The 108,154-nt window shown below is 42.9% G+C and carries 106 protein-coding genes, 3 tRNA genes, 3 rRNA genes, 1 other RNA gene, 1 pseudogene and 1 riboswitch; of the genes and pseudogenes, 103 read left to right on the top strand and 11 right to left on the bottom strand.

The genetic code is table 11. The features are described from left to right. From G414_RS0106770 to G414_RS0106635, 28 genes are all read left to right on the top strand, one after another. Window positions 1-122, top strand: a 23S ribosomal RNA gene (locus tag G414_RS0106770); the annotation flags it as partial. An 85-nt stretch (window positions 123-207) separates the two neighbouring features. Further along, window positions 208-324: ribosomal RNA gene (gene rrf / locus G414_RS0106765) — 5S ribosomal RNA — on the top strand. Window positions 325-408: 84 nt separating this feature from the next. Then, window positions 409-699, top strand: coding sequence for a hypothetical protein (locus tag G414_RS07655; protein ID WP_051125806.1), 291 nt, complete (start codon window positions 409-411; stop codon window positions 697-699). Beyond that, on the top strand, window positions 648-1,673 hold the full coding sequence (locus tag G414_RS07435; RefSeq protein WP_162138068.1) for a helicase-related protein: 1,026 nt from the start codon (window positions 648-650) through the stop codon (window positions 1,671-1,673). The genes G414_RS07655 and G414_RS07435 overlap by 52 nt, the downstream gene beginning before the upstream one ends. Next, window positions 1,673-2,350: a ComF family protein gene (locus G414_RS07430; protein ID WP_022792060.1), complete on the top strand. Its 678-nt coding sequence runs from the start codon at window positions 1,673-1,675 to the stop codon at window positions 2,348-2,350. Before G414_RS07435 ends, G414_RS07430 begins: the two co-directional genes overlap by 1 nt. Before the next feature lie 97 nt (window positions 2,351-2,447). After that, window positions 2,448-3,002, top strand: a complete 555-nt coding sequence (gene hpf, locus G414_RS0106750) for a ribosome hibernation-promoting factor, HPF/YfiA family (RefSeq protein ID WP_027694591.1) — start codon at window positions 2,448-2,450, stop codon at window positions 3,000-3,002. A gap of 106 nt (window positions 3,003-3,108) precedes the next feature. Further along, on the top strand, window positions 3,109-5,787 hold the full coding sequence (locus tag G414_RS0106745) for a calcium-translocating P-type ATPase, PMCA-type (protein WP_022792058.1): 2,679 nt from the start codon (window positions 3,109-3,111) through the stop codon (window positions 5,785-5,787). A 133-nt stretch (window positions 5,788-5,920) separates the two neighbouring features. After that, window positions 5,921-8,092 (top strand): Tex family protein, encoded by a 2,172-nt coding sequence (locus G414_RS0106740; RefSeq protein ID WP_022792057.1) that lies wholly within the window; start codon window positions 5,921-5,923, stop codon window positions 8,090-8,092. A 129-nt stretch (window positions 8,093-8,221) separates the two neighbouring features. Then, window positions 8,222-8,305, top strand: a tRNA-Leu gene (locus tag G414_RS0106735). Window positions 8,306-8,661: 356 nt separating this feature from the next. Continuing rightward, a complete protein-coding gene (locus G414_RS07545) occupies window positions 8,662-9,180 on the top strand; it encodes a DUF805 domain-containing protein (RefSeq protein WP_022792056.1) in 519 nt (172 codons plus the stop codon). Window positions 9,181-9,347: 167 nt separating this feature from the next. Next, complete coding sequence (locus G414_RS0106725) at window positions 9,348-9,617, top strand: hypothetical protein (protein ID WP_022792055.1); 270 nt, start codon at window positions 9,348-9,350, stop codon at window positions 9,615-9,617. Window positions 9,618-9,949: 332 nt separating this feature from the next. Continuing rightward, window positions 9,950-10,384, top strand: coding sequence for a GNAT family N-acetyltransferase (locus G414_RS0106720; protein ID WP_022792054.1), 435 nt, complete (start codon window positions 9,950-9,952; stop codon window positions 10,382-10,384). Further along, on the top strand, window positions 10,381-10,884 hold the full coding sequence (locus G414_RS0106715; protein WP_027694589.1) for a GNAT family N-acetyltransferase: 504 nt from the start codon (window positions 10,381-10,383) through the stop codon (window positions 10,882-10,884). The genes G414_RS0106720 and G414_RS0106715 overlap by 4 nt, the downstream gene beginning before the upstream one ends. A gap of 45 nt (window positions 10,885-10,929) precedes the next feature. Beyond that, complete coding sequence (locus tag G414_RS0106710; RefSeq protein WP_022792053.1) at window positions 10,930-11,511, top strand: GNAT family N-acetyltransferase; 582 nt, start codon at window positions 10,930-10,932, stop codon at window positions 11,509-11,511. 402 nt (window positions 11,512-11,913) lie between these two features. Further along, complete coding sequence (locus G414_RS0106700) at window positions 11,914-12,924, top strand: linear amide C-N hydrolase (RefSeq protein WP_022792051.1); 1,011 nt, start codon at window positions 11,914-11,916, stop codon at window positions 12,922-12,924. A gap of 153 nt (window positions 12,925-13,077) precedes the next feature. Beyond that, window positions 13,078-13,608, top strand: a complete 531-nt coding sequence (locus G414_RS0106695) for a GNAT family N-acetyltransferase (RefSeq protein WP_022792050.1) — start codon at window positions 13,078-13,080, stop codon at window positions 13,606-13,608. Window positions 13,609-13,681: 73 nt separating this feature from the next. After that, complete coding sequence (locus tag G414_RS0106690) at window positions 13,682-14,437, top strand: NADP-dependent (R)-specific alcohol dehydrogenase (RefSeq protein WP_022792049.1); 756 nt, start codon at window positions 13,682-13,684, stop codon at window positions 14,435-14,437. A gap of 188 nt (window positions 14,438-14,625) precedes the next feature. Next, entirely contained in the window at window positions 14,626-15,699 is a 1,074-nt protein-coding gene (locus G414_RS0106685) for a S66 family peptidase (RefSeq protein WP_022792048.1), read from the top strand. A 52-nt stretch (window positions 15,700-15,751) separates the two neighbouring features. Beyond that, window positions 15,752-15,847, top strand: a riboswitch (TPP riboswitch). Window positions 15,848-15,925: 78 nt separating this feature from the next. Next, window positions 15,926-16,702, top strand: coding sequence for a hydroxyethylthiazole kinase (thiM, locus tag G414_RS0106680; protein ID WP_022792047.1), 777 nt, complete (start codon window positions 15,926-15,928; stop codon window positions 16,700-16,702). Beyond that, window positions 16,695-17,495, top strand: a complete 801-nt coding sequence (gene thiD / locus G414_RS0106675) for a bifunctional hydroxymethylpyrimidine kinase/phosphomethylpyrimidine kinase (protein ID WP_022792046.1) — start codon at window positions 16,695-16,697, stop codon at window positions 17,493-17,495. The genes thiM and thiD overlap by 8 nt, the downstream gene beginning before the upstream one ends. Next, entirely contained in the window at window positions 17,492-18,148 is a 657-nt protein-coding gene (gene thiE, locus G414_RS0106670; RefSeq protein WP_022792045.1) for a thiamine phosphate synthase, read from the top strand. Before thiD ends, thiE begins: the two co-directional genes overlap by 4 nt. Beyond that, the gene (locus G414_RS0106665) at window positions 18,135-18,752 is read left to right on the top strand and encodes a TenA family protein (protein ID WP_022792044.1); all 618 of its coding nucleotides are present in this window, start codon (window positions 18,135-18,137) and stop codon (window positions 18,750-18,752) included. Before thiE ends, G414_RS0106665 begins: the two co-directional genes overlap by 14 nt. Before the next feature lie 150 nt (window positions 18,753-18,902). Continuing rightward, window positions 18,903-18,976: transfer RNA gene (locus G414_RS0106660), tRNA-Met, on the top strand. Between the two features lie 5 nt (window positions 18,977-18,981). After that, a tRNA-Ser gene (locus G414_RS0106655) sits at window positions 18,982-19,071 on the top strand. 71 nt (window positions 19,072-19,142) lie between these two features. Beyond that, on the top strand, window positions 19,143-20,729 hold the full coding sequence (locus G414_RS07420) for an HAD family hydrolase (protein WP_022792043.1): 1,587 nt from the start codon (window positions 19,143-19,145) through the stop codon (window positions 20,727-20,729). Window positions 20,730-20,895: 166 nt separating this feature from the next. Continuing rightward, on the top strand, window positions 20,896-22,458 hold the full coding sequence (rny, locus tag G414_RS0106645) for a ribonuclease Y (protein ID WP_022792042.1): 1,563 nt from the start codon (window positions 20,896-20,898) through the stop codon (window positions 22,456-22,458). 102 nt (window positions 22,459-22,560) lie between these two features. After that, window positions 22,561-22,803, top strand: coding sequence for a hypothetical protein (locus G414_RS0106640; protein WP_022792041.1), 243 nt, complete (start codon window positions 22,561-22,563; stop codon window positions 22,801-22,803). 13 nt (window positions 22,804-22,816) lie between these two features. After that, window positions 22,817-23,065, top strand: a complete 249-nt coding sequence (locus G414_RS0106635; RefSeq protein ID WP_022792040.1) for a DUF2922 family protein — start codon at window positions 22,817-22,819, stop codon at window positions 23,063-23,065. Window positions 23,066-23,255: 190 nt separating this feature from the next. Here G414_RS0106635 and G414_RS0106630 read toward each other — a convergent pair whose 3' ends face one another. Continuing rightward, window positions 23,256-24,242 (bottom strand): GMP reductase, encoded by a 987-nt coding sequence (locus tag G414_RS0106630; protein WP_022792039.1) that lies wholly within the window; start codon window positions 24,240-24,242, stop codon window positions 23,256-23,258. 179 nt (window positions 24,243-24,421) lie between these two features. Between G414_RS0106630 and ssrA the strand changes: the two genes are divergently transcribed. Beyond that, window positions 24,422-24,784: a transfer-messenger RNA gene (gene ssrA / locus G414_RS07595) on the top strand. Between the two features lie 239 nt (window positions 24,785-25,023). Here ssrA and G414_RS0106625 read toward each other — a convergent pair. The 3 genes from G414_RS0106625 to G414_RS0106615 form a co-directional block, all read right to left on the bottom strand. Then, window positions 25,024-25,641 (bottom strand): hypothetical protein, encoded by a 618-nt coding sequence (locus G414_RS0106625; protein ID WP_022792038.1) that lies wholly within the window; start codon window positions 25,639-25,641, stop codon window positions 25,024-25,026. 81 nt (window positions 25,642-25,722) lie between these two features. Continuing rightward, on the bottom strand, window positions 25,723-26,163 hold the full coding sequence (locus G414_RS0106620) for a hypothetical protein (RefSeq protein ID WP_022792037.1): 441 nt from the start codon (window positions 26,161-26,163) through the stop codon (window positions 25,723-25,725). Between the two features lie 98 nt (window positions 26,164-26,261). Then, the gene (locus G414_RS0106615; protein WP_022792036.1) at window positions 26,262-26,606 is read right to left on the bottom strand and encodes a hypothetical protein; all 345 of its coding nucleotides are present in this window, start codon (window positions 26,604-26,606) and stop codon (window positions 26,262-26,264) included. Window positions 26,607-26,865: 259 nt separating this feature from the next. Here G414_RS0106615 and G414_RS07415 point away from each other — a divergent pair, with 259 nt between their 5' ends. Further along, entirely contained in the window at window positions 26,866-27,915 is a 1,050-nt protein-coding gene (locus G414_RS07415; RefSeq protein ID WP_022792035.1) for a GH25 family lysozyme, read from the top strand. 211 nt (window positions 27,916-28,126) lie between these two features. Further along, window positions 28,127-29,770, top strand: a complete 1,644-nt coding sequence (locus G414_RS0106605; RefSeq protein ID WP_022792034.1) for a hypothetical protein — start codon at window positions 28,127-28,129, stop codon at window positions 29,768-29,770. A 113-nt stretch (window positions 29,771-29,883) separates the two neighbouring features. Here the strand turns inward: G414_RS0106605 and G414_RS07775 are convergent, their stop codons facing one another. The 3 genes from G414_RS07775 to G414_RS0106595 form a co-directional block, all read right to left on the bottom strand. Next, window positions 29,884-30,579: a DNA/RNA non-specific endonuclease gene (locus tag G414_RS07775; protein ID WP_051125804.1), complete on the bottom strand. Its 696-nt coding sequence runs from the start codon at window positions 30,577-30,579 to the stop codon at window positions 29,884-29,886. Window positions 30,580-30,582: 3 nt separating this feature from the next. Beyond that, window positions 30,583-31,098, bottom strand: coding sequence for a hypothetical protein (locus G414_RS07770; protein ID WP_051125803.1), 516 nt, complete (start codon window positions 31,096-31,098; stop codon window positions 30,583-30,585). A gap of 195 nt (window positions 31,099-31,293) precedes the next feature. Continuing rightward, a complete protein-coding gene (locus G414_RS0106595; protein WP_022792033.1) occupies window positions 31,294-31,941 on the bottom strand; it encodes an SDR family oxidoreductase in 648 nt (215 codons plus the stop codon). 421 nt (window positions 31,942-32,362) lie between these two features. Between G414_RS0106595 and arcA the strand changes: the two genes are divergently transcribed. The 7 genes from arcA to G414_RS0106560 all read left to right on the top strand — a co-directional run bounded on the left by arcA (window position 32,363) and on the right by G414_RS0106560 (window position 39,303). After that, complete coding sequence (gene arcA / locus G414_RS0106590) at window positions 32,363-33,601, top strand: arginine deiminase (RefSeq protein ID WP_022792032.1); 1,239 nt, start codon at window positions 32,363-32,365, stop codon at window positions 33,599-33,601. A gap of 65 nt (window positions 33,602-33,666) precedes the next feature. Next, on the top strand, window positions 33,667-34,707 hold the full coding sequence (argF, locus tag G414_RS0106585) for an ornithine carbamoyltransferase (protein ID WP_022792031.1): 1,041 nt from the start codon (window positions 33,667-33,669) through the stop codon (window positions 34,705-34,707). 14 nt (window positions 34,708-34,721) lie between these two features. Beyond that, window positions 34,722-36,158, top strand: a complete 1,437-nt coding sequence (gene arcD, locus G414_RS0106580; RefSeq protein ID WP_022792030.1) for an arginine-ornithine antiporter — start codon at window positions 34,722-34,724, stop codon at window positions 36,156-36,158. Window positions 36,159-36,163: 5 nt separating this feature from the next. Then, window positions 36,164-37,108 (top strand): carbamate kinase, encoded by a 945-nt coding sequence (arcC, locus tag G414_RS0106575; RefSeq protein WP_022792029.1) that lies wholly within the window; start codon window positions 36,164-36,166, stop codon window positions 37,106-37,108. 104 nt (window positions 37,109-37,212) lie between these two features. Then, window positions 37,213-37,968: a helix-turn-helix domain-containing protein gene (locus tag G414_RS0106570; RefSeq protein WP_022792028.1), complete on the top strand. Its 756-nt coding sequence runs from the start codon at window positions 37,213-37,215 to the stop codon at window positions 37,966-37,968. Between the two features lie 175 nt (window positions 37,969-38,143). After that, window positions 38,144-38,677: a biotin transporter BioY gene (locus G414_RS0106565; protein WP_022792027.1), complete on the top strand. Its 534-nt coding sequence runs from the start codon at window positions 38,144-38,146 to the stop codon at window positions 38,675-38,677. A gap of 113 nt (window positions 38,678-38,790) precedes the next feature. Further along, window positions 38,791-39,303, top strand: a complete 513-nt coding sequence (locus G414_RS0106560; protein ID WP_027694586.1) for an SA1002 family membrane protein — start codon at window positions 38,791-38,793, stop codon at window positions 39,301-39,303. Between the two features lie 39 nt (window positions 39,304-39,342). On the opposite strand, the gene G414_RS0106555 is transcribed toward G414_RS0106560, so the two are convergent. Next, window positions 39,343-40,344, bottom strand: coding sequence for a YeiH family protein (locus G414_RS0106555; RefSeq protein ID WP_022792025.1), 1,002 nt, complete (start codon window positions 40,342-40,344; stop codon window positions 39,343-39,345). 124 nt (window positions 40,345-40,468) lie between these two features. Between G414_RS0106555 and G414_RS0106550 the strand changes: the two genes are divergently transcribed. The 19 genes and pseudogenes from G414_RS0106550 (at window position 40,469) to G414_RS07710 (ending at window position 58,042) form a co-directional block, all read left to right on the top strand. After that, window positions 40,469-41,290, top strand: a complete 822-nt coding sequence (locus G414_RS0106550) for a LysR family transcriptional regulator (protein ID WP_022792024.1) — start codon at window positions 40,469-40,471, stop codon at window positions 41,288-41,290. Between the two features lie 363 nt (window positions 41,291-41,653). Beyond that, the gene (locus G414_RS0106545; RefSeq protein ID WP_022792023.1) at window positions 41,654-42,493 is read left to right on the top strand and encodes a WxL domain-containing protein; all 840 of its coding nucleotides are present in this window, start codon (window positions 41,654-41,656) and stop codon (window positions 42,491-42,493) included. 38 nt (window positions 42,494-42,531) lie between these two features. Beyond that, window positions 42,532-43,572 carry a WxLIP family cell surface protein gene (locus tag G414_RS0106540; RefSeq protein ID WP_162138067.1) on the top strand — a complete coding sequence of 347 codons (1,041 nt, stop codon included), beginning with the start codon at window positions 42,532-42,534 and terminating at the stop codon, window positions 43,570-43,572. Further along, a complete protein-coding gene (locus G414_RS0106535; RefSeq protein WP_022792021.1) occupies window positions 43,556-43,993 on the top strand; it encodes a hypothetical protein in 438 nt (145 codons plus the stop codon). Before G414_RS0106540 ends, G414_RS0106535 begins: the two co-directional genes overlap by 17 nt. A 103-nt stretch (window positions 43,994-44,096) precedes the next feature. Further along, window positions 44,097-46,148: a leucine-rich repeat domain-containing protein gene (locus G414_RS0106530; protein WP_022792020.1), complete on the top strand. Its 2,052-nt coding sequence runs from the start codon at window positions 44,097-44,099 to the stop codon at window positions 46,146-46,148. A 163-nt stretch (window positions 46,149-46,311) separates the two neighbouring features. After that, on the top strand, window positions 46,312-47,259 hold the full coding sequence (locus tag G414_RS0106525) for a TerC family protein (RefSeq protein ID WP_022792019.1): 948 nt from the start codon (window positions 46,312-46,314) through the stop codon (window positions 47,257-47,259). A gap of 206 nt (window positions 47,260-47,465) precedes the next feature. Then, a complete protein-coding gene (locus tag G414_RS07405) occupies window positions 47,466-48,317 on the top strand; it encodes a glycosyltransferase family 8 protein (protein ID WP_022792018.1) in 852 nt (283 codons plus the stop codon). A gap of 18 nt (window positions 48,318-48,335) precedes the next feature. Then, the gene (locus G414_RS0106515; protein WP_022792017.1) at window positions 48,336-48,974 is read left to right on the top strand and encodes an HAD family hydrolase; all 639 of its coding nucleotides are present in this window, start codon (window positions 48,336-48,338) and stop codon (window positions 48,972-48,974) included. An 88-nt stretch (window positions 48,975-49,062) separates the two neighbouring features. Beyond that, a complete protein-coding gene (locus G414_RS0106510) occupies window positions 49,063-50,118 on the top strand; it encodes a mechanosensitive ion channel family protein (RefSeq protein ID WP_022792016.1) in 1,056 nt (351 codons plus the stop codon). 39 nt (window positions 50,119-50,157) lie between these two features. After that, entirely contained in the window at window positions 50,158-52,254 is a 2,097-nt protein-coding gene (locus G414_RS0106505; protein ID WP_022792015.1) for a DNA topoisomerase, read from the top strand. 123 nt (window positions 52,255-52,377) lie between these two features. Continuing rightward, window positions 52,378-53,340 carry a GRP family sugar transporter gene (locus G414_RS0106500; RefSeq protein ID WP_022792014.1) on the top strand — a complete coding sequence of 321 codons (963 nt, stop codon included), beginning with the start codon at window positions 52,378-52,380 and terminating at the stop codon, window positions 53,338-53,340. Window positions 53,341-53,491: 151 nt separating this feature from the next. Further along, window positions 53,492-54,835 carry a glucose-6-phosphate isomerase gene (locus tag G414_RS0106495; RefSeq protein ID WP_022792013.1) on the top strand — a complete coding sequence of 448 codons (1,344 nt, stop codon included), beginning with the start codon at window positions 53,492-53,494 and terminating at the stop codon, window positions 54,833-54,835. A gap of 135 nt (window positions 54,836-54,970) precedes the next feature. Further along, window positions 54,971-55,537: an elongation factor P gene (efp, locus tag G414_RS0106490; protein ID WP_022792012.1), complete on the top strand. Its 567-nt coding sequence runs from the start codon at window positions 54,971-54,973 to the stop codon at window positions 55,535-55,537. A 97-nt stretch (window positions 55,538-55,634) separates the two neighbouring features. Further along, window positions 55,635-56,072 carry an Asp23/Gls24 family envelope stress response protein gene (locus G414_RS0106485; RefSeq protein ID WP_022792011.1) on the top strand — a complete coding sequence of 146 codons (438 nt, stop codon included), beginning with the start codon at window positions 55,635-55,637 and terminating at the stop codon, window positions 56,070-56,072. 1 nt (window position 56,073) lies between these two features. Further along, the gene (nusB, locus tag G414_RS0106480; RefSeq protein ID WP_022792010.1) at window positions 56,074-56,496 is read left to right on the top strand and encodes a transcription antitermination factor NusB; all 423 of its coding nucleotides are present in this window, start codon (window positions 56,074-56,076) and stop codon (window positions 56,494-56,496) included. 181 nt (window positions 56,497-56,677) lie between these two features. Next, the gene (gene infC / locus G414_RS0106475) at window positions 56,678-57,220 is read left to right on the top strand and encodes a translation initiation factor IF-3 (RefSeq protein ID WP_051125802.1); all 543 of its coding nucleotides are present in this window, start codon (window positions 56,678-56,680) and stop codon (window positions 57,218-57,220) included. 24 nt (window positions 57,221-57,244) lie between these two features. Then, complete coding sequence (gene rpmI / locus G414_RS0106470; protein WP_022792008.1) at window positions 57,245-57,439, top strand: 50S ribosomal protein L35; 195 nt, start codon at window positions 57,245-57,247, stop codon at window positions 57,437-57,439. Between the two features lie 57 nt (window positions 57,440-57,496). After that, window positions 57,497-57,907 (top strand): annotated as a pseudogene (rplT, locus tag G414_RS0106465) (50S ribosomal protein L20); the annotation flags it as partial. Further along, window positions 57,905-58,042 carry a HeH/LEM domain-containing protein gene (locus G414_RS07710; protein WP_420031177.1) on the top strand — a complete coding sequence of 46 codons (138 nt, stop codon included), beginning with the start codon at window positions 57,905-57,907 and terminating at the stop codon, window positions 58,040-58,042. The pseudogene rplT and the gene G414_RS07710, both read left to right, overlap by 3 nt. A 47-nt stretch (window positions 58,043-58,089) precedes the next feature. On the opposite strand, the gene G414_RS0106460 is transcribed toward G414_RS07710, so the two are convergent. Continuing rightward, window positions 58,090-58,476: a hypothetical protein gene (locus G414_RS0106460; protein WP_022792006.1), complete on the bottom strand. Its 387-nt coding sequence runs from the start codon at window positions 58,474-58,476 to the stop codon at window positions 58,090-58,092. A gap of 308 nt (window positions 58,477-58,784) precedes the next feature. Here G414_RS0106460 and rpsL point away from each other — a divergent pair, with 308 nt between their 5' ends. The 8 genes from rpsL to G414_RS0106420 all read left to right on the top strand — a co-directional run bounded on the left by rpsL (window position 58,785) and on the right by G414_RS0106420 (window position 66,695). Then, a complete protein-coding gene (gene rpsL, locus G414_RS0106455) occupies window positions 58,785-59,198 on the top strand; it encodes a 30S ribosomal protein S12 (RefSeq protein ID WP_022792005.1) in 414 nt (137 codons plus the stop codon). Window positions 59,199-59,218: 20 nt separating this feature from the next. Beyond that, complete coding sequence (rpsG, locus tag G414_RS0106450; RefSeq protein ID WP_022792004.1) at window positions 59,219-59,689, top strand: 30S ribosomal protein S7; 471 nt, start codon at window positions 59,219-59,221, stop codon at window positions 59,687-59,689. Between the two features lie 116 nt (window positions 59,690-59,805). Further along, a complete protein-coding gene (gene fusA, locus G414_RS0106445) occupies window positions 59,806-61,926 on the top strand; it encodes an elongation factor G (protein ID WP_022792003.1) in 2,121 nt (706 codons plus the stop codon). 144 nt (window positions 61,927-62,070) lie between these two features. Then, window positions 62,071-63,171, top strand: a complete 1,101-nt coding sequence (locus G414_RS0106440) for an ABC transporter ATP-binding protein (protein ID WP_022792002.1) — start codon at window positions 62,071-62,073, stop codon at window positions 63,169-63,171. Further along, entirely contained in the window at window positions 63,161-63,979 is an 819-nt protein-coding gene (locus G414_RS0106435; protein WP_022792001.1) for an ABC transporter permease, read from the top strand. The genes G414_RS0106440 and G414_RS0106435 overlap by 11 nt, the downstream gene beginning before the upstream one ends. Continuing rightward, entirely contained in the window at window positions 63,969-64,808 is an 840-nt protein-coding gene (locus tag G414_RS0106430; protein WP_022792000.1) for an ABC transporter permease, read from the top strand. Before G414_RS0106435 ends, G414_RS0106430 begins: the two co-directional genes overlap by 11 nt. After that, the gene (locus G414_RS0106425; protein WP_022791999.1) at window positions 64,805-65,899 is read left to right on the top strand and encodes an ABC transporter substrate-binding protein; all 1,095 of its coding nucleotides are present in this window, start codon (window positions 64,805-64,807) and stop codon (window positions 65,897-65,899) included. The genes G414_RS0106430 and G414_RS0106425 overlap by 4 nt, the downstream gene beginning before the upstream one ends. 19 nt (window positions 65,900-65,918) lie before the next feature. Then, window positions 65,919-66,695, top strand: a complete 777-nt coding sequence (locus tag G414_RS0106420; RefSeq protein WP_022791998.1) for a peptidylprolyl isomerase — start codon at window positions 65,919-65,921, stop codon at window positions 66,693-66,695. 41 nt (window positions 66,696-66,736) lie between these two features. Here G414_RS0106420 and G414_RS0106415 read toward each other — a convergent pair whose 3' ends face one another. Continuing rightward, window positions 66,737-67,075 carry a hypothetical protein gene (locus tag G414_RS0106415; RefSeq protein ID WP_022791997.1) on the bottom strand — a complete coding sequence of 113 codons (339 nt, stop codon included), beginning with the start codon at window positions 67,073-67,075 and terminating at the stop codon, window positions 66,737-66,739. Between the two features lie 493 nt (window positions 67,076-67,568). On the opposite strand from G414_RS0106415, the gene G414_RS0106410 reads away from it, so the two are divergent. From G414_RS0106410 to G414_RS0106335, 16 genes are all read left to right on the top strand, one after another. Beyond that, window positions 67,569-67,946, top strand: a complete 378-nt coding sequence (locus tag G414_RS0106410) for a phage holin family protein (protein ID WP_022791996.1) — start codon at window positions 67,569-67,571, stop codon at window positions 67,944-67,946. 29 nt (window positions 67,947-67,975) lie between these two features. Next, on the top strand, window positions 67,976-68,935 hold the full coding sequence (gene hprK, locus G414_RS0106405) for an HPr(Ser) kinase/phosphatase (protein ID WP_022791995.1): 960 nt from the start codon (window positions 67,976-67,978) through the stop codon (window positions 68,933-68,935). Between the two features lie 126 nt (window positions 68,936-69,061). Continuing rightward, entirely contained in the window at window positions 69,062-70,078 is a 1,017-nt protein-coding gene (locus G414_RS0106400; RefSeq protein WP_022791994.1) for an NAD(P)H-dependent glycerol-3-phosphate dehydrogenase, read from the top strand. Window positions 70,079-70,082: 4 nt separating this feature from the next. Continuing rightward, complete coding sequence (gene galU / locus G414_RS0106395; RefSeq protein ID WP_022791993.1) at window positions 70,083-70,958, top strand: UTP--glucose-1-phosphate uridylyltransferase GalU; 876 nt, start codon at window positions 70,083-70,085, stop codon at window positions 70,956-70,958. A gap of 138 nt (window positions 70,959-71,096) precedes the next feature. Further along, a complete protein-coding gene (gene trxB, locus G414_RS0106390) occupies window positions 71,097-72,053 on the top strand; it encodes a thioredoxin-disulfide reductase (protein WP_022791992.1) in 957 nt (318 codons plus the stop codon). Further along, on the top strand, window positions 72,053-72,238 hold the full coding sequence (locus tag G414_RS0106385; RefSeq protein WP_022791991.1) for a hypothetical protein: 186 nt from the start codon (window positions 72,053-72,055) through the stop codon (window positions 72,236-72,238). The genes trxB and G414_RS0106385 overlap by 1 nt, the downstream gene beginning before the upstream one ends. A 129-nt stretch (window positions 72,239-72,367) precedes the next feature. Further along, a complete protein-coding gene (locus G414_RS0106380; protein WP_022791990.1) occupies window positions 72,368-72,634 on the top strand; it encodes a phosphocarrier protein HPr in 267 nt (88 codons plus the stop codon). A 66-nt stretch (window positions 72,635-72,700) separates the two neighbouring features. After that, window positions 72,701-74,434 carry a phosphoenolpyruvate--protein phosphotransferase gene (gene ptsP / locus G414_RS0106375; RefSeq protein WP_022791989.1) on the top strand — a complete coding sequence of 578 codons (1,734 nt, stop codon included), beginning with the start codon at window positions 72,701-72,703 and terminating at the stop codon, window positions 74,432-74,434. Between the two features lie 121 nt (window positions 74,435-74,555). After that, window positions 74,556-75,350 (top strand): triose-phosphate isomerase, encoded by a 795-nt coding sequence (gene tpiA, locus G414_RS0106370; protein WP_022791988.1) that lies wholly within the window; start codon window positions 74,556-74,558, stop codon window positions 75,348-75,350. An 86-nt stretch (window positions 75,351-75,436) separates the two neighbouring features. Then, on the top strand, window positions 75,437-76,771 hold the full coding sequence (eno, locus tag G414_RS0106365) for a phosphopyruvate hydratase (RefSeq protein ID WP_022791987.1): 1,335 nt from the start codon (window positions 75,437-75,439) through the stop codon (window positions 76,769-76,771). A 137-nt stretch (window positions 76,772-76,908) separates the two neighbouring features. After that, complete coding sequence (gene secG / locus G414_RS0106360) at window positions 76,909-77,145, top strand: preprotein translocase subunit SecG (protein WP_022791986.1); 237 nt, start codon at window positions 76,909-76,911, stop codon at window positions 77,143-77,145. Window positions 77,146-77,252: 107 nt separating this feature from the next. Continuing rightward, entirely contained in the window at window positions 77,253-79,616 is a 2,364-nt protein-coding gene (rnr, locus tag G414_RS0106355) for a ribonuclease R (protein WP_022791985.1), read from the top strand. A gap of 14 nt (window positions 79,617-79,630) precedes the next feature. Then, window positions 79,631-80,098 carry an SsrA-binding protein SmpB gene (smpB, locus tag G414_RS0106350; protein ID WP_022791984.1) on the top strand — a complete coding sequence of 156 codons (468 nt, stop codon included), beginning with the start codon at window positions 79,631-79,633 and terminating at the stop codon, window positions 80,096-80,098. Between the two features lie 72 nt (window positions 80,099-80,170). Beyond that, window positions 80,171-80,962, top strand: a complete 792-nt coding sequence (locus tag G414_RS0106345; protein WP_022791983.1) for a methylenetetrahydrofolate reductase — start codon at window positions 80,171-80,173, stop codon at window positions 80,960-80,962. 79 nt (window positions 80,963-81,041) lie between these two features. Then, the gene (locus G414_RS0106340; RefSeq protein WP_022791982.1) at window positions 81,042-82,487 is read left to right on the top strand and encodes an amino acid ABC transporter substrate-binding protein/permease; all 1,446 of its coding nucleotides are present in this window, start codon (window positions 81,042-81,044) and stop codon (window positions 82,485-82,487) included. After that, window positions 82,487-83,224, top strand: coding sequence for an amino acid ABC transporter ATP-binding protein (locus G414_RS0106335; RefSeq protein ID WP_022791981.1), 738 nt, complete (start codon window positions 82,487-82,489; stop codon window positions 83,222-83,224). The genes G414_RS0106340 and G414_RS0106335 overlap by 1 nt, the downstream gene beginning before the upstream one ends. A 68-nt stretch (window positions 83,225-83,292) precedes the next feature. On the opposite strand, the gene G414_RS07400 is transcribed toward G414_RS0106335, so the two are convergent. Then, window positions 83,293-83,808, bottom strand: coding sequence for an LURP-one-related/scramblase family protein (locus tag G414_RS07400; RefSeq protein WP_022791980.1), 516 nt, complete (start codon window positions 83,806-83,808; stop codon window positions 83,293-83,295). A gap of 54 nt (window positions 83,809-83,862) precedes the next feature. On the opposite strand from G414_RS07400, the gene G414_RS0106325 reads away from it, so the two are divergent. The 22 genes from G414_RS0106325 to G414_RS0106220 all read left to right on the top strand — a co-directional run. Next, the gene (locus G414_RS0106325; RefSeq protein ID WP_022791979.1) at window positions 83,863-84,528 is read left to right on the top strand and encodes a uracil-DNA glycosylase; all 666 of its coding nucleotides are present in this window, start codon (window positions 83,863-83,865) and stop codon (window positions 84,526-84,528) included. 89 nt (window positions 84,529-84,617) lie between these two features. After that, window positions 84,618-85,595, top strand: coding sequence for a phosphate acetyltransferase (pta, locus tag G414_RS0106320; RefSeq protein WP_022791978.1), 978 nt, complete (start codon window positions 84,618-84,620; stop codon window positions 85,593-85,595). A 114-nt stretch (window positions 85,596-85,709) separates the two neighbouring features. After that, a complete protein-coding gene (gene tsaE / locus G414_RS0106315) occupies window positions 85,710-86,195 on the top strand; it encodes a tRNA (adenosine(37)-N6)-threonylcarbamoyltransferase complex ATPase subunit type 1 TsaE (protein WP_027694582.1) in 486 nt (161 codons plus the stop codon). Next, on the top strand, window positions 86,179-86,697 hold the full coding sequence (locus G414_RS0106310) for a GNAT family N-acetyltransferase (RefSeq protein WP_022791976.1): 519 nt from the start codon (window positions 86,179-86,181) through the stop codon (window positions 86,695-86,697). The genes tsaE and G414_RS0106310 overlap by 17 nt, the downstream gene beginning before the upstream one ends. A 32-nt stretch (window positions 86,698-86,729) precedes the next feature. Beyond that, a complete protein-coding gene (locus tag G414_RS0106305) occupies window positions 86,730-87,263 on the top strand; it encodes a 3'-5' exonuclease (RefSeq protein ID WP_022791975.1) in 534 nt (177 codons plus the stop codon). 23 nt (window positions 87,264-87,286) lie between these two features. Beyond that, on the top strand, window positions 87,287-88,180 hold the full coding sequence (murB, locus tag G414_RS0106300; protein ID WP_022791974.1) for a UDP-N-acetylmuramate dehydrogenase: 894 nt from the start codon (window positions 87,287-87,289) through the stop codon (window positions 88,178-88,180). 20 nt (window positions 88,181-88,200) lie between these two features. Further along, window positions 88,201-90,264: a Na+/H+ antiporter gene (locus tag G414_RS0106295; protein WP_022791973.1), complete on the top strand. Its 2,064-nt coding sequence runs from the start codon at window positions 88,201-88,203 to the stop codon at window positions 90,262-90,264. Window positions 90,265-90,273: 9 nt separating this feature from the next. After that, window positions 90,274-91,110 (top strand): diadenylate cyclase CdaA, encoded by an 837-nt coding sequence (gene cdaA / locus G414_RS0106290; protein ID WP_022791972.1) that lies wholly within the window; start codon window positions 90,274-90,276, stop codon window positions 91,108-91,110. After that, entirely contained in the window at window positions 91,110-92,102 is a 993-nt protein-coding gene (locus G414_RS0106285; RefSeq protein WP_022791971.1) for a CdaR family protein, read from the top strand. The genes cdaA and G414_RS0106285 overlap by 1 nt, the downstream gene beginning before the upstream one ends. Window positions 92,103-92,105: 3 nt before the next feature. Further along, on the top strand, window positions 92,106-93,467 hold the full coding sequence (gene glmM / locus G414_RS0106280; protein WP_022791970.1) for a phosphoglucosamine mutase: 1,362 nt from the start codon (window positions 92,106-92,108) through the stop codon (window positions 93,465-93,467). A 79-nt stretch (window positions 93,468-93,546) separates the two neighbouring features. Beyond that, entirely contained in the window at window positions 93,547-93,861 is a 315-nt protein-coding gene (locus G414_RS0106275; protein ID WP_022791969.1) for a hypothetical protein, read from the top strand. Between the two features lie 241 nt (window positions 93,862-94,102). Then, window positions 94,103-95,002 (top strand): aspartate carbamoyltransferase catalytic subunit, encoded by a 900-nt coding sequence (locus G414_RS0106270; protein WP_022791968.1) that lies wholly within the window; start codon window positions 94,103-94,105, stop codon window positions 95,000-95,002. A 4-nt stretch (window positions 95,003-95,006) separates the two neighbouring features. Then, window positions 95,007-96,290 carry a dihydroorotase gene (locus G414_RS0106265; protein ID WP_022791967.1) on the top strand — a complete coding sequence of 428 codons (1,284 nt, stop codon included), beginning with the start codon at window positions 95,007-95,009 and terminating at the stop codon, window positions 96,288-96,290. Between the two features lie 11 nt (window positions 96,291-96,301). Continuing rightward, window positions 96,302-97,390, top strand: coding sequence for a carbamoyl phosphate synthase small subunit (locus G414_RS0106260; RefSeq protein WP_022791966.1), 1,089 nt, complete (start codon window positions 96,302-96,304; stop codon window positions 97,388-97,390). Further along, window positions 97,383-100,559, top strand: a complete 3,177-nt coding sequence (gene carB, locus G414_RS0106255) for a carbamoyl-phosphate synthase large subunit (protein ID WP_022791965.1) — start codon at window positions 97,383-97,385, stop codon at window positions 100,557-100,559. Before G414_RS0106260 ends, carB begins: the two co-directional genes overlap by 8 nt. 74 nt (window positions 100,560-100,633) lie before the next feature. Next, on the top strand, window positions 100,634-101,359 hold the full coding sequence (gene pyrF / locus G414_RS0106250) for an orotidine-5'-phosphate decarboxylase (protein ID WP_022791964.1): 726 nt from the start codon (window positions 100,634-100,636) through the stop codon (window positions 101,357-101,359). Next, entirely contained in the window at window positions 101,356-101,991 is a 636-nt protein-coding gene (gene pyrE / locus G414_RS0106245; RefSeq protein WP_022791963.1) for an orotate phosphoribosyltransferase, read from the top strand. Before pyrF ends, pyrE begins: the two co-directional genes overlap by 4 nt. 155 nt (window positions 101,992-102,146) lie before the next feature. Next, the gene (locus tag G414_RS0106240; protein ID WP_022791962.1) at window positions 102,147-103,394 is read left to right on the top strand and encodes a glycosyltransferase; all 1,248 of its coding nucleotides are present in this window, start codon (window positions 102,147-102,149) and stop codon (window positions 103,392-103,394) included. Further along, window positions 103,387-104,409 (top strand): glycosyltransferase family 4 protein, encoded by a 1,023-nt coding sequence (locus tag G414_RS0106235; RefSeq protein ID WP_022791961.1) that lies wholly within the window; start codon window positions 103,387-103,389, stop codon window positions 104,407-104,409. The genes G414_RS0106240 and G414_RS0106235 overlap by 8 nt, the downstream gene beginning before the upstream one ends. A 36-nt stretch (window positions 104,410-104,445) precedes the next feature. Beyond that, window positions 104,446-105,441, top strand: coding sequence for a lysylphosphatidylglycerol synthase transmembrane domain-containing protein (locus tag G414_RS0106230; protein WP_027694581.1), 996 nt, complete (start codon window positions 104,446-104,448; stop codon window positions 105,439-105,441). A gap of 74 nt (window positions 105,442-105,515) precedes the next feature. Beyond that, window positions 105,516-107,633, top strand: coding sequence for an LTA synthase family protein (locus G414_RS0106225; protein WP_022791960.1), 2,118 nt, complete (start codon window positions 105,516-105,518; stop codon window positions 107,631-107,633). 346 nt (window positions 107,634-107,979) lie between these two features. Next, a 16S ribosomal RNA gene (locus G414_RS0106220) occupies window positions 107,980-108,154 on the top strand; the annotation flags it as partial.

Here is a 108,154-nt window from a genome sequence, read left to right as displayed (position 1 = left end):
ATGAGATTTCCCATTCAGAAATGAAGTAAGACCCCTCAGAGATGATGAGGTAGATAGGCTAGAAGTGGAAGCGTGGTGACACGTGAAGCGGACTAGTACTAATGGTTCGAGGACTTAACCAAGTTGAACAAACGGTGTAAAGGCACAAGGATAAATGAAGGCAAAAGCAAGCAATAAGATTCAGTTTTGAGAGACGTAAGTCTCACGTGTTGTGATGATGGCATTGAGGTCACACCTGTTCCCATACCGAACACAGAAGTTAAGCTCAATCGCGCCGAAAGTAGTTGGGGGATCGCTCCCTGCGAGGATAGGGCGTCGCAACGCAAGCTAAAAGGGTCACCTACTGGGTGACCCTTTTTTTTGTATAAAATCCTTTATATTGCTTTATTGTTAGTAGGAGGATGATAGGTGAAAAAGCAAATAAGTCCAGACTTGCTATATGGGCGGCAATTAGTGGTGAATAAAAATTATCCAGAGTATGATTTGCCAGCGCAAGTAAAACGGGAAGAAGCAATTTTACAAGGAAGCTGTCAGCGGTGTGGTCAAAAAATTCCTCAATGGGCTTATTTACCAACTGGTACATACTGTTGGTCCTGTCATATGTTAGGACGTTTAACAAGCAACGATCAATTAGTAACCCTAGCGGAGTGCAATCAATTTACCGTAACAGAGAATTTTTTAGATGGGAAGGCTGTTTAACGCCACGTCAAAATAAAGTAGCTCAACAACTTAAATTAGGTGTACAGACTGGAAAGCCATATTTAATTCATGCTGTAACTGGTGCCGGAAAAACAGAAATGTTGTATCCAACCATTGTATGGGCAGTTGAGCAACACTATCGGATTGGAATCGTGGCACCAAGAATTGACGTTGTTGAAGAATTAGGTTGGCGCATTGAGCGAGATTTTTTAATTGAGCAGATAAGGTTGCATGGACAAACAACAGAGTCATACGGTTATACGCAAATTGTTATTTCTACGGTACAGCAGTTACTTCGGTTTTATCAGGCATTTGACTTGCTAATTGTGGATGAATTTGATGCTTATCCTCTAGTAGACAATCCAGTGCTGTTATATGCTATTCAGCGTGCGGTAAAGGTAACCGGCAGTTTAGTTTATTTAACGGCGACGCTACCTAAGCGGCTAGCACCGGGGATTCAGCTACTGACATTGAACAAACGTTTTCATGGTGGAAAATTACCATTGCTTGAGGTTCAGTTTTGTTGGAATTGGCGACGGTATTTACCTAGCCATTTAAAGCGGCAACTACAAATACTTGATGCTAAGCAACAAGTATTAATTTTTGTGCCTAGGGTCAATGATTTAGACCCATTAGCGGAGAAATTACGTGCTTACAGTAAAGGTAGAGTAGAGACGATTCACGCTCAAGCTAAGAACCGACAAGCTGTTATTAAAGCGTTTAAGACCGGTGATATTCAATTATTAGTGACGACATCACTATTGGAACGTGGAGTGACCTTTCCAAAAATTGATGTGGCCATTATGGGAGCCGAGGAAGCCCTCTACACGAAGGCTATGTTGATACAAATAGCAGGACGTTGTGGTCGCAGCGTTGGGCGTAAAGATGGGCATGTATGGACATATATTCAGACGCAGACCATTAAAATCAAACAGGTGAATCGAGAGCTAAGGACATTAAATGAGGAAGAGTAATGTTATGTGATCTCTGTCAACAAGACACAGTAACAGAGTTGGAACAGTTAAAGTATCAATTGACTTTTCAGTATCGAATTGATAAGATTTGCCGGTCGTGTCAAGGAAAATTTAGTCTAATTGAAGGAAATACCTGTCGTGGCTGTGGCCGTTCATTAGCAAAACAGGAATTATGTGCCGATTGTTTACAATGGCGACGGCAAGCGGGGTGCATAGTACAGTCACAGGCTATTTATCACTATGACGAACAAATGGCAGCTTTTTTCGCTGCTTATAAGTTTCAAAGTGGTTATCATTTGCGCTATACCTTTACTAAGGCCATTAGACAGCGACTACGCTTGATACGGTACGATACGTTGGTGCCAATACCGGTCAGTGCAGGCACGCTTAATCGTCGTGGTTTTGACCATGTACAAGGATTGTTTACTGGTATGCGGCTCTGTCCATTGTTATTATGTCGCCAGCCATCTAAAACCAGCTTGGTGCAGCAAGGGCGGGAGGCGCGTTTAAAAACCAGGCAACCGTTTATTATAAATTCAGCAAGTAGGCTGGATAAGGGCCAGCGCATTTGTGTTGTTGATGATGTGTATACAACTGGACGAACGATGCGTCATGCTATGCTATGTTTGAAAGAGGCAGGTTACCGGGTAGTCCAAGGTTTAACGCTAGCACGTTAACTTAGTAATGAAAGGCTTTTCATTTTAGTTTTATCAGGGGATAAGGTATAATGAGAATAGTCAGAGGCGACTAATATAAAGATAGGAGACTTTGCTTATGTTAGACTATCAAGTACGCGGTTTGAATTTTGAAGTGACGGACGCTATTCAACAATATGTTGAAAAGCGGCTTTCACGGTTTGAGCGTTATCTTAATGATGATGGGTCTTACGTTGCTCGGGTTAAGGTCAGTGCCTTGAAGGGAAAGCGTTTCAAGGCGGAAGTGACCATCCAGTTACCTTATTTGGTTTTGAGAGCTGAAGATACAGAAGATGATCTGTACCAGGCAATCGACTTTGTGACGGCTAAGTTAGAACGGCAGGCACGTAAGTATAAGACCCGGGTCAACCGGAAGTCACGTGAACAAGGGTATAAGGGCTTACCAGTCTTTGACATTGATGAAGAGTTGATGACGGATACAGAGGAAAGTGAACCAGAGATTGTTCGTAAGAAGACGGTTTCACTAAAACCCATGGATCCGCAAGAAGCAGTTTTGCAAATGGAACTCTTAGAGCATGACTTCTTTATCTTTATTAATGCAGAAACGGATGCACCAGCAGTAGTATACAAACGTCGTGATGGCAAGTATGCTTTGCTAGATGCCGATGACTAAAACTAATATAGGTGAATAGTGAAGTCCATTGTCGATTATAAGTGGTCGCAATGGACTTCTTTTGATAGGAAGCTAATTTTGGATAGGAATTAGGATGGTGGGATAAATGGGAAAAGAAGAGCAACCAGTGTATGAGCAGTCAATCGAAGAGGTGGTGGCCAGTTTAGGGACGAGTCTAGAAGATGGGCTTGATCCAGATGTGGCTGCCAAACGATTAGCAGCGAATGGGCCAAATCAATTAACTGGACAAAAGCAATCAACATTATTAGAAAAGTTTTTTGATCAATTCAAGGATTTAATGATAGTGGTCTTGTTGGTAGCCGCCCTGATTTCGGTCTTTGTTGGTGAAGGGGCCGATGCTTTAATTATCTTGGCGGTCGTGATTTTAAATGCTGTTTTTGGTGTCTTTCAGGAAGCAAAAGCAGAAGAAGCCATTGCATCTTTACAAAAAATGTCAGCCCCAAATGCTAATGTGCGTCGTGATGGACAAGTAATGACCATTCCGGCCGCTCAAATTGTGATTGGCGATATTGTCTTATTGGAAGCGGGTGATGTCGTGCCTGCCGATATGCGATTGATCGAATCAGCGTCCCTCCAAGTTGAGGAATCGGCTTTGACGGGTGAATCATTGCCAGTCAATAAAGACACTGCTCCTTTAGAAAAAGGGGATTTACCATTAGGGGATCGTGTAAATATGGCCTACATGAATGCTAATGTGACGCATGGTCGTGGTGGTGGAGTCGTAGTAGCTACAGGGATGCAAACTGAAGTTGGTAAGATAGCGGGGATGCTGGATACGGCTAAAACTACGAAAACGCCGCTTCAAGAAAGCCTGAATCAATTAAGTAAGGCCTTAACAGGACTGATTTTACTTATTGCAGTGGTTATCTTTGTCGTTGGAATGTTACGCTCGACGGGAACCGGATCGTTTAGTCATCGGTTGGTTGACATGCTACTAACTGCAATTTCATTGGCTGTAGCGGCAATTCCTGAAGGACTACCAGCCATAGTGACGGTGACCCTTGCATTGGGAACAACACGTTTAGCTAAACGCCATGCCCTTATGCGAAAACTACCAGCGGTTGAAACACTGGGCGCAACCCAGATTATTGGGTCCGATAAGACTGGAACGTTGACCCAAAATAAGATGACGGTCGAAAAGTATTACGTAGATCAACAACTTGTTCCTGCTAGTCAGCCACTGACGGGGACAGGATTGATTCTAGGTGATATTATGCTCTTGAATAATGATAGTCAGATAAAGGCGGATGGAGAAAAACTTGGGGATCCAACGGAAACTGCGCTAATTACATTTAATGAAACACAAGGGCGCGATATCCAGCAAATTTTGGCTGATAACCCACGTTTGGCAGAAGTTCCATTTGATTCCGAACGTAAGTTAATGTCAACGGTTCATAAATGGCAGGACCAATATGTGGTTACAGTAAAAGGGGCCCCGGATGAGCTTTTAGAGCGGGCTAGTAAAGTAATTGTTAAGGGGCAAGAAGAACCATTAACCGCTAAACTTAAGTCCGAGATTTTACAAGTAAATGAGGATATGGCCAAGCAAGCCTTACGTGTTTTGGCCTTTGCCTATCGCAAAGTGCCTACGCTGCCACAGGAGTTAACTTCTGCTGTGGTTGAACAAGACTTAACTTTTGTTGGTTTAATTGGAATGATTGATCCTGAACGGGCTGGAGTTGCACAAGCCGTAGCGGAAGCGAAAACAGCCGGTATACGAACGCTCATGATTACCGGTGATCATAAGGTAACGGCTGAAGCAATTGCCAGGCGACTGGGAATTTTAGATAATCGGCAGGGTGCAGAGGCCATTATTACTGGGGCCGAACTAGATGCCTTATCTGATGAAACGTATCATAATCAAGTCGAGCAATATTCTGTTTATGCTCGCGTGGCACCAGAGCATAAGGTACGAATTGTACGCGCATGGCAGGATAAAAATAAGGTCGTTGCTATGACGGGTGATGGGGTGAATGATGCACCAGCTCTTAAAACAGCGGATATCGGGATTGCCATGGGCATAACCGGTACCGAGGTGTCAAAGGGGGCATCAGATATGATTTTGGCCGATGATAATTTTGCTACCATTGTGAATGCAGTTGATGAGGGACGTAAAGTCTTTTCAAATATCCAAAAGGCCATTCAATATCTATTATCAGCTAATCTGGGTGAAGTTTTAGCGCTCTTTATGATGACAATTTTAGGTTGGAATATCTTAGCACCCGTTCAGATTCTATGGATTAATTTGGTTACAGATACTTTCCCAGCGATTGCTTTAGGGGTGGAACCGGGTGAGCCTGGTATTATGAAGCAAAAGCCTCGCGGACGGTCAAGTAGCTTTATGGCTGGGGGATTAGGAACAGCTATCGTGTACCAAGGGCTACTTGAAGGTGGGATAACCTTGCTTGTCTATTGGTTGGCTTTGACATTCCCAGAACATGCAGGTAGTGCGGCCATTCATGCAGATGCTTTAACGATGGCCTTTGCCACGCTGGGATTGATTCAACTATTCCATGCCTTTAATTCAAAGAGTATTCACCAATCACTCTTTACCATCCACCCCTTTAGGAACAAATTATTTAACTTAAGTATTGTAGCTTCGGCTACTTTGTTGGCAATTACAATCTTAGTTCCCGCCTTTAATGGTGTTTTCCATGTAACTAATTTAGACATGCATCAGTGGATGATTGTCTTAATTGCATCCTTCTCAATCATTCCGATTGTTGAAGTAATTAAGTGGATTCAACGGCAAATGATAAAGTAACATGATTTGTTTTTAGCAAAACAGTTCGTTAGTTAACAACGGGCTGTTTTTTTATGCCCCCATTTACCGATGACTTAAGAAAGATACTGTATAATAAGACAAGATAGAATGAAAAAAGAAGGGTTGTGTAACAGTGACAGAAGAAGTAAATGAAATTGTCAGTCAAGTAGCTCAGGAACTATCACTACCGAGCCATAAGGTATCAGCAGTCGATGAACTATTAACTGCAGGCAATACAGTGCCCTTTATTGCACGTTATCGAAAAGAAGCAACGGGAAATCTGGATGAAGTACAAATTCGTGACATTCAAGCTAGTACAAAAAAACTAAAGGAGCTTTTGGCCCGAAAGGAAACGGTCGAAAGGGCAGTTAGGGAACAGGGTGCTTGGACAAAGAGTCTTGCTAAGCAGATTAAGGCTGCCGCAACCATGCAGGCAGTGGAAGATTTGTATTTGCCATATAAACAAAAACGCAGAACGAAGGCGACGTTGGCCAAAGAAGCAGGGCTAATGCCATTGGCCCAGTTGGTGCAACGGTTTCCTAGCGATGAAGAATTAGAACAAGTAGCCAAGACCTATGTAAAGCCTGATCAGGGCTTAGCAACTGTTGATGATGTCTGGCAGGGAGTCCATGAGATTTTTGCCGAGGTAATTGGAGAAAATGCAGGCCTTCGAGATTGGGTGCGCCGGTTTACTCGTAAAAATGGTAGTTTAGTTTCAAAAATGAAGCGTAATGCGAAGGATAAAGATCCACAGGGCACCTATGCTTTGTACACTGATTTTTCAATGCCGTTAGTGAAGGTGGCCAACCATCAAATTTTGGCAACTAATCGTGGGGAAAAAGCCGGTGTCTTATCAGTTAGTATTCAAGCGGACCAAGCAGCTATTGAGCGCTTTTTGACCTTTAGACTAATTGGGCAACATAGTGGTCAAGCAGCAGCTATTTTAACTAAGGCAGCCCAAGATGCTTACAAGCGTTTTATTGGTCCAGCTATTGAAAGAGAATTGCGGAAAGAATTGTTTGAACGGGCAGCGCAAGATGCCGTTAAGATATTTGGGCAAAATCTCTATCATTTATTGATGGCTGCCCCATTGCGAGGCCAGGTGGTCTTAGGTTTTGATCCAGGAATTCGGACTGGTTCAAAGTTGGCGGTTGTTGACGAAAATGGGAAATTCTTGGCTAAAGCAGTGATATATCCGCATAAGGCAGCTAAGTATGATCCTAAAGGGGCCCGTAAAACACTTATTAAGTTGGTTAAAGATTACCAGGTTAATTTAATCGCAGTTGGTAATGGGACGGCTAGTCGTGAATCACAACAGTTTTTGGCTGATATTATCCAGCACGATGTACCAGGGGTAAAGTATGCGGTAGTCAATGAAGCTGGTGCATCGGTGTATTCTGCCAGTGATTTAGCCCGTGAAGAATTTCCTGATTTGCATGTTGAAGAACGTTCCGCAATTTCAATTGCCCGGCGCTTGCAAGATCCAATGGCAGAATTAATTAAAATTGATCCGCAAGCAGTGGGTGTTGGTCAGTATCAACATGATTTGCCAACGAAAGAGTTAAGTCAGGAAGTCGATGCAGTTCTAGAAACGGCGGTCAATCAAGTGGGGGTTAATTTAAACACCGCCTCGCCCCAATTATTGATGCATATTGCTGGCTTAACAAAGACCACTGCTCAGAATATTGTCCATTACCGGGATGAGAATGGTCCCTTTATGTTAAGGACAGCCTTGAAAAAAGTTCCTAAGTTAGGGCCAAAAGCGTTTGAACAAGCGGCTGGTTTCTTACGTATTCCACAAGGTAAGAATGTGCTGGACAATAGTGATATCCATCCCGAATCTTATGCAGCAGCAGAGAAATTATTAGCTTTAGCTCAGGTAAAACCAGGTCCTGATGCGGCGGATGTATTGGTCCAATATGAGCAGCCTGCAATTGCTGAACAATTGGGGGTTGGGATGCCAACACTGCATGATATAATTCAGTCACTTAGCAACCCTGGTCGTGATTCACGCGATAGTGCAACTGGGGCGGTGTTACGATCTGATGTACTTACCCTAAAGGACTTGCATCCAGGTATGCAGTTACAGGGAACGGTGCGCAATGTAGTTGATTTTGGTGCCTTTGTTGATATTGGTGTGCATGAAGATGGATTAGTGCACATATCTCGTTTAGCTAAGCGACGGATTACAAACGCTCATGACGTTGTAGCTGTGGGTGACATTGTGACGGTTTGGGTAGTTGAAGTTGATGAAAAACGCCAACGGATTGGTCTTTCAATGATTGAGCCTAGTGAGGAAGTATAGGTGATACTTAAGGAAGATCATGGAGTTTACGTAGCCTATAATCAGCTCAAAGTTGATTAAGTGGGACTTGCTTCTTGTGATTTAATTTGGTAGAATTGTGTTTGCTGATGTGAATTAGCAAGCAGCAATGCGGTCGTGGCGGAATTGGTAGACGCGCAGGACTAAGGATCCTGTGGTAGCGATACCGTGCGGGTTCGATTCCCGCCGACCGCATTTTTTTGTGGCTAAATTTTTGGGGAATTCATTCCCCACTTAAATTAAAAGGGACATCCCCAGCTAGGGGATGTCCCTTTTAGCATGTCGGCTAACTAAAGGATAATTATAGGCAGAAGGTATTGATAGCCTTTTGCCTATGTTTAGAAACTAAAAAGGGCATTAGCCAGTGCACCTTACGTCGTTAAAGTAATTGTAGCGAATTATGATTGACCTTTTAGCGATTGTTTGAAACAATGATAGTGATTAAGGTAACATATGAAACGAATATAGGAATCTTGTATGACTTAGTTAGGTAAATGATCTTCGTGATAATAGACAAAAGCCTGGCTGCCAGGCTTTGAGAGGGAACGCATATGAGAATTGAAGAAATTGGCTATACACCATTTTGGTTGGCAATAAGGGATTTTTGGTTAGGTTTTGTCGATTTTAAGGGCCGGTCTACTCGTTCAGGTTATGTTTGGGGCTTATTGGGAAGTTGGTTTCTAATGAGTATCCCCTTAATATTCTTTTATTTTGGCCACCTAAGTTCAAAGCAATCCAATATACTATTAGTTTCAATTGGCCTATTGCTAGCCTTGATTATGGCGCCAGTCTTAATTTTGCCAACATTGGCCATAACGATTAGGCGGATGCGGGATACAGGCCTTGCTAAGATGGGTATTTTTATGGTCTTGGGCTTTTATTTAATCGTCTATCTTGGCTTAGTTTGGATGGGAAGTGAATATCAGACGAAGGCAGCTGGTTGGGTAACTAGTATAGAGTGGCTGTTATCTTTGACGGTCATGGGATTATTAGCCCTATTACCTTCATGTGTTTTCTCAAGGTTTAGTCAGGCAGTGGGGGTCGGTCACTTGTTTCATAATGTTAGTTAGTCGGTCGATTTAGATATGTTTGTCTTGCTAAAATGGATTTTAACTAGGGCCCTGTGGCGTTTTGTTAGTCAGAACTTGATTTAGCTATTAAGTCGTCTGCAGGGAAATTTGTTGGTGAGTGATGACGCCCATGGTGTCTATGTGTGTTATGCGTTTGGAGAGAATGAATGCTTAGGAAAATAGAAATTGCTCTTGAATTAGGTGTGATTGTTATTATATTAAGTAATATGTTTTTCCCATTAACAGGAACTGGGGGAAAATTAGATGCAGTTGGTAGTTTGATAATTATCTTAGGCTTAATAGCGAGCCAGCTTGCCCTTAGACAGGATAAAAAGCAAGCAGGCTATGGCCCTGTTAACTGGCGGCTCGTTACAATTATACTTTTGGTGCTAGCCATTACGTTAACCCTGGTAGCCCGGATAGTAGCTTTCTTTTAAGTTCTACTTTTGTTGGTTAAGTGGATAGTGAAGAAGGAATTTAAGTTAGTCTTTTTGGAGGGCCAAAACGATAGTCTATTGAAAACCCTTATGCTGGCAATTTATTGGCATATGCAAGATTAAGGTGAGTTGTTACCTGTTTAGTAAAGCTAATTGCTTATTTTTGAGCTACCATCCCAACCAATACATTTACTAAATAAAATGAGCCATTTAACAGAAAGGTTAAATGGCTTTTTTGTCAGTTCTGGTGACGTAGTCTAATTTTGTTATATACAATCGACTTAGCAAAATGATAAAATTCTAATACTTACCAGACTAGGGAGGACAAGAAGATGGCGAAATTGCATATTGTGCATGAAAAAGGACGGGGTGAAGTAGCAAATGACGCCTTAAAAATTCGTGACCAGGTGTTTATCGAGGAACAAGGAATCGTACCAGATTGTGAGCATGATGGGTTAGATGATCAGCGGGTACATTATGTTGGCTATCTTGATGAACAGCCAGTGACAACGGCCCGGCTAGCATGTGAAGCAGGTGGTTTGCACATTGAGCGGGTAGCAACGATTAAAGCGATGCGCGGTCAGGGCCTAGCTAAGGAGTTAATTATCTGTATTATGAAAGATGCTAAGGATTCGGATGTGAAACATGTTGAATTAGCAGCCCAGATTTCTGCAAAAACCTTTTACGAACGATTAGGCTTCAAGGCCGTTGGTCAATATTTTTTGGATGCAGGCATAGAGCACATTAGAATGGAGTATGACGGATGACTGAGGTACTTATACGAGCGGTCCAGTTAGTTGATAGGCATAAGGTTTTAAAGTTGAAAATGACCTTGGATCAGGAAAGCTCTTTTATGCTCCTATCACCAGGTGAACGACCAAATAATGTCAAAATTATAGAAGATGAATTAGCAGGCGCCATCCAAGCACACGATTGTTATTTGGTGGTTGAATCTGCTGGTCAGCTAGTAGGATACTTACATGCGCGACGAGGTAGCTATCTAAAGAATCGGCATAGTGCTTATATTGTGGTTGGCTTATTAAAAAGTATTCAAGGACGGGGAATTGGAACTCAACTTTTTGGTCAATTGGATCAATGGGCGCAGGAACATGAGGTAAGGCGCTTAGAGTTGACCGTGATGGAAACGAATGAGGCAGCTAAACATCTTTACGCAAAAATGGGGTTTGTTGTTGAAGGAATCAGGCGGCAGGCCATTAAAACGACTGAGGGTTATGAGAATGAAGTGTATATGGCTAAGTATTATTAATCGCTCATTGGTCTTTCCAAGCTGGAATGATAGGAGATTCAGAGCATGAAGACACAAAATCTAATTTTGGCAGAACAGGCACAACTCGAAACGAAACGCTTGGTACTTCGTAAAATTAAATTGACTGATGCTGACGCACTATTTGCCTATACTAGTGATGCACAAGTCAGTCGTTATATGACATGGGATAGGCATCAGACGATTGAAGAAACGCGAGAGACAATTGCCAATTTCTTTATCCCCCAGACTTTAACTGAGTGGGTAATAGTATTGAAGGAAACAAATACGGTCATTGGCATGCTAGATTTACAAGATTTAACCTCCTACTCAGCTAGTTTAGGTTGGGTCTTAAACCGCACCTATTGGGGGCACGGGTATATGCCAGAGGCCGCTGAAAAGCTTCTTAACGTCTGTTTTACCCAATTGCATTTGGAGGAAGTGCATGCCGTACATGATATTGCCAATGTTAAAAGTGGTCGAGTTATGGAAAAATTAGGCATGCAAAAAACAGGTCGGTTACCAGCCCATATATTAAACCATACTGATGGAAGGGAATCTTTATCCACCGTAGATTATTGGTCGTTAACGAAGGATGAGTATTCAAGGTCCAAAAATAGGGATAAATAAGTGAATGGTGTTGGTTCAGCTCTCGATGACTTGTATAATAGAAAAATGAGGGTAAGGTAACTTTAATAGCGTGATGTTATCGTTATCCTGTTGAATTTGATATTAAGGAGTGAAACGAGGATTAATAAAAGATGGGCCCGATGAGTTATATAAAATTAGTGATAGCAAGTACATTGGTGATTATCGCAGCCTGGCTGATTCAAAAGCTATGTCTATATTTAGGCTTTGCTGGCTTGATTGGTGAAATCAGCTATTGGCTCGTACTCATTGCATGTGGTGTTTGCCTAGTCTATTTTTGGGATAAAATTAAAGATAAGCGTAGCGAATCTTAAACGCTTAGGGTGCTGTATGATAAGTTAAAATAGACAGGGCCTAGCCCGGTTCACATAAGGAGGGTATGCAATGTGTACAGGAATTAGAATTACGGCTAACGGTGGTGAAGTGTTTTGGGGACGGACAATGGACTTGGGATTGCCTTTTTTTAAAAGTAGTCTTGCGCAGCCCTTTGTTTTGCCTACTACGATCACCACGGTTCCAAAAGGCTTTGAGATGACAAGCCAGTTGGAGCCGTGGTCAGCCAAGTATAGTGTAATGGGAACAGGCCTGCATTCATTATCTATGCTCTTTGATGGTGTTAATGAGCATGGTTTAGCTGGTGATTTACAGGTGCTTCCTGAGGCAACAACAACTTCCTTAACTGATATTCAGGCACGAGGATTAAAACCAGTCTTAGGATTGGAGTTTCTTTCTTACATGCTGACGAATTATCAGTCTGTCCAGGAAATTCGTGAACATTATCAGGAATATGCTTTAGTCGATCAGCCCTTTAACTTTGCTAATCAAACCTTTAGCTTTCCCTTGCACTATACGTTCACCGATGCAAGTGGAGAAAGTGTTGTCTTGGAGCCGGTTGAGCAAGGTGCCTTCAGACTTTATGAAAGTGTTGGAGTTGTAACGAATGGGCCTGAATATGACTGGCATCGGACTAACCTGCGTAACTATATTCATATGGCAGATAAGGATAGCGTACAGCCCCTCGTACTTAATGATCAAACATTAGAACCAATTGAATTTGGCGTTGGCTATGGAATGTTTGGCCTACCTGGTGACTTTACCTCAACTTCGCGTTTTATTCGTGCCTTTTATGTGGCCAATAGTTTGGCCCCCTTTACTAAGGGTGAAGGGATGGCTCAATTATATGGAGCCTTTAAGTCGGTGACGGTACCAAGGGGAATCGAACATGGTAACCAGCCTGGTGAGTATGACTATACCCAGTATTGGGTCGGTTATGATTTAAGTAATCGGACAATGTATATCCAAAACTGCAATGAATTAACAATTCATAAATTAACGCTTGATTCAACGATAACGGAACTTACTTACACTGATTTAAATCAAGCGGAACCAGTATAAGATCTAGGCAAAAATCTTTTGCAAGATAAGCCTTTAGTCAGGAATGAAGTCGGAAATATTAACAGTATTAAGCGGCACCTCTCATTGACCAATGAAGAGCTGTTTTTTTTGTAGTAGGGAAGTATGGATAGGGCAGTTAAGGAGAAGGCAATAATGCAGATCATTTCATTAAGACGAGTTCAACCCAGCGATGTCGAACAGTTACAAGCAATAAGTCGGATAACCTTTGCTGATACCTTTGCCGGTGCAAATACAGAAGCAGATATGAAAAAACATTTGGCAAGTGCCTATGCCAAGGAACAACTATTAGCAGAAATAGAGACGCCTGCTAGTTATTTTTATTTTGGCATGATTGATAATCAATGTGCTGGTTATTTGAAGTTAAATGTGGATCAGGCACAGAGTGAAGACCGCGGAGCTACTACACTTGAGGTCGAACGGATTTATATTTTGCCCGCTTTTAAACGCCAGGGCCTGGGGAGAACCTTTTTACAGGCAGCAGAAAGGTTAGCCCAAGACCTAGGGAAAGAACGTATTTGGTTGGGCGTTTGGGAAGAAAATACGGCGGCCTTAGCTTTTTATATCAAGATGGGCTTTGAACAGGTTGGCCAGCATGTCTTTGTGCTAGGCAATGACCGGCAAACGGATTTGATTATGGAAAAAAGGCTAGCGACCGCCGAATGATGAAAGCGGTGCCATTTTGTGCTAAACTGAACCTGTAGACATGTTATGGATGGATAAGGGGAGGGAATACGTAATGGTGAATCGACTAGACGGTAAGGTAGCAATTGTGACGGGTGGTACGATGGGTATCGGCCGAGCAATCGCCGAAAAGTTTGTTGCTGAAGGTGCTAAGGTTGTCATTACAGGCCGCAAGGTGGATCTTGGTGAACAGACGGCCAAGGAAATTGGTCAACCTGCTGATATCCGCTTTCTTCAACAAGATGTTGCGGATGAAGAACGTTGGCAGACGATTTTTGATGAGACGGAGCGCCTCTTCGGTAAAGTGACAACCCTGGTAAATAACGCAGGAATGGCGTTAGCTAAAGACATTGAACATACGACGACAGAAGAATGGCACCGGGTGATGGCTGTGAATTTAGATAGTGTTTTCTTTGGTACGCGTTTGGGTATCCAACGAATGAAAAACACTGATAATTCCGCCTCTATTATTAATATGTCATCGATTGAAGGTTTTGTTGGTGATCCCATATTGGCGGCTTATAATGCTTCTAAGGGTGGCGTTCGGATGATGTCTAAGTCAGCGGCCCTTTATACAGCTTTAAATGATTTAGGGGTTCGGGTTAATACCGTCCATCCTGGCTATATCCGTACGGCAATGGTTGCGGGTACGCCAATGGAGGCGGCAATGTCTAAGCGGACTAAAACCCCGATGGGTCATTTAGGTGACCCAGATGATATTGCCTATATGTGTGTTTTCTTGGCTTCTGACGAAAGTAAATTTGCCACTGGCTCGGAATATGTGGTTGATGGCGGCTATACTGCTCAGTAAGTAATCCCAAGCGATTAGATAAACTGACTTAGTAAAAAGTAGGATCATTCTCGAGAGAATGATCCTGCTTTTTATTTGTCGTAACGGAATTGATAGTATCTTAAAAGTCTATATGATAGAATAATTATATTTAAATTAGTTTTTTATCATGTTATGGAGCTGGCGAGCTTGGAAGGTGAGGTCTAGATATGCAAAAACCAGTACGTTTACATCAGGGTGACGAGGTGCGAATTGTCAGTTTATCAAGGGGTGCCCTGCATGACTGCAGCCCAGTTCAGCTACAAAAGGGTATCCAGCGCCTGACACAACTGGGTTTGCAAGTCTCTTTTGGACGCCATGCAAGTTTACCTGCTGACCAGCTACAGAAGCACCCTGATTGGCGGGCAGCCGATTTAAAAGCAGCTTTTTTGGATCCAGCGGCTAAAGCGATTATCACAGCAATTGGCGGAAATGATACGGTACAGTTAGCCCCTTTTTTAATGAATGACCCTGTCTTTAAAGCGGCCGTAAAAGATCATCCGAAAATTTTTATGGGTTTTTCAGACACAACGGTTAATCATTTAATGTTGAACCGACTAGGTTTGCATACTTTTTACGGGCCGGCTTTTTTAACAGATTTTGCAGAACTGGCTGATACCATGTTGCCCTATACAGAAACTGGCGTAAAAGGTCTTTTTACCGGACTTACTAAGCAACTAAAGAGCAGTCCCCTTTGGTATGAGGAACGGACAGATTTTTCAACGGCTGCGTCGGGCACGGACCGGATTGCCCATCAAGAAAGCCATGGTTATGAAACCTTAACTGGGAATCAGCAAGTTGTTCGTGGCCCTCTCTTAGGTGGCTGCCTTGAAAGTTTAGCGGATTTACTAACAGGTGAGCGTAATCCACAAGATAAGCAAATTGCCGAGCAATTTCACTTATGGCCTAGTCCTAGTGTCTGGCGGGGCAGTATCCTGTTTTTAGAAACTAGTGAAGAACAGCCAGATCCACTGCGCTTTAAAGCGGAGTTGGCTGCACTGGCCACAACCGGTGTTTTTGATCAGGTGGCCGGTCTCTTAGTTGGCAAACCGCAAAATGAGCGCTATTATCATGATTACCGCGCGATTTTAACGGAACTAGGACAGCAGTACCGTTTACCTATCTTGTATAATCTCAATTTTGGACATGCCTATCCCCGTACTATTTTGCCTTATGGAATTATGACGGAAGTTGATTTCGGGGCCAAGACGGTCTGCCTTTTAGAGCAGGCTTTAACTGAGTAACAATATAATTTATGTTATACTGATAATGGTTTAGCATTTAGCTAGACCGATATGAAAACCCTAGGGGAGCCTTTGGCTGAGACGGGAAACCGGACCCTTTGAACCTGAACAAGTTAAAGCTTGCGGAGGAAAGTGGTACAAGTGAATGAGTGTCATGACAGTCCTCAATCAACAAGTATCTTTCCGATGCTGGTTGATTGTTTTTTTTATCCTTAGGAGGTAAAAAATGGATGTCCTCACACGCGTGAAGCAACAAGTTCCTGTTGTTTTGAATTATAGTAATACGGTTACTCAACAACGAGTGGCCGATGCAATTAATTATCTTGGAGCTAGCCCAATCATGTCACGTGAACGACTGGCCGTTAAGGATTTTATGACCTTAGCCCAGTCAACGGTCTTTAACTTAGGGACGACAAGAGAAAGTGAAGTGCCCCTTTTTATTGAGACTGGTCAAATGGCTAATCAGTTGGCAAAGCCGGTCATATTAGATCCAGTAGCTGTGAATGTACCTTATCAAGGCCATTTAGCGCAGACAATTATGGAAAAAGTAAAAGTTGCATTAATCCGGGGAAATGCTGCCGAAATTGGCTGGTTTGCTGGGGCTGAGGTTAGCAGTCGGGGGATTGATGCTTTAGGTGCTAGTTCAGTGATGGTTGCCAAACAGGCGGCCCTTAAGACAGGGGCGATCATTGTACAATCGGGGAAAGTAGATATTATTACTGATGGTGAGCGGGTCGCGTACGTTAACTATGACAACCCACTTTTGGCGGTCAATGTTGGGGCTGGGGATGTGTTGTCAGGCCTATTGGGGGCGACCTTAGGTACAGATGCAGATGCTTTTGAGGCAGCAGTGGCTGCAACTGCTGCCTTGGGTTGGGCCGGCCAACAGGCCAGTCAGCGATATGCAAAAGCGCCAAGTTTTTATATGGATGCGACCTTAGATGCCTTATATACTATTAAGGATCAGGATTTAGAAACTAAGGAGGTCGTCTGGCATGCATAAGATACCGCAAGTAGTGACGATTGCTGGGGTTGATGCTAGTGGTGGGGCTGGGTTAAATGCTGATTTGCGGACCTTTGACCGGTTGGGCGTCTATAGTGCGACGGTAGTAACCGGCTTGACTGCTCAAAATACCCTAGGCGTTCAAGAGATGTTGCCAACCCCTCCCGATATGATTGCAGCTCAGTTTAAGTCCATTGCAGACGACTTAGATATTCAAGCAGCGAAAACAGGGGCCTTATTTGACTTGGATCGGGTTAAAGCGGTGGTGGCGGCCTTAGAAGATGTAGATTTTGGGTTCCTGGTAGTAGATCCGGTTATGGTTGCTAAAGGTGGGGCACCACTATTATCAGCAGATGCAATTGAACTAGTAAAAACAGCATTATTACCTTTGGCCACGGTCATCACGCCCAATTTGTTAGAGGCTCAAACCCTGTTGCAGGCCGAGTTGCCTACACCAGAAGCAGTCAGCGTTGGCGCACATGTCTTGCAAGCTCTGGGGGCCAAGAATGTGTTAATTAAGGGTGGCCATCAAGCTGGTCCCCAAGTCGCTGATTTTTTGTTATTGGCGGATGGTAGTGAGCATTGGTATCGCAGTGAGCGTGTTGATACAGTACGGACGCATGGTACCGGTGATACCTTAGCGGCTTATTTGACGGCTGGCCTAGCAAAGGGACAAGCCTTAACTGACATTATGCCAGCGGCTAAGCGCTTTATGACAGCTGCAATTAAGGAGTCAATTGAGGTGGGTCACGGTCACGGACCACTAAATCATTGGGTGGAGGTTAGCAAATGAATAAAGAAAATTTGGAGCTCTATTTTGTTGCTGGTCCCCAAGACTTTCCGGGCCTATCGATAGCTGATGCGGAAAAAAGGATAGCAATGATTATTGCTAGTGGGGTCACAACTTATCAGTTTCGTGATAAGGGAACCCAGTATGACTCGGTAGAACAACGTTTGACCTTGGCCAAACGGTTACAGTTGCTAGCTAAAAGATATCGGGTTGCCTTTGTAGTGGATGATGATGTTGATTTAGCCTTGGCATTATCGGCTGATGGTTTGCATGTTGGTCAAGATGATCAAGCGGTGGAAACGTTAGCATCTCGTTTACCAGCTAATATGTGGCTGGGTTTATCAGCCAGTACACCAAGTGAGATTCGGGCGGCTACGCACCCACGAATCGACTATTTAGGTGTGGGGCCAGTTTTGCCTACTCAATCAAAACGTGATGCAAAAGCACCAACCGGTACTGCAGGTTTAAGAGACCTATATGCCAACCGTCAGCGTGACCTACCAATTGTGGCAATTGGTGGAATTACCTTGGCAACCATTCCTGAGATTAAGGCTGCCGGTGCTGCGGGAGTAGCAGTTATTTCATTACTTACCCAGAGTAAAGAACCTAGTAGCACCGTTCAAGCAATGAAGGAGCGTTGGCATGCAGGTTCATAAACGTTTACAGGAAATGAGTGCACCAATTTTAAGTGACATCTTGTCGACTCCCTTTCTGCAGGGTTTGCAAATGGGGGAGTTACCGCAAGCGGTACGAAATAATTATGTCTATCAAGACGATTACTATTTAGAACAGTTTGAAGAGGCTACCAAGTTAGTTGAGGGCCGGTTACCCGGTTGGTTACTGCGCCAACGACCACAGATTGTCTTTGAGGATTTAGCCCATCAGGCCTTGATGCCAAGTGAAAATATGGGGCAGGTAAGTATTAATCAGGATAATCAGACTTATGTTACCTTCTTATTAGACCAAGCTAAACGGGCAGACCCAATGTATGGTGTGCTAGCTTTGCTCCCATGTACGGAATCTTATTATTTAATTGCTAAGACACTAGGGCATAGTCATACTGGTGCTTATCAGGGCTGGCTTGACTTTTATCGGGGAGCGGACTATCACCATTTAGTGACTTGGTACTGGCAGATTGTTGATACATTACATTCGCCAGCACAGATTGAAGCAAACTGGGATGAATATTGCGCTGTTTATCAACGAGCTTATCAAGCTGAATATGATTTTTGGTTAGCAGCTTGGCCAGAAGGTGAGTAAGGGGATACTGTAAGTAACGAATTAAAAACTGACTATTAACAAAAATAAACATAGTAGTCAAAAAGTTGGTTGACCATTTTGGCTTTTTAGTGTAATATAAGTAATTGTTGTTAGGGGATGTACTTCCTAAGGCAATACTTATATTATTATCGCGGGATGGAGCAGTCTGGTAGCTCGTCGGGCCCATAACCCGAAGGTCGTAGGTTCAAATCCTACTCCCGCAATTTATGGAGAATTACCCAAGTCTGGCTGAAGGGAACGGTCTTGAAAACCGTCAGGTCGGGAAACCGGCGCGTGGGTTCGAATCCCACATTCTCCTTCCCAAAAGCGTGTCCCAAGATTGGGATGCGCTTTTTTTAGTAATCAGTAGACAAATAAAGGAGTTAGCAGATGCAAAACCTTCAGTTACACTATAAACGTTATGCTTTCGTTGCCGGTATACTGGCCTTTATTTCCGCACTGGTTATGCCTTTACGCTGGGGCCAACAGGTAGTATTGACAACAGCTAACGCAACGGTCTTTTATGGTCTGATTGGGCTGACTGGATGTTTGCTGCTTTGGACAACGGTTGAAATGTTGATTCAAGCCTTTCGTCAAGACAAGGAGCAAACCTATACAACCTTGTGGTTACCCATTTTAGGTCAGTTAGCTTGGTATAGTGTGGTCGTTTGGTTATACCTTGCTCCGGAAGACAGTGGGCTCTTAAGTTTCATGACCTTGCCCTTATTACTGGTTGGGCTGGTGATGTTGTATTTGACGCTAAGTTGGAGTCAAGGTGCTGAGCGTGCATGGCCGGCATCTAGGCCGATGCAAGTTGCAGCGCAACAAATGACCTGGATTGCTGGTTTTCTGAGCTTATACAGTCTCTTGTTTTTTGGTTTAACGATAAACTGGCAAGTCGGATTGACATTGGCGACTGCATCGCTATTAATCATTGATCCTCGTTGGCCTTTAATTTGGGCCGCCTTTCGTCGGATGCAGGTTGTGACTCGCTTACGTCGAATGGGCTTGATTGTTACGGATCCAGAGCAACTTTTAGCCTTAAAAGAGATTAAAAATGTTGTAACGGAGAAGGCAGGTATTCTGACTGCTGATCAATATGTTATCTATACGGCTAGCTCACTAGATGATGGCTATAGTGATTTTGATGTGCTAACAATTATGACAAGTTTGGAAGCGGCGCTTGGTGGTCCTTTAGCGGATGCAGTGCAGGACTATGCGCGTGAGTATGGTGTTTATCCCGGTGAAGCTCAAGACGTGATTCCAATGCTTTCAGTGGGCGTGCAGGGTGAGGTTTTAGGCCAGCGCTTTAAGCTAGTATCAGCTTCCTATGCCTTGAATCAAAACTATGCAGTCGATCAACGTCGACTTGATGCGATTATTGCCCTGGGTGATTCAGTTAGTTTATTAGTTTTGGATCGCAGGGTGATTGGTGCGCTGAGCTTCAGTGCATCAATTCATCGCTCGCTTATGCGTTTTGATCATTTCTTTAGCCAACATAATATGCAGGTTCGGGTGGCAACTACGGATACCACAGGATCTGTGCAAAAATTAATGGAGATGATGGCAACGTTGGTTGATGTTCGGGCCGGATTAAATCCGGATCAAAAACAACAACAACAACACACCTGGCTCAATGAGCAACCTTCTTTATTAATTACGAACCAGTACAAGGCGACTGAACTACAGCCGACGGTAACGATTGCGGTGGGTAATAACGTTTCACAAGCAGATATTGTGATAAAAAATCTAACTAATTTAAATGACTTATATACGGCGGCCGATGATTTGTATCGCATTGACCATCAAACGCTCCGCCTTTGGCAGTTAGTCTTATTAGTGATGGTGCTCATGACAGCTGGATTACAGGTGTTGATTGCTACCTTTTGGCTAACCCCAATTTTAGCAGTGATTATCCGGTCCTTAGTTACCTGGTGGATTAAACAAAGCACCCGTTGGCAAAGCAAACATCGTTAAATGAATTTAGGGGATAGGTATCCAATTTGTTGGGTGCCTATTTTTCGTTTGATTACCGGCCGGTCAATTGACAGGTGCTGTGGAAAAGTCTAAAATAAAAGCTGTGCCTTAGGGTACGTGGATACTATTTGTAGATTACTCTCTACAATTAAATGGGAGAGACAAGATGACTATTTTTATGTTGATTCTTGTGTCGCTTATTGCAATCGTAATCGGGGGTTATTTTGGTTACCGTCGGGCCGATAAGGTCATTAATCAGCGGTTATCAGATGCTCATAAAAATGCAGCAGATATCACAAAACAAGCAACAGTTGAGGCAGAACAATTAAAAAAGTCGACCTTAGTTGAAGCGCGTGATGAAAGCCAACGTTACCAAGATCGGATTGAACGGGAACTTCAGGAGCGTCGCTCAGAAGTTAAACGTCAAGAAGATCGTTTGGTAAGTCGTGAATCTGTCTTAGATAGAAAAGATGCTTCCTTACAAAAGCGGGAAGATGTGATTGCTGAAAAGGAACGCAAACTTGATCAGCAAAAGCAAAGTGTGAACGATAAACAAAAGCATGCAGAAGCCTTGTTAGAAGAGCAAGAGACCAAGTTAAATGCGATTGCGCAGTTAAGCCGTGAAGAGGCGCGTGACCGTATTATAACGGAGACTAAGGAAGACTTAGTACGGGATCGAGCTGTTATGATTAAGGAAAGTGATGCCCAGGCAAGTGCGGAGGCTGAAAGACGGGCTAAGAATTTGGTCGTCGATGCCATTCAGCGTTCTGCAGCTGATATGGTTGCCGAAACTACGGTATCAGTAGTTAACTTACCTAACGATGATATGAAGGGACGAATTATCGGGCGCGAGGGTCGTAATATACGGGCCTTAGAAACTGTAACGGGAATTGATGTCATCATTGATGATACTCCTGAGGCAGTCGTCTTGAGTGGGTATGATCCTATTCGTCGTGAAGTGGCAAAGAATACGTTGGAAAAGTTAATTGCCGATGGTCGGATTCATCCGGCACGGATTGAGGAAATGGCTGAGAAGTCACGCAAGGAAATGGATGAACATATCCGTGAAGTTGGTGAACAAGCTGTCTTTGATTTAGGTATTCATAATATGCATCCGGACTTGATTAAAACGGTTGGACGATTAAACTACCGCACAAGTTACGGACAAAATGTTTTGGTTCATTCTATCGAGGTTGCAAAATTGACCGGTCTGTTGGCGGCCGAGTTAAATGAAGATGTTACGCTTGCTAAGCGCGCAGGATTGTTGCACGATATTGGTAAAGCAGTTGATCATGATGTTGATGGATCGCATGTTGAACTTGGGGTGGAACTGGCAACAAAGTACCATGAGCGCCCTGAAGTAATTAATGCGATTGCTTCTCATCATGGGGATGTGGAAGCTGATTCAGTAATTGCTGAGTTAGTAGCAGCAGCAGATTCGATTTCAGCTGCTCGACCTGGGGCTCGTTCAGAGTCGCTTGAGAATTATGTACAACGGTTAAAGCAATTGGAGAATATTGCGAATAACTTTAATGGTGTTGAAAAGTCATACGCTATTCAAGCTGGTCGTGAGGTTCGGGTAATTGTTGAACCGGCAGCCGTTTCCGATTTGGAAGCGACAGTCTTAGCACATGATATCAAGGACCAAATTGAGGATGAGCTAGACTATCCAGGCCATATTAAGGTTACTGTGATTCGTGAATCACGGTCAGTTGAATACGCAAAGTAAGAGAAAGGGTGTGTCATTTAGACGCATCCTTTTTTGTTAGTCCATCGTTAATAGGGATGTCAATGCATTGACAACTAACGCAACCTTAAAAAGGAGGATAACATGACCGTACAAACGAAATCTCAACAAAAAGCCGGGCTGACTGCTAAACCAAAACGGGTCCAATATTATGGACAAGTAGCGGGGCAAACACAACTCCAACAAGTTCGTTCACTTTTTGTACGTGACCATGTAGGCTTTGAAGAATTGGTCGCCTTAGGGCAATTATTTGAGGCTTTGGGACAAGAACAAAAAATAAGTCACATTTTGGTAACTGAGCAAAAAGTATGGCCAATGCCAAATTAAAAGGGGGGATTGGATGAAAACACTACAACTATCCTTTTTATGTCATGAAGGTAAGCAAGGGCTGAAGCGCAAAGAGTTCAAATTAGAACGGGTAAATGAAAATTTAACGGCAGAAGAGGTTAAACGAGTAGCGTTACAGTTGAGTCAATATGATTGGATTGTGGATGGTCACCGAGAACCGCGGTGGAAAAAGGTACGCAGCGTGATGGCAGCCTATATTAAAACGGAGACGATTCCCTTAGTTGAGGTTAACCTAGCGTAATGACTGTTAATTTGAATAGCAAAGAGTAGGTTTTTATCTGGTGATGCGGTATAATGTACTTATTCAAAGTGCTGTCAAGTCGTATATAATGAACACATTATCATGAGACACCTTGGCAACTTGATAGAAAAAGCACCCTAACGCGCAGGGTGCTTTTTTGCTGTCTAAGAAGTTTAAGTTTTAGAAGGGGCTAGCGGTGATCACCATTGGTGACCGGGTTAGGAATGATAACATAGTCAACTTTGGTTAAATCACTAAGGACACGACCGCCAGCATAGGAAATAGCAGATTGTAAATCTTCTTGCATTTCACGGAGGGTGTCATTGATCTTACCGCGGTAAGGTATCAAGAGTTTCTTACCTTCGACGTTTTTATATTCTCCTTTTTGGAATTGAGAGGCAGAACCAAAGTATATTTTATACATGGTGCCGTCTAATTCCATGATGTCACCTGGGCTCTCTTGGTGGCCAGCAAAGAGGGAACCAACCATAATCATGGTTGCCCCAAACCGGATTGATTTTGCTAGGTCGCCATTATAACGAATGCCACCGTCAGCGATGATGGGTTTCGTCGCTACTGCGGCACAGTTGGCAATGGCTGCTAATTGCCAACCTGCCGTACCAAACCCAGTTTTTAATTTAGTGATGCAGGCCATACCTGGACCAACACCAACCTTGGTTGCATCCGCACCGGCAGCTTCTAAGGCGATGACCGCATCTGGGGTAGCAATATTACCAGCAATGATGAAACTTTCAGGCAAATGGTCCTTAAGGTAGTGAATCATGTTGATAACCGAATCAGCATAGCCGTGGGCAATATCGATAGTGATGTATTCTGGAGTTAAGTTTGCGGCTACTAATTCATCGACGAAGGCATATTCAGCCTCCTTGACCCCAATTGAAATGGAGGCGAAGGTACCACTTTCATGGGCCCGTTCGATAAAGGCAGCTCGCTTTTCTGGTTCAAACCGGTGCATGACATAGAAATAATCAGCTTGCCCCAGTTGAATGGCTAAATCTTCGCTGATGACGGTTTGCATATTGGCAGGAATGACAGGTAATTTAAAGGTGTGTGGGCCCAAGGTAACACGGGTATCAGCCTGCGAACGGCTGGTCAATACACATTTTTTGGGAATTAATTGAATATTTTCATAATCAAAGACTTCATGGTTAGTCATTAAGTTGGCCTCTTTCAATATTCGTGTTTTACGTTTATTGGTTGCTTTCAAGCAACCAATAACATATTATATACGAACTAAAAGTAAAAACAAGAGGTTAATTTGCTGATAAAAAGAACAAATAGTGAAAATAAGGACGTAAGTTGAAAAATTTGGTATAATTAGAGTTAGTCAATTTCGGGGTCGTTACGGAATCGACTGTCATTGTTCGAGCTAGTATGGCGCTTAGAGGTTGTGTCTCTATAATCCACTCAGTAGAATTAACTGCAAACAATTCAAACAACTACGCTGTCGCTGCTTAAAAACCAGCAGGCGTGATCGTCTTTAATTGTGATTACCGGTTATCTGACGGTTTTATAAATTAGTAATCTGCGCACCTTAGTTTCCGGCTGGAGCTAAGGTGAAGAGGATAATCAGCCTAGTTAAGGGATCGCCGTGTTGTGTGGCGTGCCCTTAATGAATGTTAAGTAGCATGACTATGAGCGTAGAAGTATTAGTGGCGAAATGGCAGGACAGGGGTTCAACTCCCCTCGGCTCCATTCGTGTAGATTATACACATTTATGAATAAACCGCTCTAGGGCGCTGTTGTTAGCTATACATCAGACTCTAGAGCGGTTTTTTATTTTGAATAAAAGTTGATTTATTGTCGCCAATTATACGTTAAGTTAAAATTAACATGTCTATTCTAAATTGAGCAGTTTATAGACATGCTCGGGTCTGGTGGTACAAACAACTAGTAAAGTGTCTTTTTAGTTGTTTAAAGGTGAAAAATGAAGATTTTTAGAAGTCAGTGGTGCTCTTAGTTGACAACAACCATGATCCATCATCTTGTTTTACGAATTGCAAAGCAACTACAGAACCAAAGTTTCCATCAATGTTAGTCCAACCATCTTGCTTCACAGTCATACCATTTACAGTAACTTGAGATGAAGTATTAGGCTTACCATACTTAGCCTCGATGTCCTTTAGACTTACGCCGCCTTGCCCTGTAAGAGCATCACCAACGGCAAGAGAATTATATTCTTCTTCTGTCCACTTGTGAGTTTGATTTAAATTAGCGCTAGTCTTGGTTTTTGAGCTACCAGATTCAGTACTAGTAGAGACGGACTTAGTGGCGTGATCAATCGCATTAGAGTACATGCTTTGGGTAACAAGCACAATACCAACGGCAATGACAGACAATACTGTACCAATAATTGCTAACAACTTCGTCTTGTGCAAGTTAACTAACAAAGCGATAATTCCCAAAATAATACCAATGCCGGCAAAAATAGCAGCAACATTATTAACAATAGGAATCCACGACATAACAAGTCCTAATGCCCCAAATACAATAGAGATAATCCCTAGTGCCTTACTCTCAGGAGCCTTTGGCGCTCCAACTTCTTTACTACTCATATTAATGAGCCTCCAAATTTTTTTGACAGCTTTTTAAGTCTTCAGCCTATTGGACCTCTATATCCCAAATGTGAGTGCTTTTTATTGTTTAGATGCTGTGGCTTTAATAATCAACTGGGTTACTTGTTTTTCAACGTCGTCATTCCACCTAGCCAAAGCAAATGCAGTTGGCCACACATCCCCATCATCAAGTTTAGCATATTGTTCAAAACCAAGGGTAGAGTAACGAGACTCAAACTTATCTTTATCCTGGAAGAATAAGACGATTTTATTATCATCGTTCGCATAGGCCGGCATACCGTACCATGTTTTAGCATGTAACCTAGGTGCAAGTTCATGGACTAAATCGTGAATCTTTGCCGCCATATATGCACTTTCAGGTGCCATTTGAGCAATTAACTCTAAAGCATCAGCTTCTGGGTTCTTTTTGCTACGCTTGTTTTCCTGCTCACGTCGTAATTCTGCTGCCCGTTCCTTAAGTGCCCGTTTTTCGAAAGCTGAAAAGCTAATTTTATCTGTCATCTTAAATTCTCCTATTATGAGATAGTGTTGGACATACTGTAGGCATACTTACAACCTGGCATTTAGTGTATGTATGCCGTCTGGTTGACGGCTGAATCCTACTGATTAACGTTTGCTAGCCATCCAAAGGCTAAGGCAAAAATTAAAAGGGCGACAAAGGAAACTACCACCAAGATAAACATGGTCAAGCCCGCCCGGTTCCAAGTTGCTTGGATGGCTTGAAAAGTTCGAATATCTTCAGCACGATTAGTGTAGGAACTCTTTTTCCAAGCCCATTCTTGACCCTTAAAGCCAACAACAAACATCCAGATAAGATTGAAACCTGGAATCATGCAAAGAAGGGGAAGATAAGACTTGTTACCAAAGCCCCAAAAAATACTATACAAGAAGGCTCCCCAATTCCAGCCTTTAACTTCTGCAGGTACTTGTTCATAGTTATTCATGTTACACGTTCTCCAACTCTAAAAAATCAGCTTTTAAAGACATCAGCTTTGGTCCTATCTAGTTTAATATAAAAAATAGCTATTATAAATAAAAACTTGTTAGAGGAAACAGGGTGGAGTAAAGAAATAGATAGGTTAGCAAGCCAATGCCTTTAAATAAGACTGATGTTTAATGAAACACTTGTGAGTTGTTAATCGTTAGTAAGGTAGGCGTCAAGAAACAAGGTTGCTGATCAGTAGATTAGGAGGACAGGCAAGGATGGTAAAGATTAAAGCATACGGGATTGATTTATCAAATCATAACCAGGTGAGTCTGGGCCAGATGCGAAAACTGTATCAAGAAGGTGCACGTTTTATGATTGCAAAGATATCGGAAGGCACTAGCTATGTTGACCCCTTGTTTATACAACATGTTAAAAACGCAAAAGCGGTTGGTATGCAGGTTGCTGGCTATCATTTTGCTCGTTTTGCGGGGGATGAAAAGCGGGCGGTTAAGGAGGCTGACTTTGCTGTTAATTTGGCTCAGCGTACCTTAGCCTCGGGGGCGTTGATTGCCTGTGACTATGAGTTAGATGCTAGCTCTTCAAGAAGGGCTAATACGGTCGCAATCAAAACGTTTATGCGGGTGGTGAAGAATCGAGGTTATGCCCCCATGTACTATTCTTATAAACCCTATACAGATAGCCATGTTGATTTAGCAAGTATTTTAAAGGAATTTCCTAAGGCAGTGTGGATGGCCGGCTATCCGCTGGCAAACCGACCGGCATATCAAGTAGACAATCTCTTTAAATGGTTTCCAAGCGCTCCGGGCATTCAAATTTGGCAATATACCGATAATTGGCATGGTTATCATGTTGATGGTAATGTCTTGATTGGTGATTGGCCGGTAACAGAAAGTGTAGTCAAACCAGTTAAAGCTAAGGCAGGACAACTGTCATGCACTGCTACCTACACCGTTCGTCCTGGCGATACATTGACGGAAATTGCCAAACGCTTTGGCTCAGATTGGCAGCGGTTAGCAGATTTAAATGGACTTATGAATCCAAACTTGATTAAGGTTGGTCAAGTGCTTACTTTACCCTGTCATGGCAAGCAGGACATGCGTAGACGGGATGGCTTTAAAGTTGGTCAGTGGGTTAGGCTGCAGCCGTATGCTCAACGTTGGCAGACTGGCCAGCAAATTCCGGCCTTTGCCAAAAATAAAACATATCGCATTTTACAGGTTAAACCGGTTAATCAATCTATGAGTCGGCAGGCTCTGTTATTAGCGGGTGTGATGTCCTGGGCTTTAGCTCAAGATGTACAATAGAAAAAAAGGGGTAGGTCAGCTTTATAGGCGGACCTACCCCTTTTTATGTCAGTACCGCACGAAATAGGATACTTTCGAATACAAATAAAAGGTTAAAATTAGGGTTTTTTGTGTACTTTAACTAAGAAACCAGTATAGAATATGAGAGTGAATTTTGAAAGAGGGTTTTGAGTAGGGGCCTCTTTCATAGAACTAATTTGCTGGAGGACTTATGAAAACCGTAATCAAGCAGAATTGGCGACAATGGACAACAATTCTCATTTTCTCGTTGCTTATTTTGATTCCACAACTTTATCAGCCGGGTCATTTAATATTTGGTGTGGATGGTGTATTCCATTATAACCGCTTTTATGATGCATACATGCAAATAAAAGAGCACAACTTTCAACCGTTTATTATGATGTATGGCTTCGGACAGGTTGGAAGATATATTAATGTGATTTATTCGCCCTTACTGGCCTATTTAGCTGGGGGCATATTATTTGTGGTTAAATCATATTATAAATTGCAGCTAATATTAAATTTTTCCGTTCTGCTTGCGGCTGGATTAAGCATGTATTATATGCTTGCAGTTGGTAAACTTAGACGGCAAGTGCAATTATATGGTGCGCTTAGCTATATGCTATCTTTTCCAGTAATTGCTTGGATATTTGGACAGCAATTTACCGGTGTTGGAGCTGCTTTTCTGCCCTTAGTGGGGGCGTTAGCTATTAGGTTAGTAGTAGATAAAACAAAACCAGTAATAGTTGTCGAAATGATAGCTATTATGACCCTGATTATTCAAACCCACGTTTTGTCTGCTGTCTTAGCCGTTATATTGATGGTCCTGGCATATGCATATTCGGTGATAACGAATCCCAATCAAAGATTGAAGACGTTTGGTAAGATTGCTTTATCAGCGGTTATGACATTGATTTTAACAGTTAATATTTGGGGTGCTTATCTCTTTATTAATGTTCAAGATGCAATTCTTCCACCGTTTCCATTTGCTTATCGGCAACAGCGTCTTATGAATTGGAATTTTCAAGATAAGTTTACTGCCCCAACCATTCTGATGTTGACGGCTCTTTTCATGGTCTTGTTTTGGACTTACCGTAAATCAGTTGATAAAGGTAGTCAGTATATTGGCTACCTTGGTGTAGCATTTTTATTGTTGGCTAGTGGTTTATTACCAATTGACTTCTTGGTGAAGAAAATTCCAGCCGTTGCTATTTTACAGTTTCCATTTAGGTTGGCGCCGATAGGAATAATGTTAATTACGTATGCTGGCTTAAAGGCCTTAGAAAAAGGGGCGATGTCTCAGGGAATAAGGATGGTTTGGTTAATCTTTGTAAAATTATTTATTCTTATGGGAATATTCACGGTCACTAATCAATTTAATATCTTGTTAAATGATTGGAATAAGCCAAAGGGCGCGATCCCCTATTATTACACAACCTTAGATGAGCGAGTTAATAAACCGTTTGCCGTTCAAGAAGCGTTTGCGTCACATGACCTAAGTAAACCTTGGTCCATGATGGCAAAAACGGTCCCAGATTATCTACCTAAAACAAGTGATGCAGATAAGTTATATCAGGCTATCGATCAAGTTCCGATTGTACGCAAGATTGAGCAATATTATCTAACGAATCATGACTTTAATAAGGCTGTTCGTAATAAAAAGATTTATATTACCTGGAAGCAAAAGCAAGCAGGGACGGTTAATCTGCCAGTCGTACATTATCAAGGCACCCAGTATGTCTTAGATAATAAAAAAGTAGGTACTAATGAGGTTAAAACAGGCCCGGTTGGAACTAGTCAAATGCAGGTGTCAAAGGGTCAACATCAGGTTGCTGTAAGCTATCGGGTTCGGTAAGGATTACTAAACAAATTACTACTTATCAATAGTCAAAATTGAAAATAACTAAATTAAAAAGGAGCAGTCTCTGACTGTTCCTTTTTTAGTCTAATTTATCTAAACCATATTAGTTAATGGCCAACTTCCCAGTGAAAACCAGGGTCTAAGGTTCCGCCTGGTGGAATAATGTGGCTGTGCCCTTTACGGGTTTGCCAAGTAAAGCCATCTTGAACTTCCCAACGCCGAATACTGGTGTTATTCACGTTACCACTTGGGCCTCCTAAATCCGCTTGAGCTGGTTGAGCTTGGACAGCTTGATTTGGGGCTGGTTGAGCAGCCACGGAAGGTTGTGATATGGCACTACTAGAACTAGCTACAGTTTCGTCATCGGTTTTTGGTTGAGGAGCGCTATATCTAGCAACGGTGTTAGTTGCCCGACCACTGGCATAATCAATGTCTGCATTAGGCGACACGTTATCGAGGCTGACCACTGTTAAGAATTGATCAACAGTGGTTTCTTTAGGTGAATTAAGCTTAATTGGAATAAGGTTTCCTGCACTATCAATACCAACATACTGTAATTCGATTTTTCTGGGATATAATTCACTTCCCTGATAAATTGGTGTGACCTTGTAATCTAACCAATGATTCGGATGCTGGTGGAGCCACTTATCAAGTCCAGTCTCGTAAAAGAGTATGGCATCATGATTTTTTTCATCGAGCCCCTGGTAATTTCCAGCATTGAGCCAGTTTGTTTCAGCGGTTAAATTTTTAGCTTCAGTATTTAAACCGCTAAATTGATAACTGATTAAATGACCACGGGTCATAAGCTATGCTTTTTGGGTGCCGTCACCATAATAGAATTTATAGTTATGCCAGCCAGCGGGATTATAGGTAATTTCTTTATCTCGTTTACTATGCGGCTTATGTTTTTCCTGAAGTTGAATGTGGGCATAGGTTGCCCGATTTTGATCGTCAAGAGACCCTAATTTTAGTTGTCTTTTATTTTTAAAAGGCAAGGTAGCCTCAGTATATTGACGTTCTTTTTTATTGATAGATGCCAAGCGGGCTTGTTCTTTAGCACGTTTTTCAGCTGCTGCTTTTCGCTTCTGGGCTGCCAGTGAACTTGCCTCTTGTGCTTTGGTACGGTCACTCTCAGAAGGAGAAGCTGGTTCGGTAGGTACAGAAGCAGCTAATAAAAACACGGCTAAGCCGATGACTCCTAGATATTTTGTACGTCTCGTAATGGGGGTATGACGGACAAAATGCTGCTTAGCAGCTAAAACTAGTCCACTAATAAGTGCGCCGAATCCCAATAAACCGACGCAGGCTATAAAGGTACTCATATTAAAACTCCTTTTAGATTCAGCTTTTTAGAACTTCCGTCTCTGGTTCAGGCGTCTTATTAGTGGAAACAAACTGATTATGATACTTAGCATAATTACGGTGAGAAGAGGGCTTAAATCAGCTCTTTAATAATTACCTAGTGAAAAGAAGGTCGTCACGGTTATTCATAGATTAAGAGAATAAAACCCACTAGTTTATATTAGTTTACCTGACCCATCGATCTTCCTCAATAGTGTACTATGACCGCCCGCAAGAATAGATTTTATTTCTTTGGCAAAATGGGTCCTGCTAATGGGACGTAAATGGCGGACATACGGAAACCAGGTTAGCTTACTTAGAATTAAGCCGGGTAGGTAAGAACTAGGACGAGCAGAGTCAAAAATAAAGCCAGGATAGACGATATAGGTACGACCTGGTAAGGTAGCCTGACATTCAGCTTCTACCTGGCGTTTTGTGGCTAGATAGGAACGCATAAAGAAGGGAGCAGTGTTAGCCGAGATATAAAGAAAGTTGGGCTTAGGCCTGTCAATAAGGACAGCTAAGAGGTCACGTGCAGGTTGAATGGTACTGTTTTGGTAGGTGCGACCTTGATTAACATTAGGAAAGAGAATGCCCACAGCATCGATGACCCAGTCCGCATCAGCAACAATGTTTTGCCAAGTGCTGGGACGACTAAGGTCGACTACGTGATAGTGGGTCTGGTCATCAGGCTGGGGCTTAAAGGGATGGCGCGACAAACTATGGACGTCATAAGAAGCTGTCGGTAGTTCTTGAATGATACCTTGACCGACAAAGCCGGTTCCTCCGGCAATGACTATTTTTTGCTTAGGTTTTTGCAGCATGATAACCTCCTTGGCACGGAAAAAAGCTGGCCTGACGAATTAGTCAAACTTATCTTCAGTATACACGAGTCCTTAATACGTAAATTGAAACAGTAAAGAGAGTAAAGGCGATTTATTTTGGCAAAATTTTTCTCCTGATTAGCCTAGATATTAGAAAAAAATAAGGAAAGCTAGTCTGTATAAAAATGCTGAACTAGCAGGATAAACTGAATAAAAATCACTTATATCTGTATAAAAATGGGTAAATTTACATTTTGGGAAAACGTTTTACTAATAATACGCGAAAGCAATGTGTAAATGTGCAAACTTTTATACCGAGATGGTAATAGTTATCATGCATGTGAAAAAGTACACTTTGTCTTGTAATAAAAAGAAAGCGCTAACAAAGCGCCTGCTACAAGTATTTTAGGAGGAAGATACGATGACTAAGCCAGCGATTCAAGTAAACTCTGAAATTGGTAAGTTAAAGAAGGTCTTGTTACACCGTCCCGGTGCAGAAATTGAAAACATTACCCCTGACACGATGGAACGTTTGCTATTTGATGATATTCCCTTTTTAAAAATTGCCCAAGATGAGCATGACTACTTCGCCCAAGTATTACGGGATAACGGAGTTGAAACAGTTTATATCGAAGATTTGTTAACTGAAACCTTGGATAGTGATCCTGAACTGAAACATTCTTTGATTGACCGTTACTTAGACGAGCACGGTTACACCAAGAGCAAGACACATGATGAAATTGCCAAGTACCTACTATCCTTTGATAATCGGCAATTAGTCAACAAATTATACACCGGTTTGCGCCGGAATGAGTTTGACTTTAAGGTAACTACCTTACACGATGTTGCCGGGCATGACGCTGAGAATCCATTCTTATTAGATCCCTTGCCCAATGCCTACTTCACCCGTGATCCTCAGGCATTTATCGGCAATGGGTTAACAATTAATCACATGACCTTCCCAGCACGGCAGCCTGAGTCACTCTTTATAGAGTATGTGATGAAGTACCATCCAACCTTTGCTGATAACGCTAAGGTTTGGCAAAATCGTGATCGTGATTCCCGCCTTGAGGGTGGGGATGAATTAGTTTTGAACGGTCACGTGATGGCCATTGGGGTTTCGCAGCGGACCTCTAGCCGGTCTATTCAAGACCTCGCCCAAGAGCTCTTTAATAATCCCGATTCAAACTTTGACACCGTTGTGGCGGTTGAAATCCCCCATAACCATGCCATGATGCATTTGGATACGGTCTTTACCATGGTTAACTATGATCAGTTTACAGTCTTTCCTGGCATTATGGATGCAGATAGCAAGATGAATATATACATCTTGCATCCTGATCAGGAAGGTGGCGTGGCTCTAGAACATCGAACTAATTTGAAGGATACCCTAAAGGAAGTCTTAGGACTTTCTGAAATTGACATGATCGAAACTGGTAATGGTGATCCGATCATTGCTCCACGTGAACAATGGAATGATGGTTCAAATAACTTAGCAATTGCCCCAGGTGAAGTCATTACCTACGACCGTAACTACGTCTCAATTAAGTTGATGCGAGAACACGGCTTAACTGTTCATGAGATTCGGTCAAGTGAACTGGCTCGTGGCCGTGGCGGTGCACGTTGTATGTCACAACCAATCTGGCGTGAAAATATCTAGGCCTTAGTAGTGCCTGGATGATTAAGAAAAGTAAATAAGTTTAAAACAAAAAGGAGCATAGCATTATGACAGATACGTTAACTACCCTAAAGACCTTACAAGGACGTTCACTATTGAAGGAAAAGGACTTTACCCCAGCTCAATTACAGGCCATGATTGACTTTGCCTTGAACTTAAAGCATGAAAAGCAGACTAAGGGCAAGGTAACCAAGTACCTACATGACAAGAGTATTATTTTACTCTTCCAAAAGACCTCAACGCGGACCCGGTTGTCATTTGAAATTGGGGGTGATGAGCTAGGTGCTTACACAGTCTACATCGGTCCAGATTCAAGTCAATTTGGTAAGAAGGAATCCGTTGAGGACAGTGCCCGTGTCTTCGGTCGCATGGCCGATGGAATTGAATTCCGTGGTTTTGCCCAAGACGATGTTGAGACTTTGGCTAAATACTCAGGGGTACCAGTGTGGAACGGATTGACTGATGAATGGCACCCAACACAAATGATTGCTGACTTTATGACGATTCAAGAGAATTTTGGTCATCTTAAGGGCTTGACCTTGACCTATGTTGGTGATGGGCGTAACAATATGGCCAATTCACTATTAGTAACCGGAACAATGTTGGGGGTAAACGTGCATATTGTAGCCCCTAAGGAGCTTCAGCCAGCCCAAGAAATTCAAGATATTGCAGCTGGTTATGCTAAGGAGACGGGCGCAGAGCCAATGATTACTGATGATATTGATGCGGGTGTCAAGGGATCAAACATCCTTTACACTGACGTTTGGGTATCAATGGGTGAGGACAACTGGGAAGAACGGATTAAAGAATTACTCCCTTACCAAGTCAACATGGACATGATTAAGAAGACTGGTACGCCTGAAGGCGAATTGATCTTCATGCACTGCCTCCCTGCCTTCCACGATGATCAGACGACCTATTCTAAGGACACCTTGGCCAAGTATGGTGTTGCTGAAATGGAAGTGACTGACGAGGTCTTCCGGAGCAAGTTTGCCCGCCAATTCGACGAGGCCGAGAACCGTAAGCACTCAATCATGGCCATTATGGCTGCCACCTTGGGCGACTTATCACTTTACCAAGCAAACTAGGCAGGTGAAGCAAAATGGACGATACAAAGATTAATGAAGGTGGTGTTTCCTTACTCGCCTTAATTATGCTGGTGATTAGTTCGGCGATTGGGGCTGGAATCTTTGACTTGACGTCGACGCTAGCAACCGCTGCGACGCCAGGGGCGGCCTTAGTGGCTTGGTTAGTAACCGGCATAGGGGTTTTTTCCCTGGCGATGAGCTTTAAAGCGTTGGGGGCAGCCAAGCCAGAGTTAACTGGTGTTTCAGATTATGCGCGGGCAGGCTTTGGCGATTTTGCTGGTTTTATCTCCGGCTGGGGCTACTGGTTGTCAGCTTGGCTAGGTAATGTGGCCTTTGCCACGATGTTAATGTCGGCAATCGGTTACTTTGTGCCCAGTTTGAAGTCTGGTAACTCAGTCTTAGCCATTGTCATTGCTTCCTTAATTTCGTGGGCCTTGACCTTTCTAGTGACGCGGGGAATTGAAGGGGCAGCCAAAATTAATACGGTGGTGACCATTGCAAAATTAATTCCACTGGCGGCTTTCATTATCTTAGGCATCATAATGTTTAAAATGGACGTCTTTACCGCACACTTTTGGGAAAACTTTACAACAAATCTATCACAGATTCATTATGCACCGGCTACCGGAACTGGTATTTTTGATCAAGTAAAGGGTTGCTTAATGTCCTTGATGTGGGTCTTTGTTGGAATTGAAGGAGCGACCATGATGGCGGGACGAGCACGTAAAAAGTCTGACGCCGGGAAGGCAACAGTTATTGGCCTTCTCTCTTTGTTGGCAATCTATGTGGTCATTTCAATGCTTCCTTATGGTTTTTTGACGCAAGAACAATTAATGAATATTGATCATCCAGCCTTGACCTATATTGTTGAAGATATGATTGGCCCAGTGGGGGGTGCTTTTGTCAGCATTGCCTTGATCATCTCAGTTTTAGGGGCGTGGTTATCTTGGACAATGTTGCCCGTTGAAGCAACCTCATTGATGGCCAGCCAAGGTCTCTTACCAAAGTGGTTTGGTAAGCTGAATGCGCGTCGGGCACCCGCTAATTCCCTGTACTTAACCCAGGTTTTAGTACAACTGTTCTTGATATCGCTCCTGTTTACAGATCAAGCCTATAATTTTGCCTTTTCTCTTTGTACGGCAGCCATTGTTGTTTGTTACGCTCTGGTAGGTGCTTACCAAATTAAACTAGCCTGGGAACGACGTTCAGTTAAGATGTTTATTCCTGGATTCTTAGCCTTAGTCTTTGAAGTGGTGGGAATTACCTTTGCCGGTTTGCAATTCTTATGGCTATGTACGATTGCCTATGTATTAGGTTTTGCCTTTTATTATCGGGCCCGCAAAGAAGCAGGGAAGACAGTATCTAAGTTGGAATGGCTCATGATTACTGTGATTACCATATTAGCAGTTGGGGCTGTAATTGCCTTAATTAGTGGAAAGATTGGAGTTTAATAAAAATGAAAAGAATTGTCGTGGCCCTTGGTGGGAATGCAATTTTAACTGATAACCCATCAGCCCAAGCGCAACAAGCAGCCTTAAAAAGTACTGCCGAATCCTTGGTGGACTTGGTCAAAACGGCTAAAGAACCAGTACAATTGATTGTGACCCATGGCAATGGTCCCCAAGTGGGCAATTTGCTTTTACAACAAATTGATGGCTCTTCAGCTAAGAATCCGGCCATGCCTCTCGATACGGTTGGCGCTATGACCCAGGGTGAAATTGGTTTTTGGTTAGCAGATGCCTTAAACAACGCATTTGCGCAAGCGGGGGTCAATAAGGATGTGACAGCGATCGTGACAAGAACCTTAGTTGATGCCACGGACCCTGCCTTTAAGCAACCAACTAAACCGATTGGCCCCTTCTACACGGCCAATGAGATGCATGAAATGGTGGCCCAACATGCTGACTGGACCTTTGTTGAGGATGCTGGCCGTGGTTATCGCCGAGTGGTACCTTCTCCAAAGCCAATTAGTATTGTAGAAGCGCCAGCCGTGAGTGCCTTAAATAGCACTGATCAAGTGATTATTGCGGCTGGCGGCGGTGGGATTCCAGTTGTTACTCAAGATGGGCGTTTAACTGGCGTAGAAGCTGTTATTGATAAGGATTTTTCTGCAGCTAAGTTGGCAGAATTGGCAGATGCTGATGAATTGATTATCTTAACAGCAGTTAAATATGTTGCCGTAAACTTTAATCAGCCTAATGAACAAGCCTTAGGACAGGTATCTGTTAACCAGATGGAGACGTACTTGGCTGAAGGACAATTTCCAGCCGGTTCCATGAAGCCTAAGGTTGAGGCGGCGATTAGTTTTGTTAAGCAAACAGGGCGACCAGCGGTGATTACCTCTTTGGATAATGTGAAGGGCTATTTACTTAATGGTGATGCAACAATTATTAATCAGTAGATAGCAATGGAAAGGTGAACGTTGGTGTTAAAGGCCAACGTTCCCTTTTACCATATACGGTAAAAGATACCGAACCAGGCGAAAGTATGATGAGGTAAGCGTTAATGGAATATGGACCGGATAATAAACGGCAGGAAGACTTTTTTACGCAGTGGTTACACATATCTGATTTTGATTTATCCATTACACCAGCTTTTGCAGAACAGGCAGTACGTAATGGTATTGATTTAAAGGCTAAACATTTTGCGGTAGTCGTTGACCAGGCCCATTGGCCCAATCAAAAATTAAGTCGCTATGAATTTTCATTAGATCAACGGCGGCATGTCTACGTATTTTATGGTCAAGACCAGTTAGATGTTCTTTTAACAAGACTAGACAAGCAGGCCAAGATAGGCGTTAGTAACCGTCATTTTGATTTTTTTGGTGCAGTAACAGAGGCCCTCTTTGCGCTATGTTTTGTGAATTTGTCCTTGCAGACCTCATTAGTGAAATTTAACGAAGTAGCGCTATTTGAACCTATGTATGAATCAAATTTACGTTATTTAGACTTTGAAACACGGCTAGAAGAATTGGATTTTAATCAACGAGACCATGTCATGCTCAATACCCTGTGGGCTTATTTAACTGAGCAGTCAGGATTAAATACAGTCGCTAAAAATTTATCGGTTCACCGCCGGACGGTTGAATATCGTTTAAGTCGGATTCAAGAATTGGTTGACCTAAATCCACGCCAGACGGTTGATGCCAGCATACTTTTGGTATGTTGTCTCCGCCTGAAAACCAGACATCTGCCAATTCTGATGAATGAACTACGGGTATTATCAAATAGTATGTTGCCACGTGACTTAACTGCTCATTAGTTTAAAAAAAGGGCCTGTAGCACCTTATACAGGTCCTTTTTTGATTTAGGAAAGATTTCCTTAAGTTATCTTAGGGTTAGGGGCCTGGGCTTGCTTAAAATTGGTTAAGCATATTAACCTTGTTTCTATCATCTAAATAGGAAGTCAGATTGGAAGTTAAAAAGGAGACACAGACATGAAAGTTCGTACGCTAACGTTGGCGGCCCTGTTTACAGCACTCATCTCTGTGCTGGCGCCACTATCAATTCCGCTAGGACCAGTGCCATTAACGATGCAAACCTTGATTATTCCTTTAGTTGCATCGATTACAACCCGGCGCATTGCACTTTTAGCCACCAGTGGCTACCTCTTAATTGGTGTAGCGGGTATCCCAGTTTTTGCAGGATGGTCAGCTGGCTTAGCAGCTATTTTGGGACCAACTGGCGGTTACCTTTTAGCCATGTTGATCTTCCCAGTGATGATTGGAACTGGACTTACTTGGTCGCGGCATTGGTCGATGATGGTCATCACCAATTTAGTGGCAGCCGCCCTACAATTGACGTTGGGGTCGCTTTGGCTGATCTGGCAGACCGGGATGCCAATCCAACAAGGCCTAATGACTGGCTTAGTAGCCTTCTTAATTCCAATGGGGATTAAAGTCACGTTGGTTGTAGTGTTAGCAAAGAGTTTAAAGCAGGTACTGCCATTGCCAATTGGAACTGAATCCTAAGCACTAGGTAGCAAATCAACTAGCAGGTGGGTTGTTGCTTGAATTGTGTTAAGCTTAAGTAACTGGGAAAACAACGTTTAAATGATTTTTGAAAGAAGTAGGGATATGAGTTCATGGCAATGATAATTATTGCTGGTTTATTTTTGCTAATCGGATACTTAAGTGGTAGTTATAGTGACCGCTTTCTCTTTTTAAAAGCCAGTTTAGCTTTACTCGTTATGTTGGTGTTGGCATTTTTTGCCATTGTGATGGCTACTGTGATTAATTACCTAGTGGTGGTTAAACTATTAGGGCAGAATATGGATGCCTTTACTTTTGGAGTTATGGATATATTATTAGCTGGGGTTTTTAATTTTTTCTTTGTCCGCTTTGTTTTTCGGTTAACGCGTAATGATAGTACCTTAATTGAGCTAGAAGAATACTATATTCAATGGACGACCATCTTTTTTACCCTTTATCAGTTCTTTACTTCATCACCATCGAACATGGAAAATGTGCGTAAGTTGTCGCTTTCAACGCGGGTGCTTAATATTGATTTATTAAATATTATTATTTTGCCGGTGCTACTAGTTAGTTGGATTGCGATTGCGATGACAAAGGTTTATTTAAAGGATCATCATAGCTAATAAAAAGACCTAAGTTGGGTTAAACTTAGGTCTTTTTAGTTAAAAAATAAACATGATGAGTGTGACTGCTAGGAGAACCTGGATGGTGATAGTCACTAGCCCATAGGACAATAATTTAGCGCCAGAGGCTTTAATAACGGACCATTTAAGGTTAAGTCCGATGCCAGCTAGGTTAATGACGCTGAAAAAGGAAGTCACTGATTTAGCGCCAGCAACAATTGGTTGCGGAAACTGCACCAGACTACCTAAAAGCATGAGGATTAAGAAAACATAAATAAACCAGGGGACTAGTTTAAACCCATTGACTTGCACAGCAGGTTTGTTTTCCTTTGCTTCTTTAACTTGGACAAACTTAGCCATGCCTAAGACGACGATGAAGAGGCAGATAATGCGTAACATCTTGAAGAGGGTGGCATAGACAGTAACGGAACCGTTGACTAAGGAGGCGGCACCAATGACTTGACCCACTGATTGGAGGGTGCCGCCGATTAGGGCACCAACTAAAAGCGAGTGGTCCTGGTAGAGTAGTGGTCCTAGTACTGGGAGGACAAAGAGTAATACAATTCCAGAAAGGGAGACAATGGCTACTGAAGTCCGCCGTTGGTTGTCACTAGCTGATATTTTGGGTGCGACCGCAGCGATAGCACTGGAACCACAAACGGCATTACCAGCGGCCATGAGAAGGCCAGCTTTTAAATCGACTTTAAAGATTTTGCGCCCCACCCAGTAAACTAGCAAGATGGTTGCTATCATTTGTAACAGAATGAAAATAACACCACCGAGGCCAATTTTTTGAATCGTATGCAACGTAATTTGAAAGCCTAAGCAGGCAATGCCAATTTCGATTGGATACTTTTCTGCCCAGAGGACACCTGCTTGCCAGCGGTCTTGAGTGAAGACGAGATTTCCTAAAACTAGTCCGGCCAGTAGGGCAATGGATTCAGCACCTAGCTGGGGCAAAAAATGGCCTAGCACTAGAGACAAAAGGGATAAGAGGACCGTTAAAACTAGTCCAGCATATTGTTTTCGTGAAAGTTGCATTAGCTTTCTCCTTAATAAGTGGTATATTTACAGTAATTATTTTATCTGGTTGTTCCCGGATAAGTAAAATGAATTATAGATATCTTTTTAATTAAAAAAACTAATGGGATTAGAGGGTAACGTTATGTTTACGTTATTAGAGACATTTAATGCAGTCTATGAAACGCAAAGTTTTACCAAAGCCGCTGAGCATTTATTTGTATCACAACCCACGGTTACAATGCGGGTGAAAAAATTGGAGGCAGAGTTTCAAACGCCCTTATTTGAGCGGCGGTCAGGGCAGGATGTACTGCCAACGAATGCAGCTAAGATCTTGTATGACCAGTTAAACGCAATGAAAATTAATTGGGAGAAAATTAAAGCTGAAGTGATGCATGAAAAACACAAACGGCTACCCTTTAAAATTGTGACGTCAAACAGTACCGCTACTAGTATTTTGCCTAAACTATTGCAGCATTTACTCCCTTATTTACCCAAGTTGAAGATTTCAATTGAAATGCACAATTCTGCCAGTGCCTTCGCCCTGATTGCGAATCATGATGCCCAGCTGGGAATTATTGAGCGGCCATTGAGCGATCCGTTAGTGAATTCTTTTGTGCTAGCAAAGGATCAGTTAGTATTAGCGGGTGATCCAAGCCAAGGCGTTTTCTTTATTCGAGAAATAGGGTCTGGCGTGAATTACTACACCCAGCAGTACCTCCGCAATCATGCCATAAAGCCTGACCACATAATTACGGTAAACAATAATGATATTATTATTGCGCAGCTCAGGGCGGGTCTCGGCCAATCCGTAATCTCTGATAAGTTTGTGACCTCAGATATGGCGGTGAGGGATCTAGGACCGGATTTTGTCCGGGACTTTTACGGTATTATGTATGCTCAAGAAAAGGATCCACTCATTTTAGAAATTGTTGACCATATTAGACAAGCCCTGCCATTGCCCTAATAGAGAGGGCTGGTTGGTTAATGATGGTCTATGAAAACTAGTGGTTTTTTAAAGAATTGCTTCCCAGCGAGGGGGCAATTCCTTTTGCTTATAGGTCTAATAAGTTTTTTTAATAGGAGAGGGCTTTAACTGGCAAGTACCCTACGTTTGCCTTGCTTTATATATGCAAAGGCAATCATATTAGATGGTCAAAAACTAGTTTTAAGACAAAAATGGTTATGGTGATTAATAATTGCACAGATATCATATTAGTTTATAATAGTAAACATAGGCGACTGTGGTGTTCAGTATCTAAAGGAGTCGTTGATTATTATTACTTACTGGTGTCTAGCCGGTAAATCGAGTATGGAGGAGTTTTATATTATGCGTAATGTTAAATTACTAAGTGCAGCTGTTTTGGCAACCACTGCTTTGGGGACAGCTTTACCAGTTGTAGCTAACGCTGCCGATGTTGCTAACTACAACACCACTGCGGGAGTTACCTTTACACCCAACACGGATAAGGTGGATCCGGTAAGTCCAGACCCAGATGAAAATGGTAAACCAGGTACAATAGATCCTAATAACCCAGTAGTCCCTGTAGATCCTGATGATCCTAATGACAAGAATCCGGTTGATCCTGATAAGGGTACTCAAGGGCCCCTATCAATTGACTATGTATCTGACTTTAATTTTGGAAAGCAAAAGATTTCTTCAAAAGATATGACTTACTTTGCTAAAGCTCAAAAGTTTGTCGATGATACTAAGCCACATGTTTTGTATGCGCAAGTAACTGATAACCGTGGTACAGGTCAAGGTTGGCAGTTAAATGTCAAGCAAGACGCAGAATTTAAGACGGCTGATGGCACAAACACATTGACAGGTGCTCAAATTGCTATTAAGGGTATGAATACAGCTACGCAAGATGGTAGTGCGGCCGGTCAAGTGCTTGCAGGTGCAGCCGATACACAATTGAAAGTTGGAGCGAACGTTCTGGCTATGAATGCCCCTGTTGACGCTGGTCAAGGAACATGGGTTGACCGTTTTGGTGCTGATACTGACCTAAAAAATGAAGCTGATACCAATGAAGATGGTGGTGCACGTGACGTAGATCAGGCCGTAACTCTATCTGTACCTGGTAAGTCAAATAAAATTGCTGATCAAAAGTACTCAACAAGTTTGACATGGACTTTGTCAGATACACCTGCTAACCCAGTTGCTTAATTAGACGGGAGTGGTGAACGGTGAAGATGGCAAAGAAAATGTGTAAACGATTAGGCTTAGTAGTTGCTGCTATGCTGGGAATGTTCAGCTTGCAAGGGCTACTTCCTAGTTATGCAAGTGAATTACCTTTTGCTGTCGAGCCAGCAACTCCAGCTAATCAAGTTAATCAGAAGGCTACTTATTTTGATTTAAAGTTAAAGCCGGGAGCTAAGCAGACGGTTTATGTTAACCTGCGTAATGATACTAAGGATGTAGTTGAAGTTGGCAATACGGTCGGACGGGCTTACACGAATACAGCCGGTGTTGTTCAATATGATAGTGTCAATAAAAAAGACTTAAAAACACGTATGGATGCAAGTTATAAAAAGCAAGGAGACTTGTTAGACATTGTAACTATGCCAAAGTCGATTACTATCCGACCACATTCCTCAGTTAAGGTGCCAATTGATATTCACATGCCAGAAAATGCTTTTAAAGGGGTGTTAGCCGGTGGGATTACTTTCCAGCAGACCAACGTGAAAGAGCAGAAACAAACGGCAGGTGCAAATGTCGTAAACCGGTATGCCTACACAGTTGGAATGGTTTTGCAAAATGACACAGCTAAGGTTAAGCCGGTGTTGAAACTTGGTAAGACGGCGGTAGCTCAATTAAACTATCGCACGGCTTTTATTGCTGACATCCACAATACAAAGCCCACCTTTGTGAATGGAGTTACCTTGACTGGTAAAATTTTTCGGGCTGGAAGTGATAAGGTTTTGTATGAGGTGAAAGCTGATAAGAAAAATGCTAAGCAGCTTGCCCCAAATAGTATCTATCGCCTACCAATTCCGTTAAATGGTGATCGTTTAAAGCCCGGTCGCTATCGTGTTGAAATTAAGATGGATGCCAATGACGGTCACTGGAAGTTTTCAAAGACATTCACTGTGGCTAAGTCAGAAGCGGAGCGCTTAAACAAGCGTGATGTGACGGTACACACAATTGCGTGGTGGGTTTGGTTAATTATTGCGCTGGTGGTTGTCCTGATAAGTGGTACTTTCTACTATCTGTGGAGGAGGCATAAACGTGAAAAAAATGATTAAGTGTTTATGTGCAATCTTAACAGTGACTACATTAGGGTTAGTAGTTCCGTTGGATGCCTATGCGCAAGCACCGGTATCACCAGATAATCCGAACATTGAAGTAGTTCCAGCTAAGAGTACTGTGACGGTTTCATTTAGTGATTCAGCAAAGATGGACAGTGGTCAAACAGAGAATGACAATCAAATTGGTGAAAATCAGGGTGGTCAAGTATCTGATAAACAGACGACTACGGTTGCGTCTCCAACTGATGGGATAACTGACACGGCTGAGGTCAAGCAGGTTGCTAATTCTGGTGTAAGCTTACCCGACACGGGAGAAGATACGCAAAAGGCAGCTACCATTTCTGTTTTAGGACTCTCTATGTTAATTGCTCTGGCATTGATGGGCCTGCAACATTTACGGACGGATAAAAATAAGTAGTTAGATTAAGAGATTATGAATAGGTCAGTTGCCTAAGTGCTATGAAGCATCTATTGGTAACTGACCTTTTTATTTAAAGTCGTTGAAGAAAGGAGGGGAAAAGATGGTGAAAAAAATTTGGTTGGCTCTATGTGTAGTTTTGGCAGTGGTAATGATGTCGACAGTTGCAAGCCCAGTCCAGGCGGCAATTTTAGCTGAGCCAAGAAAGATTAGCGAAATTTTCCCAGACGATAATTTTGCCCAAACAGTAGCTAATTGGTGGACAAATGGGAATGTTGATGCCGAAGTGAATCAAAATTACTTTGATGGATATAAGGACAAACCACTGTACTTGGCCGGAAAAGGTATCTCTAATCTTGAAGGAATTCAGTATTTCAACAATCCAACTGGATTAGATTTGAGAGACAATAACATAAGTGATTTAGGACCGATTGGGAAAGGAAATTTCACTAAAATTACTTATGTTGATTTACTTAATAATAAAGTTTCCTCTTTGGTACCGCTAGCTACCTCAGGGATGAACCCAACTGGTTTTTTGGGATTTGAAAACAATCAATTAGGGTCCTTAGAGGGGATTGAAAACATGACGAATCTAACATCTATTAGTATTCAAGACCAGAGTAATACTAGTGGTAATCAAGTTTCGGACCTGAATCCCCTGGCTAATTTAACGAAGTTACAAAAAATTTGGGCTAAAGATAATGCGATAACATCTTTGAAACCCTTAGCTAATTTGAATGCCTTACAGGAGGCTTACTTTGAAAATAATAAGCTAGCCTCAATTGATGGTATGCAGGGGAAAATAAATTTAATCAAGTTTAGTGTGATGAATAATCAAGTTGTGGACCTAGACCCACTAGTAGATGCAACTAGGTTACAAAATTTGTTTGTGCGGTATAACCATATTGAATCAATTTCAGTGTTGAATAAGCTGCCTGATTTGATTCAACTTGATGCAACCCATAATCGTATTTCTGATATTAGTGCGATTAATTTTGTCCACCAAGATGATCCTAATCCGGCCTTAGCCTTGTCGTATCAAGACATTATCTTGCCTGAACAAAGCTATACGACAGGAACCCCCTTGCTAGTCAAAAATAGTATCAGGGGATTACAGGAAGAAGGGATTTTACCACCGGCGACCTTCCCGGGTTCAAGTAAAATTACGGGAGTTGGTAATGATGAAATGTATCAAGTTGATCCCATGACTGCTTTACAGAGCGGTAGTTATGACGCAAATACTGAAACTGTTGCGTTTGATTTAAGTACAGGTGCTAAAAAGGCTTTTTATACCTTTAATAGTACGTCAAAGCATGATGGTAATTTTTCTGGTATTGTGACCATTCCGTTGACAGAGGAATTTAGTAAAACTAATTTATCTTGGGAAGATACAGCGGATAAAGCGATAACCAATAAAACGTTACCGCCCCTTGATTATAATGATCGTGGGGTAAATACTAAATTCTACTGGAAGGATACCGACCCAAATAAGACCTTGGCCTTTAAGTTAACTGACAAAGAGGGTAATGAAGTAGCGCCTTTAGCTTCAGTTGAGACTGGTGATGGTGACAAGACCGGGCAGTATATTGCCCACGACCTGCAAATTCCAGCTGATAAGTTGACCTATGGTTCACAAACCTTCACTGTAACGGTCTATGATGTGACTGGCGGAGCCAACCATGAAGTTGATCATATCACCTTGGTAGTTGATGTTACGGGTGCCTTACGGTTTGTCTCAGCTCCAGCAGCTTTAGATGGTGGGGAAAATAAGATTATCTCTGGTACCATTCAAAAGCGTCTGGAAAAGGCGACGGGTGACGAACCTTTAGTAGTAACCGATTCACGACAAACTAAAGCTCCTTGGGCCTTAGGCTTGCAAATTGATCAACCCTTTACGGCAGCAGGTGTTGTCTACAATACGCAGTTGCCAGGTGTCTTGAATTACCTACAAAATGGGGTACCAACCATGGTGCCAGATGGTAATGACATGACCCAGGTTTATCAACAGGTAACGCCAGTCAACGAACGCAATATTTCAGATGATTGGAATGCAACCAATGGTCCAGCAGTCATTGTGCCAGGAACTAAGGTATCTGCTGTTAAATACAGTGCCACCTTAACCTGGACTTTGATGGATACTCCTTTGAATGAATAGAACGGTAAAGAAAGAGCAGACAATGGGAGGTCTGTTCTTTTTTTATAGAAATGTTTATGATGTGAACTATATTTAAGTTAGCGTTAAGCTTCACTGCCAACAATGAAAAGGTTAGGAATAATTGTAGAGATTCCTTGTGCATGTAAATGAAAGACGAGAGTTAATGACAGTTAGTATTGGGTATTGGATAGTTTTTTTTGTGTTTGTTGTGGTCATGTTGGGGTTGGACCTAGGGGTTGTGCATCGTAAGGATGAAGTGCCAACCATGAAATCGGCCTTGTTGGAAACTGGATTTTGGGTCCTACTGGCTTTTATCTTTTGCGGTATTATTTGGGTGACCGCTGGTCAAGGGCATGCCATTGACTTTTTAACCGGCTACCTATTAGAAGAGTCCTTGAGTATTGATAATCTCTTTATCTTTATTTTAGTCTTTGCCTTCTTTGGGATTAAGCCACAGTATCAACACCGGGTTCTTTTTTGGGGGATCTTTGGGGCTTTGGTTATGCGCCTACTCTTCATTATCGGTGGAGCAGCCCTGTTACAACGTTTTGCTTGGTTGATGTACGTCTTTGGGGCCTTCTTGATTTATACTGGTGTCAGCATGTTCTTTAAAAAGGACCAAGAGCAAGATTTAGACCAGAATAAATTTATTCGATTCTTGCGCCGCATCTTACCGGTTAAAGATGATGTGCAACAGCCGCACTTCTTGGTGCATGAAAATGGTAAGACCTATGTAACGCAATTCTTGTTGGCCTTGATCTTTATTGAAGCGTCAGACTTGATGTTTGCTACCGATTCGATCCCAGCCGTTTTGGCGGTAACTCAGGATACCTTTATTGTAGTTACGTCAAATATTTTTGCCATTATGGGCCTGCGGTCATTGTATTTTGCCATTGCTGGTTTATTGCCAATGTTCCGCTACATCAAGTATGGTATTGCTGGGATTTTAACCTTTATTGGCTTAAAGATGGTCTTAAACGAAGTGGGCAAGATGTTTGGCTTGCCCCTTGAAATTTCAAATCTTACTTCATTAGGGGTAATTGTTGGCCTGTTGATTATTTCCATTGGTGCCTCAGTGATTGTTAGTCGAAATGAAGAACACACACATTGACACTAGTTCACATTTTTAAATAAGGAAGCCTTTGGTCATTGGCCAGAGGCTTTTTTATTAAGGTTTTTCTGGAATTTACCTTGGTCTCTCTAAATTCAAGATAAATTCCGTTAAGCTAGCAGTATAAACTGTTTCTGACTCAGCAAGGTAGCTTGAGCCTGCAGACCCCTGGACTAAGTGGGACGATAGGTGAGGACCAAGATAAGATGCAAATTAATTTATTATTTTCGATTGATGATCACTTTACTAACCAATTGATGACGACAATCTATTCGATTTACTTGAACTCCAGACAAAATAACCACTACACGGTTTATGTTGTTCAAGAGACACAACTTAAGCGACATGTAGAATTAACCGCCTTTTTTAATTACTTAGGTATTGACTATGTGCCCATTATTTTAGGGGCTAATGCATTTAAGGGAGCACCAGTATCCAGCCGGTATCCAAGGGCAATCTATTACCGGTTATTAGCCCATGAATACTTGCCCACAGATATAGATAAAATTCTTTATTTAGATGCTGATATTCTCTGCATTAACGATCTGAGTTCCCTTTACGAGCAGGATATTTCGGACTATCTGTATGCGGCAGCAATGCATACGGACATGTTAAAGTTGACCGGTCCGATTAATAAAATCCGTTTAGATAGTGATGTGGATTATTATTTCAATTCTGGGGTTCTGTTAATGAATTTGAACAAGATTCGTCAGGAAGTCAGTGCCGAAGATATCTTTAACTTTATCCGAGAGTATCGTCATCAGTTGCTTTTGCCAGACCAGGATGTATTGAATAAGTTGTATGGTGAAAATATGTTGCCCGTTTCGGATGCCCTTTACAACTATGATGTGCGTAAGGACTTTACGTATCAGATGCAGGGTGAGGGGCAGTGGTCCTTGGATTGGGTACTAGCTAACACAGTCTTTTTGCATTTTTGTGGTACGAAGAAACCTTGGTTGACGGATGCTACTACTAAATATGCAACGCTTTATAAGTATATTCGTCAGCAACTAGAGAAGCTCCTTGCCAGTCAGGCAATTGATCTTGTGACCGATTAGACCGATTAGGAGGATGAAATGCGTAATTATATTTTTGATTTTGATGGAACGATAGCTGACTCAGGTCAGGTAGCCATTCAGGCAACTCAGCAAGCTTTTGCCCAACATTTCTTACCTGTACCAGCAGCAGAGCTTGTCCAGGGATACATTGGACTACCAATCGAGGTTTTCTTCAAGGACCTACTACCAGATCAGTCCCAAAATGAGGCTGAATTTAATAGCTTGTTAGAGTCTTTTCGCCGTATTTACCAGGACTTATCTGGACAGTTAAAACTCTTTCCTGGCATGGCAGAGGTTTTGGCAACCCTAGCTTCAGAAGGAAAACAACTATTTATTGATACCAGCAAGTCATCAGCTGGCATTGAACGTGACTTACAAAGCTTGGAAATCAGTCATTATTTTACCGGTGTGTTAGGATCTGATGACGTCGCCGCCTACAAACCGGCACCGGCAGGCATTCATCAGTTAATGGCGACTTATGACTTAAATCCGGCAGAGACAGTTATGATTGGTGATACTAAATATGATATTGCGATGGGGAAGGCCGCTGGCGTTCGGACTTGTGGTGTTACCTGGGGTGAGCAGGATCGACAACTGGTTGCCTCAGCTGGTCCTGACTATTTAATCGACCAGCGGCAAGACTTGCTCACACTTTAGGTCTGATTGTTTTGGGGTAACCTTAAAAAGTTCATTGGCTTAGATTGTATTATATGCTTTGGATAACGAAGGGGTGAGGGATTAAAGAATGGTAAATAGATTAATTCATTGGGCGATGACGCAATTTGATTGGTTGACGGTGGGTGAAGCTTTAGCAGCCATTGGTGTTACCTGGTTGGTTGGACACTACTTCGTCCGCTGGCTTTTTGCTAAGTTAGTACCCAGATTGGGGCGCTGGTCCTTACTAGCTAATTTAGTCCAGGCGCTGCGGGGACCTGCACAATGGTTTGTGTTTGCTAGCGGCTGGTACTTGGCCTTATATGCCTTGCATGCGCCACGATTCGTCTTTATTTTAGGCAATCGCATGGTTGCGACAATCATGATGCTAAGCTTTGGCTATGCCCTCTATCAACTAATGCCACACTTTATGCACCTGGTAGATCGAGCTGGCAACCGCTTAGACGTGAAGGTGGACAATTTAGTGGGGCCTTTTCTAACGCATATTGGCCAAGCATGTATGGTAGTATTGATTTTTTTCATTATTTTATCTATCTGGGGGATTAATCTAAGTGGGCTCTTTGCTGGTGTTGGGCTGGCCGGCTTAGCTGTCTCAATGGCGGCTCAGGACCAAATTCGAAATTTGCTGGGTGGTTTTATTATTATTACGGAACGTCCTTTTTCAATTGGTGATAAAATTCAGTCACCATCGGTGTTTGGGATTGTAGAAGATATTACTTTTCGTTCGACTCGATTGCGAACCTTAGATGGAACATTATTAGTAGTTCCTAATGCAACCTTGGCCAATGAGCCGATTACTGATATTAGCCGGGTAAAAATTCCACGGGCCAATGTGACTTTCACCTTGGCTAGTGACACAACACAGCCAGAACTTGATCAACTATTTAAAAAAATGATGGCTTTTTTAAAGCAGAATTGGCGTTTTGATGATACCAAGATGGCCTATCAAATTATGGTAACGGGTTTAACAGTGCAAGGAGTGGCTATCCAGGTCATTGCACCTATGTCTGACCGGGGGGCTGATGACTTTTTTGGTTCTACGACGGATTTAAATATCGCATTGTTAGATTTGATTGAAGAGTTGGGAATAAAATTGGCTGCTTATCCAGCCATAGCAGACAAGTAGACAGTAAAAACCGAATCAAACGATAGGGTGGCGAGGTTTATGAAACGGTATTTAATTTTAACGGAGAAAGCTTCGGCCGCGCAAAATTTCAAACGAGCCTTAGGTGGTGAAAGTGGGCATTTTGCCGATTTTGACTATCATATTGTGAGTTTGCGGGGGCATCTTTTAACTTTTAAGGAGCCCGAAGAGATGGTGCCGACGGCGTACCAAAAGCAATTTAAATCGTGGCAGTTGGCTAATATGCCTTGGCCCCTAGAACAAATTCAGTGGCAGCGTCAGGTAATTAAGGGTGGTCAGGGCAAGTATCGCCGTGGCCAAACCAACCATCAACTATTGAAAGCCATACAGTTAGAGAGCCGCCAAGGTTACGATGCTATCGTGATTGCCACAGATACAGATCCTTCTGGAGAGGGCGACTTGTTAGCCTTTGAAGTCTTAGAGGCGATTGGATGGCAGGGTTCTGTTTTACGGGCAAACTTTATGGATGAGTCAAAAAAGGAAATTCAAGCTGCCCTCCAGAAGCTCAAAGATGTTTCAAATAAGTGGGCACATGGTCCTTACTTAAAGGGTGAAAGTCGGAGCCGTTGGGATTATTTGTCTATGCAGTTAACTAGGATTGCGACGACCTTGGCTAAAAAGGCTGGCTATCCGGTACTGGCGCGTGAAGGCCGGTTAAAATCGGTTATTATTTGGCGTATTTATCAACAACTTGCGGCTATTAAAGCCTACGTAAAAAAACCGTATTTTGAAGTTCAGTTTACTGATCCAGCTGGGCATATCTTTAAACGGCAGGTGCCAGCAGGTCAAGTAGTACCTTGGCGGTTTACAGATGCAGCAGCGGCTAAGGCGGAAGCAGCAAGCTATCATGCTAGCCGGGTCGTGAATGAAAAGCGACAACAAAAACGGCAAACGCCACCCCCTTTGTTGGATCTTGCGGGGATTGCGGCACGGTTAGCACCGCAGGGCTATTCAGCTAAGGAAGTACTAGCAACCTATCAAAAGTTGTATGAAGCTCAATATGTCTCCTATCCCCGAACGGAAGATCGGACGGTGACGCCTGAACAATTCCGAGGTCTTTTGCCGCTTGTTGACCGGATTGCTGCCCTTGTGGCAGTGCCGGCTGATCTATTGACCCATCGTCAACCGCGTAAAACACATGTGCAAGCTAAAGGCGCCCATGGCGCAAATCGGCCGGGTGAAAAGGTTCCTAAAACCTTAGCCGAACTTCGCCGCTATGGTGCAAGTGCGCAGGCCATTTACACCTTAGTCGCTAAGAGTTATTTGGCCATGTTAGCTGAAGATTATGATTATGAACAGGTAACGGCCGAGCTAGCAGACTACCCAACCTTCAAAACCCGGTATAATGAGCCCATCAGCTTAAACTTTAAACTGATATTAATGGCTCCACAAGAAGACGCTGGCGACCAATCGATTAGTAAAGGAGTGCTGGGGCCAATGGCAGAACCCTTAGTTAAAGAAGGGGTGAATCCTAAACCTAGTGCACCTACGACTAAATCTATCATGCACTACTTGGAAACCGAAGGAGTTGGCACTGGTGCGACTCGAGTTGCGACCTTATCGGAGATGAGTCAGGGTCACCGGGCACTTTTAAATGAGACAAAAGGTCGCTTAGCTTTAACAACGGCTGGTGAAGTCTCGGCCGCCCTTTTAGCAGATACCTGGATTGCCTCGCCTAAAATAACAAAACGTCTTTTTACCATGATGGACGAAGTGGGTGACTTTAACCTGTCGATGGATCAGGTCTTGGCATCGGCCAGTCAAGTAGTTAATCATGATTTACCAGTGATGGAGGCAAATGCTCAGACCTTGCCACAGGTTGTAAAACGCCCAGTTAAGACTAAATCACCGGCAAAAAAGGCTAGACCAGCTGAGAAAGTTGCCGGCGCCTTTGCCGGTAAGGAGGTTACCTTTAACCGACAATGGGGGCAACACCGCTTTACAGACCAGGAAGTGACCGCTCTGCTGAAGGGGGAATCCATCACCTTTGACTATCAAGCGCGGGGGAAGACCCCGCGTCCAGTAACTGGGAAATTGGCCTTGCAGACCTTTAAGGGTCGGCGTTATTATGGCTTTAAGGCTGAACGACCAGGTAAGAAAAAGAACCTTCGTTCTTAATATAAGCTTTTTTTAGGTGTGACTAAAAAAACTTGTGAAACCGTTTTCGGTGTGCTATGATAACCACCTGGTAAATGAAATTTTTACTTTATTTTTTAATTATTTAGTGAAGGGAACTGAATTATGTCAATATTAATTGCCTTAATCCCCGCATTAGCATGGGGATCCGTTGGAATTGTTACCACCAAAATGGGAGGTACGGCTGCCCAAGGTACCTTAGGTATGACCTTTGGAGCGCTTGTCTTTGGGTTGGTAAGCCTATTTGGATATGTTTTACCTAATTTTGGGGCAGAGTTTGCCTTTAACCCTCGGATTTGGTTAGTTGGTTTTGTTTCGGGGCTCTTTTGGGCGGTTGGAACAGCTGGTCAATTTGTGGCCTTTAAGAAGTTAGGGGTGTCCGTTGGTAACCCGCTTTCAACGGCAGGTCAAATCGTAGCGAATGCATTAATGGCAGCTGCTGTATTAGGTGAATGGACAACAGCTAAAATGTGGTTCTTTGGCTTAATTTCAATTGTCTTAGTTGCTGGTGGAGCTGTTTTGACAGCCTTACCAGATCCTAAGCAAAAGAAAGAAAGTCAGGCTGAAAAGACAGCCTATGCCAGTGGCTTTACTGCCTTAATTATTTCAACCATTGGTTATATGATGTACTTTGTCTTCCCTAACCTCTTAAGTAAGCTTGGCTTTATTTCTGAAGCTGTGCGGAGCGAACCAAACGGTTCTGGTTTAGCTTACATGACATCAATTGTAGGGCCACAATCATTAGGACAAGTGATTGGTGCCTTTGTGGTCGTAATCTTCTTCATGAAGGAAGGTCATCAGATGTTTGAGGCTGGTACTTGGCGCAATATGACCACTGGTCTAGTTTGGGCACTTGGAAATATCTTCATGTTCATTTCAGCGGCCAATCCACAAGTTGGACAAGCAACGGCCACGACCTTATCCCAACTAGGGGTACTTGTTGGAACCTTTGGTGGAATTTACATCTTGGGTGAGAAAAAGACCAAGCGCCAGATGGTCTATATTGTTATCGGGGCCTTCTTGGTTGTACTTGGTGCAATTATGATTTCCAACTTAGGTAAGCTATAATACCGTATATAAAAAAGATGTTACTCATTTGGGTAACGTCTTTTTTTGTTGAAAACTGATTTTTTTATCAGGAAACCGTTTTCATAAGTGGGTGGACGTGTTATAATCGGTATATACCAATAAGGAAGATGAAATAAGGAGATTTGAGATTATGGCGACATTAAATTTTGATGCATCTAAGCTAGCACCCTTTGTAAATGACGATGAATTAAAGCTCATGCAACCTTCAGTTGACATGGCGGCTAAGCAATTACGTGAAGGTACTGGGGCTGGATCAGATTTCTTGGGCTGGTTAGATTTACCTAAGGCCTATGACCAAACAGAATTTGCCCGGATTAAGGAAGCAGCTAAAAAGATCCAAAGTGATTCTGATGTACTGGTTGTCATTGGAATTGGCGGTTCTTATTTGGGAGCACGAGCTGTAACAGATTTCTTAAATGACTACTTTGATGCGGCTTACCCAAATGCAGAACGGAAGATGCCTCAAATTGTGTTTGCTGGTAACTCCATTTCACCTCAATACCTAAATTCATTAATTCATATGATTGGTGACCGTGACTTCTCAGTTAATGTGATTTCTAAGTCTGGAACGACTACTGAGCCAGCGATTGCTTTTAGGGTCTTTAAGGAATTGTTGGAAAAGAAGTATGGCAAAGATGCAGCTAAGAAGCGGATTTATGCTACGACGGATGCACATAAGGGTGCTTTGAAGCAAATGGCCGATGAAGAGGGTTATACGGAATTTGTTGTGCCTGACAGCGTTGGTGGTCGTTTCTCAGTTTTGACGGCAGTTGGGCTATTACCAATTGCCGCTGGTGGCCATGATATTGACCAATTGATGGCTGGTGCTGCAAAGGCACATGATGATTACCAGGCAACAGATGCTAAGGAAAATGATGCCTATGCTTATGCAGCCTATCGGAATATCCTTTATCGTAAGGGTTATACGACTGAATTGTTGATTAACTATGAACCAACTTTGCAACAATTTGCGGAATGGTGGAAGCAATTGCAAGGCGAATCAGAAGGTAAGGACCACAAGGGAATCTTCCCAGCTTCTGGTAACTTCTCAACTGATTTGCACTCTTTTGGTCAATACATTCAAGATGGTCGGCGTAATTTGTTTGAGACCTTAGTACGGATTACCGCGCCTAAGTCTGATGTGACGATTCCGACGTCAGATGCGGATGACGGTCTTGCTTATTTGCAGGGTGAAAAGATGAGCTATGTTAATCGAATGGCCTCGGATGGTACCTTATTAGCTCACGTTGATGGTGGTGTACCTAATATGGTTGTTGAAATTGAAAAGCAAGATGAGTATCACTTGGGTTATATGATTTACTTCTTTGAACTGGCCGTAGGTATTTCAGGCTACTTAAATGCGATTAATCCCTTTAATCAACCAGGTGTTGAGGCCTATAAGCGGAATATGTTTGCCTTGCTTGGCAAGCCAGGTTATGAAGATTTAACAGCACAATTACGGGCACGCTTGTAAAAATAAAGACTTGTTTGGTAAAAAGCTCTCTTTACAAAGAGAGCTTTTTGCTGTTAGAGACGTGTAGGACTAGCTTTTTAGTTGTAAAGTTGGTAATATAGTGCAGAAAGACAAATAGTTTAGGAGAACGTAATCATGGCAACAATTGGTATGAATGATTTGAAGACTGGTTTAACAATTTTGTATAACCAATCAATCTGGCGAGTATTGGAATTCCAACACGTTAAGCCAGGTAAAGGAGCGGCCTTCGTGCGCTCAAAGTTAAAGAACCTGCGTACGGGAGCAGTTAATGAAGTAACTTTCCGTCCTGGTGATAAGTTCCAAACAGCAAGTATTGAGAGTGCAGATATGCAGTATCTTTATGCTGAAGGGGATGCACGGGTATTCATGAATACCGAAACCTATGACCAAATTTCAATTCCAGATGATAAGTTGCAAGATGCCTTACGTTTTCTGCTAGAAAATATGACCGTTAAGGTTACAACCTATGAAGGTGAAATTTTGGATGTTGAAGTACCAAAAACAGTTGAGTTGACGGTTAAGGAAACGCAACCAGGCATTAAGGGTGCTACAGCAAACGGTGGTGGTAAGCCAGCAACGATGGAAACAGGTTTGGTCATTACGGTACCAGATTTTGTTAATGCTGGAGACAAGTTGATTGTCAACACCGATGATGGTGGTTCTTATTCATCACGGGCATAAGCATAGCTTAGCCTTAATAAGCAGCCAAACCAAATAGAGAACACAAAATGCCGGCCGGCAACCGGTCGGCATTTTACAGTAAAGGAGGGACAAAGCCATGGCAGAAGAAACCATTATGCTCAGTCAGAACTCAGAGTCCTTAGGTGACACCCGGGTTAATGTGCGGGTTTTAGACATTATTGCGGGCATCGCAGCCCAAGAAGTTGATGGTGTTGCCAGTTTACGTGGTTCGCTTTCACAACGTGCTCAAGAAGCCTTTGGTCGCCGATTACATGGTAAGGGCGTTGAACTTAGTCAGAATGAAGATGGGTTAGACGTTGATGTGTTTGTTTATCTTAACTATGGGGTTAACGTACCGAAGGTAGCCCAGGAAATTCAACAACGTGTTAGTTCACAAATTGCAGCCATGACAGAATTAGTTGTGCATGATGTTAATGTTCATGTGGAGGGGATGATTTCATCAAAGACAAGTTCATTAATTGACCCTGATAATCTGTTTGGCGATGATGATACAGAGATGGGGGCAAAAAAGTAATATGGCTGAATTAAACCGGCATCAAGAACGGCAGGTGGCCTTCCAAACCCTTTTTAGTTTAGCAATGAACCCTGATGCAGATGTTAAGGTCGTGGTGCAACAGGTACTAAATGGTGATCCTGAAATTGAATGGCAGGGAGCCTTACCAGAACAGGTTTTGACTCTAGTTGCGGGAGTTACTGAGCAAGTAGATCAGTTAGATGTTAAAATCAGTGACCACCTAGCTGCTGGTTGGACCCTAGATCGTTTGGGATTAACTGACTTGGTTCTCCTAAGATTGGCATTGTATGAAGCCCAATTGGGGCAAACGCCAACTAATGTAGTGATTAATGAGGCACTTCAGTTAGCCCATACGTTTACCGATGATCAGTCACGCAAGTTTATTAATGGTGTTTTAAATAATATCTTGACGGCGGCCGAATAACTGTGTATCATTAAGAGTTGTTAAGGAATAAAGAAACGGCTGCCCGCTGTTCACCTGATCGAGTTTTTCTCGGTGGGTTATCATAATGTGAACATCACTATGAGCATGGATTAGCGGGTTATCGTCTTTACGATGAGCCGCTTTTATTATTGTTTCAAAAGTTTTTTGGGAGGTAAGGACCATAGCAAACGTACGTCAACCGCAACATAGAGACAAAGACAGGGATTTAGTTAATGATCGAATTCATGCACGTGAAGTTCGTTTGATCACTGACGATGGTGATCAAGGGGTTATGGCGACAAGCGCCGCCCAACACATTGCTGATGAAGCTGAATTGGATTTGGTGTTAGTACAAGCTAATGCTAAGCCCCCAGTTGCCAAAATCATGAACTACGGTAAGTATAAGTTTGAGTTGCAAAAAAAGCAGCGCGAACAACGTAAGAATCAAAAGATTGTTACGATTAAGGAGATTCGCCTTAGCCCTACCATTGATGAGAATGATTTTAACACCAAGAAAAAGGCGGCTGTTAAATTCTTAGACAAGGGTAACAAGGTTAAGGTATCCATTCGTTTCCGTGGTCGTGCGATTACCCATAAGGAAATCGGACGCAAGGTCATGAACAAGTTAGCTGATGAGTTATCAGATGTTGCCAAGGTTGAAGCCCGCGCAAAGATGGATGGGCGCAGCATGTCTATGGTGCTTGCACCCAAAGAGACTAAGTAACTAAATTCTATTGGAGGAAATACAATGCCTAAGTTCAAAACACACCGCGCTTCTGCAAAGCGTTTCAAGAGCACTGCCAAGGGTGGCTTAAAGTCAGCCAATGCTTACACTTCACACCGTTTCCACGGTAAGACTAAGAAGCAACGTCGTCAATTGCGGGGAACTGCAATGATGAACCACACGACCTTGAAGAACTATGTTCATTTGTTGGGCCGTTAAAAAATAACGTTGAAAGCACTAATATATTAAATTAAAGAATTACTGGAGGATTAATCCATGCGAGTTAAAGGTGGAAATGTAACGCGTGCACGTCGCAAGAGAATGCTTAAGTTGGCTAAGGGTTACCGTGGTCAACGCCACATCAATTATCGTGTTGCTAAGCAACAGGTTTGGAAGGGTTGGTCATACGCCTTCCGTGATCGTAAGAACACGAAGCGTAACTTCCGTAAGCTATGGATTGCGCGAATCAATGCTGCTGCCCGCATCAATGGTTTGTCATACTCACGGTTCATGAATGGGTTGTCATTGGCTGGTATTACCTTGAACCGTAAGATGCTTGCTGATATGGCTATTTCAGATCCAGAAGCCTTTAAAGCTTTGGTAGCTCAATCAAAGCAAGCTTTGGAAACTAACGGACAACATGTTCCTTCTATTACGCCTGCAACGACTGAGACTGAAGTAACCATTACAGTTGCTAAGACAGCTTCAGTTGCTAAGCCTACTGAAAAGAACACAGTAGCTGAAATTAAAGCTTATTTGAGCCAAAATAACATTGATTTTGCCTCATCAGCTAAGAAGTCAGAATTGTTGGCTTTGATTTAATTAAATGATAATAAAAAGACCCGTTTGTAACGGGTCTTTTTATTTACTTAAATGACTGTGATGACTAGCCAGGCAAAAGTCAAGGCAGGAATAAAGGGTAGCTGAGTATTAGTGGGCAAACAAATATAACAAAGGAGTTGACTAAGGCTAGCTAACCAAAGCCAGTTAAGACCATTCAAAGGAGGGAGAAGGGTCAAACCTAGGGCGAAGATGTCTAAATCACCGTGTCCTAACCAGCGTTGATGACTTAAAGTATTTAGGGTTAAGCTAATGCCATAGCCAATTATGATAAGCGTTAAATAAACGTGCTTGTGGTGATATAAAATTAAATAGGCCAGGGGCAAGGCTAAGTAGCTATTAATCTTGGTTGATCGCCAATCGGACTGACTTAATCCAATTAGTAATAACAAAAAATAAAATTGGGCTTGATTCATACCTGAATACTCCTTTTTGGTTTCAAAATAAAAACGCAGGGAAAGCCAAAAAATAAAAAGAAACGCCCGGAATTGTGGACCAAATAAAAGGCTTTAGATAGGGATTTATTTAAAAAAAAGCTTGCATGTCGCTGGCGATGATGCTATATTAGACATTGTGCTTTTAGTGATTAGGGTGTTTACGGAAACGTGACGTGCTGAACTCGTGAGCAAAAGGTACTAAATAGATGTTGCTAGGCTATCTATAGGATACGCCTGGTAATGTGGACTAGACAAAATAGAAAAAATTGAAAGGGGACTCTTAGACAATGCCTACTATTAACCAATTGGTTCGTAAAGCTCGTAAGTCAAGGAGCAAGAAGTCAAAGTCACCAGCTTTGAACTTCAGTTATAATTCACAAAAGAAGAAGTTAACACATGTTGATTCACCACAAAAGCGTGGGGTTGCAACCCGTGTGGGAACTATGACACCTAAGAAGCCTAATTCAGCTTTGCGTAAGTACGCCCGTGTGCGTCTTTCTAACTTGATTGAAGTGACTGCTTACATTCCAGGAATTGGTCACAACTTGCAAGAACACTCAGTTGTTTTGATTCGTGGAGGTCGTGTTAAGGACCTTCCTGGTGTACGTTATCATATTATTCGTGGTGCTTTGGATACTGCCGGTGTAGAAGGTCGTCGGACTTCACGCTCAAAGTATGGAACTAAGCGCCCAAAGAATTAAGAGTAGGGAGGACATAAAGAATGCCACGTAAGAGTTATACTAAGCAGGCTGAAGTCTTGCCTGATCCAATTTATAATTCAAAGCTTGTTTCACGTTTGATTAACCGTTTGATGCTTGACGGTAAGCGTGGAACTGCTTCAACAATTTTGTACAATGCCTTTGACCGGATTAAGGAAACGACTGGTCAAGAGCCATTAACTGTCTTTGAAGAGGCAATGAACAATATCATGCCTGTTTTGGAAGTTAAGGCTCGCCGAATTGGTGGTTCTAACTACCAAGTGCCAATTGAAGTTCGTCCAGAGCGTCGAGTAACGTTGGGCCTTCGTTGGTTGGTTCAATATGCTCGTCTTCGTGGAGAACACACGATGGACGAACGTTTGGCTAAGGAAATTATGGATGCCGCTAACAACACTGGTGCATCTGTAAAGAAGCGTGAAGACACGCACAAGATGGCTGAAGCCAACCGTGCCTTCGCACACTATCGTTGGTAATATCCAAAACGATTTGGCTACAGTCTCTATGGCAGTAGCCATTTTTGTGTATAATGCGGTATACTATAAACTAAGTTGGTTGATGCTAACCAAAAAAATTAAGGAGATTATTACTCATGGCTAACAAGCGTGAATACCCACTTGATCGCACTCGTAATATTGGTATCATGGCCCATATTGATGCCGGTAAGACGACAACGACTGAGCGTATCCTGTACTATACAGGTAAAATTCATAAGATTGGTGAGACCCACGATGGGGCTTCACAAATGGACTTTATGGATCAAGAAAAGGAACGTGGAATCACGATCCAATCTGCTGCGACAACAGCTGTTTGGCATGGCTTCCATGACCAATATGAAAAGACACCTTATCGAGTAAACATTATCGACACCCCAGGACACGTGGACTTTACGGTTGAAGTTGAGCGTTCATTGCGTGTGCTTGATGGTGCCGTAGCGGTCTTGGATGGTGCGGCTGGAGTTGAGCCTCAAACTGAAACTGTTTGGCGCCAAGCCGAAACTTACCAAGTTCCACGTATCGTCTTTGTTAATAAGATGGATAAGATGGGTGCTGACTTTGCGATGTCAGTTGAGTCAATCAAGGATCGCTTGGGAGCTAATGCTAAGGCTATTCAGTGGCCAATCGGGGCTGAAGATGACTTTGCTGGTGTAATCGACTTGATTACTAAAGAAGCATGGTACCCAACAACTGAGCTTGGGGAAGAATGGGAAGCACGTGAAATCCCTGAAGAATATGTTGACTTAGTTAACGAAAAGTATGATGAATTGGTTGAAGCCGTGGCTGATGTTGATGACGAAATCATGGACAAGTACTTAGAAGGTGAAGAGATTTCACAAGAGGACTTGAAGGCTGGAATTCGTCGTGCAACCTTGGCGTTGAAGTTCTACCCAGTTTTGGCTGGTTCAGCTTATAAGGATAAGGGTGTACAACAAATGTTGGATGCCGTTGTTGATTATTTGCCATCACCTTTGGATGTTCGTCCTTATGTGGCCAACGATCCTGAAACTGGTGAAGAAGTTGATTTGATTGCTAATGATGAAGATCCATTTGCCGCCTTGGCCTTCAAGGTGATGACAGATCCATTCGTTGGTCGTTTGACTTTCTTGCGTGTTTACACAGGTACTTTGATGGCTGGTTCTTACGTTATGAACACGACTCGTGATAAGCGTGAGCGTGTTGGTCGTTTGCTTCAAATGCATGCCACACAACGTAAGGAAATCGATGAAGTCTTTTCTGGTGACATTGCCGCAGCCATTGGCTTGAAGTCAACGACTACTGGTGATTCATTGACTGCCATTGATCGTCCATTGATTCTAGAATCAATGGAGTTCCCTGATCCCGTTATCCAATTGGCTATTGAGCCACAAACTAAGGCCGACCAAGATAAGATGTCAAATGCCTTGCAAAAGTTGGCTGAAGAAGATCCTTCATTCCGTGCCGAGACAAACCAGGAGACTGGTGATACCTTGATTTCTGGTATGGGTGAGTTGCACTTGGATATCATTGTTGATCGTCTAAAGCGTGAATTTGGGGTTGAAGCCAATGTTGGTGCTCCTCAAGTTGCTTACCGTGAAGCCTTTACGAAGACCGTTCAAGCACGTGGATTCTTCAAGCGCCAATCTGGTGGTAAAGGACAATATGGTGATGTTTGGATTGAATTCTCACCTAACGAAGAGGGTGCCGGCTTCGAATTTGAAGATGCCATTGTCGGTGGTGTAGTGCCACGTGAGTACATCCCTTCAGTTGAAGCTGGTTTGCGTGAATCAATGAATAACGGACCACTAGCTGGCTTCCCATTGGTTGACTTAAAGGCGAAGTTGTATGATGGTTCTTACCATGATGTCGACTCATCTGAAGCGGCCTTTAAGATCGCGGCGTCATTAGCTTTGCGTGAGGCTGCTAAGACTGCTGGTGCGGTTATTCTTGAGCCAATCATGAAGGTTGATATCGTGGTACCTGAGGACAACTTAGGTGATGCCATGGGTCACGTATCTGCACGTCGTGGATTGCTAGAAGGTCAAGAGCAACGTGGTAAGTCAGTCTTAGTTCACGCTAAGGTACCACTTTCAGAAATGTTTGGTTATGCAACGACTTTGCGTTCTGCAACGCAAGGCCGTGGAACTTTCCAGATGCAATTCGATCATTACGAAGCAGTTCCTAAGAACGTTCAAGAGGAAATTGTTAAGAAGTATGGTCGTCATGAAGAAGCTTAATGTTTAATTAAGATTTTAGATTAAAACGTCACTGAGTAAGTGGCGTTTTTTTTGTTGTCTACTCCCTATTGGGCGTTTGGTGACTGCTAGGGTATACTATTAAGAGAAAAATACTAAAAGTGAAGTAGAGGCGTAGGGGAAAACATGGGCGCAATTATTGAATTTAAAGGTGTTGCTCTAACATATGGAGCAACGGAAGTTTTAAAGGCAATTAACTTAACCATTGAACCAGGTAAGTTTTACACCTTATTAGGGCCATCAGGTTCAGGTAAAACCACAATTTTAAGATTGATGGCGGGCTTTTTACAGCCCAGTGCAGGGAACATCTTATTCGAAGGGCAGCAAATTAATACGGTACCACCGGAAAAGCGCAAAGTTAACACAGTTTTTCAAAATTATGCGCTTTTCCCTAATTTGAATGTTTATGACAATGTGGCCTTTGGGATGACCATTAAAGGGAAAAGCCCAGCAGAAAAAGCAGCTAAAGTTGATGAGATGTTACATCTAGTAAAATTAGATGGATATGGCCAATGGGAAATATCAGAATTATCAGGTGGCCAGCAGCAACGAGTGGCGATTGCCCGAGCTTTAGCTAATGAACCAGAGGTTCTGTTGTTGGATGAACCACTATCAGCTTTGGATTATAAGTTGCGAAAAGAAATGCAACGGGAATTAAGGTCCATTCAACAACGATTGGGAATTACCTTTATTTTTGTTACACATGATCAAGAGGAAGCCTTGGCAATGTCTGATTGGATTTTTGTGATGAATGATGGCAAAATTGTGCAAAATGGTAGTCCGGTGGATATTTATGATGAGCCGATTAATCATTTTGTAGCTGATTTTATTGGGGAGTCGAACATTATTCCCGGTGTTATGAAGAAAGATTATTTAGTTTCTTTCTTAGGAAGAGATTTTGAAAATGTTGATGGGGGCATGCGACCTAATGAACCTGTAGAAGTGGTCTTAAGGCCAGAGGATTTGGACATCGTTTCGGAAGAAGCAGGTAAGTTGGTTGTTACCATCGATGATCAATCTTTTCGTGGTGACTATTATGAAATTAGCGCCCATGATGATGATTTAAATCAATGGCAAATACAGGCCACGAATCCAGTCGAAATAGGACAGCGAGCTGGCTTATACTTTGATCCTGAAGATATTCATATCATGCGCTTGCATGAGGATGAAGCGGCATTTGATGCACGTATTGAACAATATGTGGAGGATGAACAGGATGAAAACTAGATACAGCGCTTATTACGCGCTACCCTATCTGTTTTGGATAGTGCTGTTTGTGATTGCACCACTTGGCTTGTTACTGGTCCAATCATTTAATAATATCGGTGGTCATTGGACATTGGCTAATTATCAGACCTATTTCAAGTCTGGAACCTATTTACGAATGACTTTTAATTCCTTATGGTTTTCCTTTTTGGTAACCATGGTCACCTTAATCATTGCCTATCCAGCTGCCTATATTATGACAAAACTAAAACATGCGCAATTTTGGTTAATGTTAATTATTCTACCGACCTGGATTAATTTGCTTTTGAAGGCCTATGCCTTTATTGGTTTATTTGCTCAGGATGGGAGTGTCAATCAGTTTTTAACCTTGATTGGTATTGGACCACAACAAATTATGTTTACCAATGTAGCGTTTATGATTGTAGCAGCGTATATTGAATTGCCCTTTATGATGATGCCGATTTTTAACGCTTTACGGGAACTGGATCCTAGTCTTATTAATGCCGCCCGTGATTTGGGAGCTAATTCACGACAGACCTTTATGAAGGTTATCTTTCCTTATTCATTGAGTGGAGTTCGAGCTGGTGTCCAAGCGGTCTTTATTCCAACCCTTTCGCTCTTTATGTTAACGCGTCTAATTGGTGGAAATCGGGTCATTACACTTGGTACGGCGATTGAGGAACACTTTCTAGTAACCCAGAACTGGGGAATGGGGTCAACGATTGGCATTATTTTAATTATCGCCATGTTTTTGACCATGTATCTAACTCGTGAGCGTAAAGGAAGGGGGAAGCAGCATGCAAAGTGAACGTTTTAAGGCGCCCTGGCTCAAACTTTATTTAGCGCTTGTGTTTATATTAATGTATCTACCAATCGCCTATTTAATTATTTATTCCTTTAATCGTGGTGCCACGATGACGGCCTTTACCGGCTTTTCGTGGCAACATTATCTGGATATGTTTAATGACCTGCGCTTGATGCAGATACTGGTGAATACATTGATTATTGCTTTGCTATCAGCCCTGCTGGCTACGATTATTGGTACCTTTGGGGCTTTATTGATTTATCAAATGAAACGGACAGGGATTAAGAATATATTTCTATCCTTGAACAATATTTTATTGGTTTCACCAGACGTGATTATTGGAGCAAGTTTTTTGATTCTATTCACTATGGTTGGTTTCCAATTAGGCTTTGGTTCTGTTTTGATGGCTCATATTGCCTTTTCCATCCCGATTGTGGTGCTGATGGTTCTGCCCAGGTTTCATGATATGGATACAACCTTAATTGATGCTGCCTATGACCTAGGGGCTAATCGTTGGCAGGTATTGAGTCGCGTTATATTGCCCTATGCTTGGCCAGGCATTTTAGCCGGTTTCTTTATGGCCATTACCTATTCCTTAGACGACTTTGCCGTAACCTTCTTTGTGACGGGTAATGGGTTTTCAACGTTATCAGTTGAAATTTATTCACGGGCACGTCAGGGAGTTGACTTGTCGATTAATGCCTTGTCAGCCTTGCTCTTTGTCCTGTCACTTATGTTGGTCGTAGTCTATTATTTTATTGCTACTGGTGTGGCAACGCGCAGTAGTAAGAAGGCTGGTCATGGTCAGTTGAAGGTGGTGGACCCACAATGAAAAAATTAATTGGCTTAATTGTAGTCGTGATGTTAACTGTTGGTGGGCTTTTTGCCATTAATAGCTGGTTAACACAGGCCCAACATCCACAAACAGGTACGAAGCAAGTGACTAAAGCACGGACGTTAACGATTTACAATTGGGGAGATTATATTGATCCGGCCCTGTTAAAAGAATTTACTAAAGAAACGGGATACCAGGTGGATTATGAGACTTTCGATTCGAATGAGGCTATGTTTACTAAGATTAAGCAAGGCGGAACGCGGTACGATTTAGCAGTTCCTTCTGAATACATGGTAGCTAAGATGCGACGTGCTGGAATGCTGGAACCTTTGGATAAAGATAAATTAACCGGCTTGCAAAACTATGATGCCCATTTTATGGATCGTGATTTTGATCCACAGAATCGCTACTCATTACCTTACTTTTGGGGGACCCTTGGGGTTGTGTACAATGACAAAATGGTAGCACCTGGTGAGATAAAAACCTGGAATGATCTATTCAAACCTGCCTATCGTCAGAATATCATGTTGATTGATTCTGCCCGTGACATTATGGGAATGGCCTTAGCATCTAGTGGCCATTCGATGAACACAACTGATCAACCAACCTTAGCAGCCGCAGAAGGTAAACTAGCAACGTTAATGCCAAATGTAAAGGCGATTGTTGCAGATGAAATTAAAACCTATATGATTCAAGATGAAGCAGCCCTGGCGGTTGATTATTCAGGCGATGCGGCAGAAATGGTTGCTAATAATAAGCACTTACATTATGTCTTGCCAACTGGGATTAGTAATTTATGGTTAGATAATCTAGTAATGCCTAAAACGGTGCGAAATAAGACAGCGGCTTATGCCTTTATTAACTTTATGTCTGAACCGGAACATGCAGCCCAAAATGCCGAATACGTTGGTTATGCCACCCCAAATATGGCCGCGAAGGCGCGCCTACCTAAGGCTACGCGAACCAATTCAGCTTGGTATCCTAAACAAGCGGCTCTTGACGATTTAGAAGTGTATCAAGATTTAGGGTCAGCCATGACCCAACGATATAATGATTATTTCCTGGAATTTAAAATGACCAATCAATAGAAAGGCTTAGGCACTTGTAATGAAAAAAATAAGGGTTGAATATATCTTACTCGCAGTCGTGTTGCTTCTAGTTGGTCTTGGCACGGCCTGGGTGTATTGGCAACAAACACATATACAAGCAGTGCGCGAACAAGCCAAAGCGGCTAAACAAAAAGAGTTAAATCAGGTGCCGTTACCTCAGTTGGAAAAAATGCCAGCCAAGTCTCAAAGTGAGGCCGTGATTCATACGACTAAAGGTGATATTACGGTGGTCTTGTTTAATCAACAAGCTCCCTTAGCAGTCAAAAATTTCATTGGGCTTGCTAAGCAAGGTTATTATGATGGGACGATTTTTCATCGGGTGATGAAGAACTTTATGATACAAGGGGGTGATCCAAAAGGCACAGGTCAAGGGGGTCACTCTATTTGGTATCAAAAAGATAGCCACTTAGATAGTGGACAGGGATTTAAAAATGAAATTTCAACTTCGCTCTATCATCTGCGGGGGTCACTGGCGATGGCCAATGCTGGAAAAGATACAAATGGGTCGCAATTCTTTATTAATCAAAATCCAACCAATCAGCAAGATCAGTTATCAAAAGCAGCTTATCCTAAGCGTATTTATGAGGCCTATCATCAGGGCGGTAATCCCAAATTAGATGGTTCTTATACGGTCTTTGGTCAAGTGCTGAAGGGTATGTCGGTAGTTGATCAGATTGCTCAAGAACCAGTCGAAGATAACGGGAATGGGGAAGAATCAAAGCCTAAAGATCCGGTGACAGTGACAACTGTTGAGGTAGTTAAAGAGGCCCAGTAAAATAAAAAAAGAGCTTTAACCTAGGTTAAAGCTCTTTTTGATTAGACGTCTTGTTGATGAGTTTCAGCATCATAAGCCTCAGCAGTATTTTGTATGAGCATCTGGAAATAATTATCAAATCCAGGTTGGGCATAACTCTTTTTAAGACCGGCTAGTTCAGCAGCTGTCCACTCACTGACTACGATGGCACCATCGTTATAATGGAGGGAATGAAAAATAGCGCTGGCATTATCCACTAGGTAGTAGGTATCATTAGTATCAAGATAAAGCAGTGATAAACGTGCGTAGGGGTGATTGGTGCGCACTGGTAGACGGTGACTTGGTAAATGGTCATGACGGAATTTATGAATTTTTTCAAGCGTATTTCCTAATAATTTCATAATAAAGCCCCTTGTTAGTAGTATGAAAGTAATAAACAACTTAAAACATTTCTAATTTTTGCTAATAAAGCAATCATACCATGCTGTCTGATAAAGCGGTAGGGTGATTACGTAAAAACTAAGGCTTGCATTCTTTGAAGTAATGATGTAGTATTAGTCACATGCGATGAGTCGAGAAAAGATTCCAGTGTGAATCTTTGTAGACGGCCTACGTTAACAGCCGCATTGCTGGTAGGTGAACGAGAAGTTGTGGAACTTGTCGTTCTGCACATGACTACAGTTAGCGATAACTGGTGTACGTCGACTGGTGAGTAATCACCACCTGCGCTAGGACAGGTCTTTCCTAGCATTGCCAAGCGAGACGTCGACCTTTATGGTCGGCGTTTTTTGCTATTCGCAGTTATTTGGTATAATATCAAACAGGTTCTTAACTAGCCAGTTGAGAAAGCGTGTACATTAAAAGTTTGCTATAATGAATCTATGGAGTGTCACAGTGAAAATATATACAATTAAGAAGTTTAATTTCATTCAACGTTTAGTGATTAATACCTTGATGTTGTTAGCCTTAGCCGGTTTATTTCCACAGGGACTCTATATAGCCTCCGTTTGGACGGCTATTTGGGCCGCTTTGGTCTTAGGCATTTTAAACAGTTTTTTTCGGCCAGTTTTGCAGTTTTTTGCATTACCATTTACATTACTAACGTTTGGCTTGTTTGCTTTTGTCGTGAATGCTTTTGTCCTTTGGTTGACAGCCTCAATTGTTGGGGCAGGCTTTCATTTTGCAAGCTTTGGTTGGGCCTTGTTAATGTCCATTATGATGTCATTGGTTAATGCAGTGGTTTCCAGTTATTTTAGTAAGCAAACAAGGTAGTAGCACCTTAATAGAAAAGGATTTGGACCATGGCAAAAAAAATTACTGTGCGCGATTTACTTAATAATACGCACTTAAAGATGGTAACGGGTGAGGAATATTTAGATCGAACGATTACGACGGCTGATATTTCACGTCCAGGATTGGAAATGACGGGTTACTTTAACTATTATGCTCCGGAACGGGTGCAACTAATGGGGATCACCGAGACGGCCTTTGCTGCACGGATGACCCATGATGAATTGATGGTAGTTGCTCGGAAGATGATGCAACCGGTGACACCGACCTTTGTGGTGTCCACTGGGCGAAAATTACCCGAAGAATTTATGGCAGTGGCCAAAGAAACGCATATTCCAATTCTTTCTACTGAGCTGACCTCTTCGCGTATTCTATCTAACATGTCTTTTTATTTAGATGGGCAGTTAGCAAAACGCCAGTCGGTGCATGGCGTCTTAGTCGATGTATTTGGTTTGGGAGTTTTAATTACTGGTGATTCGGGGGTTGGTAAATCTGAAACAGCCTTGGAATTGATTCAAAATGGTCACCGGTTAATTGCTGACGATCGGGTTGATGTTTATGCCCAAGATGAAGAACGGTTGGTGGGTGAGCCGCCTGCTATTTTGCGGAACCTGATGGAAATACGGGGAGTCGGCATCATTGATGTTGTCAACTTGTTTGGAACCGGAGCTGTGCGGTCACATGCGACGATCTCCTTTAATCTTCATTTAGCCAAATGGTCGGATGATCAAAAGATTGATCGATTAGGAAATGGGGAGGACACCATTCGGATTCAGGGAGTAGACTTGCCGCGGTTTGTCTTGCCGGTTCAAGCCGGTCGTAATTTAGCTGCGCTGATTGAAACGGCGGCTAAGAACTTCCGTGCTAAGATGATGGGGTACGATGCTACCAAGACCTTTGATGATAATCTGAATCGTTTAATTGCTGAGAATTCAAAGGCTGAACATGAGCAGGCTACCAACCAGGATTGACAAAGAAAAGACCAGATGGCTTAAATAATCCCTGCCGGGTCTTTACTATACCCAATAATCTTATATGATATAATGATATAGTTAACTAAATATAATATTAGAAGAAAAAGCATAAGGAGACCCACTGTGAACAAGAGTAAAATTGCCGTTTTAGGCGCTGGTTCTTGGGGCACTGCTTTGGCTAACGTAGCTGCTGAAAATGGGCATACCGTGCGTCTATGGACTTATAAGGCCGACCAGGTGCCTGAAATCAATGAGCAACATACCAACCAACATTATTTGGGGGCTGTTCAATTAAATGCTAATGTGGTGGCAACAGCTGATATGGCAGCCGCAGTTGAAGGGGCTGACCTTGTTCTTAGCGTGGTGCCTACCAAGGCAACGCGTCAAGTAGCCCAGCAGTTAAGCACTTACTTGCAGACTGATCAACAGCCAGTTTTAGTTGCTGCAACTAAAGGATTAGAACCAGGAACCTTTAAACGGGTATCACAAATTTTAGCTGAGGAAGTACCTGAAACGTTACGAGCAGGAATTGGGGTTATATCTGGTCCTTCACATGCTGAAGGAGTTGTAAAACACGACCCCACATTAGTGACAGCGGTCAGTGATGATTTAGCTGTTGCCGAGCTGATTCAAGCCAATTTTAATAATCAAACCTTTCGTGTTTATAGCGGAACAGATGTAATTGGGACTGAATTTGGGGGCGCTTTGAAAAATGTTATTGCGATTGGCGCTGGGGCATTAGAAACCCTCGGGTATGATGCTAATGCTAAGGCCGCGCTCTTTACCCGAGGATTAGCCGAAATCAGTCGTTTAGGACAGGCTTTTGGTGCCAACCCAATTACCTTTATGGGCTTAGCAGGGGTTGGTGATCTTTTTGTAACCGCTACCTCCATTCATTCGCGTAATTTTCGTGCTGGTGAGCAGTTAGGCGCCGGTAAGGCCCTAAATGAAGTGATTGAAGATATGGGCATGGTTATTGAGGGCATTTCCACGACGAAAGTTGCCTATGAGCTAGCCCAACAAAAACATGTTGAGATGCCGATTACGACAATGATTTACCAAGTATTGTATCAGGGAAAGGATATCCAAGCGGGTATTCAAGAATTAATGGGACGTCCATTACAAAAGGAAGGATTTTAAAGACATGCAAAAAGTACGTAAGGCGATTATTCCAGCTGCTGGATTAGGGACACGTTTCTTACCAGCCACAAAGGCACTAGCTAAAGAAATGCTGCCAATTGTTGATAAGCCAACTATTCAGTTCATCATTGAAGAAGCTTTGGCAGCTGGAATTGAGGAGATTTTGATTGTGGATGGTAAGTCGAAGCGCTCAATTGAAGATCACTTTGATTCAAATCCAGAGTTAGAAAACAACTTACGTGAAAAAGGTAAGACTGAGTTGTTGAAGCTAGTGGAAGAGACAACAGATATCAATCTTTACTTTATCCGGCAGTCACACCCACGTGGCTTGGGGGATGCGGTGCTTACTGGTAAGGCCTTTATCGGGGACGAACCTTTTGTGGTCTTGCTCGGCGATGATTTGATGCAGGACGAAGTGCCTTTGACAAAGCAACTAATTGATCAGTACGAGCAAACTGGTGACTCCACCTTAGCAGTGATGCGAGTCCCACATGAGGAAGTATCTAAGTATGGGGTCATTGATCCAGAAGAAGAAGTAGATGATGGGTTGTATCGGGTTTCTAAATTTGTGGAAAAGCCTCAACCTGACCAGGCACCTTCTGATTTGGCAATCATTGGTCGTTACCTCTTAACCCCTGAAATCTTTGAAGAATTAGAAAAGACAACACCAGGTAAGGGAAACGAAATTCAATTAACGGATGCGATTGATGCATTGAACCAACGGCAAAATGTATATGCTCATGAGTTTAAAGGTAATCGTTATGATGTTGGTTCTAAGATTGGTTTTTTGGAGACCAATATTGAATTTGGCTTGAAGCATCCCCAGACGGGTCAAGAATTACGTGCTTACATTAAGGATTTGGCTAAACATCTGGATTAAAGGTGAAAAAGAGTGCGGGTTGGTAAGACCCGTATTTTTTTATCCTATTTTGCAAACTTACTTTTTGTTAGTATTGACCACATTGACCTTTTGCGCGTAAAATAGGGATATGATTAAACAGGTTGGAGGAGGTAAAGCATGGCAAAAAAATATGATACGATCATTATTGGTGCCGGCCCTGGCGGCATGACGGCAGCCACTTATGCATCGCGGGCCAACTTATCAGTGTTGATGTTAGACCGCGGTATTTATGGTGGTCAGATGAATAATACGGCAGAAATTGAAAATTATCCTGGCTTTTCATCTGTGATGGGGGCCGATTTGGCTGAGAAAATGTATGCCTCAGCGACGCAGTTTGGTGCCGAATATGCATTTGGTACGGTAGAAAATTTAGAACGGCAAGCTGATCAAACCTGGTTGGTAACAACGGATATGGACCAATACCAGGCTAATAGTGTGATTGTGGCCACCGGGGCTGCTTATAAAAAGCTGGGTGTACCTGGTGAGGATGAGTATGCTGGTCGAGGCGTGTCTTATTGTGCAGTTTGTGATGGTGCCTTTTTCCGTAATCAACATGTTTATGTAGTTGGCGGTGGTGATTCAGCAGTTGAAGAAGCGGTCTATTTAGCCGGTATGGCTGAACAAGTTACCCTTATTCACCGGCATGCCACCTTATCAGCCCAACAAATTTTACAAAAAAGAGCCTTTGATGCTAAAAATCTGGACTTTATTTGGAATACAGAAGTGCAAGAAATTTTAGGCGATGGCCAAGCAGTGACAGCATTACGATTACACGATAAGGAAAATAAGCGTGACTATGAAGTTGCGGCGGCTGGAATTTTTATTTACGTTGGATTGTTACCTGTTTCTGATATGGTAGCTGGTCTGGATGTTCGGGACGAGCGGGGCTGGATTGTGACTGATGAGACCATGGCCACTAAGCAACCCGGTCTCTACGCTCTAGGAGATGTTCGTCAGAAAGCATTACGTCAAATTACAACTGCTGTTGGTGATGCGGCTATTGCTGGCCAAAATGCATATGCCTATAATGAAGCCTTTAAAACTGATACGCTAACTCAGGAGATACAGGGGTGATGGACTATGCAGCTAGTTTAGAGGCCCTTCGTCTGGGTCAAATGACGGAATTAGTGATAGAACCTCAGGATTTTCCGGCCTTCTTTAACGTTTGGCGGGATTATCCCTACCAAAATGCGATTGTTGGTCAGGCGGGTCGGGGTGGTATTGTGACTTATCGTGCGGCCAAAGAACAAGAGGCTTAGTTTTTCGTGTAAGCGCTTGCCAAGGCCGTTTGGACCTGCTAAAATGATGTTTGTAGAGCGTAATCGTGTTTTATTTAACAAGCTTACGTAGCCATATATTTTTATTATGTTTAAAAGGGAGATTTAACCATGGAATCACGCGAATTTCACATTGTAGCCGAAACAGGTATTCATGCACGTCCAGCAACCTTGTTGGTTCAAACTGCATCAAAATTTGCTTCAAATATTACCTTAGAGTACCAAGGTAAGGAAGTTAACCTAAAGTCAATCATGGGTGTTATGTCATTAGGTGTTGGTCAAGGGGCTGATGTTAAGATTTCTGCTGACGGTAGTGATGCTGATGAAGCAATGAAGGCGATTGCAGAAACCTTGAAGTCTGAGGGTTTGACTGATTAAGCTGACTACAGCCACCACTATTTAATAAAAATCATCGTTAAGAGTAATCAATGAGGGAAAAGGGTTATGAGTAAGGAAATTAAGGGAATTGCAGCCTCCAATGGGGTGGCAATTGCGAAAGCTTATAAGCTAGTTGATCCTGATTTGTCTTTTGAAACAGTGAAAGTTGATGATATTTCAGCTGAAAAAGACCGCTTACAGGCGGCTTTTTTAACGTCAAAGGCAGATTTAGAGACCATTAAGGCCAAAGCAGCCGAAGCAATGGGACAAGAAGAGGCAGAGGTCTTTACTGCGCACATTATGGTTTTAGAGGACCCAGAGTTCACTGGAGCCATTGAAGAAAAAATTACCACTGATCAAGTCAATGCTGAGGCTGCTTTACAAGCTACGGCAGATGGATATGTGGCCCTTTTTGAGGGCATGGCCGCTGATAATCCTTACATGGCTGAACGAGCTGCTGACATCCGAGATGTCACTAAGCGGGTGTTGAGCCATCTATTGAAGCGTACCTTACCTAATCCTGCTCTGATTGATGAGGAAGTTGTGATTGTTGCGCATGATATGACTCCTTCCGATACGGCTCAATTAGACCGTCGCTACGTCAAGGGCTTTATTACGGATGTGGGAGGACGAACTGCTCATGCAGCGATTATGGCCCGTACCTTGGAGATTCCAGCCATTGTTGGGACTGAAAAGGCAACCACTGAGATTGCTGAAGGGGACCTTGTAGCACTTGATGGGATGACCGGACTTGCAATCGATCAACCTAACCAAGAAGAAGTGGCAGCTTACCAAGCTAAGCAGACCGCCTTCTTAGAAAAGAAAGCTGCCTGGGCTAAATTACGTGATGAGCCATCTGTTTCTGCTGATGGTAAAGTCTTTACGACTGCAGCTAATATTGGCACACCTAAGGATTTGCCAGGGGTCATTGAAAATGGGGCTGAGGCGATTGGGTTATATCGTACTGAGTTCTTATATATGGATTCGGCAGAGCTACCAACGGAAGAAGAACAGTTTAAGGCCTACAAGGAAGTCCTAGAAGGAATGCAAGGCAAGCCAGTAACGGTGCGGACGATGGATATCGGTGGGGATAAGGATCTGCCTTATCTGCCCTTGCCACATGAAGAGAATCCCTTCTTGGGTTACCGGGCAATCCGAATTTCTTTGGAACGGACAGATATTTTTAGGACCCAAATCCGTGCCTTACTACGAGCATCGGTATATGGTGACTTGTGGATTATGTTCCCTATGATTGCGACCTTGCCGGAATTTAAAGCCGCTCGGGACATCTTTAATGATGAACGGGCAAAGATGCAAACAGAAGGTATTCCAGTTGCCGACGATATTAAGTTGGGCATGATGATTGAAATTCCTGCTGCCGCTATCTTGGCTGATCAATTTGCTAAAGAGGTTGACTTCTTCTCAATTGGTACGAATGATTTGATTGCCTACACAATGGCTGCTGATCGAGGAAATGATAAGGTTGCCTACCTCTATCAACCTTACAACCCTTCTATACTACGGCTGATTAAGTTTGTTATTGATGCGGCCCATAAGGAAGGTAAGGTTGCCGCTATGTGTGGTGAGATGGCTGGTGATCCAATTGCCTTACCAATTTTAATGGGCATGGGCTTAGATGAATTCTCAATGTCGGCAACATCTATTTTGCCGGCGCGGGCCTTGATGAAACAATTAGATACAAAGCAAATGGCGGATTTAGCCCAAGCTGCGGTTAATTTAAGTACCAATGACGAGGTGATTGACTTAGTTAAGCAGACACTACCTGAATTAGGGGACTAGGTCAAAAATAAAAGTACAAAAAGGGGATTGGCTGGTTGGGCCAACCCCCTTTTTATATAGCGAGCTAAGGCGTTAACCAGAGCATGGTATAATGGTTAATAATGAAAGGTGGATGAACTTCATGGTTAGAAAACCAATTGTGATGGCAAACTGGAAAATGAATAAATTACCCAGCGAAGCTAGCGACTATATTCAGCATATTCAAAAACCGTTGTTGGCTTATCCAGAAATTGAAACAATTCTTGCCGGACAAGACGTCCTTTTAGATGCAATGGTTAATGCGGCTCAAGGAACGACAATTGAAATTGCTGCTGAGAATGTCTATTGGAAGGAGCGGGGGGCCTATACCGGTGAAACAAGTCCGGCCGCTTTAGCTGACTTGGGAATCAAACATGTGATTATTGGCCACTCTGAACGGCGGATATACTTTCGTGAGACCAATGAAATGGTGAATTTAAAGGCTTTAGCTGCGTTACGGAATGGACTGCATCCGATTGTAGCGATTGACGAGCAAATTCAGATCGTTTCACATAGTGATCATATGCATTGGGTTGTTAATGAGGTGATTGAAGCCCTGAAGGGGATTAACATTGAAGATATTCCTAACGTTGTCTTAGCTTTTGAGCCGACCCAGTCAATTGGAAGTGGGCAGGCTTTGAATGCGGATCAAGCTCAAGAAAATCTTTATTTAATTCGACAAACGGTTTCAGATATGTTTGATGCACAAATCGCCGATCGAGTGCGGATTATGTATGGGGGTTCAGTTAAACCAGCCAATGCCTTAGCCTTATTAGAAAAGCCCGATATTGATGGCGTCTTGGTTGGCGATGCTGCTTTAGATGCCAACACCTTTTTGGAGTTGGTACGGCTAGCCCAAGTTGCTTATCGTCAAAAGGATAAAAAAATTTCCAGCTAGCTGGCTAAAACACTGCAAAGCCTAGTGAAATATGTTACAATTTTTGCGTAGGGAATTTGAAATTTCAATATACAAGGAGAGACAAAATGTCTGCAATTACTGATATTTATGCACGCGAAGTGCTTGACTCACGTGGAAACCCAACTGTTGAAGTTGAGGTATATACTGAACTTGGTGGCTTTGGCCGTGGTATCGTTCCATCAGGTGCTTCAACTGGTGAGCACGAAGCTGTCGAACTACGTGACGGTGACAAGAGCCGTTTCATGGGCAAGGGTGTGCTAAAGGCCGTTGAAAACGTTAATACAACGATTGCTAAGCAATTGGTTGGAATGGATGTAACGGATCAAGTTTTGTTAGACGAAACAATGATTGCTTTGGATGGAACACCAACTAAGGCTAAGTTAGGTGCTAACGCTATCTTAGGTGTATCAATTGCAGCTGCTCGTGCAGCGGCTGATGAATTGGGAACTCCTTTGTATAACTACTTAGGTGGATTCAATGCAAAGGTTTTGCCAACGCCAATGATGAATGTTATCAATGGTGGAGCACATGCTAACAATGATGTGGACTTCCAAGAGTTCATGATTATGCCAGTTGGTGCTAAGTCAATTTCTGAAGCAATCCGGATGGGTTCAGAAACCTTCCATGCCTTGCAAGCTTTGTTGAAGGAGGCTGGTCATTCAACAGCCGTTGGTGACGAGGGAGGATTTGCTCCTGACTTTGCGTCAAATGCAGAGCCATTTGACTTCTTGTTGCGTGCCATCACCAAGGCTGGTTACAAGCCAGGTAAGGATATTGCCATTGCCTTTGATGTGGCTTCATCTGAATTCTATGACGCTGATCGTGGAGTTTATGTCTTAGCTGGTGAGCCTGCTAAGAAGGAGTACACAACAGAAGAGTTCATTGATTACCTAGAGAACTTGGTTGATAAGTACCCAATCGTATCTATCGAAGATCCTTTGGATGAAAATGAGTGGGATGCCTGGGTAACATTGACACAACGCTTAGGTGATCGTGTCCAATTAGTTGGTGATGATTTCTTCGTAACCAACACCCAATACCTACAAAAGGGTATTGAAATGGGTGCTGCTAATGCCATCTTGGTTAAGGTTAACCAAATTGGTACATTGACAGAGACCATGGATGCAATTGAGATGGCTAAGGAAGCTAACTACACAGCCATTGTGTCTCATCGTTCAGGAGAAACTGAAGATACAACGATTGCTGACTTAGTTGTGGCTACTAACGCTGGCCAAATTAAGACAGGTTCAATGTCACGTACTGACCGGATTGCCAAGTACAACCAGTTGATGCGTATTGAAGACCTATTGGGTGAGAAGGTTGCCCAATACAAGGGTATTAACAGTTTCTATAACATTGATAAGGCTGCCCGTGAGGCCGTTACCAATTATGAAGCTTAATTAAACAGTATTTAATGAAAGAGTCGACCGGTTAAGGTGGGCTCTTTTTTTATTTAGACCAGTAAAAGTTGAGTTGTTTGTATAGTTATGCTATGATAACGAGGTATAAACGTTAGACAAGAGTGGAGGGGCGAAGAATGTATGATACGTTGATGACAGCAATGATTGTCATTGGTTTTTTAATTATTGTATCAGTGATGATGCAGCCGTCTAAACAGCAAGATGCCTTATCTGCCTTATCAGGTGGTGGCGGCGACTTGTTTGCAACGCAAAAGGCACGGGGCTTTCAAGCAGTGATGCAACGTGTGACTGCTCTACTAGGGGCACTATGGTTCATCATCGGCATTGCCCTTGTATATTTAACCTCACATTAAAGTAGATTGTGATTTGACCCCTCGTGAAACGAAGCGAGGGGTCTTTGTCTATCTAGCGTTAGCATGAACACAGGTAGCATACAGTTGATAAAGAAAAGAGAAATAAGATGACAGAAGTAAAAACACACACGAGTTTAGAAAACCAACTTTTTGGTTTTCTAAAGGCCAATCCTGGCCAAGCCTTTTCAGCGCAGTCGTTAGCAGATGGACTGCACGCTTCAGATAGCAATATCTTTACTAAGGTAGTACAAGCCTTAGCATCCTTAGAACGTGCTGAGAAGGTAAAGGTGAATGATCAAGGGGCCTTTGCCTATAATCCTGATAAGGAAGGCGTCATTGGTGATTTTCATGCCAATGATCGAGGCTTTGGCTTTGTTCATTATGCCGAAGATGGGGATGATATCTTTATTAACCCTGACAATACAAAATTAGCCTTGCAAGGGGATCAGGTGCGCGTGAAGCTGCTAAGTAAGGGTGACGGACAGGGCGCCAAGGGACCTGAAGGCCAAGTAGTTGAGATTATGCACCATGCCCGTGAACAGGTAGTGGGGGTATTTACGCTGGGCTCTCCTTATGCAGGTTATATTGGTAGCATTAAGTTGACCGACAAAAAGTTTTCTACCTATGAGTTTTTAGTTAAAGAAGGTGGGGTTAAAGCAACGGATGGTGAGATAGTTGTGGCAACTATCGATGACTATCCTACAGTGTCGACACCTAAGCGCATGACGGGGACGATTACAAAAACGATTGGTTATAAGGATGAACCAGGTGTTGATATCCTACAAATTGTCTATAATCACGATGTCCCTCATGTCTTTCCTAAAGACGTGTTAGACCAGGCAGAAAAGATTCCAGCTGAAGTGCAAGCAAGTGAACGCATTGGCCGTGAGGATATCACTGACCAACCGTTAGTGACCATTGATTCCATTGAATCTAAGGATTTGGATGATGCAGTTGTCGTTTGGCGCTTGCCAAATGGAAACTTCCATTTGGGAGTACACATTGCCGATGTTTCCCACTATGTTCCTGAGGGTACACCTTTAGATGAAGAGGCTTATAACCGCGGTACATCTGTTTATTTAACAGATCGCGTAATTCCGATGTTACCCCGTAATATCTCCAATGGTATCGCTTCTTTGAACCCCGGTGTTGAACGTTTGGCTATGTCTGCTGAGATGGAGTTTACCCCAGAAGGGGAGCTGGTCAATCATCGGATTCACCAATCAGTGATGAAGTCACACGCACGGATGACCTATAAGGCAGTTAATGCCATCTTAGCTGGTGATGAAACAACACGCAATGAATACCAGGATTTGGTACCAATGTTTGAAGACATGGCTCAGTTACATCATGCCTTAGTAGCACGGCGCCAAGAACGTGGGGCGATTGAATTTGATGCGCCAGAAGCAAAGATTATTGTCGATGATGATGGTAAGCCGACTGATATTGAATTACGCGAACGAGGCGAGTCAGAACGTATGATTGAGTCCTTTATGCTAGCAGCTAACGAAACGGTTGCGATGCATTATGATCTAGCAAAGGTACCTTTCTTGTACCGAATCCACGAGGCGCCAGAAAGCGATCGAGTCCAGCAATTTGCTGATTTTGTTAAAGCCCTTGGTTGTCCGGTAAAACTCAATCCAGACAATGTGAAACCTAAGGATTTGCAACAAGTTCATCAGTATTTTGTTGGGCGTCCTGAGGAACAGATGGTGTCGACTATGATGTTGCGGGCTATGCAACAAGCGAAGTATTCTGATCAGCCTTTGGGTCATTTTGGAATTGGTGCTGATTATTATACCCATTTCACTTCGCCAATTCGGCGTTATCCTGACTTGACCGTCCATCGGTTAATTAAATGGTATGCTGAAAATGGCATGGATGAAGCAGCCCAGAGTAAGTATCGTGACCGTTTAGCACAAACTGGTGAAGATACATCGGTTAAGGAACGTCGGGCGGTTGATACTGAACGTGATACGGATGCAATGAAGAAGGCTGAGTTTATGGAAGATAAGGTCGGCCAAGAATTTGATGCTGTGGTTAATGGTGTGATGAAGTTTGGTATGTTTGTCTCCTTAGATAATACAGTCGAAGGACTCATCCACACCTCTAACTTAAATGATGACTATTACCTTTATGATGAGCAGCATATGGCCCTAATTGGTCGACGTTTCCATCATATTTATCAGGTCGGTCAACCGGTACGGGTTAAACTAATTCGTGTTGATAAAGAGCAAAGTGCTTTAGACTTTGTCTTGGTTAATCCAGAGGCTGCCCCTAAAACTGATATTCAAGTAGCTGATCCGCATCATGGGGCTTTTGGTAAGGGGAATGGAAAGTCCCAAGGCGCCAAAAATGGGCGTGGTTATCAAGGAAAGCGTAAGTCAGCAGGAAAGCCTAGTGACCATAAAGCACCTAAACAGGCTGCTAAAACGCAGCAACGGGTACGACCTGCTGGCCGCCATAAGTAACAGGAGGAAGGCGGATGGCCAAGAAAACGCAACAACATGATCGACCTTTAGCGACGAATAATAAAGCCCGCTATAATTATGCGATTGGGGAAACCTTTGAAGCCGGGATGGCCTTGACTGGTACCGAAATTAAATCGATTCGGGCCGGCAAGGTAAATATTGGTGATGGCTTTGTGCAGGTGCGCCATGGTGAAGCTTTTTTGGATAACGTCCATATCAGTCCCTTTGAGCAAGGTAATCAATTTAATCATGACCCACTACGCTCACGTCGCTTGCTACTGCATAAGCGTGAAATTCGGCTTTTAGCACAGGCAAGTGAGGAGGCTGGTAAAACCATTGTGCCTTTGCGAATCTATTTGAAGCATGGTTTTGCCAAGGTCTTGATTGGCATAGCAACTGGAAAGAATAAGTACGATAAGCGACAGACCATTAAACAACGCGATCAAGAACGTGATATGCGTCGGGCTTTGCGTCGGCTATGATCTGGCTTATAAAGAGTGCCCTGAGAACAACTATCGGGGTACTCTTTTTAACTAAACTGGAAGGAAAACAGGATGCAAGCGATTAGTGACCTTATAGTCAAGTTAAAACGACCATCACGGTCAATTGAATTAACGCAACCTAAGGCGATGGAGACACAAAGGCAGTTATTGGAATCATTAGCGGACATCAAAGATTCGCTTGATTTTGTTAGTTTAAGCAACCATAAGAGTCAGGGGTTAACGTTAGTCGAGCGGATTAGTTTTGCTCAGCAAATCCAAAGTCGTTATGACATACCGGTCTTAGAGCATGTCACAGTAGCAGGCATCCCCAAGGAAAAGCTTTTAGCCCATTTAGCTGCCTATCAGACAGCTGGTATTCAAAACATATTGGTTGTCAGAGGGGATGATCCACTGACAGACCGGACAATGAAAGAATCGGCTCAGTTATTGACAGCCATTGCCGCTAATGGTGGTTTTAATCTAGCAGCAACACTTGATATTAAACATTTAATTCAACAGCCAGCTGAAACATTAACCAATAGTCTGGCTAAACAGGCGGCTGGGGCCAGTTTTTTTATTACCCAACCGATACAGTCATTGACTCAATGGCAAAGCGGCCAGCGTATCTTAAGAAAGCAGGCGTTGCAATTACCATTAGTCGCTGGAATTATGCCACCTGGAGCAAGCAAGGGTTTAAAAAAAGATCCAACAAGAGGAAAATTGAGTAAGCAATCTATACAGGAGTGTCAGCTTTTAGTACAGGACTTAGCAAGGGAGGGGCTTTTAGGTTGGCATATTTTTAGTCCCCAGTTGCTTAGTGGTGAAACGAAGAGCTTAATTGCATCTATTTGTCAGGAAAACTGACATAATTTATGCGCGACCTGTGTTAAAAATGCTAATATCAACATATTAGATGCGAAATTTATTTCAGGAGGAATGTGGGATGCATAAATGGCTAGGCAAGGTTCTGGCAATTGTGATGACAATCGTTGGTGTTGGGATGGTAATGCAACCAGCTCAGGCAGCGAATAAACCACACTATACAATTGCAACGGATACAACATATCCACCCTTTGAATTTCAGACCGATAAGGGTCAATATCGGGGAATTGATATTGATATGCTAAAGGCGATTGCAAAGACTGAAGGCTTCACTTATACCTTAAAACCAATGAGTTTTAATGCCGGGGTCCAGGCAGTCCAGGCTGGTCAGGTGGACGGCTTATTAGCTGGGATGTCCATTACGGATGCACGTAAACAGGAATTTGATTTTAGTAAGCCTTACTACAAGTCAGGCATTGTCTTGGCGGTTAGTAAAAAAGACCATAATATTAAAGCATTAAAAGATTTAAAGGGAAAGACGGTGGCTGCTAAGACAGGGACCATGGGTGCTGAGTATGCCAAAAAGATGGCCCCTAAGTATGGCTTTAAGGTTACCTATTTCAACGATTCAAATACCATGTATAGTGATGTGATGGTTGGGAATACAGTGGGAACCTTTGAGGATGCGCCAGTAATGGGCTATGCGATTAAGCAGGGCACCCAGATGAAAATTGTCACTAAACCAGCCAATGGGGGTTGGTATGGCTTTGGAGTAAAGAAGGGAAGCAATGCGGCTCTCTTAAAGGATTTCAATGCCGGTTATACTAAGATTGTTGATAATGGTCAATTTGACCAAATTGTTGAACGTTATGTAGGTGAGAACGGCTATCAAGCTAAGGAAAGTGCTAGTCAGGCTAAGCCTACGATGTGGTCACTCATTATAGAAAATAAGGATGCCTTGTTGCATGGCCTGTTTGTGACGCTGGAGTTAACAGTCGTTGGAATTGCCTTAGCTACAATCTGGGGACTGTTACTCGGTACCATGGGTGTTGCACCGAATAAGTTTATTCGTGGCCTATCGACGACCATTATTTATTGCTTCCGTGGATTACCAATGATCGTTCTAGCATTCTTTATTTATATTGGTATTCCAAACCTTACTGGTAGTAAGATACCGGCCTTTACTGCTGGGGTTATTACCTTAGTGCTAAATGAAGGAGCTTATATTGGCTCCTTTGTTAAGGGTGGTTTTCTTTCGGTCGATCATGGCCAATTAGAAGCGGCCCGGTCGCTTGGATTGCCTTATGGCAAGGCCATGCGTAAGGTTGTGATGCCCCAGGGCATTCGATTAATGATTCCAAGCTTTATCAATCAATTTATTATTACCTTAAAAGACACATCAATCTTATCGGTGATTGGCTTGATTGAACTTACACAAACGGGAACCTTGATTATTGCACGTAACTTGCAAGGCTTCCGTGTTTGGTTAATCATTGCGGCCATGTACTTAATTGTTATTACGTTGCTAACATGGCTCTCAAACTGGATGGAAAAGAGGATTCACTAATGGCAGCGATTGTAGACGTAAAAAATGTACACAAGAGTTACGGAGATAATGAAGTCCTCAAAGGTATTGATTTACAGGTGACTGAAGGAGAAGTAGTAGTCATGATTGGCCCATCTGGATCAGGTAAGTCTACCTTTTTACGTTCTTTAAACAAACTTGAGGACATCGATTCGGGTTCCATTGAAATCAATGGTTGGGATATTAGTGATTCAAAAACTAATATTGATAAGACCCGTGAGACTATTGGTATGGTTTTTCAACATTTCAATTTATTCCCTCATCTAACGGTAATAGAAAACTTGATGTTGGCACCAACTGAACTTGGTAAACAAACACCAGCTGAAGCCAGGGAAACCGCGCTACGCTTATTAGCTAGAGTTGGTTTGGCAGATAAGGCCGATGTTAAGCCAGATACCCTATCTGGAGGGCAAAAGCAACGGGTCGCCATCGCGCGTGCGTTGGCAATGAATCCTAAAATTATGTTATTTGACGAACCAACTTCGGCCTTAGATCCCGAAATGGTCGGTGACGTATTAGAGGTAATGAAGGAACTGGCTGAAGAGGGCATGACTATGATTGTGGTAACCCATGAAATGGGCTTTGCCAAACAGGTTGCGGATCGGGTTGTGTTCTTTGCAGATGGCTATATTCGTGAGGAGGGCCATCCTGAAGAGGTCTTTGCCCATCCTAAGGATCAACGAACCCGTGATTTCTTGAATAAAGTCTTAAATGCTTAATTGTTTCATGCGGGTCAAACCACTTTAAATCCTAAATAAAAGGCAGTCCGGGGAGGACTGCCTTTTATTTAGGTGGAAGGGTTAGTGTTTAAAGGAAGTGATTTCATCGCTAAACTGGGTTGACTAGGATGAACCAAACGCCATCGATCTAAAAAGGCAACGAGTAAGCAGATTAAGGCCGCTTGTTGGTCCTCTAAAAGATCAATGGTTAAGCGACCGTCTTGTTCAGGATAAGCCCGGGCGAGAATATCACGCCCCTTAATTAGCGTGAAACGTCGCGTTTTAAGAGAACCTGTAATGAGCCACTGCAGGTTAGTTAAATAGACTAATTCATGTTGGTGAAAGTATAAACCAAAGGAAGAAATTTTAAAGTTATTGATGTAAATTTTAAAGCGGGGTAACAGGGCTGGTGAAGTTTGCTTAATATTTGCTAGGGGCTGACCATTAGCAGCATTAATTGTTAATTGATCACCTTTGTGTCCTGTTGCACCTGTAATATAATAGGTGAGAGTGCCTGTTGAATTACTCACAAAGGACATCCCGTGATAATCAGCAGGAACTTGTGACAAATGATAGGTAGACATAGGATGACCTCCTTAGGATCTATTATAGCCGACCGTAGCAGAAAAGAGGAAGAAATGCAGGACTTTATTGGTACAGATTGGGCCAAACCCTTATTGGCTTCGGTTCCTAACCACTATTTTAATCAAATGACGCAATTTTTAACAACTGCTTACCAGACGGAAACAGTTTATCCGCCCCGAGAAAAGGTATTTGCTGCTTTGCAGGCAACACCATTGGCCAAAACGAAAGTCGTTATTTTGGGGCAAGATCCCTACATTAAACCCGGTCAAGCACAAGGAATGAGCTTTTCAGTGCCTGCTGATTTTCCTTTACCACCATCGTTACGCAACATCTTTACTGAAGTTGCTAGTGATTTAGATATTCCCGTGCCAACCAATGGTGATTTACACCGGTGGGCGCGACAGGGAGTTTTACTTTTAAATACGGTTTTGACGGTGCCCGCTGGTCGGTCAAATGGTCACGCTGGTCAAATTTGGGAACCATTAACTGACTTTATTATTCAATTGGTGGCTAAGCAATCGCAACCCGTTGTGTTCATTTTATGGGGAGCGGCTGCGCAAAAGAAAGCCAAACTCATTCAAGGGCCGGATAATTTGATTTTAAAGGCCCCACATCCTAGTCCTTTGTCGGCTTATCGGGGCTTTTTTGGCTCACGACCTTTTAGTCAAGCCAATGCTTTTCTTGTTAAGCAGGGCTTATCACCCATAGACTGGTCATAAAGTGATTAATTGAGTTAAACGCTTTCAATTAGCTATTAACTTTGTCATAATAAAGAGGGTAAGTATTTACATTTTACGGAGGAATCACCATGGAACTTTTTGAACAATTAGCAAGTAAAATCAAAGGTAAAGGTGTTCGATTGGTTTTCCCAGAGGGGGCTGATATTCGGATTCAACAAGCAGCTACCCGACTAGCAGCTGAAGCCTTAGTAGAACCCGTTTTATTAGGCGATGAAGCGACGATTAAGGAAACGGCACAATTAGAAGGCTTGGATTTACAGGAAATCAAGATTATTGATCCTGAGAAATATCCTGAAACGGCTATGAATGAAATGATTGATGCGCTGGTTACAAGGCGGAAGGGTAAAACAGATGCTGTGACAGCAGCCAAATGGTTAACGGACGTGAACTACTTTGGTACCATGTTAGTCTACATGGGGCTTGCTGATGGCATGGTTTCTGGTGCTACACATCCCACCGGTGATACGGTCCGCCCAGCCTTGCAGATTGTTAAAACAAAGCCTGGGGTTTCAAGAATTTCAGGGGCCTTTGTCATGCAAAAGGGTGATCAACGCTATATCTTTGCTGATTGCGCCATCAACGTTGACGTTGATGCACAGACAATGGCAGAGATTGCCATTCAATCAGCACAAACAGCACGGGTCTTTGATATTGATCCACGGGTTGCTATGTTGAGCTTTTCAACTAAGGGTTCAGCAAAGGCCCCACAGGTGGACAAGGTTGTTGAAGCGACTAAGCTGGCTAAGCAAGCCGAGCCAACCCTAGCGATTGATGGAGAATTACAATTCGATGCCGCTTTTGTTGGACAGGTAGCAGCGGCCAAGGCACCGCAGTCAACAGTAGCTGGCAAGGCAAACGTCTTTATTTTCCCTGATTTACAGGCAGGTAATATTGGTTATAAGATTGCGCAACGATTTGGTGGCTTTGAAGCAATTGGACCGGTCTTACAAGGATTGGCTAAGCCAATTTCAGATTTATCAAGAGGCTGCAATGCCGAAGATGTGTATAAGGTTGCCTTGATTACGGCTGCCCAAGCTTTAGCATAAAATATAGTCAGCAAGAAGCCGGCATCGTTAGGTACGAGGCCGGTTTTTTATGCCATTATGCACAGAAAGGAGACCAACTATAAAGCAGGTTGGGAAAATGCTATACTTATGGTTATGAAGAAAGTTGTGAATAGTGTCTCGGAGACACAAGCACTTGCGATGCAATTAGCGCAAATTGTACAAGCTGGTGATACGATTTTATTAAATGGTGATTTGGGTGTTGGTAAAACCACGTTTACCCAGGGTTTTGCCCGGCAATTAGGCATTAAGCGGCCCATTAAAAGTCCAACTTTTACCTTGGTGCGAGAATATCAAACGGTAAATTTTCCACTTTATCATCTAGATGTTTATCGATTAGGTGAGGAAGGTGGTGCTCAAGACTTAGGTTTGGATGAGTATTTTGGTGGTGACGGGGTGGCCTTGGTTGAGTGGTCACAGTACATTAGCAGTGAATTGCCGTCAGATCGTTTAGAAATTAGTATTACGCGTTGGGCAGCCAATCCAACAAGTAATAAACGATTGTTTACAGTCTCAGCACAAGGTGAGACTGCCAGACAGAGGCTTGAAGAGTGGGAGGCAACCCTTGAAATTGATAATTAGACCAGCCCAGGCCAGAGATTCACGGGCCTTATTATTACTAATGGCCCAGTTAACTCAGGAGTCAACGACCATTGAGCTAAGAGAGGATGTTAGTGAACTTAGCCAACAGCAGCAGACGAAAGCCATGGCTCGGCTAGAAACAAATCCGCGGCAACTGGTTTTAGTGGTTGCTGATCAAGCCAATCAACTTTATGGGATTGCCACGGTCAGTCCGGTGGCAAAGCAACAAGCAGCGGGTGAATTAGGGTTAGGTGTTTTACAGCGAGTGCAAGGACAGGGCTTAGGTCAAGCACTAGTCGAAGAAGTACTAGCTTGGTTTAATAACTATAGTCAGTTAGGTTATTTACAGTTAACCGTGCAAAGTCAAAATAGGGTTGCACACCATATTTATCAAAAGTATGGTTTCAAGGAAATAGCTGGATCAAAACGGGCTGGCTTTAATCTGATTGGTCAACCAGTTGAGACGGTAGAGATGATCCTTGAACGGGTCCAAGGGATTTAATTAGGATAGGTGGATGAAGGAATAAAATGACAATGAACTTTGTAGCAATGGATTTTGAGACGGCTAGTCGTCAATGTCATAGTGCCGTTTCATTAGGGTTAGCAATCGTGCGGGATAATCACTTGGTGGATGAGTTTTATACCTTATTGAAGCCAGACAGTTATTTTGATGCGCGTAACACACGTATCCACGGGATTCGTGAAGCGGATGTAGAGGATGCGCCAACCTTTCCAGAAATTTGGCCGTTAATTAAACACTTTTACACGCCAGACCAGCTTGTTGTGGCCCATAACGCGCCCTTTGATAATGGCGTTTTAAAGGCGACCCTGGCCCATTATAACTTGGCAGCCGCCCATTATCTATCTGTGGATACTGTGCGAACATCGCGTAAGTTGTACCCAGACTTGCCCAACCATAAATTAAATACGGTGGCTGGGGCCTTGCACATTGATTTAGAGCATCACCATAATGCCTTAGATGATACGGTGGCGGCAGCTCAAATTTTAGTTCAACAAGCTCAAACATTTGGCGTTGAGCCCATTAAGTCCTTTGTCAAATTAATATAGCCTTTATGTAGAGGGGAAAAGAAATGGCAGTAACCTTGACGAATATTTTTCCAAGTTATGACATCAAAGCAAATGTACCTTTAGCTAACTACACGAACACGCGGGTTGGCGGACCAGCTGATTGGATTTTTTGGCCCAAAAGTTTGGCGGAATTAAAAGCAGTCGTAGCTTATGCACACCAAATTGACTTACCAGTCTTGGTCCTAGGCAATGCCTCCAACTTAATTATTACCGATGACGGTTATCGGGGCTTGGTGATTTTTTTAACTCAGTTAACTCGGATTACGGTTAGTGAGCATGCCGTGACAGCGCTTGCTGGGGCAGCGTTAATTGATGTAACAACAAAAGCTGCAGAGTATGGCTTAACTGGTTTGGAATGGGCTGCTGGTATTCCAGGTTCAGTAGGTGGAGCAGTTTACATGAATGCGGGTGCCTATGGTGGGCAGGTAGATGCTTATCTAGAATCAGCGGATGTCTTGACGGCTACCGGTGAATTGAAAACCTATCAAAATGCTGAGTTAGCATTTGGGTATCGGCACAGTAAGGTGCAGGATACTGGTGAAGTGATTGTAGCGGCGACCTTCCATCTTGAGCCAGGCAATGCAACACAAATTTGGTCAACAATGGAAGAGTTCAATACCCGGCGAGCACAAAAACAACCCTTGGAATATCCATCTTGTGGGTCTGTTTTTAAACGCCCAGCTGGTCACTTTGCTGGTAAATTGATTATGGATGCAGGCTTACAAGGTTTCACGGTTGGTGGAGCTCAGGTTTCACGTAAGCATGCCGGTTTTATTGTGAATCTAGGATCAGCTACGAGTGCTGATTATGTAGCAGTGATTGCTCATGTACAGGAAACGGTTGCAAAGCAATTTGCAGTTCAGCTAGAACCTGAAGTTAGAATTTTAGGGCATTAAGTTAAAGGAAGGGTAGGCCTATGGAGATAGTACAAACGGTTGTTGAGTTGACCGTTTTGGTAGTGATTGGCAATGTGTTGGCACACTTTATTAAGCGGCTACCAGTTAGTTTGATTCAGATAGGCTTAGGAATAGGGGTCGCCTTAGTCTTTAACCTAGAAATAAATATTCAAACAGAGTGGTTTTTGCCTTTATTTGTAGCCCCTTTATTGTATTCTGATGCTTGGAATTTTCCTAAACGGGAGCTATGGGAGCTACGGGGACCTATTTTTGGAAATGCCATTCTCTTAGTATTTGCAACAACTATCTTAGGTGGTTATGCTATTTATTGGTTAATTCCTCAGGTGCCTTTGCCAGTGGCTTTTGCCATTGCAGCGATTTTGTCACCTACCGATCCAGTAGCGGTTGCATCTGTAGGTGAGGAAACTGCCTTACCACCGTCTCTAATGCATTTGGTAGCTGGAGAAAGTCTAATCAATGATGCTAGTGGGCTAGTGGCCTTTAAGTTTGCGATTGCGGCCGTTTCAGCAGGCACCTTTTCATTACTATCAGCAACGACGGGCTTTATTTATATGACGGTTGTTGGCGTCTTGTTAGGACTTGGGCTTGGAACTGCCATTAGTTGGTTGAATTTATGGTTGATAAGACACCAGGCGACCAATTCAGTTATTAGTGTGGTGATGCAAATATTGACGCCATATTTAATTTATTTGGTAACTGAAGAGGTTGGGGCATCAGGGGTGGTAGCCGTGGTTATTGCGGCTATTATTCAAAATTTACAGTTGAAAAACCAACCTAGTTTTAGTGGTGAATACTACTTAGTTAATCACAACACCTGGAATGTCTTCAGCTATTTGTTGAATGGCTATATTTTTGTTATTTTGGGAATTGAATTACCGGTGGCAATGGGGCTGGGTGGTAATGTCGCACCACGTGGCTCCATTTGGCAATTATTAGCTTATGCACTGGCTACCTGGATGATTCTGTTGATTATCCGCACGGTATGGTCCTACATGAATCAACTAGTGCGACGTAAGACCCATGAAGCGACCATTGTGTCCTGGCGGTTGTCGCTAATGGCAGGGCTAACCGGTGTTAGAGGTGCAGTAACCATGGCTGGTGTCTTGTCAGTGCCCCTTTTGACTAAGAACGGTCAACCATTTCCAGAACGGAGTTTAATGCTGTTTATTGCAGGGATGGTGATTGTCTTGTCCTTGTTGGCAGCTATTTTTTTCCTGCCACTTTTAGCCCAACCTAAAACGAAAAAAATAACCCAGCCGTTAGCCGGTCTGGCTAAACATATGACGGTCGCACGAGCGCAAGTGTATATCCTGCAGTCCGCTGTGCGGGAGATTGAACAGTTATTAACCGAGACCAATGCCGTACCAGCTTATCAAATGATGATGCGTTACCAGGTACGGATACGACGATTACAATTACAGTACTTACATAAGGACAAGGTTCAAAAAATTCTAAAATCTGAAGCTAAGTTGCGCGAATTAGCAATTACTGCTCAGCGTGAGGCCTTAAAAGAGGATCTTGCTAATAAAAGCATTAGCGGGTTTGTTTTTGATAGTGAAAATCGACGTTTAGATCGGATTGAGGGTGATTTAGATTCGTTAATTATGCCTGATACCCGCCGTCGGCTGACTCGTCAGTTTAAACTATGGTTAGTACGGGAACTCAGAGCATTGCGCATCTGGTTAAATGATAACGATTCAGATGTGCTACGAGCACAATACCAGTTAGCTGAGCAACACATGGCGCAGGCGGCGCTAGTCACTCTTGAAAAATTCATTCATGAAACGGGGACGTCAATCTCAAAGACGGATATGATTACAGCTCATCAATTGATGACCCTTTTTCGTTCCAGGCTAGTACCGCGTAAGACAGTTGGTGTGGCTAAAGAAAAGCAACTCGACCAAAGGGTGGGTACGGAGTTAGAAATGGCCGGTTATCAAGCACAACGGGCGGCCTTGGCTCATTTGTATGAGGCCCACTTTATTGATGATTCGACAGCTAGTCAGCTTCGACAATGGATTAATTTAGATGAAACAAGTATCTTAGTACAACATAAGGAATAGGGGAAGAGTATGCAGGGATTGACTAATTTCTTTAACAGTATTAGTATCATGCAAATTGTGGATGTATTAATTGTATGGTGGTTATTTTATCGATTGTTTATTTTAATTCGAGGAACTAAGGCCATCACGCTCTTGCGTGGGGTCGCTATTTTGGTGGTGGTAAAGGTAGCGAGTTGGTACTTAGGGCTCACGACGATTTCTTGGTTGACTGATCAAATAATTAACTGGGGTGTCATTGCCCTGGTGGTTGTTTTTCAACCAGAAATTCGGCGTGGACTTGAACACTTAGGCCGATCAGCCTTTTTTAAGCAACGCCAGGCTGAACAACCAGAAGAACAATTAGTAGCGGCTTTAGACGATGCGTTACAGTATATGTCAAAACGGCATATTGGGGCTTTGATTTCGATTCAAATGGAAACGGGCCTGGAAGAATATATTGAGACAGGGATTCCAATTGACGGTGATATTACTAGTCAGCTTCTAATTCAACTCTTTATTCCAAATACCCCCTTACATGACGGGGCGGTGATTATTCGGGATATGCGCATAGCTGTAGCAGCGGCTTACTTGCCATTATCAGACAATCCTATGATTCCAAAAGAGTTAGGAACGCGGCACCGGGCGTCAGTGGGAATTTCAGAAGTTACGGATGCTCTAACCATAGTTGTTTCTGAAGAAACTGGTGGGGTCTCAATTACGCGTAATTCAGAATTGATGCAAGACCTATCACATGAAGATTATATGAAGTATCTTAAGCGTCAACTTTTGCATGATTCGGACCAAGATAAACACAGTTTGTGGGAGCGGACCTTAGACAGCTTAAATATGCGGAAGGGGGACCGATAATGCATCCTAAATTTGACAAGTTATTTTATATCCTGTTGAGCCTTATCTTTGCCATATTGTTGGTCATCTATGTGAATGGTCAGCATGATACTAACATTACTCGCCAAAGTGCAGCTAATGAAAATCGGAATAATACTGCTTTAACAGTGGGGGGATTTCGGGGGTTAGTATCAACAAAAAAGGCAACAATCGAAGTACCCTTACAATTGAATGGTATTAATACGGATGACTATTATGTAAGCGGGGCCCCTGACAAGGTCAAGATCAAGGTTCAAGGATCTGCAGCGTTGGTAACGGCTGCTCAGAATACACAAAACTTCCAAGTTTATGCGGATCTAGGCAAGCTAAATGAAGGTGATCATACAGTATCATTAAAGGTTTCTGGATTGAGCACGGATTTGACCTATGCCATTGAACCTAAGCAGGTTAAGGTTACCATTGTTCGCCGGGCAACGGCTGTGCATAAGGTACAGATCAACTATAATAAAGATGCCATTGCTAGTGGTTATAAGCTTGATAAAGTAACCGCTTCAGTTAACAAAGTCCAGGTGACTGGTCGCGCGGATGCTGTGAATGCGGTTGATCGTGTGATTGCAGATGTGCATCTAGCGCGTGATAGTAAAAAGTCTGTTAATGAATCAGTAGCGCTTCAAGCAGTTGATATTAATGGCACACCAATTAAAGTTGGAATTGCGCCAGAGGTAGCCACCGTTAAACTAGATATTAAGGCGGGCAGTGGTGAACGGCAGGTACCAATTAAGTTTGTTGGCGAACATGGTGACCTTAGTGGCTACACTGTTAGTGGCAACATGAATGAGGTGACAGTTCGTGGTAAAATAGACCAGTTAGATAAAATTAAGTCAATCAAGGTCCCCATTAATTTGAAAAAACTGGCGGATGGTCAGGAAACGACCTTGCCCTTAACGACGGATGTTAAGGATGTTACATTAGCAACCGACAAGATTAAAGTGACGGTTACCCCTAAGGAGTAGAAAATGACGGATTTACATTATTTTGGTACGGATGGCGTGCGCGGTATTGCCAATAAAGAGTTGACCCCCGAATTAGCGTTTCGTTTGGGTCGCATGGGGGGAGCTGTTTTGACTCGCCATGCAAGTGATGGTCGTCAGCCACGCGTTCTGGTTGGACGGGATACACGTATTTCAGGCGAGATGTTAGAAGCAGCCATTATTGCAGGGCTGCTTTCGGTTGGTATTGAAATTTTACAACTAGGTGTAATCTCGACCCCAGGGGTAGCCTACTTAGTCCCCGCCCAAAATGCGGATGCGGGCATTCAAATTACGGCTTCACATAATCCGGCTGAGGACAATGGAATTAAGTTCTTTGGGGCTGATGGATTTAAACTCTCTGATGAATTAGAAGGGGAAATTGAAGCCCTCCTTGATGCACCAAGTGACGACCTTCCACGGCCTGCTGGTTCTGGTCTGGGAACAACCTCAACCTTCCATGAGGGTGTTGGAAAGTACCTATCTTATTTGCAGACCACAATTCCAGATGATTTAAGTGGCTTACACTTAGCAATTGATGCGGCTAACGGAGCGACAGCTAATTTAGTGACCAACTTATTTGCCGATATGGGGGCCGACTTTGATACAATGGCCACTAACCCTGATGGACTAAACATTAATGACGGTGTCGGTTCTACGCATCCTGATGCACTCGCTCAGTTAACAGTTGAAAAGGGGGCCGATGTTGGGTTAGCCTTTGATGGAGACGGCGATCGCTTAATTGCCGTGGATGAATTGGGACAGATTGTGGATGGCGATAAGATTATGTTTATCGTTGGTAAGTATTTGGCTGAACATGGCCGATTGAAGCAAGATACCATTGTGACGACCGTGATGTCGAATCTAGGAATGTATAAGGGAATGGCCGCTAATGGTCTGAGTTCGGTCAAGACAGCGGTGGGTGACCGCTATGTGGTTGAAGAGATGATTAAGGATGGGTATAACCTAGGTGGTGAACAGTCAGGACACGTCGTCTTTTTGGATTGGGCATCAACAGGGGATGGTATGCTAACAGCCTTGCAGTTACTACATGTGGTCAAGGATACTGGAAAGCCGCTGTCAGTCTTAGCCAGTGAAATGACGACTTATCCACAAGTGTTGATTAATGTACGGGTTCTTGATAAAAAAGCGGCCTTAGCTAATACTGCGATTCAAACGGTTATTAAAAAGGTTGAAACTGACTTAGGTGATGAAGGACGCGTCTTAGTACGGCCATCTGGAACGCAGAACCTGTTGCGAGTAATGGTGGAAGCACCAAGTGATGAAGAGGCTCAAACGGCTGCTCAAACCATTGTCGACGTGGTTGAAGACGAAGTTGGTTTGGACTAAGCCCCCCTAAAGACTTAGGCTGGAAATAGGAGCTGAGACAGGTGTTTCAGCTCTTTTTTAGTAGAGGAGAGTAATAGTGATGGCAGGGAACTACCAGGTGTTCAATATAATTGAAGAGATTACCCGAAATGATGGCAGTAAGTATAAGGAAATCGGGAATTTACTACATAATGGTCAGGCAGAATATGCCGCTGAGGCCGGTATGATTCAAGAGGTGCGAATTTTGAAAATTAATATCCCGCACTCAAATGCTGTCCAGAAGTATGAAGAATATGTGAATGAGCATTACGATATTCCAAGTGAAATTGCGATTCCTGCTTTTCAAGAATGGGAAAAAACACCCGCAATGGATGAATTGATTCAAAAAATTTTATCTGAAAATAAAGTTAGTTAAATTATTAGTAAAACATTTTACTTAAAATTATTTTACTTAAAACGTTTACGGTGATGGTTTAAAGTGTTATATTATTTTCAACAGCAAATGTACCTTTTAAGTTGAAGTCCTGTGAGGCTTCCAAGGGTTTACACGTTGAATAAAGGTAATGTTTTAGACTAGCCTCTGACTAGCGTAAAATAGCCAACAGTCAACCTCGTGAATTCTTGAATTCACGAGGTTTTTTTGATAGGAGGAAAGAATGCGTAATTTTGTGAACCTAGAGGAGTTGTCAGTTGAACAAATCTTATCGTTAATCAAACAAGCGTTGGCTTTTAAGGCGGGACAGGAAAGGCCTAGGATTGAACCACTCATGGTAGCCAATCTTTTTTTTGAGAATTCAACGCGTACGCATTCTAGCTTTCAGGTGGCACAAATTAAATTAGGTTGGGAACGTGTTCATATCGATCCTCAGACGAGTTCAACTAAAAAGGGCGAAAGTTTAAGTGATACGTTAAAAACCTTGGGTGCGTTAGGGGTCAAGGTAGCTGTTGTTAGACATAGCAAAAAAGATTGGTACCAGCCCTTGTTAACAGAACACTCTTCCTTAATGCCACAGCTTGTTAATGCGGGGGATGGCAATGGACAACATCCATCACAAAGTCTCTTGGATCTGGTAACAATCTATGAACACTTTGGCCATTTTGCTGGCTTGAAGGTGCGGATTATTGGTGATTTAGCCCATTCTAGAGTGGCTCGGTCAAATGGCGAAGTTCTGAATCGATTAGGGGCGACAGTATCCTTTTCAGGTCCAGCAGATTGGTATCCGAGTGATTTTGATACGTTAGGGGCTTATGTGGACTTGGACGATGATTTGGACCAACAAGATGTGGTGATGTTTTTACGAGTTCAGCACGAACGGATTGCTGAAGTTGATAACGCTGATTTTTCGCCGGTCGATTATCATTTTCATTATGGGTTAACAAAAGACCGCTATGCCAAACTTAATTCTAAAGCTATTATTATGCATCCAGCCCCAGTGAACAGAGGGGTCGAGATTGCCGATGAGCTTGTAGAAGCAGCACAGTCTAAGATTTTTGAGCAGATGCATAATGGGGTTTTCGCACGGATGGCAATCTTAGATGCGTTAAGAGAGGGTTAAAGAGATGGAAACATTACTAATAAAAAATGCGCAGGTGGTAAGGGCTGACAATCAGTTAAGCCAAACAGACGTTCTGATTAGAGGTAATAAGATTAGTGAAATGGCACCTAAGTTAGTTGTTAAAGCTGACCGGGTACTTGATGCAGGGGGGCATTTATTAACACCAGGACTGGTTGATGTGCATGTTCACTTTCGGGAACCTGGCTTTGAGTATAAGGAAACAATTCACACCGGTTCTCAGGCAGCCGCCCGGGGTGGTTTTACCACGGTGTTAGCCATGCCAAATGTGAAACCAGTTCCTAGTACTGAACAAACCCTACGTAATTTGCAGGCGCGTAATGTTAAGGAAGGTATCGTACATATTGAACAATATGCTGCTATTTCAGCTAACTTAACTGACCCTAAGATTAATGATTTAAAGAAGTTAGCAGCTGCTGGGGCGATAGCCTTTACCAACGATGGTAAGGGGGTACAAACAGCCGCAACGATGAAGGATGCGATGCAAGCTGCTGTAGCTGTAGACCGGCCTTTGGTTGCCCACGTTGAAGATGATTCTCTAATCAAAGGTGGGGTAATGAATGCTGGCAAACGGGCAGCCGAATTAGGACTACCAGGAATGGACCCACTAGCAGAAAGTGCTCAATTGGCCCGTGATTTAGTCCTAGCCAAAGTGACTGGGGTCCACTATCATGTAGCCCACTTATCAACTGCTGAATCGGTGGCCTTAGTCCGAATGGCCAAACAGGCTGGGGTAAAGGTGACTGCTGAGGTGTCACCACACCATCTTTTACTAGATGAAACAGCAATTGATGGGGATAATGCCATGTTTAAAATGAATCCACCACTAAGAACGCCGGCGGATCGTTCAGCGGTGTTGGCCGGATTATTGGACGGCACCATTGACATGGTGGCAACTGATCATGCACCTCATTCAAAGGAGGAAAAAGACCGTTCCTTTGTGGGAGCTGCTTTTGGTATTACAGGGATAGAAACCAGTTTTCAGCTTTTATATACCCACTTAGTACGGCCTGGCCTAGTCACCTTAGCCCAACTACTGTCTTGGATGGTTACGAAACCAGTGGCAGCATTTAAGTTGTCTGCGCCAACCAAGGTTGCGGTTGGTGAACGAGCAGATTTAGCCTTGTTTGATTTAGATCAGGCCCATACGATTAGTGCTGATGAATTTGCTTCTAAGGGTCAAAACACACCCTTTATAGGCCAAACAGTATATGGGCAAACACTTGCCACTATCGTTGATGGCAAACTTGTTTATCAAACACAAGCATAAAGGAGAAGCTAATGCAAAGATACTTAGTTTTAGAAAATGGTTCGGTTTATACTGGGCAAGCTTTTGGTGCAAGCAGACCCGTAATGGGCGAAATTGTGTTTAATACAGGTATGTCAGGTTATCAAGAATCTATCACGGATCTGTCCTACCATGGGCAAATCTTGACCTTTACCTATCCGTTGATTGGAAATTACGGCGTGAACGCGGAGGATGCCGAATCTTTTAAGCCAGCAGCCAAGGCCATTGTTACGCATGAGGTTGCTCGGCGCCCGTCTAACTGGCGGTCAACGATGTCTTTGCCCGCTTGGGCCAAAAAAAATGATTTGCCTGGCTTGACGGGGGTTGATACGAGAGCTTTGACCAAGGAAATCCGTGATTATGGAGTTATGCGTGCAGCCATAGTTGATGAGGTTACGCCAGCTATTTTGGAAGAATTAAAGGCTACCATTGCTAGTCAACAGGCAGTCGCAGAAGTTTCAACTCAACGGCCTTATGTCAATCCAACGGATGGGGTATCAATTGCCTTAATTGATTTTGGACTAAAAAATTCAATCCTACGAACCTTGGCCAAACGCAATGTAAATGTGACTGTTTTTCCAGCTACCGTGAGTGCCGAAACGATATTAGCAGCCGGGGTTGATGGGGTGCTTTTATCGAATGGGCCTGGTGATCCAATGGATGTGCCAACGGCTATTCCAATGATTCAAACCATTCAAGATCAGTTGCCGCTAATGGGGATTTGTTTAGGACACCAGCTCTTTGCCATTGCCAATGGTGCCAATACCTATAAAATGAAATTTGGTCATCGCGGCTTTAACCACGCGGTGCGTAATTTAATGACTGGACGGATTGATTTCACCTCACAAAATCATGGCTATGCAGTAGATCCAGCTTCCTTAGCGGATACAAACTTAGAGGTAACCCAAGAGGAAATCAATGACCATACGGTTGAAGGTTTGCAGCTAAAGGGGCGACCAGCCTTTTCGGTTCAATACCATCCGGATGCAGCACCAGGGCCACATGATGCTGAATACCTCTTTGACGACTTTTTGGACTTAATTGCCAGTACAAAGGAAAAGAAAGGTGGTTTCCATGCCTAAACGACGTGATCTACATAAAATCTTAGTGATTGGTTCTGGACCGATTGTGATTGGTCAGGCGGCCGAATTTGATTATTCCGGTACGCAAGCAGCGATGGCCCTGCGCGAAGAGGGCTATGAGGTTGTTTTAGTTAACTCAAATCCAGCAACCATTATGACGGACCGTGAAATTGCGGACGAAGTCTATATTGAACCCTTGACGGTACCGTTCTTAGAACGCATTTTACGTAAGGAAAGGCCGGATGCCATTTTACCTACCTTGGGTGGTCAAACGGGCCTCAATATGGCTAAGGATTTAGCTGAAACAGGGATTTTAAAAGAACTGGGCATTGAATTATTAGGCACGAAGCTATCAGCGATTGAAGAGGCCGAAGATCGGGAAGCCTTCAAAGAATTAATGGAGACTTTAAATGAACCCATTCCACAATCAGAAATTGCGACCACGGTGGAGCAGGCACTAGCTTTTGCTGATGACAAGGGTTATCCAGTGATTGTGCGCCCTGCTTATACATTAGGGGGTAGCGGTGGTGGTATTGCTCATGATGCCAAGGAATTAGCCGAAATTGCTAGTAATGGGTTAGAACTGTCACCAGTTACCCAAGTCTTGATTGAGCAATCCATAGCTGGTTACAAGGAGATCGAATTTGAGGTGATGCGTGATGCTAGTGATAACGCGCTGATTGTAGCATCAATGGAGAATTTTGACCCAGTGGGCATTCACACTGGTGATTCCATTGTGTTGGCACCAGTGCAAACATTATCAGATCGCGAGTTACAAATGATGCGTGATGCAGCGTTGAAAATTATTAGGGCCTTAAAAATTGAGGGTGGCGTGAATATTCAAATGGCCCTTGATCCGCAGTCTTATCAGTACTACATCATTGAAGTAAACCCACGGGTATCACGTTCTTCTGCGCTAGCATCCAAGGCAACGGGCTACCCAATTGCTAAGATGGCAGCTAAAATTGCGGTCGGCTTAACCCTAGATGAAATTACTAATCCTGTAACAGGGACAACCAAAGCCGAATTTGAGCCAGCACTAGACTATGTAGTGGTGAAAATTCCACGCTGGCCCTTTGATAAATTTGTAACTGCCGATCGTCAACTAGGAACTCAAATGAAAGCTACCGGTGAAGTAATGGCGATTGGCCGTAATATTGAGGAGGCGCTGAATAAAGCAGTACGCTCCTTAGAGATTGGGGTTACCGGTCTGGATGATTTGCGCTATGCCGACCAAACGACAGCTGATTTGTTAGCTCAATTAATGCCGGCACGCGATGATCGTCTCTTTATGATAAGTGAGTTACTGCGGCGGGGTGTCAGTCCCGAAACCATTCATGAGCAAACAAAAATTGACTTCTTTTTCTTAGATAAGTTGGTGCATATTAATGAAATTGAGCAAGCCTTGCAAGCAAATCCAGGAGATTTAGCCACATTACGGTTAGCTAAGGAAAATGGATTCGCGGATGCAACGATTGCTAAGGCCTGGCAGACAAGTCCAATGGCCATCCGTGAATTACGACGTCAACATAATCTTTGGCCAGTTTATAAAATGGTGGATACAGTGGCCGGTGAATTTACTTCTGCCACGCCGTATTTTTATTCGACCTTTGAACACGTTAATGAATCAACCCCATCTAAGCGACCTAGTGTCTTAGTATTAGGTTCAGGTCCCATTCGTATTGGGCAAGGTGTTGAATTCGATTATGCGACGGTGCATGCGGTTAAGGCCTTACAGGCCATGGGTTATGAAGCGATCATTATGAACTCTAATCCAGAAACTGTTTCCACGGATTTTTCTGTATCCGATAAACTTTATTTTGAGCCTTTAACCTTAGAAGATGTTCTCAATGTGGTGGACTTGGAACAGCCGATTGGGGTAGTGGTACAATTTGGTGGCCAAACGGCCATTAATTTAGCGCAACCACTTGCCAATCAGGGGGTTACAATCTTAGGAACATCGGTGGCTGATTTGAATCGGGCTGAGGATCGTGAGGAATTTGATCAAGTCATTAAAAACTTGCAATTACCACAACCAAAGGGTAAAACGGCGACGACGGTGGCGGACGCCTTAGCAGCGGCGGATGAAATTGGCTATCCAGTTCTGGTGCGGCCATCTTATGTCTTGGGCGGCCGAGCCATGGAAATTGTAACAAATCGGGAGGAACTGGCGGACTATATGGAAAGGGCCGTCAAGGTGTCACCTGACCATCCGGTATTAATAGATTCCTATCTGGTTGGTGCTGAGGCTGAAGTGGATGTGCTATCTGATGGGGAAACCGTGGTTATCCCGGGCATTATGGAACATATTGAACGGGCGGGTGTGCATTCAGGTGATTCAATGTCTGTTTATCCAACCCAAACACTAAGCCAAAAAGTCAAAGATGAAATGGTGCAAGCCTCAATTGATTTAGCTCACCAATTGGGGACGGTAGGCTTAATGAATGTTCAATTTGTTATTCATGAAAACCAAGCCTATGTGATTGAAGTCAATCCGCGAGCTTCGCGGACAGTACCCTTTATTTCTAAAGTGACGGACTTGCCATTAGCTCAGTTGGCCACCCGGGTCATGTTAGGTGAAAAGCTGGTTGACTTAGGACTGCAAACGGGCTTAGTTCCGGAAGGGGATGAGGTACATGTTAAAGCACCAATCTTCTCCTTTAGGAAGCTTCCTTTGGTTGATTCTCTACTGGGCCCTGAAATGAAATCAACGGGTGAGGTAATGGGGTCAGACGTCACTTTTGAAAAAGCACTCTATAAGGCCTTCCAAGCCTCACATATTACGATTCCAACCTTTGGCAATGTGTTGTTTACCGTGGCAGATGAAGATAAGCAGGAGGCATTGCCTTTGGCTAAGCGGTTTAGTGATTTAGGATTCCAACTGTTTGCTACGGCTGGAACGGGTGATTATTTGCGCGAGCATGGGTTGCCGGTCACAAGCTTAGACAAGATTGGCGAATCCGACAACAATCCTGTTAATGCTATTCGCGCTGGTCAGCTACAAATAGCAATTAATACAACGAAACCAGAGGGCTCAGTGGAAAATGATGGCCGTTTAATTCGGAATGCGGCAATTGAAAATGCGGTACCTCTCTTTACTAATTTTGATACGGTCGCTGCTCTCTTACGGGTGTTAGAGGCTCGCTCGTTTGATGTTAAAGCGATTTAAGCCGGACCTAGTCGCTCTTTAGCGGCTAGATACATAACTTATATAAATAAGAAGAAAGAAGAAGGGGAATTTTGATGCAAGAACCAGTATTTATTGCCTTGGATTTCAAGGATGCCCAGGCCGCCTGGCAGTTTTTAAAGCTGTTTCCAACTGACGTTCGGCCGGCGGTAAAAGTGGGGATGGAATTGTTTTATCAGGCTGGTCCAAGTTTGATTAGTGATTTAAAAGACGCAGGATTTGACGTCTTTTTAGACTTAAAACTCTATGATATTCCACATACTGTGGAGGCGGCAGTGCGTAACTTGGCCCAATTGCAAGTTGACTATTTAACCGTTCATGCAGCTGGTGGACGAGACATGATGATGGCTGCCATGGCTGGCGCACAAGCCGGAGCTGAAAAAGTAAAAACAAGTGCCCCTAAAGTACTAGCAATTACGCAGTTAACGTCCTTTTCTGAGACTACAATGCAAGCCACTCAGTTGGTCAGGGCCTCAATGACAGAGTCAGTAGTGCATTTGGCGCATTTGGCTGCCGATAGTGGATTAGCTGGAACGATTTCATCGGCCTATGAATCAAAAGTGATTCATGAAGCTGTAGGCAATAGATTTTTATCGATTACACCAGGCATCCGCTTAGCAGGTGATGACCAAGGTGATCAAGCTCGTGTAGTGACCCCGCGGGAAGCCGCGGTAAAGGGTGCTAATGGCATTGTGGTCGGACGGTCAATTACGCAGGCTAAGGAACCTTTGTTGGCCTATCAGCAGGTGGTTACTGAATTTAAGGAAGGATTAACGAAATGAAAGATTATCAAACAGAGGTTGCAAAAGCTTTATTAGCAATTGAGGCAATCAAACTATCTCCACAGGCGCCCTTTACTTGGGCATCTGGTATCAAAAGTCCAATTTATACTGATAATCGAAAAACGATTGTGTTTCCAGAGGTAAGGAAAACCATCGCACAAGGGTTGGCAGCGTTAATTCGTCATTACTATCCCACTACGAACGTTGTTGCAGGGGTAGCCACAGCTGGTATTCCGCATGCAGCCTGGGTAGCAGATGCGCTAGATTTACCAATGGCCTATGTTCGATCAAAGCCCAAGGATCATGGAGCAGGTCAACAAATAGAAGGAAATGTGCAACCTGGTGATCAAGTCGTCTTAATTGATGACCTGATTTCAACGGGTGGTTCTGTCTTGGGGGCAGTTGATGCAGTTCGTCGGGCCGGTGGAAATGTTTTAGGGGTTCTTTCAATCTTTTCTTATGAATTAGCGGCAGCTGATAAAAACTTTGCCGCAGCCCATGTTACGTTTAGGTCCTTAACTGGATACAAGACGTTAATCGATGTTGCAAAGCAAGCAGATGACTTAACCGATGCTGATTTGTTGGCCTTGAACACGTGGCGCCAGGATCCCCAGGGTTGGACAACAAACTAATGGGTTGACTAATTGCCAATGCTAACTGAATGCTTGAGTTTCATTGCCACTATGATGAGGTTATCATTATAAGTGGCTTTTTTTGTTTAATTTATTTTAGGCGGGATATTTGTTAGAATGGTTTGATAAAGCATTTTTAGAAAGGGTGATCTAAGATGAATATTGGATTATTTACGGATACCTATTTTCCGCAAGTTTCAGGGGTGGCTACGTCAATTAAGACCTTAAAGACACAGCTTGAACAGCAAGGCCACCAAGTATACATTTTTACATCAACAGATCCTAAGGTAAAAAAAGGAACCTTAGAGCCCCATGTTTATCGATTTTCTAGCCTCCCCTTTATTTGGTTTAAGGAACGTCGTATGACCTACCGGGGAGCGATTCAGGCTTTGCAAATTGCCAAGAAATTAAAGTTAGATATTGTTCATACGCAAACTGAGTTTTCTTTGGGGGTAATGGGTAAGTTTGTTGCGCGGCAAATGAAGATTCCGGCGGTCCATACTTTTCATACGAACTATGAGGATTACCTGCACTATATTGCGAATGGTAAGATTATTAAACCAAGGAGTGTGGCTGTGATTGCCCGCTACTATATGAACGGGATGACCAGTGTGATTGCGCCTTCTCGGCAAACCTATGCCACCTTAGAAAAATATAAAGTTAAGGCGCCAATTGATATTATTCCAACGGGAGTTCCAATCCACCATGTTGCAACGGATGACCATCATTTAGCCTTACGAAAGCAATTAGGATTAAAAGCGAAACAACCTGTGGTGGTAACAATTGGTCGGGTGGCCTTTGAAAAAAATCTGGATGATGCCATTTCTGCCTTTGCCCATGTTCATGCTAAATTGCCGGCTGCACGTTTTGTTATCGTGGGTGATGGACCAGCCATGGCCGCTCTAAAGGAACACGCGGCTGCGTTAGACTTAACCGATGCTGTCATTTTTGTTGGCGAAGTGAATCATCATGACGTCTATAGTTATTACCGGTTAGGAGATGTTTTCTTATCCGCTTCGGTTTCCGAAACTCAAGGCTTGACCTTTATCGAAGCTATCACTGCAAAGACGCCAGTTGTCGCTATGCGCAGTGAGTATCTAACTGATATCATTACTGACCAAAACATCGGGACCTTAGTAGATGACCCTTATGATTTAATTGAACCAGTAATGGCTTACTTGAGAGCTAGCCAAAAAGATCAGGTATTAGGTGATCCAACTGTTCGACCACAGGTTCTGCATGAGATTGATGAGGTCACTTTTGGTAAGCGCGTTTTTGATTTTTACCAAGAAGCACTTGCTATTTATCATGAGGATGAGGATGTTGAGGCTGCTGAGAAGAACGATGCCGAATACGTGCGTTCCTTTTTACATCCTTTCAGGAGGGAGTCCAATAATGATTAAAATTACCATGTTTTCAGCTGCAGAAACAGTACCTGGTCAGGGGGTTGGGTCAGCCTATCGTGAGCTGGTTAATCTCTTAGAGGAAAAATTTAAAGGACAGATAAGTTTGCGTTTTAATAGCCTAGTCCCTACTGATATCAGCCACTATCATACAATTAATCCAGCTTATTTTTTGTCAACTTTTCTGCCTGGACGTGGCCGTAAAATTGGCTATGTTCATTTTCTGCCAGAAACATTAGAAGAATCCATAACATTACCAAAATTCTTAAAAAAGCTGTTTTATTGGTATGTAATGCTCTTTTACCGGCGAATGGATGAATTAGTAGTCGTCAATCCAACCTTTATTGATAAGTTGGTAGCCTTAGGTGTAAAACGAGATAAAGTGACTTATATCCCTAATTTTGTTTCTAAAGACACTTTTTTTCCGGTGTCAGCTGATGAAAAGGCACGGATTAGACAACAATTTGGCTTAGCCGAGGACGCCTACATTGTGCTAGGCGTTGGCCAAGTTCAAGAACGTAAAGGGGTGTGGGATTTTATTAAATTGGCAAAAGCAAATCCAAATTGGCGCTTTATCTGGGTGGGCGGTTTTTCATTTGGGAAGATGACCGCTGGTTATGAAGCGCTGAAGGAAGTTGTTGATAACCCGCCTGCTAACTTGGATTTTCCTGGTATCGTACCTCGAGAGAGTATGAATGACTATTACAATTTGGCGGATGTGTTTTTGCTCCCCAGTTATACGGAGCTATTTCCAATGTCCGCGTTAGAAGCCTTTAGCACTGGTACGCCAACTGTGTTGCGTGACCTAGACTTATACCAGGCCATTATTGATGGTTACTATCTGCCTGCTAAAGGGCGACAGGGGATGCAAAAGGCGCTTGATCAAGTTGAGCGTGATCCAGCCTTGCGAAAGCAACTGGCTAAAGAGGCATTGGCGGCATCAGATTATTATTCGGCAGACCATGTGGCTGCTATTTGGAAAGCTTTCTATGAAAAACAAGCTAAAATGAGGTAAGCGATGACACGTAAAAAAATGATGGCATTTTAGCTGATGCTCGCGATTGGTGTGGGCATTTTTTATTGGTCCTTTCGTTCTACTAGTTGGCATAGCTTTTTCTTGAGCTTAAGACAAACAAATCAGTGGTGGCTATTAGTGGCCGTGGGGGCTATGTTAGCTTACTTAGGTTTAGAGGCGATGGTGGTCAAGTTGTTTGTGGATCATCAAGGGGCTACTATTTCTTTCAAGGATGCCTTACGGGTGCCCATGGTCGAACAATTGGGTAACGGAATTACGCCGTTTGCCGCCGGAGGGCAGCCGATGCAATTAATTGCTCTCATTCAATCGGGGATTGAGGCAGGCAAGGCGGGCTCCATCTTAACGATGAAGTTTGTGATTTTTCAAGGAATGATTGTACTTAACTTCATAGGCGCTTTATTAATAGGACATGGTTATGTCGATGATAAATTGCATGCCTGGGCCATCGTCATATGGTTGGGCTTTTTAATGCATATGTTGGTGATTATCGCCTTATTGTTACTCATGTTTTGGCCCAAATTTGCGGACAAGTTAGTGCAGTGGGGGCTTAACGGGTTGGCTTGGTTTGTGCCTCAACGGGTTAAGGAATGGCAACCACTTATAGAGGAAAAAATTCAAAATTTCCACCGAGAAAGTAAACAGATGCTAAAAAATAAGGGGCTGGTTTTGAAAGCTGTGGCCTTAACCTTTGTGCAACTGATGGTCTATTATCTTATTCCATATTTTATTTTATTAGCCCTTGGTAGTCAGCATATAAACTTAGCCTTGGTTTTGGCGTTGCATATTCTTATTTTTATGGTGATTTCATTATTTCCAATTCCAGGTGGTGCAGGTGGTGCAGAAGTTGGATTTTCAGTATTATTCGCTCAATTTTTACCCACTCATGCAGCACTCTTGTTAGCTATGATGATATGGCGCTTAATTACTTACTACATGGGAATGTTTCTGGGAATTTTTGCATTTAACATCAAGACAAACTATCAAAAGGAACAGGCAGCCAAAAAAGTTTAAGCTTAGTTAAAGTCATTGGATTAGACTAAGTAGGATTAGGATTAGCCAGAAGATAACGAATGAGGTAGATAAAAATGCAAGGTGTTATAAGAGCCATCAAGAAGTGGTGGCCTGATTTTAATGGCATTGTGGGCTTCTTCCTACTTAATGTTGGTTTGGTTTGGGCTAAAAGCTATTGGGCTTACCAAACGGAATTTTCATTAGGAGCCAAGGGCTTATTACAGCAATTTCTATTGGTGTTAAATCCACTGCCAACAGCTATTATTTTAATTGGAATTGGCTTATATTTCAGGGGCAAGTTAGGCTATTGGATTATGTGGGCAATGAATGCTCTCCAATCAACTTGGCTTTTCGCAAATATTCTTTATTATCGAGAGTTTTCTGATTTTTTATCATTAAACATTATGGGCTCTGGCGAGTCGGCAGGTGGTAATTTGTCCAAGGCCTTAGGTGGCATTATTAAGCCTGTTGATTTTCTGGTCTATTTAGATGTAGTTATTATTTTAGGGTTGTTACTATTTCATGTTATTAAAATCGACCGTCAATGGGTTCAGAAAAGGTTAGCGGTTTTATTATCCTTAGTTGGTGTTTGCTTGATGGCAATTGACTATGGGTTGGCCATTCAAGATCGTTCTGGCTTATTAACGCGAACCTTTGATAATAATTATATTGTCAAGTACCTAGGCCTTAATGAATACGCGGCCTACAATATTTATAAAACACAGCAGACTTCAGAATTAAAGAAGAAAGCTAAGTCAAATGACCTTAAGAAGATTGAAAACTTTGTTCAGGAGAACCAGACCACTAATAATCCACTTTACTTTGGTAAGGCCAAGGGAAAGAATGTGATCGTTATTCATTTGGAATCATTCCAGCAGTTTATGATTGATTACAAGGTAAATGGGCAAGAAGTAACGCCTAATTTAAACAAGTTTTATCATGACCAACAGTCATTATCATTTGATAATTTTTATAATCAAGTTGGACAGGGCAAGACGGCCGATGCTGAAATGATGTTGGAGACCGGCCTTTATGGTACTGCATCGGGTTCGGCAATGGTTAATTACGGAACAACGAATACCTACCAAGCAGTACCTGGTATTTTAGACCAACAAGGATATACCACAGCGTCTTTCCATGGCGATACGGGGACTTTTTGGAACCGAGATAACACCTATAAATCTTGGGGTTATGATTATTTCTTTAGCAAACCTTTCTTCCCGGCTGCCAAAAAGGAAGATAACAATATTGGCTATGGCATGAAGGATAAGCTTTTCTTTAAGGAGTCTGCACCGTATCTTGATCAACTACCGCAACCATTTTATGCCAAGATGATAACGGTAACCAATCATTACCCTTACGACTTAGACAGTAAGAATATATCGATTGAAAAGACTAAGACTGGTGATAAGACAGTAGATGGTTATGTTCAAACAGCCCGCTATATGGACCAGGCTTTTGGTGAGTTTATAAATTACTTGAAAAAGGCTGGCTTGTATGATAATTCGCTATTAGTGCTCTATGGTGACCATTATGGAATCTCAGAGAATCATCCAAAGGCGATTGCAAAACTGTTAGGTAAGAAGAGCGTTAATGCTTATGACTTAGCTAACTGGCAAAAGGTTCCCTTCATTGTGCATGCTGATGGTCTGCAAGGGGGAATTAATCATACTTACGGTGGTGAAATTGATGTCATGCCAACCATATTGCATTTACTGGGTATATCAACCAAGCAGAACATTCAATTTGGTCAGGACCTACTAGCTAAAGATAATAAACAGATTGTGGCATTTAGGAATAGTAGCTTTGTTTCCAAGGACTATGTTCACTATGGTGGTAATTACTATGTCACATCAACAGGTACCAAGTTTGATCCAAAGGAAGACTTGCGAGCAAAATCAATTATTGACGCAGATCAAAAATATGTTGATCAGTCCTTAAGTTATTCAGACGAAGTGCAAACTGGGGACCTGTTGAGATTCCATAATTTGCCTGGTTTCAAAAAGATTCAGCGAAGTGACTATTCTTATTCTAGGAAGGATAGCTTAGCTAAGCTAAAGGCAGATCAAAAGGGCAATGAGAAGACAGTCAAGATGCAACATAAGGGACAGTTAACCCAATATGACACGGATGCGCCTGAGTTAGGTGGTGCGCCACAAACAATTCCAGAAGCAGTAAGTGCTAGTGACTAAATATGCTAAAAAGAGCAATCGTTGAGATTGTTCTTTTTTTATTGACAATCTAAAATTAGGCGTGTATAGTATTGAAAGTTGTCGGTGATTAATTCAAGCGGCGATAAAAGATAGTTCAAAAATAGTGTTGACAAAAACTTCTATTTTTGATATTATAAGTAAGTTGTCGCTTGAGGTTACCACTTCAAAAAACGACGGTAGATCATTGAAAACTGAATATCGTTTCGATATAACAAATGTGTAGGGTCACCACGTATGTGGTGCAAACATTTGCGAAGTCAATTCGCTAGTAAATTCGTTTAACATCTGTTAAACAACAACATAATTTGAGTACTACTCAAATTCTCAAAATGAGAGTTTGATCCTGGCTCAGGATAAACGCTGGCGGCGTGCCTAATACATGCAAGTCGAACGCCTTGTCGTTCTACTGATTTAGAGAGCTTGCTCAATACTGACGTAGAACTATACAAGGAGTGGCGAACGGGTGAGTAACACGTGGGAAACCTACCTCTTAGTAGGGG

Origin of the sequence: Weissella halotolerans DSM 20190, assembly GCF_000420365.1 — a bacterium.
Taxonomy (GTDB): domain Bacteria; phylum Bacillota; class Bacilli; order Lactobacillales; family Lactobacillaceae; genus Weissella; species Weissella halotolerans.
This window is presented reverse-complemented; position numbering and strand designations above follow the sequence as displayed.

Excerpts from the sequence above, each read along its gene's own strand:
- G414_RS0106505 (WP_022792015.1), top strand. The coding sequence starts at position 50,158 with ATGAAACGGTATTTAATTTTAACGGAGAAAGCTTCGGCCGCGCAAAAT.
- pyrF (WP_022791964.1), top strand. The coding sequence starts at position 100,634 with ATGCAAGAACCAGTATTTATTGCCTTGGATTTCAAGGATGCCCAGGCC.
- G414_RS07430 (WP_022792060.1), top strand. The coding sequence starts at position 1,673 with ATGTTATGTGATCTCTGTCAACAAGACACAGTAACAGAGTTGGAACAG.
- thiE (WP_022792045.1), top strand. The coding sequence starts at position 17,492 with ATGAATAAAGAAAATTTGGAGCTCTATTTTGTTGCTGGTCCCCAAGAC.
- G414_RS0106510 (WP_022792016.1), top strand. The coding sequence starts at position 49,063 with ATGGTAAATAGATTAATTCATTGGGCGATGACGCAATTTGATTGGTTG.
- G414_RS0106415 (WP_022791997.1), bottom strand. The coding sequence starts at position 67,075 with ATGAAATTATTAGGAAATACGCTTGAAAAAATTCATAAATTCCGTCAT.
- secG (WP_022791986.1), top strand. The coding sequence starts at position 76,909 with ATGTATGATACGTTGATGACAGCAATGATTGTCATTGGTTTTTTAATT.
- G414_RS0106380 (WP_022791990.1), top strand. The coding sequence starts at position 72,368 with ATGGAATCACGCGAATTTCACATTGTAGCCGAAACAGGTATTCATGCA.
- eno (WP_022791987.1), top strand. The coding sequence starts at position 75,437 with ATGTCTGCAATTACTGATATTTATGCACGCGAAGTGCTTGACTCACGT.
- G414_RS0106685 (WP_022792048.1), top strand. The coding sequence starts at position 14,626 with ATGCAAAAACCAGTACGTTTACATCAGGGTGACGAGGTGCGAATTGTC.
- G414_RS0106230 (WP_027694581.1), top strand. The coding sequence starts at position 104,446 with ATGCTCGCGATTGGTGTGGGCATTTTTTATTGGTCCTTTCGTTCTACT.
- G414_RS0106500 (WP_022792014.1), top strand. The coding sequence starts at position 52,378 with ATGTCAATATTAATTGCCTTAATCCCCGCATTAGCATGGGGATCCGTT.
- G414_RS0106630 (WP_022792039.1), bottom strand. The coding sequence starts at position 24,242 with ATGACTAACCATGAAGTCTTTGATTATGAAAATATTCAATTAATTCCC.
- G414_RS07775 (WP_051125804.1), bottom strand. The coding sequence starts at position 30,579 with ATGACCCGTGGTCATTTAATCAGTTATCAATTTAGCGGTTTAAATACT.
- G414_RS0106485 (WP_022792011.1), top strand. The coding sequence starts at position 55,635 with ATGGCAGAAGAAACCATTATGCTCAGTCAGAACTCAGAGTCCTTAGGT.
- trxB (WP_022791992.1), top strand. The coding sequence starts at position 71,097 with ATGGCAAAAAAATATGATACGATCATTATTGGTGCCGGCCCTGGCGGC.
- rpmI (WP_022792008.1), top strand. The coding sequence starts at position 57,245 with ATGCCTAAGTTCAAAACACACCGCGCTTCTGCAAAGCGTTTCAAGAGC.
- G414_RS0106225 (WP_022791960.1), top strand. The coding sequence starts at position 105,516 with ATGCAAGGTGTTATAAGAGCCATCAAGAAGTGGTGGCCTGATTTTAAT.
- thiD (WP_022792046.1), top strand. The coding sequence starts at position 16,695 with ATGCATAAGATACCGCAAGTAGTGACGATTGCTGGGGTTGATGCTAGT.
- G414_RS07405 (WP_022792018.1), top strand. The coding sequence starts at position 47,466 with ATGCAAATTAATTTATTATTTTCGATTGATGATCACTTTACTAACCAA.
- argF (WP_022792031.1), top strand. The coding sequence starts at position 33,667 with ATGACAGATACGTTAACTACCCTAAAGACCTTACAAGGACGTTCACTA.
- rpsL (WP_022792005.1), top strand. The coding sequence starts at position 58,785 with ATGCCTACTATTAACCAATTGGTTCGTAAAGCTCGTAAGTCAAGGAGC.
- arcA (WP_022792032.1), top strand. The coding sequence starts at position 32,363 with ATGACTAAGCCAGCGATTCAAGTAAACTCTGAAATTGGTAAGTTAAAG.
- ptsP (WP_022791989.1), top strand. The coding sequence starts at position 72,701 with ATGAGTAAGGAAATTAAGGGAATTGCAGCCTCCAATGGGGTGGCAATT.
- G414_RS07420 (WP_022792043.1), top strand. The coding sequence starts at position 19,143 with ATGCAAAACCTTCAGTTACACTATAAACGTTATGCTTTCGTTGCCGGT.
- G414_RS0106270 (WP_022791968.1), top strand. The coding sequence starts at position 94,103 with ATGCGTAATTTTGTGAACCTAGAGGAGTTGTCAGTTGAACAAATCTTA.
- pta (WP_022791978.1), top strand. The coding sequence starts at position 84,618 with ATGGAACTTTTTGAACAATTAGCAAGTAAAATCAAAGGTAAAGGTGTT.
- G414_RS0106340 (WP_022791982.1), top strand. The coding sequence starts at position 81,042 with ATGCATAAATGGCTAGGCAAGGTTCTGGCAATTGTGATGACAATCGTT.
- G414_RS0106545 (WP_022792023.1), top strand. The coding sequence starts at position 41,654 with ATGCGTAATGTTAAATTACTAAGTGCAGCTGTTTTGGCAACCACTGCT.
- G414_RS07770 (WP_051125803.1), bottom strand. The coding sequence starts at position 31,098 with ATGAGTACCTTTATAGCCTGCGTCGGTTTATTGGGATTCGGCGCACTT.
- G414_RS0106275 (WP_022791969.1), top strand. The coding sequence starts at position 93,547 with ATGGCAGGGAACTACCAGGTGTTCAATATAATTGAAGAGATTACCCGA.
- G414_RS0106565 (WP_022792027.1), top strand. The coding sequence starts at position 38,144 with ATGAAAGTTCGTACGCTAACGTTGGCGGCCCTGTTTACAGCACTCATC.
- G414_RS0106695 (WP_022792050.1), top strand. The coding sequence starts at position 13,078 with ATGCAGATCATTTCATTAAGACGAGTTCAACCCAGCGATGTCGAACAG.
- galU (WP_022791993.1), top strand. The coding sequence starts at position 70,083 with ATGCAAAAAGTACGTAAGGCGATTATTCCAGCTGCTGGATTAGGGACA.
- G414_RS0106440 (WP_022792002.1), top strand. The coding sequence starts at position 62,071 with ATGGGCGCAATTATTGAATTTAAAGGTGTTGCTCTAACATATGGAGCA.
- nusB (WP_022792010.1), top strand. The coding sequence starts at position 56,074 with ATGGCTGAATTAAACCGGCATCAAGAACGGCAGGTGGCCTTCCAAACC.
- G414_RS0106620 (WP_022792037.1), bottom strand. The coding sequence starts at position 26,163 with ATGACAGATAAAATTAGCTTTTCAGCTTTCGAAAAACGGGCACTTAAG.
- G414_RS0106285 (WP_022791971.1), top strand. The coding sequence starts at position 91,110 with ATGCATCCTAAATTTGACAAGTTATTTTATATCCTGTTGAGCCTTATC.
- G414_RS07415 (WP_022792035.1), top strand. The coding sequence starts at position 26,866 with ATGGTAAAGATTAAAGCATACGGGATTGATTTATCAAATCATAACCAG.
- smpB (WP_022791984.1), top strand. The coding sequence starts at position 79,631 with ATGGCCAAGAAAACGCAACAACATGATCGACCTTTAGCGACGAATAAT.
- G414_RS0106335 (WP_022791981.1), top strand. The coding sequence starts at position 82,487 with ATGGCAGCGATTGTAGACGTAAAAAATGTACACAAGAGTTACGGAGAT.
- carB (WP_022791965.1), top strand. The coding sequence starts at position 97,383 with ATGCCTAAACGACGTGATCTACATAAAATCTTAGTGATTGGTTCTGGA.
- G414_RS0106710 (WP_022792053.1), top strand. The coding sequence starts at position 10,930 with ATGAAGACACAAAATCTAATTTTGGCAGAACAGGCACAACTCGAAACG.
- G414_RS0106495 (WP_022792013.1), top strand. The coding sequence starts at position 53,492 with ATGGCGACATTAAATTTTGATGCATCTAAGCTAGCACCCTTTGTAAAT.
- cdaA (WP_022791972.1), top strand. The coding sequence starts at position 90,274 with ATGCAGGGATTGACTAATTTCTTTAACAGTATTAGTATCATGCAAATT.
- arcD (WP_022792030.1), top strand. The coding sequence starts at position 34,722 with ATGGACGATACAAAGATTAATGAAGGTGGTGTTTCCTTACTCGCCTTA.
- glmM (WP_022791970.1), top strand. The coding sequence starts at position 92,106 with ATGACGGATTTACATTATTTTGGTACGGATGGCGTGCGCGGTATTGCC.
- G414_RS0106570 (WP_022792028.1), top strand. The coding sequence starts at position 37,213 with ATGGAATATGGACCGGATAATAAACGGCAGGAAGACTTTTTTACGCAG.
- G414_RS0106515 (WP_022792017.1), top strand. The coding sequence starts at position 48,336 with ATGCGTAATTATATTTTTGATTTTGATGGAACGATAGCTGACTCAGGT.
- G414_RS0106725 (WP_022792055.1), top strand. The coding sequence starts at position 9,348 with ATGCTTAGGAAAATAGAAATTGCTCTTGAATTAGGTGTGATTGTTATT.
- tsaE (WP_027694582.1), top strand. The coding sequence starts at position 85,710 with ATGAAGAAAGTTGTGAATAGTGTCTCGGAGACACAAGCACTTGCGATG.
- G414_RS0106265 (WP_022791967.1), top strand. The coding sequence starts at position 95,007 with ATGGAAACATTACTAATAAAAAATGCGCAGGTGGTAAGGGCTGACAAT.
- tpiA (WP_022791988.1), top strand. The coding sequence starts at position 74,556 with ATGGTTAGAAAACCAATTGTGATGGCAAACTGGAAAATGAATAAATTA.
- efp (WP_022792012.1), top strand. The coding sequence starts at position 54,971 with ATGGCAACAATTGGTATGAATGATTTGAAGACTGGTTTAACAATTTTG.
- thiM (WP_022792047.1), top strand. The coding sequence starts at position 15,926 with ATGGATGTCCTCACACGCGTGAAGCAACAAGTTCCTGTTGTTTTGAAT.
- G414_RS0106435 (WP_022792001.1), top strand. The coding sequence starts at position 63,161 with ATGAAAACTAGATACAGCGCTTATTACGCGCTACCCTATCTGTTTTGG.
- G414_RS0106720 (WP_022792054.1), top strand. The coding sequence starts at position 9,950 with ATGGCGAAATTGCATATTGTGCATGAAAAAGGACGGGGTGAAGTAGCA.
- G414_RS0106715 (WP_027694589.1), top strand. The coding sequence starts at position 10,381 with ATGACTGAGGTACTTATACGAGCGGTCCAGTTAGTTGATAGGCATAAG.
- G414_RS0106385 (WP_022791991.1), top strand. The coding sequence starts at position 72,053 with ATGGACTATGCAGCTAGTTTAGAGGCCCTTCGTCTGGGTCAAATGACG.
- G414_RS0106640 (WP_022792041.1), top strand. The coding sequence starts at position 22,561 with ATGACCGTACAAACGAAATCTCAACAAAAAGCCGGGCTGACTGCTAAA.
- G414_RS0106745 (WP_022792058.1), top strand. The coding sequence starts at position 3,109 with ATGGGAAAAGAAGAGCAACCAGTGTATGAGCAGTCAATCGAAGAGGTG.
- G414_RS0106325 (WP_022791979.1), top strand. The coding sequence starts at position 83,863 with ATGCAGGACTTTATTGGTACAGATTGGGCCAAACCCTTATTGGCTTCG.
- G414_RS0106425 (WP_022791999.1), top strand. The coding sequence starts at position 64,805 with ATGAAAAAATTAATTGGCTTAATTGTAGTCGTGATGTTAACTGTTGGT.
- G414_RS0106430 (WP_022792000.1), top strand. The coding sequence starts at position 63,969 with ATGCAAAGTGAACGTTTTAAGGCGCCCTGGCTCAAACTTTATTTAGCG.
- G414_RS0106605 (WP_022792034.1), top strand. The coding sequence starts at position 28,127 with ATGAAAACCGTAATCAAGCAGAATTGGCGACAATGGACAACAATTCTC.
- G414_RS0106700 (WP_022792051.1), top strand. The coding sequence starts at position 11,914 with ATGTGTACAGGAATTAGAATTACGGCTAACGGTGGTGAAGTGTTTTGG.
- G414_RS0106420 (WP_022791998.1), top strand. The coding sequence starts at position 65,919 with ATGAAAAAAATAAGGGTTGAATATATCTTACTCGCAGTCGTGTTGCTT.
- fusA (WP_022792003.1), top strand. The coding sequence starts at position 59,806 with ATGGCTAACAAGCGTGAATACCCACTTGATCGCACTCGTAATATTGGT.
- rny (WP_022792042.1), top strand. The coding sequence starts at position 20,896 with ATGACTATTTTTATGTTGATTCTTGTGTCGCTTATTGCAATCGTAATC.
- G414_RS0106560 (WP_027694586.1), top strand. The coding sequence starts at position 38,791 with ATGGCAATGATAATTATTGCTGGTTTATTTTTGCTAATCGGATACTTA.
- G414_RS0106345 (WP_022791983.1), top strand. The coding sequence starts at position 80,171 with ATGCAAGCGATTAGTGACCTTATAGTCAAGTTAAAACGACCATCACGG.
- hprK (WP_022791995.1), top strand. The coding sequence starts at position 67,976 with ATGGCAAAAAAAATTACTGTGCGCGATTTACTTAATAATACGCACTTA.
- G414_RS0106540 (WP_162138067.1), top strand. The coding sequence starts at position 42,532 with ATGTGTAAACGATTAGGCTTAGTAGTTGCTGCTATGCTGGGAATGTTC.
- rpsG (WP_022792004.1), top strand. The coding sequence starts at position 59,219 with ATGCCACGTAAGAGTTATACTAAGCAGGCTGAAGTCTTGCCTGATCCA.
- G414_RS0106615 (WP_022792036.1), bottom strand. The coding sequence starts at position 26,606 with ATGAATAACTATGAACAAGTACCTGCAGAAGTTAAAGGCTGGAATTGG.
- G414_RS0106260 (WP_022791966.1), top strand. The coding sequence starts at position 96,302 with ATGCAAAGATACTTAGTTTTAGAAAATGGTTCGGTTTATACTGGGCAA.
- G414_RS0106240 (WP_022791962.1), top strand. The coding sequence starts at position 102,147 with ATGAATATTGGATTATTTACGGATACCTATTTTCCGCAAGTTTCAGGG.
- G414_RS0106550 (WP_022792024.1), top strand. The coding sequence starts at position 40,469 with ATGTTTACGTTATTAGAGACATTTAATGCAGTCTATGAAACGCAAAGT.
- G414_RS0106525 (WP_022792019.1), top strand. The coding sequence starts at position 46,312 with ATGACAGTTAGTATTGGGTATTGGATAGTTTTTTTTGTGTTTGTTGTG.
- G414_RS0106595 (WP_022792033.1), bottom strand. The coding sequence starts at position 31,941 with ATGCTGCAAAAACCTAAGCAAAAAATAGTCATTGCCGGAGGAACCGGC.
- G414_RS0106555 (WP_022792025.1), bottom strand. The coding sequence starts at position 40,344 with ATGCAACTTTCACGAAAACAATATGCTGGACTAGTTTTAACGGTCCTC.
- G414_RS0106625 (WP_022792038.1), bottom strand. The coding sequence starts at position 25,641 with ATGAGTAGTAAAGAAGTTGGAGCGCCAAAGGCTCCTGAGAGTAAGGCA.
- G414_RS0106235 (WP_022791961.1), top strand. The coding sequence starts at position 103,387 with ATGATTAAAATTACCATGTTTTCAGCTGCAGAAACAGTACCTGGTCAG.
- G414_RS0106460 (WP_022792006.1), bottom strand. The coding sequence starts at position 58,476 with ATGAATCAAGCCCAATTTTATTTTTTGTTATTACTAATTGGATTAAGT.
- G414_RS07545 (WP_022792056.1), top strand. The coding sequence starts at position 8,662 with ATGAGAATTGAAGAAATTGGCTATACACCATTTTGGTTGGCAATAAGG.
- G414_RS07400 (WP_022791980.1), bottom strand. The coding sequence starts at position 83,808 with ATGTCTACCTATCATTTGTCACAAGTTCCTGCTGATTATCACGGGATG.
- G414_RS0106295 (WP_022791973.1), top strand. The coding sequence starts at position 88,201 with ATGGAGATAGTACAAACGGTTGTTGAGTTGACCGTTTTGGTAGTGATT.
- pyrE (WP_022791963.1), top strand. The coding sequence starts at position 101,356 with ATGAAAGATTATCAAACAGAGGTTGCAAAAGCTTTATTAGCAATTGAG.
- rnr (WP_022791985.1), top strand. The coding sequence starts at position 77,253 with ATGACAGAAGTAAAAACACACACGAGTTTAGAAAACCAACTTTTTGGT.
- G414_RS0106665 (WP_022792044.1), top strand. The coding sequence starts at position 18,135 with ATGCAGGTTCATAAACGTTTACAGGAAATGAGTGCACCAATTTTAAGT.
- arcC (WP_022792029.1), top strand. The coding sequence starts at position 36,164 with ATGAAAAGAATTGTCGTGGCCCTTGGTGGGAATGCAATTTTAACTGAT.
- hpf (WP_027694591.1), top strand. The coding sequence starts at position 2,448 with ATGTTAGACTATCAAGTACGCGGTTTGAATTTTGAAGTGACGGACGCT.
- G414_RS0106690 (WP_022792049.1), top strand. The coding sequence starts at position 13,682 with ATGGTGAATCGACTAGACGGTAAGGTAGCAATTGTGACGGGTGGTACG.
- G414_RS0106305 (WP_022791975.1), top strand. The coding sequence starts at position 86,730 with ATGAACTTTGTAGCAATGGATTTTGAGACGGCTAGTCGTCAATGTCAT.
- murB (WP_022791974.1), top strand. The coding sequence starts at position 87,287 with ATGGCAGTAACCTTGACGAATATTTTTCCAAGTTATGACATCAAAGCA.
- G414_RS0106635 (WP_022792040.1), top strand. The coding sequence starts at position 22,817 with ATGAAAACACTACAACTATCCTTTTTATGTCATGAAGGTAAGCAAGGG.
- G414_RS0106530 (WP_022792020.1), top strand. The coding sequence starts at position 44,097 with ATGGTGAAAAAAATTTGGTTGGCTCTATGTGTAGTTTTGGCAGTGGTA.